This is a genomic window from Paraburkholderia sp. SIMBA_053, assembly GCF_046534895.1.
In the GTDB taxonomy this organism is placed as follows: Bacteria; Pseudomonadota; Gammaproteobacteria; order Burkholderiales; family Burkholderiaceae; genus Paraburkholderia; species Paraburkholderia caledonica.
In genome coordinates this window covers 115,344-230,289 of sequence record NZ_JAWRXU010000003.1, presented here as the reverse complement: position 1 = coordinate 230,289, position 114,946 = coordinate 115,344, and the positions used below count along the sequence as shown (strand labels likewise).

Sequence of the window (114,946 nt, the reverse complement as noted above, 5' to 3'; positions counted from 1 at the left end):
AGGGTTTCCCGGCGGTCACGACGAAAAAGCTGGCATTCAAGTCGGCCGTGGGCGAACTGGTCGGTTTCCTGCGCGCGTCGCGCAGCGCGGCCGATTTTCGCGACCTCGGCTGCAAGGTGTGGGACGCGAACGCCAACCAGAACCCGCAATGGCTTGCCAATCCGTATCGCGAGGGCCCCGACGACCTGGGCGACGTATACGGCGTGCAGTGGCGGCAGTGGCCGGCCTACAAGGTGCTCGACGCCAGTGCGAGCGCGCAGCTTGCGGATGCGACCGCGCGCGGTTTCCAGGTGATCACTGAATTCGACGAGAACGGTAGCCGCAAGGTGCTGCTGTACAAGGCGATCGATCAATTGCGTCAGTGCCTCGACACCATCATGCAGAATCCGTCGGACCGGCGAATCCTGTTTCATGCGTGGAATCCTGCGGTTCTGGATCAGATCGCGTTGCCGGCTTGCCATCTGCTCTACCAGTTCCTGCCGAATGTGGCGAAGCGCGAAATCTCGCTGTGCCTATACATCCGCAGCAACGATGTCGGGCTCGGCACGCCGTTCAATCTGACCGAAGGCGCGGCCCTGCTGCACCTGGTGGGACGCTTGACGGGCTACACGCCGCGGTGGTTCACGTACTTCATCGGCGACGCGCACATCTACGAGAACCAGTTGGACATGCTGAAGCAGCAGCTCACGCGCGAGCCCTATGAAAGCCCCAAGCTCGTCATTTCCGAGCGGGTGCCGGACTACGCGAAGACCCACGTGTACGAACCGGAATGGCTGGAAAAGATAGAGCCGTCGGATTTCTCGCTGGTCGGCTACCGGCATCACGAGCCGCTCACGGCGCCCATGGCTGTCTGACGCGCCTGACCAAAAAAAGCCTCCGCGATTCCCATCGCGGAGGCTTTTTGTTTTGTGACGACGGCAGACTGCTCGTAGGGAAGGGCGCTTAGCCCTTGTGATGCTCGTCGTGGCCACCGGCCGAGCGCTGCTCATTGTGCTGCTGCGGCTCAGGACGCGGCTGCTGCACTTGCTGCGGATGAAACTCCTGACGAGGCGCCTGCTGAGCTTGCGGTTGCGGACGCGGCTCAGGACGCGGCTGCTGCACTTGCTGCGGATGAAACTCCTGACGAGGCGCCTGCTGGGCTTGCGGTTGCGGACGCGGACGCGGCTCAGGACGCGGCTGCTGTTGGACCTGCGGCCGCTCGACCGCTTCGGCATGCTGCGCGGGCTGCCGTTGATCTTGCGCCGCATGCGGCTGTTGCCCCATCGCCGGATTTTCCACGGGGCGCGGCGCCTCGCGTGACTGCATCGCTGGGTTCCGCTGACCTCCTGGCTGCTGCGACCACTCCGGCCTTGGCGTCTGCGCCTGTTCACCGCCTCGCTGACGCCCCTGCTGCGCTTGCTGAGCCATAGGCGTATGCGGCTGCGTCCAGGCGGGCTGCTGACGTCCATCCGCGGCAACCGACTGGCCCTGCTGCTGAGCCGGTTGTCGAGCCGGTTGCTCTGCCACTCCCCGCTGTTGTGCCACGCCCGGGTTGCCGCCGTTCGCCTGCGGCGGCCGCGGCACGCCGTTCGGCGGGGCAGCTGCTGCGCCAACCTGCTGCCCGTTCCATCGCAAGGGCATGCCGGGACGCTCCGGCTGGGCGCCCGCGCGCCCCGGCTGAACGGCGACAGGCGCGTCGCCTGGCCGGCGCCCGGCCTGCGGCACGTTGTTCTGCGGCTGGCCCGTGGCGCCCGGCGCGGCCTGTCCGCCCGGTCCCGGCTGAAGAACTGGTGCTCCCGCCGCCGCCCCCGGCATTCGTCCCGGAAGATGCGACTGGACGACCCGCACGTTCTGCACCGGCAACGCACCGGGCCCACCCGACATGTGCGCCGGGACCGACGTCCGAACGATCGGCTGCCCGGCGCCCGGCACGCGTCCACCGCTTTGCGCGAAACGCTGCGCGAGGCCATCGCGGTAGGCGGGCGGCATCGACGGACTACGCGTCGCGACGACTGGACGCGTCATCACCCCCGCCGGCGGCCGGTAATTCGCGTTGCGCAGACCCGGCCCGTAACTCTCGCGCACCGGCGCGATGCCCGGGGCTCCCGGGTTGATCCGCGCATTGCGCCACTGCGCGGGATCGACCTTCTGCGCGAAGCGCCCCACGGGCTGTCCATGCACGAAAGCCGTCGCCGGAACCGCCGTCACAGCGCGCGGCGCCCGGTAGTTGACGTACGTGTTGTGAATGTTGGTGATATTGCGGTTGTAGTTGTTGATGACCGTCGTCTGATTGACGCGTTCGTAGTAGCGCGGGCTCCAGTGATCGTGGTCGCCCCAGTGCGGATGCCACCGTTCGCCCGGTCCGAGCGGGAACCACGCGACGCCCGCGGCCATCGCACCGCCAATCGCCAGGTTCACGCCCCAGTCGACTCCGCCGCCTCCGCCACCGCCGCCGACGAAAGCCACCAGCGCCGGCGCATAGACTGGCGGCGCGCTGACCACGACCGGGCCTGGCACCCATGCCCAGGAGTCGTCGACGTAGGCCCAGCGGCCGTAGTGATACGGAGCGAACCCCCACGGTGCGTCGTCGACCCAGGTCCAGCCCCAAGGCGCCTGCCATACCCAATGTCCGTCGTGGTAAGGCGCCCAGCCGGCGGGCGTCGCGCGCGGCACCCAGACTTCGCCGTACTGTGGGCTGCTGCGCCACGTACCGTTGGCGTCCAGATCCTGATAACCGGGGATTTCACGCGACACATAGCGCGCCGATACCGAGCGGTTTTCGGCGGCGTCGCGGCTTGCGGCCCATTGGTCGAAGCCGTCGGGCCCCGGCGCGCCATTGTCGGCAAGCGTTTGCAAAGAAGTGCCGGCGAAGCGGATCTGCTGGCCGGCCGCGACCGGCACCTGGGCGCCGTCGCCATAAACCGTCGCATTGCCGTTGCGAACGGTGACGGTGGTGCTGCTGCCGTCCGGCGCGACGTCGACGCGGTAGTCGCCCGGGCCGTTCAAGCCGAGCGCGAGATTCGGCGTGTCGATCTCATACGACGACCCCGGCGGCAGTTCCCGCACATGCGCCGACAACGTCCCTTGCGCGACCTTCAACTGCGCGCTGTTGTCGTCGAGACCGAGGATATCCAGGCTCGTCGACTGGCCGAGACGCACGGCGGTCGAGCCGATATGCAGCTCGGAACGCGCGTTCTGATCGTTCCACAACTGGTCGCCGGTGGTGAGCGGCCGGTTGATCTGCGCGTACGACCAGTCGGCGGCGCCGGCGGGCTCGGTAGTCACGGTTCCGGCCATGTAGTTCAGCCGCGCGACGCGCCCGGGCGGATCGCTGTCCGTAGCGACGCCCTGCGGCGCCGGCGCGGCTTGCTGCGCGAGCGCGGCCTGCGCGGCGAACAGGAAGGCGGCTGCGGCGATCAGCGAGTAGCCGATGGTGCGACGGGTTGACGAGGTTGGCGATGGTGAGGTCGTGGTTCTCATGATTGTTCTCCGACGGACGATGCACGTGCAGCATCCGTGAACCACTGTACCCGCGCCGTTTGTTTCAAGACGCCCACTTTTGTAAAGCCTGGTGGCGACTGGTAACAAAAGGTCTCTATCACGTCGGGTCGGCTTCAGGCCCGCTCGTCATTCACTCGGTCAGGAAGGCGTCGAAGTGCCGGTGTCCAGCCGGCGTGATGCGCAAGATCCGCGGCCGTTCGGTCCGTTCGACCCAGCCGTGTGCGGCCCACGAGTCGAGCAGCGCCGCCCCGAGCGCGCCGCCGAGATGCGGGCGGCGTTCGCTCCAGTCCGGGCAGGTGCACGCGAAGCGGCGCCGGCGGCTGCGCTGCGCCGACATGTCGATGCCCCAGTCGGAGAAGCGGGCAGCACCCTCCGGTGTGGCTTCGAGCGACGCACCGTTCAAAGCCAGCAGTCCTCGTCCGATGAGCCGCTCGAACACGCGTACGGACAACTCGCCGGCCATATGGTCGTAGCAGGTCCGTGCGTAGCGCATGTCGGTCGGCACGGTGCGCACGGGGCGCGGCACCGGACGCTGCGGCGCGCTGACTTGCGCGACGTTGGCGAGCGCTTCGATGGACGCCGCGATGTCGGCCGACGCAATGCGGAAATAGCGATGCCGGCCGCGCACTTCGAGCGCGAGCAGGCCTCCCTCGGTCAGGCGCGCGAGATGAGCGCTGGCTGCCGACGGCGACAGTCCCGCGATCATCGTCAGTTCGCCGGCGGGGCGGGCGCTGCCGTCCATCAACGCCCACAGCATGGCTGCGCGGCCGGGATCGGCGAGGAGCGCGCCAATGCGACTCAGGCCGGGAAAATGATTCTGTTCGTCTGCGAGGCTGGCGGGCATGACGCGTCTCCGTATCTGTCGGTCTTCGATGCGCGGGGCGCAACGTACGATGCAGCCACTTTACCTGGCAAATGCATTCGATGTTTCAGCCTGGCGTGAACCGTCGATTGCAGCGCGGCGCATGCGCCTGAAGCGCCAGGCTAGAATCGGAGCCTGTCTTTGCAGGATACGCAGTCATGAAAACAGTTCTGGCCGTTGTCGTTTGCATCGTCTTGCTCGGTGCCTGCGCTCAGGGCGGCTCCGGCTCGGCAGCGGGCGCGGGTACCGGCAGCGTCACCATGTACGGCACGATCGACGAAGGCATCACCTTCCGCAAATAGAGGCGTCGTCGGCCTCGTTGCCCTTTCGGCAGCATCGAATTGGCAGAAACTGATACATCGTTGTCATTGCTGCCACGCGCAGTCATGTGACGATGTGGTTTTCGCCAAGTGAGCACTCGGCGGCTCAGCTCAGTCAGGCCGGTCAGGCGACTTAAGGCCGTGGCGGCGTGTGAGGGCCGCTTGGGCCGCTTGTGCCGCTCCTGCCGCTCCTGCCACTTCGACCACCTTCGCCGCCGGAACCGATCCATGCCGCCTGCCGCACCAGCTTCGTCTTCTCGATCCGCCGCCGCTTCTGCCTTCACTGCCGTTTCCGCGGATCTGCGCGGCTCCGGCCCGCATGGACGCCGTGACGCGCGTGTGCTGGCTGTGTGCCAGGCGTTGTACACCTCGTCGGTGTCGATCGATCTCACGCTGACGGGCCTCGTTGGCTACACGCTCGCCGACGACAAGGCGCTAGCCACGCTGCCTTTCTCGCTGATCACGGTGGCTGCGGCGCTCACGACGATCTTCGCGTCGTTTCTGATGGCGCGCATCGGCCGTCGCGCGGGTTTCGTGCTGGGCGCGAGCGTCGGCGCGCTGGGCGGCGCTGTGTCCGTGTGGGCGATCTTTCATCACGACTTCTGGGCTTTTTGCGCGGGGACCGCGACGGTCGGCGTATTCCAGGCGTTTGCGCAGTACTACCGGCTCGCTGCCGCAGACGCAGTCGGTCTCGAAGCCAAGAGTCGCGCAATTTCGACGGTTCTCACGGGCGGCGTGGTCGCGGCCGTCTGCGGCCCGCTTCTCGCCGCGTGGAGCAAAGACTGGCTCGCGCCAGTGACATTCGCGGGCTCTTACGTGCTCGTCACCGGACTCGGACTCGCGTCGATTGTCCTGTTGATGCTGCTTTATCGCGACATGGCGCCTGCGCCGGCCGTGGCAAGTACCCACGACGCCGCACGGCCGCTCGCGCAGATCGTGCGGCAACCGATCTTCGCTGCGGCGCTCGCGAACAACGCGCTCGGCTATGCCGTGATGACGTTCGTCATGACCGCCACGCCGATCGCGGCGGTCGCGTGCGGGCACAGCATCGGCGACGGCGCGTCGATCATCCAGTGGCATCTGGTCGGCATGTTTGCACCGTCTCTGTTTTCCGCGCGGCTCATCAAGCGTTTCGGCGTGCTGCCGGTGATCGGCGCGGGCATTGCGCTCTCGGCACTATGCGGTGTGTTCGCATTGCGTTCGACCGATCTGCCGCACTTCTACGCCGCGCTCGCGTGTCTCGGTGTGGGCTGGAATTTCATGTTCGTGGGCGGCTCGACGCTGCTCGCGCAGTCGTACAGGCCGTCGGAACGGGCGAAGACGCAGGCCACCAGCGAATTCACGACGTTCGCGTTCTCCGCGCTCGGTTCGCTATTCGCGGGGCAACTGCTGGCGCGCTTCGGCTGGGCGACGATCAATGCGGCGATCTTTCCGCTGCTTGCCGCAGCGGGGCTCGCCACGCTCGCCTATGCACGGTCGTCCAGACGGCGCGCGATGGGAGGGGTCGCGTGATGAGCGTGCGTCATATCGTATTTGCCGTCGCACCCGATCTGGTCCTGCTCGACGCGTGCGGCCCGTTGGAAGCCTTCTGGCGCGCCGAACTGACGATGGCCGCTGTGCAGGGTGCGAGCGATGGCGGTGCACGGGTGCCGATACCGGCGAACCCGTCCACGCATGCGGATGCGTCCGTGCCTGCATCCACGCACTCGCCCGCACGCCCGGTCGCCTATCGCACGACAGTCGCTTCGATCGACGGCGGCGTGTTGCAGACTTTTCCGGGCCTGCCGGTCGTGACTGAACGCCTCGATTCACTTGACGCCGAGCCTATCGACACGCTGATCGTCCCCGGCGTTCCGGTCGATCAGCATTGCACGCTGCAGCCGGAACTCGTCGCGTGGATCAGGCGCAATGCGCCCCGCGCACGACGCGTGTGCTCGGTATGCACGGGCGCGTTCTATCTGGCGGCGGCCGGCCTGCTGGACGGCCGCCGCGCGACCACACACTGGCGCGATGCACCGCATCTCGCGCGCCGCTTTCCCAATGTTCATGTCGATGCCGATCCGATCTTTATCCGCGACGCAGGCCCGGAGGGAGCCCGAGGTGACGGCGAACGCGTGGTCTGGACGTCGGCGGGCGTGACGGCGGGCATCGATCTCGCGCTTGCGCTGATCGAAGAAGACCTCGGCCACGCCGTCGCGATGCAAGCAGCGCGGCGCCTCGTCGTCTTCATGAAGCGCCCCGGCGGGCAGTCGCAATTCAGCGCGGCACTCGCGGCACAGGCGTCGGCGGGAGGACCGTTCGAGGCCTTGCATAGCTGGATGGTCGCCCATTTGCGCGAGGACCTCACGGTCGAGCGCCTCGCCGAGCACGCGCGAATGACGCCGCGGACCTTCGCGCGCCGCTACGTCGACGAGGTCGGGCGCACGCCGGCGAAAACCGTCTCCGCATTGCGCCTCGAAGCGGCTTCGCGGGCACTCGCCGAATCGCGCCGGCCGCTGAAGCGCATCGCGCTCGATTGCGGATTCGGCAGCGAACAGAATCTGCGGCGCGCGTTCGTGCGGCGCTTCGGCGTGCTCCCGCTCGAGTATCGTGAACGGTTCATGTCCGCGACTGCGCCTGCGTCGGCGAACCATCGCGAGGCGCCTGTCCGCGCCGACGACGACGCGCGCTGAACGACTGCGCGCGAAGCGACGTTCGAGCCGGAGAACAGGCCGGCGCCGCGGCACCGTACGAGCTTGCAGCGGCCACAGCGATGAATAGGCTGAATCGGATTGCGCGCCGAAACCGGCTGCGAGCACAACGTCGCGCGTATTTCCGCCCGATAAGTGACCACGCCGTCAATATTGCGCTCGTATAATCGCCTCCTTTCAATGCATCCGATTGACCGGAGTCAAGATGAGTAGCCATCTCTCAGCGCCGCTGGAACGTTCCGAAACCACGTTCCGCTTTCTTGCCGAACCCAGCTCGGTCAACTTCGGCGGCAAGGTGCACGGCGGCGCGCTGATGAAGTGGATCGACGAAACCGCGTATGCGTGCGCGGCGGTGTGGTCGGGGCGTTATTGCGTGACGGTCAGCGTCGGCAATATCCGTTTCCGTCGACCGATTCTGGTAGGCAACCTCGTCGAATTGCGCGCGCGCGTGGTGGCGACAGGGCGCACCAGCATGCACATCCATGTGTCGGTGCAGGCTGGCGACCCGAAGGGCGGGGAGTTGCTGCAAACCACCGATTGTCTCGTCGTGATGGTCGCGGTCAATGAAAACGGACACCCGGTGCAGGTGCCGTCGTTCGTGCCGGAAACCGACGAACAGAAGCGCCTCGCAAAGTACGCGATGGACGTGAAGGAAGCGCTCGACGCGATCGTCGAGCTGAAGCCGGAAGAAGTGGCGCAGGGCAAGGTTTGAACGACGCTTGCCGGCGTTCACTCGGGCGCCGGCAAAACTTCAGGCGGCGATCCTTTGCCGCCTAAGCGCCCGCTTTTCCGTCCCGGACTAATCTGAATCAAACCCGCATCGAATCAAACCGGGCGACTCACCGCGAGTCGCCCAGCGCGTCAGGCGTGGGCGGGCAGGTGCCAATCAAGGCACCGAATGGCCCACCATATCGCCCGGCCGCACCCATTCGTCGAACTGCTGCTCAGTGACATAGCCGAGCGCGAGCGCCGCAGCCTTCAGCGTGGTGCCCTCCTTGTGCGCCTTCTTCGCGATCTGCGCGGCCTTGTCGTAGCCGATGTGCGGATTGAGCGCCGTCACGAGCATCAGCGATTCGTTGAGCAGCGCGTCGATCCGCTCGCGGTTGGGTTCGATGCCGACTGCGCAGTTGTCGTTGAAACTCAAAGCGCCGTCGCTGAGCAGGCGGATGGACTGCAGCACGTTGTGCGCGATCATGGGCCGGAACACGTTCAACTCGAAGTTGCCGCTCGCCCCGCCGATGTTCACCGCGACGTCATTGCCGAACACTTGCGCGCACAGCATCGTCAAGGCTTCGGACTGCGTGGGATTGACCTTGCCCGGCATGATCGAGCTGCCTGGTTCATTTTCCGGAATCGACAGTTCGCCCAAGCCGCAGCGCGGACCGCTCGCGAGCCAGCGGATGTCGTTGGCGATCTTGTTCAGGCTTGCGGCCACCGTCTTCAGCGCGCCGTGCGCGAAGACGAGCGCATCGGCTGCGGCCATCACCTCGAATTTGTTGGGCGCGGACACGAACGGCACGCCGGTGAGCTTGGCGATTGCAGCCGCGACCTTGCCGGCGAACTGCGGATGCGCATTCAAACCGGTGCCGACAGCCGTGCCGCCCTGCGCGAGTTCATACAGGTGCGGCAACGTCGATTCAACATGGCGGATGCCGTGGTCGAGTTGCGCGACATAGCCGGAGAACTCCTGACCGAGCGTGAGCGGCGTTGCGTCCTGCAAGTGCGTGCGGCCGATCTTGACGATGCCGGCAAACGCCTTCGCCTTCCCGTCGAGCGTGTCGCGCAACGTCTTGAGCGCAGGCAGCAGATGCTTGACGATGCCATGCGCGGCGGCCACGTGCATGGCCGTCGGGAAGACGTCGTTCGACGACTGGCCGCGATTCACGTCGTCGTTCGGATGCACTTTGCGCGCTTCACCGCGCTCGCCGCCGAGCAGCTCGCTCGCGCGATTCGCGATCACTTCGTTCAGATTCATGTTGGTCTGCGTGCCGGAGCCGGTTTGCCAGACCGCGAGCGGAAACTCATCCGGATGCTTGCCTGCGATGATCTCGTCGGCCGCCTGCATGATCGCGTGCGCCTTTGTCTCGTCCAGCACGCCGAGGCCCAGGTTTACCTCGGCGGCGGCGCGCTTGATCACGGCGAGCGCGGTGATCAATTCGGGCGATTGCTTCTCGGTGGAAATGCGGAAATTCTGCAACGAGCGCTGCGTCTGCGCGCCCCACAAATGAGCGTTCGGCACAGCGATTTCACCGAACGTATCGCGCTCCATTCGTACGTCTTCAGTCATGGTTGAGCTCCGCTTTTAAAGTTCTGCGTTGACCGGCAATAGGGAGAATAGCCCTGTTAGCGCGTTCCGGTATAACCCTGCCTGCGGGTCGAAAATGTAGGTGCGGCGCGTGCCGTCTTCGACATCGGTCCACACGAGCGGGGACAGCGGCGCGCCGATCGAACGAAGATAGGCGAGCTGCGCGCCGTCGGCGAGTGTCACGCGGTAGCTTCGCTCAGGCGCCGTGGCGGTGGCGAAAATGTCGGCGACCTGCGCAGCCAGTTCCGGGCTGTGGATCACGAGCGCGAGTTCGGTATTCAGATGCGCCGAGCGCGGATCGAGGTTCATCGAGCCGATCACCAGAATCCGGCGGTCGATCACGTAAGTTTTCGCATGCAGGCTCGCGCGCGAACGCGACCCGGCGATTCCCGCCGTGGGCGTATCCTGGCGCGGCTTGAATTCGTATAACTCGACGCCCTGTTGCAGCAGCGGCACGCGAAACGGACTGTAGCCCGCTTGCACCGCAACCGCGTCGGTGGCGGCGAGCGAATTCGTCAGGATCGCTACGCGCACGCCCCGGTGCGTGAGTGTGCCCAGCGCCGTCACGCCGGCGTCGTGCGGAACGAAGTAGGGCGACACGACGAGGAAATCCTTGTGCGCGTCCTTCATGAGCTCGCCGAGCCGCTTCATCGGTGGACTGACGTAGTCGGGCGACGGGCTCTCGATCTTCTCCGGCTGATCCGCCTCGAACTCCGCTTGCGCCCAGGTCAGGCCGAGTTGCTTGCCCGCAATCTGCGTGGCGAGCGGCGTCGCGTTCAAGGGCTTCGCGTTGTATGGATCGGCGTTGGTGCGCCAGTGCTTGCGGAGGTCGTCGCGTGTCTGATCGAGTTCTTCGCGATCGAATTTCTGCTTGTTCAGCACGCCGAGCGGATACGCGACGCTGCTGTTCCAGTAATCGTCGAAGCTCGCTGAGACATCGGCGGTGATCGGGCCGGCGGCGAGCACGTCGATGTCGCGGAACTGCAGGACTTCGCTCGCGTTAAAGTATTCGTCGCCGAGATTGCGGCCGCCGACAATCGCCAACTGGTTGTCTGCGATCATCGCCTTGTTGTGCATGCGGCGCGTGAAGTGGCCGATCTGCGTGAAGACATTCGTGGTGCGCTCGAACACACCCTCACGCGCGCTACCGAACGGATTGAAGACGCGAATCTCGATGTTGCTGTGCGAGTTGAGCCCCGCCATGATGCGGTCGATGTCCTTGAAGTTCAGGTCGTCGACCAGCATGCGCACGCGCACGCCGTGATCCGCCGCGTACAGCGCGGCGCCGAGCAGCAGCTTGCCGGTGGTGTCCTCGTTCGCGATGTAGTACTGCATGTCGAGCGTTTTCGTCGCCGCGCGGGCGAGCGCGATGCGCATCTGCAGTGCGTCCGTGCCGCTCGATAGCACACGGAAACCCGATTCCCCCGGATGAGCGGCTTCGAGCGGTTCAAGCGCCGCGCGAAGCGGCGTGTTTTCGGTCGGTGATAACGCGTGAGTGACCGGGCGGTCGAACGCGGTGGCGGGAGGTTTGGTTGCGCACGCAGTCAGAAATGCCGACGTGCAGCACAACAAGAAAAAATGTCTGGCGGAGCGGATTGCGCGCTTGCGTTGCGTCGCGGTCTGCTTTTGTTCTGTATGCAACTGCACGCTGTTTCCCCTTGTTGTTCAGGCTTTTCGTAACGGCAGCGCAGATGCTTCAGCCGCGCTGCCGAGAAATCCATTCTAAGGGGAATCGCGCCGCCGGACTGTGCACCGCGGCACGCCGGCGGCGTCTGGGACCGCGATGAGCGGTGGCTCGAAACCGTCAGACGCGTTCGGTGTTCAGCCCGCGTTCGCCTTCGGCATACGTCGAGCCCTTCGCCGGGCGCCCTGCCCAATAACCCGCGAGCAGCGACCCCGACAGGTTGTGCCAGACGGAGAACAGCGCGCCGGGCAACGCGGCAATTGGCGTGAAGTAGAGCTTGCCGAGCGTCGCGGCGAGGCCCGAGTTCTGCATGCCGACTTCAATCGCAAGCGTGCGGCAAACGGCTTCGTCGAAACCTAGCAAACGGCCGCCCCAGTAGCCGCCGAGAAGGCCGATGCCGTTATGCAGCACCACTCCGAGCATCACCACGAGGCCGACGGACGCAATGCTTTTCTGCGTGCCGCCCACCACCGCGCCGATGATCAGCAGGATCGCGACCATCGAAACCAGCGGCAGCACCGGCTCGATCTTGCGAACCGTCTTGCCGAACAGGTGATTCACCACGAGGCCGACCACGATCGGCAGCGCGACGATTTGCAGGATACTCATCAACATGCCGTGGACGTCGACGGCGATCGACGCATCCACGTAAAGGCGCGTGAGAAGCGGCGTCGCAAAGACACCGACGAGCGTGGACAACGCACTGATCGTCACCGACAGCGCGACGTCGCCGCGCGCCAGATAGATCATCACGTTCGATGCCGTGCCGCTCGCCACGCTGCCCACCAGCACCATGCCGGCGGTCAGGTCGGGCGGCATGCGGAAGGCTTTCGCGATGACCCAGGCGGCGAGCGGCATCACGAGGTAATGCAGCACGATGCCTGCGATCACCGGCGCGGGCCGTGTGAAGACGCGCTGAAAGTCGGCGACGGACAGCGTGACGCCCATCGCCAGCATGATGATGGTCAGAAGCGTGGTGACGTGCGGGGCGATGCCGGTAAACGAAGCCGGCGAGAAATACGCTGCAACCGAAATGAGCACGGCCCAAACGGGAAAAAGACGGGTGATGCGGGCAAGCATGGGGCGAGGTCCTTGGTTATGTTTTATGGCGAGAAGCGGAGGTTGGTCGTTCGCAAGCGGGCGCAGTGCTGAAGGCGGCGACGCTCTGCCGGGCGCGGCGCCTCACGGACTGCGGCAAGTGCCTGTGAGCGGGCCGCGCCCTATGTCGCGGTTGCTGCAGTTGAGTCGCAAGCGAACGGCAGGTTGTCAGCGGAGGTGGACCTGCCGGCGGCGCGGTCCTTTGTGAGGCGCGCAAGCGGAGCTTCGGTGGATGGACGCGGGTTCGCGATACGCACCGAAGAAGTCACGCATTTTAACGTTGTAGGCGGCAGCCTGCTGGCTCTATGGTTGCGCGTGCAACGGGTTTGCCGCGACGTTGGCTCGCTGTGCCATTGTCCCTTTTGCGGCAAGACCGCCCGCCGGGCCTTAAAGCGGACTCATCACGCAGCGCGGGCGTGCCCGAAACGGCGAGTCCGTTACCCGTGTTCAAACCGATGCGGCGGGCGGCGCGTCCGCCGCAACCGGCACGCGCCGCAAGCTTAGCTTGTGAAAGCGCAGCGTCATCAGCAGCGCGACGCTCGCGAGTCCGGCCGCGAGGCCCCACCACAAACCTCGAGCACCCAGCCCGGCATGAAAGGCGAGCGTATAGCCGGTCGGAAAACCAATCACCCAGTAACCGAATGCGGCGGCGATCATTGGTATGCGCGTGTCTTTCAGACCGCGCAGGCAGCCAGATCCGACCGTTTGCATGCCGTCGACGATCTGAAAAATCGCTGCCACGCCGAGGAGTGAACTCGCGAGCGTAACCGTCGCCGCATTGGCCGGGTCGTCCAGGTGCAGATAGAGGCCGACGATCCAATGCGGCGCGGCGATCAGCACGATTCCCGACAACGTCATGAAGCCGACGCCAAGCGCCAGCGCGACGAAGCCCGCATGACGCGCGGCGAGCGGCTGTCCGGCGCCGGACCAGAAGCCCACTCTCACATTGGCCGCCTGGCCGATCGCGAGCGGCACCATGAATGCCACTGACGCGACGTTCAGCGCAATCTGATGTGCGGCCAGTTGGGACTCGCCGAGCAGCCCGACCATCAGGCCGGTCGCGAGGAAGAGCGTCGATTCGACGCCGTAGGTGATCGCCACCGGCCAGCCGATACCGAACAGCTCGCCCATCAGCGGGACGTTGGGGCGCGTGGCCACCACGAAATGGCGATAACGCGGCCGCAGATGCAAGAGTGCCATCAGCACGAGCGCGGTCAGCCAGACGGTGATGGACGTCGCAGCCGCCGAGCCGAGGAAGCCGAGCCGCGGCAGCCCGTAGGCCCCGTGAATCAGCCCGTAGTTGAGAAAGCCGTTCACGCCGACGCTGACGAGCGACACCCACAGGAGCCGCCGCGCCGCGCCGATCGCCGGCAGGAAAGAGCGCATCAGACCGACGCCGATCAGACTGCCCAGCGCGCCCCAGCGCAGCACCGCCGCATACTCGCCGACGTTATGCGCGAGCAGCGCCGGTTCCCCGAACGCAAGCAGGATGGGCGTCGCGAAAGACAGCAAGGCAAACGCCGGCACCGACAGCAACACCGACAACACAAAACCGGTCCAGTAGATGTGCGGCACGCGGCTTTCGTCCTGCGCGCCGCGCGCATGCGAGACGCTCACGCTGACCGACGTCAGCACGCCCTGCAGCAGCGTCACGACCACGAAGAACAGATTGGCGCCCAGACCGCCGGCCGCGAGCGCGTCCGGTCCGAGAGAGCCGAGCAGGATCGTGTCGGTGACGCCCATGGCCATTTGCGACAGTTGCGCGATGGCGAGCGGCGCGGCGAGTCGCGCGGTGTCGGCGGCGTGGCGGGACAAGGTCGGCGGACGGGTGGCCACCCGGGTGAAGCCGGATTGAGTCATGGAGCGTGTGAAAGTTGACGGAATGACGACGCCGTGACCGCTGGCGACCGCCGCGGCACTGGAAGCAGCGAAGGCAACGGAAGCGCGCTCTACGAGAGACGCGTGGGCTCGCGGTCGCATGGCGGTTCACGAGCCTCGTAATAACGCCGATCAAGGCGGCTCGCCACGGTTTCCCGGCGAGCCCACGGTCGGCGATCTCAGCGGGGCCGTTCGTCTAGCGAAACCAACAGCTTATTGCGTGACCGCTGCAAAGTCGATGGATTAAGCACATTTTTGGTGCGCGAGTTTCCTGCGGAATCTCGTGGTTCCTGCGGGAGTAGTAGCGGTCAGGCTTCGTGGACCGCGATTCGCGTGTCGCCGAGCAGTACCACCTGTCCTGCGCGGATCTTGCACGTTTTACGCGTTTCGACGCGGCCGTCCACAGTGACGGCTCCGTCCGCCACCATCATCTTCGCCGAGCCGCCGCTGTCCGCGAGCCCCGTGATCTTCAGCAGATTGTGAAGTTCGACGTAGTCGCCGGTGAGCGTGAAATCGAGGTTGGGCATGGGCATTGCACCTTCAGGCAAGGGGTTCGCATCATAAAGCACAAGCTTGCCCCTAAGAAGTCGCGTTGTCTCGCGCAGTGTTTCGTGAACGCATCGCAAGCAAATGCAAGCAGATGTTATCCGTTTGTCGGAAAGTGAAACGTTGCGTAACACCGGTCGTCACAACACGACTTCACTCGTAAAGTGCATCTCAGCAGGAAAGCTTGCCGGATCTAGTTCGGCTATGAGCAGACCGGGAGGTCGTCCAGCGCGCCGCAGCGCGATGCAGGGCGGTTCGACCCGGCCACAACAACTCTAGAGAGGAATTTGCCATGACCCAGATTCGTACGCTCCTGATCGGTACCGCCATGACCGCATTCGCCGCTACGGCAGCAGTCGCGCAGACCACGCAGCCCGTTCAACCGGCTGCGGGCATGAATGCCCAGGTACAGGTTCAGACGCCCGGCGCCGACGTCGCGCCGGCCGCTCCTGCCGCCCAAGGCGTACAGCCGGTAACGCCGGCACCGACCCGCCTGACGGCCTCGGGCTCGCCCGATCCGCTGGTGCAAAAGCGCGAAGCCAACGCGAAGGCTAACGCGGAGTACCGCGCGTCGAAGAAGGCGTCGAAGGCCGAGCTGAAGGAACAGCAGAAGGCTGCCAAGTCCGAATACAAGGAGCAGGTGCGCGACGCAAAGATCAACAAGAAGGCGGACAAGCAGGCCGCTGACAACGAAATGAAGATGAACCTGCAAAGTCAGGCGGGCGCCCAGACCGACGGCGGCGAAGTTAAGCACTAATGGCAGGCGGAGCCGCGGGCTCAGGTTAGCCCGCGGTGTCGAACCCGACTCGACCTGATGAGACTGTTAAGGAGGAATCGCATGAGCAACACTCGATTTACTAATTCCGCTAAATCCCCGACCGCGCGGCTTTGCGCGTTGCTCATCGCAGGCTGCCTGTCGTCGGCCGCATTCGCGCAGGCAAGCGATCCGGCCGCGGCGCCGGTCACGCACGCCGATCAGAAGGCGGCGAAGCAGCAAGCCAAGGCAGACAAGAAGGCGGCTGTCGCGCAAGCCAAGGCCGACAAGGAAAAGACCGAAGCCCAAGCCGACGCCGACAAGGCGCACGCCGAGGCCACTCTGAAGGATGCGAAGAAGCAGTAGGTTCCTGCTTCCTGATGGGCAGGTGCGACCTGCTCAACGAAACGGCCCGTTTGCGGAATGCAGACGGGCCGTTTGTTTTGAGCGGCTTGTAAGCGTGCGGGGCGGCGTGCGCGTGACTGCGCAGCAGCCACGCTAAAAAAGGGCGCTTGTGCGCGCGGGTTGTATGGATATACAGTATGCGTCGCCGTTCCCGATCCATCCAACGCCCTTAAAACACCGTGCTTTCCGTCGCAGAAACGCCGTCGCCGTCCGATACCGCCCCTTGGCTTGCGAAGTTGAACGACGCGCAGCGCGAGGCCGTCGAATTCGGCACCGATACGCCTCATTCACCGCCGGGCGCCTTGCTGGTCATTGCGGGCGCGGGCTCCGGCAAGACCAGCACGCTTGCGCACCGTGTGGCCAATCTGATGGTCAAGGGCGCTGATCCGCGCAGAATTCTGCTTCTGACATTTTCGCGTCGCGCGGCGCTGGAAATGACACGCCGCGTCACACGCATTGCCACGACGGCGCTCGGCACGCGCGCCGCGCTCGCGCAAGGGCTCACATGGGCGGGCACGTTCCATAGCGTCGGCGCGCGGCTTTTGCGCGAATATGCAGAACTGATCGGTCTTGCACCGGCCTTCACGATCAACGACCGTGAGGATTCCGCCGACCTGATGAATCTGGTGCGGCATGAATTGGGTTTGTCGGCGAAAGAACGGCGCTTTCCGGCTAAGGGAACCTGTTTCGCGATTTACTCCCGCGTCGTGAACACCGGCGCGTCGCTCGGGCAGGTGCTCGATAGCGCGTTCCCGTGGTGCCGCGAGTGGGAAGCCGATCTGCGCATGCTGTTCGCCGCCTACGTCGACGCGAAGCAGAAGCAGAGCGTGCTCGATTACGACGACCTGCTGCTCTACTGGTCGCATATGGCTGCGGAGCCGGCAATTGCCGCGGATCTGTCGGCGCGCTTCGATCACGTGCTGGTCGACGAATATCAGGACACCAACCGGCTGCAGGCGTCGATTCTCCTCGCGCTGAAGCCGGACGGACGCGGCCTGACCGTGGTCGGCGACGACGCGCAGTCGATCTATTCGTTTCGCGGCGCCACCGTGCGCAACATTCTCGATTTCCCGGCGCATTTCGATCCGCCTGCGGTTCAGGTCACGCTTGAACGCAATTACCGCTCGACCGAGCCGATTCTTGCCGCGTCGAACGCGGTGATCGAACTGGCCAGCGAGCGATATACAAAGAACCTGTGGACCGACAAGTCGTCGGCGCAACGGCCCCGGCTCGTCACCGTCGCGGACGAGGCCGACCAGGCGCGCTATATCGTCGAGCAGGTGCTGGAAGCGCGCGAGCAGGGCATGACACTGAAGTCGCAGGCGGTGCTGTTTCGCGCCGCGCATCACAGCGCGGTGCTCGAGATCGAACTCACGCGCCGCAACATTCCGTTCGTGAAGTTCGGCGGCCTGAAGTTCCTCGATTCCGTGCACGTCAAAGACGTACTGGCGGTGCTGCGTTGGGCCGAGAATCCGCGCGACCGGGTGGCCGGTTTTCGCGTCGTACAGTTATTGCCCGGCGTGGGGCCGGCCACGGCCGCGAGAGTGCTCGACGAAATCGTCGCGCGTGCCGGTGTGGGCAATCCCGCCGACACCGCGGGCGGCACGCTCGCCGCGTTCGCGCCGCCGCCTCGCGCGCAGGAGGACTGGCATCCCTTCGTCAGGCTGATGTCGAGCGTGTATGGGCGGCAGACGCCATGGCCTGCGGAGTTCGAGATGGTGAGGCGCTGGTACGAGCCGCATCTGGAGCGCAATCATGAAGACGCCGCAATCCGTCATGCCGACGTGTTGCAGATGGAAAGCATTGCGGGCACGTATGCGTCGCGCGAGCGCTTTCTGACGGAACTGACGCTCGATCCGCCCGATGCCACGAGCGACGAATCGGGCGTGCCGCTTATCGACGAAGACTATCTGATCCTGTCCACCATCCATTCGGCAAAGGGACAGGAATGGCGCAACGTGTTCGTGCTGAACGGGGTCGACGGCTGCATTCCGTCCGATCTGGGCACCGGCAGCGAAGAGGAAATCGACGAAGAGCGCCGTCTGCTGTACGTTGCGATGACGCGCGCAAAGGAAGACCTGCATATCGTCGTGCCGCAGCGCTTTTACGTGCACAACCAGACGCATATGGGCGATCGTCACGTGTGGGCGTCGCGCACGCGCTTTATCCCTGCGCACCTGATGCCTTTGTTCGACGCGTACGCATGGCCGCGCGTGCCGGTGCCCAGTGCGCCGACCGCCGCGGGGCTTGCCGCGGCGGCGCAGGCAAAAATCGAAATCGGAGCAAGGCTCAGGAAGATGTGGGACTGAGCGGCGCTCAGGTGGGTGGCGAGGCGGGGCTCGATGCCGCACGGGCTGTAGCCGCGCGGGAGCTTCCCGGAGGGCTCCCTGGATCGCTTTCGGCAGCAGGCAACGTGCTTTACACGCTAGCTGCTGCTGGTGGGCAGACGCTGGGCCGAATTAGCGCGACTGCCGTTGCTGCTGTTGCGGGGCGGGGCGCGGCGGCACGAAGAAGTTGCGCAGCCACGCCGCCATCCGCGAAAACACGTCGTACGGTTCTTCGACGAAGATTTCCGGCTTCAGCAGGCGCAGATATTCCATGATCTGTTGCGCTTCCTGCTTCTGGAACGAGCCGTGCGAAATGCCGAGCCGCAGCAGGCCGCGCAGTTCGCCCAGCTTTTCGCGGGCGGTGCTGCCCACGCTCGTTTCGCACGCCACCTTTGCTTCATAAACACGCTGACGCAGCGATTCCACGAGCCGCCATGCCGGCGTCTGCATGATTTCCTCGAGCGCCTGGATATCCTGCACTGCGCTCTTGATCTGTGCCGAGAGCGGGTCGACCAGCACCGCGTCGCCTTCGGCTTCCTTGACGATCGCCGCCGCCCAGTCGCGGCATTGCTTGGCCAACTCTTCCGGCGTCCACTCCGAGCGCGCTGCAAAGCCGAAACCGAATTCCCCGGCCTGCCGCATCAGAATCGCGACGACGTCAGGAAACTCCTTGTCGAGCGTGCGTTTCGCCCATGCATACTGGCCGCCCTGCAACATCCGCTGAACGGCGTGTTCGGTCAGCGGCACCATGTTGTCGAGCAGCTTCGCTCGCAAAAAGTCCTCGAACGAAGGCGTCGCGAACTGCGGATCGAGCTTCAGCGATACGCGCAGAAATGCATCGAAATCCTTGCGCAGCGTCGCAATGGTCTCGTCTTTGAGCGTGAGGGTAATTTGACCCATGTGTCTATCCCGTTTGGTCCTGCCGCGCGGCCTCGTCGTGTTCGTCCGGTCGCAAGCGGACCCGGAAGACTGGACGTGCAATGGCTGCGCGTTTGATTCCTGCCTGTTGCCGCGTCTGGCGGGACGTATCCCGACGAGCGGACCTCGACTGCATATCGGCGGATCGACGGGAAACTTAAGGGTTTTATCGGATATGAGGCGGGCTTTGCCGCGCCGCCCGGACGGTTTTGCGGCTCTCGTCTGGAGCCCACGGTGAACGCGGAAGCCCCGCCACCGGCGGCTTCCGTGTGAGTGAGCCCTTACGTGTGGCAGCGCACGTGTGTTATCGCAGCACCACGCCTTGCCAGACGAAAAACACCGTGAGGCCCACGGCGATGGTTACGAGTGGCCGCCGCGTCAGCGCGCTTACGATGACAGCGGCCAGTGCGCCGACCAGTTGCGGATTGCGCCACGTCAGTTCGGCACCGGTGTCGGCGCCATGCGGCGAGACCGCCATCGGCACGATGATCGCGGTCAGCACGGTGACCGGCACGAAGCCCAGCGCCGTGCGTACCAGAGGCGGAAACACCAGCCGGTCGCCGAGCACGAAGACGGCGGCGCGGATCACCCACGTGATGAGCGCCATGCCGAGTATCAAAACGACGTAGTTCATCGCGATCCCTCCGCCGACCGGCGTGCACGCCGCAATCCGAAGCCCGGCGTGGAAAGCAGTACGCCGACCACGACGCCCGCGAAGACGGCGGCGAGCAGTCCGAGCTTGTACGGCCACGCTTGCCAGAAGAAGGCCAGCGTGCCCGCGGTGACCGCAGCCGCGATGTAGCGCAACGCGGTGAGCTGCGGTACGACGATCGCAATGAAAGTGGCGACCATCGCAAAGTCGAGTCCGAGCGATTGAAGTCCGGGGAAGGCAGCGCCGAACAGCAGGCCGGCGACTGTCCACAGCTGCCAGTTCAGATACATCGCGAGACCGGCGCCGAAGAAGTAGTGCGGGCCGACGGTGCCCGGCTCGCGGTTCCGATAGTGCTCCCACGCGACTGCGAATACTTCGTCCGTGAGCAGCGCGCCGAGGGCCCAGCGCCAGCGCGCCGGAAGATGCGCGACGTGCGGCGCGAGTGTCGCGCTATACAGAACATGCCGCAGATTGACCACGAGCGTGGTGGCCCAGATCACCGCGAAGCTCGCGTGGCCCGCGATCAGCCCAAGCGCGATAAATTGCGCGGAGCCCGCGAAAACGATGAGCGACATCAACTGGCCGTGCCACAGATGCAGTGGCCCGGACGCGACAAGCGTGCCGAAAATGACGCCGAAAGGCGCCGAGCCGACCATCATTGGGATGATGTCGCGCGCGCCCGTGGTGACTTCTTTCAAACGGACTGAGTGGGTCAAAACTTGCCTCCTATGAGTCGGGAAGCATAACGGGGCAGGCAGAGCCGGGCTTGTACGTTCTTGCGGACGATCACTGTCCCTGCCAGCGTCCGGGCGGCACGCCGAACATGCGCCGGAAGTGCCGCGTGAAATGGCTTTGATCGGTAAAGCCGCTGGCGGCCGCCACGTCTGTTACAGGGACGCCTGCCCGCAACGGCACAAGCGCGCGTTGCAGGCGTATCTGATTGCGCCAGGCGTGGGGCGGCAGACCCGTCGCGCGGTTGAAAAGGCGCGCGGCGTGAAAGGGCGAGAGTCCGGCCGCCTGCGCCACGTCGGCGAGCGTGACCGGTTCGAGCAGGTCGCCTGCCAGACGTTCTTTCATGACGGCGACGCGGGCGTCGTCGGCGGCCATGCGCGAAGGCTCGGGCAGCGTCTGCGAATAGCGCACGAGCAGCGTGGAGAGCGCGTCGAGCATGGCGGCTTCCGCCGCCAGCGCGTCGCTGCCCGCTTCGAGCATGCGGTGCGCGTTCGCGAGTCGCACGGCGAGGTCGGGATCGTGGATCACGCCGGGTGCAAACCACGGCAAAGGCTGCGGCTTGCCGGCGATCTGATCGGCGAGTTCGTGGATGAACTGCACCGGCGCGTACGTTACGCGATAGCGCCAGCCTGCTTCGACTGCCTTCGACCCGGTGTGGAGTTCGCCGGGATTGATGATCGGCACGCCTCCGGCTTCGGCGACATAGTCCGAACCGCGATACCGATAGCCTTCGGCGCCCGCGACGATCACGGGAATGGTGTACGCATCGTGCCAGTGCGGTGCGAACTCGTGGTCGTGATATTCAGCGGTGAGCAGGTCCGCACCGGGCAGAAGCGGCGTGCGCCAGTAACGGGCTGAATTCTGAAAACGATGGACGGCGGTCATTGCATGGCTCTCGTACAGCCAGTCAGTTTAGCGCGGAGCGACGGCTGCGGGCATGGCGGCGCGCTTCGTTCGGCGGCGCGCGCCGTGCGCTTTTTCGTAGGACGTCGCCCGCGCTGACCCGCGGTTGGTCACTTCACAGGGATGGTGGTGCCGGCCGGCATCGGCACGGCGCTCACACTGTTTTTCGCGCTGCCGCTGACGACCCGGTCGCTGTAGGTGAGATACACGAGCGCGTTGCGCTTTGTGTCGACCACGCGCACCACATGCAACGCCTTGAAGATTAGCGACATGCTCACCGAAAACACATCGGCTTGCTGTTTCACCGGACCGGCGAAATGAATTGCACCGACCTGCCGGCAGGCGATCGACGCCTCCGTGGGATCTTCCGCGATGCCGAGCGTGCCTTTTACGCCACCCGTGCGCGCACGCGACACGTAACAGGTCACGCCTTGAACGAGAGGATCGTCATAGGCCTCGACGACAACCCGGTCGGAACCGGTGATGTGAAAGTTCGTATTGACGCTGCCGACTTCTTCGCCGTGCGCGACCGGCACGGCGACGGCGGCGACGACTGCAAGCGCGATTTGCAACGTGGTGATTTTCATGAGATGGCCGGGTTGAGCAGGAAGCGTTGGAGGCGCGTTGTGCGCCGCAAAGCTGTCATCGTATACCGCCGGGAGATTGGCGAGACGTTCTGTGACGGCTAGGCAAACGAGCCTTGGAAAAACCGCCGTGAATTGATGAGAGGGGAGCGACGCGCTGACCGCGAATGAGGTGCTCGCCCTGAAGGAAGACCGAACTGAAGGAAGGCTAAAAACAAAAAGGCCCGCACGGATGCGGGCCTTTAAAATTTTGGCTCCTCGACCTGGGCTCGAACCAGGGACCTACGGATTAACAGTCCGGCGCTCTACCGACTGAGCTATCGAGGAACAGCAGTACAACTTGATCTACATAAAAAAGCCCGTCTTGGTTAACGGGCTTTTGCAATTCTTGGCTCCTCGACCTGGGCTCGAACCAGGGACCTACGGATTAACAGTCCGGCGCTCTACCGACTGAGCTATCGAGGAACAGAAAAACAACAGCAGAGAAGCGAAATTGTAGAAGCAGCGTTGGCGCCTGTCAATACCTTGTGTTCATCTCAATTTGATCCGAACTAGCGGGAGGTATGACGGGCTCTCAAACGCTCAGCGCGCGAGCAGGGCGAGCTTTTCCTTGACGTCCTTGAACTCGTCGGCTTCCGGCAGCGGCGCTTTGGTCTTGGTGATGCTCGGCCAGTTCTTGGCGAGATCGGCATTCAGCTCGATGAAGTTCTGCTGGTCGCCCGGCACGTCTTCTTCGGCATAAATGGCGTTCACCGGGCACTCGGCCACGCACACTGCGCAGTCGATGCATTCATCGGGGTCGATCGCGAGGAAGTTGGGACCTTCGCGAAAGCAGTCCACCGGGCACACATCGACGCAGTCGGTATAGCGGCACTTGATGCAGCTTTCGGTCACAACGTGAGTCATTCAGGCAGCTCCTGCATGCGGAATCAGGGAAGGCGCAAACGCCAAAAGCGGTATTGTAACGTAACGTCAAGAGGCGCATGCAGCATCGCACAACGCCTTTTATATGTTTTCGTGATTAGTTTATTGCGTGCGTGAAGAGTAACGGGTTCGCGCTCAGCGGCGCGAGGGCAGGCCGCGCTCGCGCCTGAATGACGGCGCATTCGGGTAACATGCGTCAAGCCGGCGCGCACGAGGCGCCCCGATGCATGGGTTGAGTCAGGCCTTCCGTACTTCCTGCGGTCCAGTTCGCACCATCATGATTATTACTTCGCTGCTCGACACCGATCTGTACAAGTTCACGATGATGCAGGTGGTTCTGCATCACTTCCCCGCGGCCAACGTCGAGTATCGCTTCCGTTGCCGCACGCCGAACGTCGACCTCGTGCCCTACATCGGCGAGATACGCGACGAAGTGCGCAAGCTCTGCCAGCTGCGCTTCACCGACGAGGAACTCGACTACCTCCGGCGCATGCGCTTCATTAAGGGCGACTTCATCGAGTTCCTCGCGCTCTTTCATCTGAACGAGAAGTACATTTCGATCGAGCCGTCGCCGAAGAACAACGGCGAGATCGACATTGAGATCAAAGGTCCGTGGCTACACACGATCCTGTTCGAGATCCCGATGCTCGCCATCGTCAACGAGGTCTACTTCCGCAATACGCAGCAGGAACCGGACTACAGCGAAGGCCGCGGGCGCCTGGTCGACAAGATGAAACTTCTGGGCGCGCGGCCGGAATTTGCCGACTGCAAGATTGCCGACTACGGCACGCGTCGCCGCTTTTCGAAGCAATGGCACGAAGAAGTGATCCTCACGCTGAAAGACGGCCTTGGCGAACAGTTCGCCGGCACCAGCAACGTGTTTTACGCAATGAAGCACAGCCTGACGCCGCTCGGCACCATGGCGCACGAGTATCTGCAGGCGTGCCAGGCGCTCGGCCCGCGGCTGCGCGATTCGCAGATCTTCGGCTTCGAAATGTGGGCGAAGGAATATCGCGGCGACCTTGGCATTGCACTGTCGGATGTTTATGGCATGCAGGCGTTTCTGCGCGACTTCGACATGTACTTCTGCAAGCTGTTCGACGGCGCGCGCCACGATTCGGGCGACCCGTTCGATTGGGGCGAGCGCCTGCTCCAGCACTACGAGGCGAACCGTTGCGATCCGCGCACGAAGATCCTGGTGTTTTCTGACGCGCTCGATATTCCCAAGGTGCTGCAGCTCTACGAGCGCTTCCGCGGACGCTGCAAGCTCGCATTTGGCGTGGGCACGAATCTGACCAACGACCTCGGCTATAACCCGCTGCAGATCGTGATCAAGATGGTTCGCTGCAACGGGCAGCCCGTGGCGAAGCTGTCCGATTCGCCGGGCAAGAACATGTGCGAGGACAAGGCGTATCTCGCGTATCTACGGCAGGTTTTCGGCATCGCGCAGCCCGAGGAGGAGTCCGCGAATTAACGGCTTTTGCACGCGTGTTTTCGCGTGTCTGAAGTGTTCCTATGCCGTTCGGCCAGGGTGTTCGCGCGGAGGGTGGCCGGTATAATTCCGACATATCGCACGGCTATCGACACGAGGACTTTCGCATATGGACACATCGATTGCCCGCCGCAACATTCTGGCGCGCATCCGCGCGGCGCAAGGCCGGGAGCCGGAGCCGTCCCCGTCCGAGCGGGAAGCGGCGGCGGACTATCTGGCGCGCCATCCGTCTGGCCCGCGCCCGGATATGCCGGCGGACCTGACCGGGCGGTTCATTGAAGAAGCGCAGAAAATGGCGACCACCGTCGACACGGTAGCGTCGCTCAGCGACGTGCCGGCCGCGGCGCATCGCTATCTCGCAGATCACGCGTTGCCGTTGCAAGCCATTGCCTGGGGCACGCTGCAGGATCTGCGCTGGAACGACGCAGGCCTCACAGTTGAATTTCGCAAGCCGAAAGACGGTGACGTAGTGGGCCTGACCGGCTGCTTTTGTGCGACTGCCGAAACGGGCTCGCTCGTGTTGCTGTCCGGCCCGGACACTTATGCGTCAGCCGGTCTGCTGCCGGAAACGCATATCGCAATCGTGCCGGCTTCGCGCATCGTGGCGGGACACGAAGAAGCATTCGCATTGATCCGCAGCGAGCGGGGCGAGCTTCCACGTGCGGTCAACTTCATCTCTGGACCTTCGCGCACCGGGGATATCGAACAGACCATCGTGCTCGGCGCTCATGGGCCGTATCGCGTGCATGTGATCGTCGTACTCGGCGCCTGAGTGAAAACCACGCTTGTCTTCACGCGTGCGTAACTGGCCGCGGTGTTCAAGTCATTTCAACAAGAAAGGATCTCCAGCATATGACTAGACGTGCCGTGCCGACGTGCATGGTGCTCGTGGCTGCACTGACGCTGACGAGCTGGCCCCAGCTGGCCTGCGCCGCCACACTCGAAGGCGCTTCGCTTTCCGCGCTCTGGGGATTGCCGTTTGCGGGCATGCTGCTCTCCATTGCCCTCTTTCCTCTCGTCGCACCGACATTCTGGCATCACCATTTTGGCAAGATCGCGGCGGCGTGGGCGCTGGTGTTTCTCGTGCCGTTCGCGCTTGCATTCGGTTGGGGCATCGCGTTAGGCACGCTAGTGCATGCGTTGCTCGAAGAATACATTCCCTTCATCGTGCTGCTGACTGCGCTTTACACGGTTGCTGGCGGCATCTGCGTGCGCGGCAATCTGCACGGTACGCCGCGCCTGAACACAACGATTCTCGCGCTCGGCACGTTGCTCGCGAGCGTAATGGGCACGACTGGCGCGGCCATGCTGCTCATCCGTCCGTTGCTGCGCGCGAATGACAATCGCCGGCATGTGGTGCACGTGGTCGTGTTCTTCATTTTCCTGGTCGCGAATGCGGGCGGCTCGCTGTCGCCGCTGGGCGACCCGCCGCTCTTCCTGGGCTTCCTGCAGGGCGTCGACTTTTTCTGGACCACCACGCATCTCGCGCTGCCCATGTTGTTCGTTTGCGGTGTGCTCCTAACAGCGTTCTATTTCCTCGACTCGCACTATTTCCATCAGCGTGAAGAAGAGCGTTCGCGTTTTTTTGACCCTACGCCCGACTCGCCGCTCGGCATCGACGGCAAGGTGAATTTCCTTCTACTTGGCGCGGTTGTCGGGCTCGTACTGATGAGCGGGCTGTGGAAACCCGGTGTCAGTTTCGATGTGCTCGGAACCCATGTAGATTTACAGAATGCCGTACGCGATGTCGCGCTCGTCGTCGTCATGTTGCTTTCACTCGCATTGACGCCGCGTGCGGCTCGCAAGGGCAACGACTTCAATTGGGCGCCAATCGAAGAGGTGGCCAAGTTGTTCGCGGGCATCTTCGTGACGATTGCACCGGTCATCACAATACTGCGCGCGGGCGAAGCCGGTGCGTTTGCCGGCGTGGTTCATCTGGTCAACGATTCCGCAGGACGACCGCACGACGCGATGTACTTCTGGGCGACGGGCCTGCTATCTTCGTTTCTGGACAACGCGCCGACGTACCTGGTGTTTTTCAACCTGGCCGGCGGCGATGCTTCGTCGCTCATGACAACCGGCGCCACCACGCTCGCGGCGATTTCGGCGGGCGCGGTGTTCATGGGCGCGAACAGTTATATCGGCAATGCGCCCAACTTCATGGTAAAGGCGATTGCAGAGTCGCGCGGTGTTCGCATGCCGAGCTTTTTCGCTTATCTGGGGTGGTCCGGTGCGGTGCTGCTGCCGCTTTTTCTTGTCACCGGTTGGCTGTTTTTCTGACACCGAGTCTGAAGCCGAGGCCGTCGAACTCGACACGCTATAAGGAGAATTGCAATGCAGAAGATCCTCGTCGCCCGTCCGATTTTTCCTGATGTGATCGAACGGCTCAAACAGTATTTCGACGTCGACTGGAACCAGGGCGACGTGCTGTCCGCGGAAGAACTGAAGCGCCGTCTCGTTGACAAGGACGGCGCACTGACCGCGGGCGATCCTGTCGGCGCGGAGGTTCTCGCGGCCGCGCCGCGCCTTCGCGTGGTGTCGAATATGGCGGTGGGTTACAACAACTTCGACATGGCGGCGTTCAACGCAGCCAACGTGCTCGGCACGAATACGCCGGACGTGTTGAACGAGTCGACCGCGGACTTTGGCTGGGCGCTGATGATGGCTGCGGCTCGGCGCATCGCGGAATCGGAGCACTGGCTGCGCGCGGGCAAGTGGCAGAAGTGGGCGTACGACGGCTTTCTCGGTGGCGATATCCACGGCTCCACGCTGGGCGTGATCGGCATGGGCCGGATCGGCCAGGCGCTCGCACGGCGCGCGAAGGGTTTCAACATGCAGGTCATTTATCACAACCGCTCCCGGGTCGCGCCCGAGATCGAAGCCGAGCTGAATGCCGAATATGTGTCGAAGCAAGACCTGCTGCGGCGCGCCGATCATGTCGTGCTCGTGCTGCCCTATACGAAGGAGAATCATCACACGATCGGCGCTGCCGAACTCGCGCTGATGAAGCCCACTGCGACGCTGACCAATATCGCGCGCGGCGGCATCGTCGACGACGCAGCGCTCGTCGAGGCGCTGCGCTCCGGGCAGATCGCCGCTGCCGGCCTCGACGTCTTCGAGGGCGAGCCGAATCTGAATCCCGATCTGCTGAGCGTGCCGAACATCGCGTTGACGCCGCATATTGCGAGCGCAACCGAGGCGACGCGCCGTGCAATGGCCAATCTCGCCGCGGACAATCTGATTGCCGGCCTTGGCGAAGGTCCGCGCGCCGGTCGGCCACCCAATCCGATCAATGCCGAAGTTATCGGCCGGGCGCGTGCATGACGATGATTCTTGTCGCGGCCGTCGCGGTGCTGGCGGTCGCGCTCGTGCTTGCCGTGGTCTTGCTGATGCGAGTCCACGGTCGCGCTAATGAGCACGAGCAGTTCGAAATGCTGAGCGATCGCATCGATACCGCAGCCGACGCGCAGGCACATGCCTATGAGCGCCTCGAGCGGCAATTGCGCAATGACATCACCGAGACCGCGCGCGTGTCGCGTACGGAGCAGAGCAGCGGCTTCGCGCATTTCCAGCAAACGCTGGCGGCGCAATTCAGCAGCATGACGACTGTGCAGGGCGGCAAGATCGACGGATTCGCGCAGCAACTGGACGCGGTGCGTCACAGCCTTCAGCAGCAGGCGCAGCAGGCGCGTGACGAACAGGGACGCTCGCTCAAGCAGTTCGGCGATACCCTCAGCCTGCAGCTTGGGCAACTCACGGAGGTGAACGATCGCCGCTTCGCTGAGGTGCGCGCGACCATCGAACAGCGGCTGAAGGACATCGAGGCGAACAATGCCAGCAAGCTGGAAGAAATGCGCCGTACCGTCGACGAAAAACTGCACGCCACGCTCGAACAACGGCTAGGCGAGTCGTTCAAGCTCGTGTCGGACCGCCTCGAGCAGGTACATCGCGGTCTGGGCGAAATGCAGACGCTCGCGGCCGGCGTCGGCGATCTGAAGAAGGTTCTGACGAACGTGAAAACGCGCGGCACGTGGGGCGAAGTGCAGCTCGAAGCGTTGCTCGAACAGCTGCTCACCGCCGACCAATACGCCAAAAACGTGGCCACCGTGCCGAAGAGCGCGGATCGCGTCGAGTTCGCTATCCGCCTGCCTGGACGGGTGGAGGGGGGCGGTGCGGCCACTCCGGTATGGCTGCCCATCGACGCCAAGTTTCCACGCGAAGACTACGAGCGGCTCATCGACGCGCAGGAGCGGGCCGACCCCGCCGCAGTGGAAGAAGCGTCGCGTGCCCTGGAAGCCAGGATTCGCGCAGAGGCACGCGCCATCGCCGAAAAATACGTGTCGCCGCCGCACACCACCGATTTCGCGCTGCTGTACCTGCCCACCGAGGGTCTCTACGCGGAAGTGCTGCGTCGGCCAGGTTTGTCAGATCTGCTGCAACGCGATTACCGCGTGACGATTGCGGGCCCCACTACGCTGACTGCATTGCTCAACAGTTTGCAGATGGGTTTTCGCACGCTTGCCATCGAGCGGCGCTCAAGTGAAGTGTGGCAAGTGCTCGGCGCGGTTAAGACGGAGTTCGGCAAGTTCGGCGACGTGCTGGCAAAGACCAAAGCGCAACTCGAAACAGTCACGCGTTCTATTGAAGCCGCTGAGACGCGCACTCGCGTGATGAATCGCAAACTGCGCGATGTCGAGGCGCTGCCCGGAGAGGAGGCGAGTGGTCTGATAGGCGGCGCGTTGCCGGGCGTCGATCCCGACGAGCAGTAAGCAGCAAGCAATGAGCAACAAGCAATGAGCAGTAACGCTGGCGCGGCGCGTGCGCGTCAGCAGTCCGCGCCTGCCGCGTCCGCGAGCGCGGCGGCAGTGGCGCGGAGCGGGGCACGCATCAGGCTTCTTCAGGTGCGTCGGTCAACTGGATTTCGATGCCGCCGAATCGCGACGCAACCCAGTTGTATGCGTGGCATGCAATCCACAGCAGGATGAAGCCAAGAATCGCATTCAACAGCAGCGCGCTGAACACCGTGCTCAGTTCGACAGAACCGTAGCGCACGAACGCGACGAGCACGCCGAGCAGCACGATCGGTACAGAGAACGTCAGATAGACGAGGATAAGTGCTTTGGCCGTCTGTCCCGGTGCGATGAACGAGATCTGTTTTTTCATGTAAGTCAAACCCGCATGTCGTAGTGGTAATGGGTAAAGCTGAATATGACCGTGGATGAAAGCGCCACGAGGCGGATACGTCAGATCAAGCCGTGGAACAGCATGATACTGACGCGTTCGCCCTCGCCAATGTCGCCTTCTTCATGGCCGAGCACGATGAAACAATTGGCCTCGCTCATCGAACTCAATACGCCGGAGCTTTGCGAGCCTGTCGGCGTGACCTGCCACTGGCCGTTCGCGGCCTGGCAAGCTATGCCGCGTTGGAACTCCGTGCGTCCGGCGCGTTTGCGGATTGGCCGCACGCTCGCCGCGTGAATCAGCGGCAGCGGCTGCGGCGCGGCGCCCGACATGAGCAGCAGCACTTCGCGCACGATCTGATAGAACGTCACCATCACGGCCACCGGATTGCCCGGCAGACCGAAGAATAACGCAGGTCGTCCAAGACCCGGCCGCTCGCCGGACCATACGCGGCCAAACGCGAGAGGGCGGCCCGGGCGCATGGCGAGGCTCCAGAACGCGACGTCGCCGAATGTCTGCAACAACTGCCTGGTGAAATCCGCCTCGCCAACTGAGACGCCGCCGGAGGTCAGTACCACGTCGGCACTCTCCGCGGCGCTGCGCAGCGCGGCTTCGAGCGCGGCAGGTTCGTCACGGATCACGCCCAGGTCCAGCGCTTCCACGTTCAGGCGCCGCAACATGGCGAAGAGCGTGTAGCGGTTGCTGTCGTAGACCGCGCCCGGGTCGAGCGGCTCGCCCAGAGAGCGCAGTTCGTCGCCAGTGGAAAAGAATGCGACGCGCAAGCGCCGCCGAACATTGATTTCGCCGATGCCGAGCGAAGCCAGCAGGCCGAGGTCGGATGCGCGAATAATGCGGCCCGCATGCAACGCAACGTGGCCGCGAGCGAGGTCCTCGCCGGCTAGCCGCCGGTTTGCGCCTGCCTCGACCGCGTCGGCTGCAAAGCTGATCGAAGCGGAGTCGGCATTGCGCTCGACCAGTTCCTGCGGCACCACGGTGTCGCAGCCTTCCGGAACGCATGCGCCCGTCATGACGCGCACGCATTGCGCTGCTCCGACGTGGCCAGCAAACGGATGTCCCGCCAAAGCTTTGCCGACGACGGTCAGTTCGACCGCCTGCGCGCCGCTTCGCAATGCGGCGCCGTTGAACGCATAGCCGTCCATTGCGGAATTGACGTGCGACGGCACGTCGATCGGCGAAACGATGTCTGCGGCCAGCACGCGGTCGAGGGCGTCGCGCAAGGCCACGCGTTCGACGGCCGTAACCGGCGTCGCCCACTGGCGGGTAATCGCCTGGGCAGCCGAGACAGGTAGCGCATGAGGATCGTACTGCGCGACGCAGCGGGAAAATTCGTTATGCGTGGTCATGAAGAGCTGGACGTCGCGGCTGGCGGCTAGGTGGCGCTTGCCGTGCGGCGGAGCGGGATTCAGCCGGGGCCCCGATCACGCTCGAGGTCGGCGAGTTCTTGTAACGAATTGATATTGTAAAACGCACGCTCGTCGGTAAAGACGACTTCCACGGTCTTGTGGCGCGCGTACCACGCGCGCACCTTCCGCTCGCCGGCGGCCAGGTAGGCGGCGAGGTCGTCGGCGAGACCGGTGCGCAGCAGCGCGAAAACCGGGTGAAGCGAGCGATTTCCGTCGGCGTCAACGGTTGTAACGGTGGCGATGTCGGCTGCGTGTGCAGCAAGGGCCTGCGCAAGGCGCGCGGCGAGGTCGGCGGGGAGCCAGGGCGTGTCGCACGGCGCGCTTAGCAGGTATTCGCTGCGAGCAGTGCGCAGACCGGCCAGCAAACCGGCCAATGGCCCTGGGAATTCAGGCAACGTGTCGGCGACAATCCCCGCGCCGAACGGTGCACCGAGTGCTGCGTAAGCGTCCGGGTGGCGATTGGCGCTGATCAGCAGCGCGCCCGTCTGCGGCGCAAGGCGCTTCAGCACATGACCGGCGAGTAGCTCGCCGTGCAAGGTCTGCAAGCCTTTGTCGGCGCCGCCCATTCGTGTACCGCGGCCGCCCGCGAGCAGCAGGCCGGTAATCTGTTCGCGCGTCGGCGTCGCGGCTTGACCCATCCCAGCGATCAGCCGCCGATGTACGACATTTCGACGCGCCGTGCGTCCTGCTCGCGTGCTTCGGCCGCGTTGCTGCCGCGCAATTGCGAATAGCGGTCGCCGCGGCCTTGCCAGATTTCGGCGACGGCAGTTGCGATTTCGGCGTCGGTTGCCCCGCTGCGCAGCAACGCGCGCAGGTCGTGGCCCGACGATGCGAACAGGCACAGGTACAGCTTGCCCTCGGTCGAAAGGCGCGCCCGTGTACAGCTCGCACAAAACGCGCGGGTCACGCTGGAAATGACGCCGATTTCGCCGCTGCCGTCAGCATAGCCCCAGCGCTGCGCTGTCTCGGCTGCACTGTGCGCTTCGAGCGGCGCAAGCGGGAAATGCTCGTCGATGCGCGCGATCACGTCCGCCGACGGCAGCACTTCGGTCATGTTCCAACCGTTGGACGTGCCCACGTCCATGTATTCGATGAAGCGCAGCACGGCGCCCGAGCCTTTGAAATGGCGCGCCATCGGCACGATTTCGCTGTCATTCGTACCGCGCTTGACGACCATGTTGACCTTCACCGGCGCGAGGCCGACGGCGTGCGCGGCGGCGATTCCGTCGAGCACGTCGGCCACCGCGAAATCGGCGTCGTTCATGCGGCGAAACAGCATGTCGTCGAGCGCGTCGAGGCTGACGGTTACGCGGGTGAGGCCTGCGTCCTTGAGGCTGCGCGCCTTCCGGGCGAGCAGCGAGCCATTCGTGGTGAGCGTCAGGTCGAGTGGCCGGCCTGCTGGCGTAGTGAGTTGCGCGAGGCGTTCGATCAGGAATTCGAGATTCTTGCGCAGCAGCGGCTCGCCGCCCGTCAGGCGAATTTTTTCGACGCCATGCGCGACGAAAAGCCGCGCGAGCCGCTCGATTTCCTCGAAGCTCAACAACGCGCTGTGCGGCAGGAATGCATAGTCCTTGTCGAACACGGCGCGCGGCATGCAGTAGACGCAGCGAAAGTTGCAACGGTCCGTCACCGAAATGCGCAAGTCTCGCAACGGACGCGCGAGCGTATCGTGCAGTTCGCCGCTAGGCGTCTGCACCGGGCCGGAAATGACCGGCGCCGCGCTGAGGTCGGCAACAGGGATGATGCGTCGGGACATGAGTGACTTGCGTTGTGCCAAACGGATAAGGCGATTCCTTCATTCTATCGGAAATGCCTTAAACTGCTGGGCGATGCCAACCCCTGTCGGGGTTTACGGGGAGGGTAGGGAGTTCGCGAGGGTGATGCGATTCGCATGCGCAAAAAACAAAAAGCCCGCCGGTGAGGGCGGGCTTTTCGAAGCGGGTTGCAAGCTTACTGCGGATGCTTCCCGGTTTCCACTTGCTGCATCGGTGCCGTGTCGAGCGGCGGCAACGGCTTGCGCTCACGCACCACGCGCGGCGGTTTCACCGTTTGCGCGGCGGCTTCTTGTGCTGCGCGCAGCTTGTCGGCGTCGGTATTGACCCAGACAAGACCGGCTTGCTCCAGCACCGGCTTCAAGGCTTCAGCCGAGACGCCGCCGTTGAACGACGCGCGCGACGCCGACGGCGCTTGCGATGCCTGCGTGGCTTCGGCCACATCGGCGACTTCGGCGGCTTCGGCGGCTTGCGGCGCGGCGGCGACAGGCGCCGGCTCGACCGCTGCTGAGTCCGCAGCCGGTGCGACTGCTGCCACGACCGGTTTCTGTTCGACGATTTGCGGTTGCGGTGCCGGCTCGGCGGCCGGGGCCGCGATCACTTCCGCCGGAGCGGCGCTCGCAGGTTCGACGTGAGCCTGCTCGGCTTGCGCTTCCGCCGCCGGCGCAACAGCCGCAGCCTCTTCACGAACGACCGGTTCCACGAGCGATACCGTCTCCGCCGCAGCCGGTGCAGCCTGCGCCGGTTCGACCGGCGCCACAGCTTGTGCAACAGGCGCTTGCACGACTGGCTCGACGGCAGCCGGAGCAGCCGGCACTTCGGCGACCGGCACGACCGTTTCCGTCTTCGCTGCCTTTTCGACAGCGAGTGCCGGCGTTTCGGTTGCAGCGTGGAGCTCCGTGACGACAGCCGTCTCGGTTGCAACGGCGGCAACTACGACTTCCACCGGCGCCACTTCCTTCACTTCCCGGGCTTCGCTCACTTCGGGCTTCGATTGGACCGGCTGATGCGCGGTGCGCACCGGTGCGTCGTCGCTGACGTTGACGTTGTCGCCTTCCGCTTCCGCGACGTCTGCCGCCAGGTTGCCGTTCACATCTTCCTCACGCTCACGACGACCGCCGCGACGGCCGCGACGGCGACGACGACGCTCTTCGCCGTCACGCGCCACAGCTTCCTGATCGACCGGCGCAGCGTTGTCAGTAACGGCCGTCTGGTTTTGCGCGAGTGCCAGTTCTTCCGCGGTTTGCGCCTCGGCCTGGGTCATCGCATCGGCGGTTTCTGCCTGCGGCTTGCGGCGCTCGCCGCGCTCAGCGCGTTCGCCACGTTCGCCACGTTCGCGGCGCTCGCCGCGTTCCTGACGCTCGCCACGCTGTGCGCCTTCGGCCGTTTCAGCACGCTCGCCGCGATTGTCGCGCTCGCGGTTGTCACGCCCTTCGCGCGGTTCCCGTGCCTCGCGGGGTTCACGGCCTTCACGCGCTTCGCGGTTGCCGCGAGGTTCACGAGCCTCGCGCGGTTCACGGCCTTCGCGTGCTTCACGCACCTCGCGGCCTTCGCGCGGCTCGCGTTCCTCGCGACGCTGCGAAGGCTGCTGGCCTTGACGGCCGCCGTTCGTCGCTTCGCCACGGGCTGCCGCATCGCGACCACCCGCGCCACTGCGACGATTACGGTTGCGATCGCCGCCGCGTTCGCCGGTGCGCTCACCGCGCTCCGAACGCTCGCCACGCTGTTGCGGACGGGCGGGTTTTTCGGTAGCCGCAGGCGCAACGGGCGTCGGCGCCGCCGGCTGCATGCCGAACAGATTCTTCAGCCAGCCGATGAAGCCGCCGCTCGCCTGCGTAACAGCGACGGGCGCCGGCGCTGCGACCGGTCGAACCGGCGCGCTCGGAGCCGGCTTCTCGGGCGTGATGCCCTTGACCGCCGCTTCCTGCTTCGGCTTCACTTCTTCGGTCCGCTTGCTGTAGCCGGTTTCCGACTCCAGCTCGCGGGCCGCTTCTTCGGCCATCTTCCACGAAGCGCGCGGTTCGTCGAGGCGCGCGTCGTCGTGACGCAGACGTTCCAGCTTGTAGTGCGGCGTATCCAGGTGCTTGTTCGGCACCAGCACGACGTTCACCTTGAAGCGCGATTCGATCTTGTTGATTTCCGAACGCTTTTCGTTCAGCAGGAAGGCGGTCACTTCGACCGGCACCTGGCAATGGATCGCCGCGGTGTTTTCCTTCATGGCTTCTTCCTGAATGATCCGCAGCACTTGCAGCGCGGACGATTCGGTATCGCGGATGTGGCCCGTGCCGTTACAGCGCGGGCACGTCACGTGGCTGCCTTCCGACAGGGCCGGACGCAGACGCTGACGCGACAGTTCCATCAGGCCGAAGCGCGAGATTTTGCCCATCTGGACGCGCGCACGGTCGTGCTTGAGGGCGTCTTTCAGGCGTTGCTCGACTTCGCGCTGGCTCTTGGCCGACTCCATGTCGATGAAGTCGATCACGATCAGGCCGCCCAGATCGCGCAGGCGCAACTGGCGCGCGACTTCGTCGGCGGCTTCGAGGTTGGTGCGCGCGGCCGTTTCCTCGATGTCCGCGCCCTTCGTGGCGCGGGCCGAGTTCACGTCGATTGCGACGAGTGCTTCGGTGTGGTCGATCACGATCGCGCCGCCCGACGGCAGCGGAACCGTACGCGAGTACGCCGTTTCGATCTGATGTTCGATCTGGAAGCGGGAGAAGAGCGGCACGTCGTCGTGGTAGCGCTTCACCTTGCTGACATTGTCCGGCATCACGATGTCCATGAAGGCGCGTGCCTGGTCATGAATCTCGGTGGTGTCGATCAGAATTTCGCCGATGTCCGGCTGGAAATAGTCGCGGATCGCGCGAATCACGAGGCTCGATTCGAGATAGATCAGCATCGGCTGGCCGCTCGAACCGCTTTGCGACGCGGCTTCGATCGCGCGCCACAGTTGCATCAGGTAGTTCAGGTCCCACTGCAGCTCTTCGGCGCTGCGGCCAATGCCGGCCGTGCGCGCGATGATGCTCATGCCTTCCGGCAACTGCAGCTGCGCCATGGTTTCGCGCAGTTCCTGGCGGTCGTCGCCTTCGATCCGGCGCGATACGCCGCCGCCGCGCGGGTTGTTCGGCATCAGAACGAGATAGCGGCCGGCGAGGGAGATGAAGGTGGTGAGGGCTGCGCCCTTATTGCCGCGCTCTTCCTTTTCGACCTGGACGATCAGTTCCTGACCTTCCTTGAGTGCGTCCTGAATGCGCGCGGAGCGCATGTCGACGCCGTCGCGGAAATACTGGCGGGCGACTTCCTTGAACGGCAGGAAACCGTGGCGGTCTTCGCCGTAGTTGACGAAACAGGCTTCGAGCGACGGCTCGATGCGGGTAATGATGCCCTTGTAAATATTGCCTTTGCGCTGTTCGCGCCCGGCGGTTTCGATGTCGATGTCGATGAGTTTTTGCCCATCGACGATGGCAACGCGCAGTTCTTCCTGCTGCGTCGCATTGAACAACATGCGTTTCATGGAACGGCTCCAGTGCGGCTCGGCCGGCGCGCGTCGCCTTCGCGGTTGTCAGTCGCGAGCGCGAAGCGGGCAGCGGCATGCCGCGCCTTATTGTGTTTTCACAAGCACGCTGGAGCGGGAAAAATGGCGGGAGAATTGCCTGAGAGGGCCCGGCTCCATAAAGAAGGAGCGCGGTGCCGCAGGGCACATGCGAACACGGCTTCAAATAACGACCCGACACGCCGCGGGTTCTGCCGGCAGACCTTCATAAGCCTTTCGTCCCCTCTCGCCGGTGCGCCAACTGGGCGCGTGACCGGAGGGTCGAAGGCTGCGGTCGTGCCGCAACGGGAAGTTCGCGCAAGCGGCGCGTCTTTTCCTGCTGGGGGTGTCTCGCCTCATTTTGACGTCGCCAAGTCTTGTACTTTCTACAAGACGCCATGGGCGCACGCCGTATTTTCGCAACTCGCAGCTTCGTACAGCAGGACGTAAGACGCCCGATACCGAAGCTGGGAGTTAAATTCTTTTTTACCAAAATTCCGTTACCGTCGAAGCCGACCTTGACCGAACGCGCCTGTGGGCGCCGTCCCTGCCGGGTGCTGACTTCGTGCGTGCAACTTGTTGCATCTCATTTTCAGGGTGAGCAACCAGACCCCGGCACAAGTAAAATAACGATTTACGCTTGCACCTGCGCAATCCGCCCGAATTCCGGACACTGCGCCGGCCGCCGCAGACTGCTGGGCAAATTATATTCAGAATGAAAGAGTTAGGCAAAATATCCCAGAAATCGGTGACAAGCGCGGTCGCGAGCGATCAGGTCTCAGTGATCGAGATCGACGACAGCGCGGCCGGACAGCGCATCGACAACTTTCTGTTGCGAGTCTGTAAAGGCGTCCCCAAGAGCCACATTTATCGCATCCTGCGTAGCGGGGAAGTGCGTGTGAACAAGGGCCGGATCGACGCGCAGTATCGGCTCGAACTCGGCGATCTCGTGCGCGTGCCGCCCATCCGGGTCGCGCAACCCAACGAGGCGGTGGCGCACGCGCCGGTCCCCAGCGCTGAGTTCCGGACCATTTTCGAAGACGAACACCTGCTCGTCATCGACAAACCGGCGGGTGTCGCGGTGCACGGCGGCAGCGGTGTCGCGTTCGGCGTGATTGAGCAGATGCGCGAGGCGCGGCCGCAGGCAAAATTCCTCGAACTGGTGCATCGGCTGGATCGCGAGACTTCCGGCATCCTCATGCTCGCCAAGAAGCGTTCGGCGCTCGTGAATCTTCACGACCAGATTCGCGAGAACAGGATGGATAAGCGCTACTATGCGTGCGTTCATGGCGAATGGGCGAGCGACTGGGGGCGTCGCCGCGCCGTCAAGGAACCGCTGCACAAATACCTGACCGCAGACGGCGAGCGGCGCGTGCGCGTGCAGGCCGACGGTCTGGCGTCGCACACGGTCTTCAATCTGATCGACCGCTGGCCCGACTACGCGTTGCTCGAAGCAGAGTTGAAGACGGGCCGCACGCATCAGATCCGCGTTCATCTGCAGCATCTGGAACTGCCGATCGTCGGCGATGCCAAATACGGCGACTTCGCGCTGAACAAGGCGCTGGCTCGTGCGAATGCCAAACCCGGGCTCAAGCGCATGTTCCTGCACGCTTACCGGCTGAAGCTGACGCATCCGGCAACCGGCGCGCCGCTGCAACTGGAGGCACCGTTGCCGGCCGAATGCCGCAATTTCATCGCGCAGCTCAACGAATTACGAAATGGGTCACACTCGGAGATGGCACCGCATGGCTAGAGAGCAATTTGACCTGATCGTCTTCGACTGGGACGGAACGCTGATGGATTCCACCGCGCACATCACGCGCAGTATCCAGGCAGCGTGCCGTGATCTCGGTCTGCCGGTTCCAGCGGACGAAGCCGCGAGCTATGTGATCGGCCTCGGCTTGCGCGACGCGCTGCAAATCGCGGCGCCCACGCTCGATCCGAGCGACTACCCGCGGCTCGCCGAGCGCTACCGGTTCCACTATCTGGTGAAAGATCAGACCACCGAGTTGTTCGTCGGCGTTCGCGAAATGCTGCAGGAGTTGCGCGATCAGGGCTATCTGCTGGCGGTGGCGACGGGTAAAAGTCGCGTTGGACTCAACCGCGCGCTCGATCAGGTGCGGCTGACCAGCCTGTTCGACGGCACCCGCTGCGCGGATGAGACGTTTTCCAAGCCCCATCCAGCCATGTTGCACGAATTGACGCGCGAATTGGGTCAGGACCCGGTACGCACGGTGATGGTCGGTGACACGACTCATGATCTGCAGATGGCGATCAACGCTGGCGTCGCCGGTGTCGGCGTGACCTACGGCGCGCATCCGGCTGGGTCGTTGAGCGCGCTGTCGCCGAAATATGTCGCCTCCAGCGTGGGTGCGCTGTCGTCCTGGTTGAGGGAGAACGCATGAGCACCGGCGTGAGCGAGGGCGGGGGCGAGGCTACTGTTCAGGCGGTGCGGGTGTGCGCATCCGGGGAACTCGTGGACGGCGGAATGGGCGTGCGGCGTGCCGCCAGAATCGGTGCCGATGAAGTCGTGGTGTTTTTCGTGCGCTACGAGGGTCGTGCTCACGGCTATCTGAACCGTTGCGCTCACGTTCCGATGGAACTGGATTGGGCGGAGGGTCAGTTCTTCGAATCGTCCGGTTTATACTTGATGTGCGCCACACATGGGGCGATTTACGCGCCGGATACCGGCAAATGCGTAGGCGGTCCGTGCCGCGGCGGCAGGCTGCGGGCCCTGAACGTAGACGAGCGCGATACGCCCGAGGGCCGCGCTGTCTTCTGGCTTCCCGACGGCGAGTTGCAACCCGCCGCGTCCTGATCCGCGTTTTGATCTGTCTTCCTCGAAAATTCCACTGCGCGCATGTCCGATAATTTGACGCCTGAAACGAAAGAACCGGCTATGAGTGGCCATAGCCGCGTCTCCGCCGACGAGCCCGGCTGGGAACGCGCGGCGCTCGAGCGCATCGCGCTTGCTGCAATCAACGAACAGCGTGCCGCTCGCCGCTGGAAAATCTTTTTCCGTCTGCTGTTTCTTGTCTTGCTGGGGCTGGTGATCTGGGCGGTGTTCATATTTTCCGGCGACAAGCTGGCGGCTACGGGCCGTCATACGGCATTGATCGCACTTGACGGCGAAATCTCCGCAGATACGAACGCAAACGCCGAAGATGTTGGCGCGGCGCTCGAAAGTGCGTTCGGCGACGCGGGCACGGCCGGGGTGATCCTTCGCTGCAACAGCCCGGGTGGCAGTCCCGTGCAAGCGGGCATCATTTATGACCAAATTCGTCGATTGCGTGCAAAACATCCGTCAATTCCGCTCTACGTCGTCGTAGGCGACATGTGTGCGTCGGGCGGTTACTACGCTGCCGCTGCCGGCGACAAGATCTATGTCGACAAGGCGAGCATCGTGGGCTCGATTGGCGTGCTGATGGACAGCTTCGGTTTCACCGGGCTCATGGACAAGCTGGGCATCCAGCGCCGCCTGCATACATCTGGCGAGAATAAGGGGTTTTATGACCCGTTCTCGCCCGAAACGCCGAAGATGGACGAGCATGCGCAAGAAATGCTCGATCAGATCCACGGGCAATTTATCGACGCAGTTCGCCAGGGTCGCGGCAAACGCCTTCACGAAACGCCCGATATGTTCTCCGGGCTCTTCTGGACGGGTCAGAAGAGCGTCGAACTGGGTCTTGCCGATGGTTTTGGCGACGCCAACTATGTGGCGCGCGAGATTATCAAGGCGCCGGAGATCGTCGACTACACGGTCAAAGAAAGCATCACCGACCGCGTCGCGCGCAAGTTCGGCGCGGCTGTCGGCAATGGCGCCGTGCACGCGATGGCGCTGGGCGGCAAGCTCAACTTGCGCTGACCGAAACGAGGTCCGCCTGTCGCAAAAGCCCCGCGCGGTCGTTCGGACCGGCGGGGCTTTTCCATAGAAGTGGCTGGGAGGCGGTTTCGTTCAAGCAGCCAAAATCAGAAAAATCGCCGGCCGCTTATGCAGATCGAGTGCCGGTTTCTTCTTCCAGTCGGCCACCGTGTGGCTGCGGATCGTTTCCGTTTGCAGCGTCAGATCCACGGCGACGCAAACGAGTGTCGACGGCGCGCAGGTTGCCAGCAAGGTGTCCAGCAGTGCGCGGTTGCGATACGGCGTTTCAATGAAGATCTGCGTCTGCTTGCCTTTGCGCGATGTCAGTTCGAGTTCGCGCAGGCGTTTGGCCCGTTCGGTCGCGTCGACCGGCAAATAGCCGTGGAAAGCAAAACTTTGGCCGTTGAGCCCGGAAGCCATTAGCGCAAGCAGGATCGAGCTCGGCCCTACGAACGGCACGACCTTGACTCCGCGTTCATGCGCCCGCCGCACCAGCAGCGCGCCCGGATCGGCTACCGCAGGGCAACCCGCTTCCGATACGAGGCCGGCGTCCGTGCCGGCCAGAACCGGCGCGAGCAGTTTGTCGATCTCGCCGGCCGGCGTGTTGACGTTCAGTTCGCGGATCTCGATTTCCTGGATGGGCTGCTCGGTGCCGACTTTCTTGAGAAATGCTCGTGTGGTCTTTGCGTTTTCGCCGATGTAGTACCGAAGCGCCGCGGCGCGGGCCCGCACCGGCGCCGGCAGGACGGCGTCGAGCGCGTCGGCGTCGCCGTCGCCTAGCGTATTCGGAATCAGATAGAGGGTACCGCTCATTGCGCCCCCAATAACGGATAACCCGCCGTCAGCAGCATGTCCGAGAGCGCAATCAGCGGCAGGCCAACGAGTGCAGTCGGATCGTCGGAATGGATGGCTTCGAGCAGCGCAATGCCGAGCCCTTCGGACTTGGCGCTGCCGGCGACGTCGTACGGCGTTTCAGCGAGAAGATAGGCTTCGAGCGCTGCGTCCGGCAGTTCGCGGAATCGCACGCGGGTGATCACGTCGACGCTCTGGGCGGTTCGCGAGCGGCTGTCGAAAAGACACAGCGCACTATGAAACAGCACCTCGCGGCCGCGCATTGCTTGCAATTGTGCGAGCGCCTTGTCGTGAGTTCCCGGCTTGCCGATTTGCAGGCCGTCGTAAGTGGCGACCTGGTCGGAGCCGATTACGAGGACGGCTTCGTCGGCGGGAAGCGCGCTGGCAACCGCTCGAGCCTTCGCCTCGGCGAGCCGCAAAGCGGTGGCGTCGGGCGTTTCGCCGGCGTGCGCGGTTTCGTCGATCGCGGGCACCGCAACGTCGAATGGAATGCGAAGGCGTTCAAGCAACTCGCGTCGATAGGGCGAGCTCGACGCCAGAATGACGCGTGGCGGGCTTTGTGGGGAGTCTGGCATGGGCGATCAACGGCTAAAAGGGCGGGACGTACGACGTTGCGCGGAGGCCGCGCTGGTACGAGCTTAAGTGTTTGACTCGAAAAGACAAAGCGGATATGATTTTGGGCTTTTCATCGGTATGCTTGCGTCAGGCGTAGCTCGCCGGGCGTGACGCGGTGAGAGCCGGAAGGGTAGCTGCAAGCAGGACTGCGGTGTCGTTGCGGTCATGCAGTTTAGCGGCAACACAATCGTGCATCGCTCAAGTTTCGCGGCCTTCTCGCGGACTGATTTACCCTTGATTGACCCGTGAGTTGCCGGTGTTTAACCGGCGAAATGAGCCGGCGAAATGAGCCGGCGAAATGAGCCGACGAAAGCAACCGGCGAAATCATTGCCGACGCAGGAGCGCACATGACTCAACATCCTGGCAAACCTGCAGGTCTGTCCGACCCGCATGAACTCGATCTGTTCGAATTTGCGCGAAGTGGACGGCAGGCCGCGGGTGTCGTGCGCGTCTCGCAACTGCCGCGCATGTTAAACGAAGTCCCGGCAGAAGCGCCAGAGCGCGACACCGCGTTCACGTGGCAAGCCGAAGGGGCGACGCAGCCGGAATTGCAGGACGACGGCACCGAGGGGCCTCAACCTTATCTGAGGTTGGCGATCCACGGCGCTGCATGGCTCGAATGTCAGCGATGCATGACACCGTATTCGCAGGCGTTCAACGTCGACGCAACTTATCGGATCGTCAACACCGAGGCGGAAGCCGAAGAGTTTCCGCTCGACGAGGATGAAGTCGAAGTGATCGTGGGCTCACGCCAGTTCGATCTCATCGACTTGATCGAAGAAGAGTTGCTGCTTTCTTTGCCGCTCGTGCCCAAGCATGAGGTCTGTCCCGAGGTGCACGAAAGTCTCGTCTCGGGTGTGGCCGGTGCCGAAGGCGAAGGTGACGAAGCCGCGCTGGACGAGGCAGGCGAGGGCGATGAGCCCAAGCGGCCGAATCCGTTCGCGGCGCTCGAAAGTCTCAAGCGCGGCGAGCCGGGCGACAAGAAGCATTGAACAGTTGCATGGGAGCGCGATACGGGCGCATTGGCCATTCGGCCAATGGCGGACACCGGGTCGGGCTGTGTTAGAATTCGGAAAATTTTTAGGAGTTAGTCATGGCAGTTCAACAAAATAAGAAGTCGCCGTCGAAGCGCGGCATGCACCGTTCGCACGATTTCCTGACGGCAGCGCCGCTGGCCGTGGAACCGAGCACGGGCGAAGTGCATCTGCGTCACCACGTTAGCCCGAACGGCTACTATCGCGGCAAGAAAGTCGTCAAGACGAAGAACGACTAATCGTTTCACTGCGTTGCGCCAACTGGCGTTTCGCGTGGCGATCAGCTCGCTTGACATTTTCCCGGCTCGGCAAAAAGGCGGCATTCGTTTGCCGCTTTTTTGTGTCGATCGCAGTTGCAGCTTCAGCGCTTACTGCGATCTCATGCAGAGCGCCTGAAATTCGCCGCACTCCATGACAGTAAAGCTCACGATAGATTGCATGGGAGGTGACCACGGCCCGTCCGTGACCGTTCCCGCTGCCGTCAACTTCGTTCGTTCGCATCCCGACGCGCAATTGCTGCTCGTCGGCATTGAAACTGCGATTCGTGCGCAGCTGAAGAAGTTGAAGGCTCAGGACCTGCCGGCGCTGACGGTCGTGTCCGCTTCCGAGATCGTTGCAATGGACGACCCGGTCGAGGTCGCGCTGCGCAAGAAAAAAGATTCATCCATGCGCGTCGCGCTGAATCGCGTCAAGGAAGGCGAGGCGCAAGCCTGCATTTCCGCCGGCAATACCGGCGCACTCATGGCGGTTTCGCGTTATGTGCTGAAAACGCTGTCGGGAATCGAGCGCCCGGCAATTGCGTCCGCTTTGCCGAACCCGAACGGCTACACCATGATGCTCGACCTGGGCGCCAACGTCGACTGCGAGCCGCAGCATCTGCTGCAATTCGCGGAGATGGGGCACGCGCTCGTGTCGGCGCTGGAAGGCCGCGAGCGGCCCACCATTGGTCTCCTGAATATCGGCGAAGAAGTCATCAAGGGCAATGACACGATTAAGCGTGCCGGGGAGTTGCTGCGCGCGAGCACACTTAACTTCCACGGCAACGTAGAAGGCAACGACATCTTCAAGGGCACGGTCGACGTGATCGTGTGCGATGGTTTCGTCGGCAACGTGGCGCTCAAGACCTCTGAAGGCCTCGCGCAAATGCTGTCGAACATCATCAAGGAAGAGTTTGGGCGTTCGTGGCTTACCAAAGTGATGGCGGTGCTCGCGCTGCCCGTGTTGATGCGCTTCAAGAAGCGCGTCGATCATCGGCAATATAATGGTGCTGCGCTGCTCGGCCTGCGCGGACTGGTGATCAAAAGCCACGGTTCCGCCGATGCCTACGCGTTTGAGTGGGCTATCAAACGCGGGTATGATGCCGTCAAAAACGGCGTGCTGGAGCGCCTTGCGCAAGCGATGGAAGAGAACGCTGGTTCTCTTGAACAGGCGGCGCGCGACGCAAGCGGTGCGGGTCACGCAAGCCCCATCGCAGGCCAGCCGGCCGAGCCCTACGCTGCGCAATCCTCGAAGGCATAATGGCTCAATCGACAATTTATTCCCGCGTCCTCGGTACCGGCAGCTATCTGCCGCCCGCGCGCGTCACCAATCAGGACCTCGCTGAGCGTCTGGCGAAGCAAGGCGTCGAAACGAGCGACGAGTGGATCGTGGCCCGCACGGGCATCCATGCACGTCACTTCGCGGATCCTGATGTCACAACCAGCGACCTCGCGCAGTTCGCGTCGCTGCGTGCGATCGAAGCGGCGGACATCGACCCGCAATCCATCGATCTGATCATTGTTGCCACTTCCACGCCGGACTTTGTGTTTCCGAGCACGGCGTGCCTGTTGCAAAACAAGCTCGGCATCAAGAATCACGGCGCGGCGTTCGACGTGCAGGCCGTCTGCTCCGGCTTCGCTTACGCGGTGGCTATGGCCGACAGTCTGATTCGCGGCGGCCAGCATCGCACGGCGCTCGTCGTCGGCGCCGAGACGTTCTCGCGCATCCTCGATTTCAATGACCGCACCACATGCGTGCTATTTGGCGACGGCGCCGGCGCGGTGATCCTGCAGGCGTCGGACGAGCCGGGTGTGCTTGCGAGCGCATTGCATGCAGACGGCAGCCATTCGAACATTCTGTGCACGCCGGGTAACGTGAACGGCGGTGTGATCGCCGGTAGCGCGTTCCTGCATATGGACGGGCAGGCGGTATTCAAGCTGGCCGTGAATGTACTCGAAAAGGTCGCGGTCGAGGCACTCGAAAAAGCGAATCTTTCCGCCGATCAGATCGACTGGCTGATTCCGCATCAGGCCAACATCCGCATCATGCAGAGCACTTGCCGCAAGCTCGGCTTGCCGCAGGAACGCATGGTCGTCACGGTGGGCGAGCACGGCAATACGTCGGCTGCGTCCATTCCGCTCGCACTCGACGTCGCGGTCCGCGACGGTCGCATCAAGCGCGGCCAGAACGTGCTGATCGAAGGCGTCGGCGGCGGCTTCACGTGGGGCGCGTCGGTCATTCGCTACTAAGCGGGCCGACTTCACGCGGCGCTCTTCATGCGCCCATGCGTCGCGTGCTTTCGAGCCGCGCGCACCTCACATCTGACTAAATCGATTTTGGGGACGATATGAAATTTGCGTTCGTTTTTCCCGGACAGGGTTCGCAATCGGTCGGCATGCTCAACGCATTTGCCGACCATGCGGTTGTGCGCGAGACAGTTCAGGAAGCGTCCGACGCGCTGAATCAGGACATCGGCAAGCTGATCGCCGAGGGCCCGGCCGAAGATTTGAATCTCACCACGAACACGCAGCCGGTCATGCTGACCGCGGCCTACGCGATTTATCGCGCGTGGCAGCAGGCGGGCGGCCCCGCGCCGGCAATCGTCGCGGGTCATAGTCTCGGCGAATACACGGCGCTCGTCGCGGCCGGGGCAATCGCGTTTCGCGATGCCGTGCCGCTCGTGCGTTTCCGCGCGCAGGCGATGCAAACGGCGGTGCCCGTCGGCGAAGGCGGCATGGCGGCGATCCTCGGTCTGGACGACGACACCGTGCGCGCTGTTTGCGCCGAAGCGGCGGCCACGGGCGTCGTCGAAGCGGTCAATTTCAACGCGCCTGCTCAGGTCGTGATCGCGGGCCACAAGGCAGCGGTCGAAAAAGCCTGTGAAGTCGCGAAGGCGAAGGGCGCAAAGCGCGCGCTGCCGCTGCCGGTATCGGCGCCGTTCCATTCGTCGCTGCTGAAGCCCGCGTCGGATCAATTGCGCGAGTATCTGGCGAGCGTCAACGTTCAGGTGCCGTCGATTCCGGTCATCAACAATGTCGACGTCGCGATCGTGAACGAGCCGGCGCAGATCAAAGATGCGCTGGTGCGCCAGGCGGCCGGCGCCGTGCGCTGGGTCGAATGCATTCAGGCCATGGCGGCTCAAGGCGTCACGCACGTCGTCGAATGCGGGCCGGGCAAGGTCCTTGCGGGCCTCACGAAGCGTATCGACGGCAATCTGGTCGGCGCGTCCGTGTTCGATCCCGCTTCGCTCGAAGAAACGCTCAAGCTCGTTACGGCAGGCTGAGCGCTGCATCGCATAGACGGCAACAGGCATCAGCAATCAATCAGCCCTCCGAAGGGCATTCGGACCGACAGATGGAAAAGAATCTCGATAAGCAGATCGCAATCGTAACGGGCGCCTCGCGCGGCATCGGCCGCGCCATCGCTATGGAGCTCGCGCGCCAGGGCGCAACGGTGATCGGCACGGCAACCAGCGAAAGCGGCGCGGCGGCAATCAGCGAAGCGTTCAACGCGGCCGGAGTAAGCGGGCGCGGCGCGGTGCTCGACGTGAACGACGCGGCTGCTGCCGAAGCGCTGATCGAAGGCACGGTGAAGGAATTCGGTACGCTGCATGTGCTCGTGAACAACGCCGGCATCACGCAGGACCAACTGGCCATGCGGATGAAGGACGACGACTGGGATGCGGTGGTCGACACCAATCTGAAGTCGGTGTTCCGTCTGTCGCGCGCGGTGCTGCGTCCAATGATGAAGGCGAAGGGCGGCCGCATCATCAACATCACGTCGGTGGTCGGTTCGGCGGGCAACCCTGGGCAGATCAACTACGCCGCGGCGAAAGCGGGCGTGGCTGGCATGACTCGCGCGCTTGCACGCGAGATCGGCAGCCGTGGCATTACCGTGAATTGCGTGGCGCCCGGTTTCATCGATACAGACATGACGCGCACGTTGCCGGAAGAGCAGCAAACGGCGCTGAAAACGCAGATTCCGCTGGGCCGTCTCGGCAGCCCGGAAGATATCGCACACGCCGTCGCATTCCTCGCCTCGCCGCAAGCAGGCTACATCACCGGCACGACGATGCATGTGAACGGCGGAATGTACATGTCGTAACCAAATTCGGTTACTATCCGCGCCTTGATGCGTTTGCAAATGCGTAAGGCGCATGCCTTGACAGCAACCTGATGCGCCGCTTTTTTGCCGGGTCAAACCTGATAAAATGCGCGCACCTGTATTTTTGAACTTCTTTCCCTTGGAGGGGTAATGGACAATATCGAACAGCGCGTCAAGAAGATCGTCGCAGAACAACTGGGCGTGGCCGAAGCTGAAATCAAGAACGAAGCTTCGTTCGTGAACGACCTCGGCGCCGACTCGCTGGACACGGTTGAACTCGTGATGGCCCTCGAAGACGAATTCGGCATGGAAATTCCGGATGAAGAAGCCGAGAAGATCACCACCGTTCAGCAAGCGATCGATTACGCTCGCGCAAACGTCAAGGCCTAAGGTCATTCGCGCCTGCGTTTATGCGTTAGCGGCGTATGACGCCCTGCCGTGTCGGTTGCCGACGCCAGCGGGGTCGCCATTTTTTGCCGCGAGGTGTGCCGTGCAGGAGCCAGCGATGTTGACAGCGCATTCTTCAGCGCGATTGCCGACTTAACAGCCACAGGGTACACAGGTCAGGTTCCTGTGGCCGCTGTGGCTTTTGTTTTTGTCATCTATGAAAAAGGGGTTACCGTGAGCCGCCGTCGTGTTGTTGTTACAGGCCTGGGGCTGATTTCGCCTGTTGGCAATAATGTTGCCGACGGCTGGGCCAATCTGGTCGCCGGCAAGTCGGGTATTGCCAATATCACGAAGTTCGATGCGTCGAACTTCTCGACTCGTTTCGCCGGCGAGGTGAAAGGCTTCAATATCGAGGACTACATCCCCGGTAAGGAAGCGCGCCACATGGATACGTTCATCCATTACGGCGTGGCTGCTGGCATCCAGGCGATGCAGGACAGCGGCCTGGAAGTCACCGACGAGAATTCGGAGCGTATCGGCGTCGTGGTCGGCTCGGGCATCGGCGGTCTGCCGATGATCGAAGTCACGCAAACCGAACTGCTCAATCGCGGCCCGCGCCGCATTTCGCCGTTCTTCGTGCCGGCGTCGATCATCAACATGATCTCCGGGCACCTGTCGATCAAGTTCGGCATCAAGGGTCCGAATCTCGCCATCGTCACCGCGTGTACAACGGGTTTGCACTGTATCGGCGAGGCTTCGCGCCTGATCGAATACGGCGATGCAGACGTAATGATTGCGGGTGGTGCGGAATCGACCGTGTCGCCGCTCGGTATCGGCGGCTTTGCGGCGGCCCGCGCGCTGTCGCAACGCAATGACGATCCGGCGACGGCAAGCCGTCCGTGGGACAAGGATCGCGACGGTTTCGTGCTCGGCGAAGGCGCCGGCGTGATGGTGCTCGAAGAGTACGAACACGCGAAGGCTCGCGGCGCGAAGATTTACGCCGAAGTCGGCGGCTATGGGATGAGCGGCGACGCCTATCACATGACCGCACCGCTCGAAGACGGTGACGGCGCGCGCCGCTGCATGCTTGCGGCCATGAAGAACGCCGGCATCAATGCCGATCAGGTCAACTACCTGAACGCGCACGGCACGTCCACGCCGCTCGGCGATCTGGCTGAGACAACCGGTATCAAGCGGGCGTTCGGCGACCATGCCAAAGACATCGTCGTGAATTCGACCAAGTCGATGACGGGTCACCTGCTCGGCGGCGCCGGCGGTCTTGAGTCGGTGTTTACCGTGCTGGCTGTTCACCATCAGGTGTCTCCGCCCACGATCAACATCTTCAACCAGGACCCCGAGTGCGATCTGGACTACTGTGCCAACACTGCACGGGAGATGAAGATCGACGTCGCGCTGAAGAACTCGTTCGGGTTCGGCGGCACGAACGGTACGCTCGTCTTCAAGCGCGCCTGATCTCTCGCAACGGGTGACGCGCCAGCCAACGGCGCCGGCTTTGCCGGCGCTTTTCCGTGATACGGCCATCTTCGGAGGAACGTCGCAGCAAATCGTGCTGCGGCGTTCCTTCGCGATGCGCGTTGCGTTGGCTGCTTTCGTGGTGACGGCGTCGTGTGCGGTTTATAGCTGCATGGCGTCGTGGCTCACCGCATGGCAGGCGGTTCCGTTGACGCTTGCGGTGTTTGCGCTCCTTGCGCTTTGCGCGGTCAGGCACGACCGGGCGCAGCCAGCGGCGCTCAGAATGGGACGCGAGGGCATTTCTGTCTGGGGCCGGGCCGGAAATCTGCTCGTATACGGTCGGATCGCCGGCTGTGCGCACTGGAGCGACCGTTTGCTGGTGCTCGAAGTGACGCCAGACGAAGGTCGCCGTCAAACGCTTCTTGTTCCCGCCGACACTGTGCCGACGGCCGTTTTCCGCGAACTCGCGGTGCGCGGGCGGCGCCGCGCCGGCGCGTGACTGTAACGAAAGTAACCGCTGTTACCCGCGCGTCATGACCTCCGTAACGTGCCTCGTCGACGGGAACGCTACAATGGTGCCCCCGTCATGCGCCCCAAAGTTAACGGATTTATCAGGTGAGCGAAAAAGAAATTGATCAGGTGCTGGTCGAGCGCGTCCAGAAGGGCGACAAGGCCGCCTTCGAGCTTCTGGTCTCCAAATACCACCGCAAAATTCTCCGGCTAATCTCACGCCTCGTGCGCGACCCCGCCGAAGTAGAAGACGTTGCGCAAGACGCTTTTATCAAGGCGTATCGGGCGTTGCCGCAATTTCGCGGGGAATCGGCTTTTTATACGTGGTTGTACCGGATTGCGGTCAACACGGCAAAGAACTACCTTGCGACCCAAGGCCGGCGCGCGCCGACTTCGACCGAAGCAGATGCTGAAGAAGCTGAAACTTTCTCGGACGCCGACCAACTAAGGGATATCAACACGCCTGAGTCGATGTTGATGAGCAAGCAGATCGCTGAGACGGTCAATGCTGCGATGGCGGTTTTACCGGAAGAGCTGCGTACCGCCATTACTCTTCGTGAAATTGAAGGTTTGAGCTACGAGGAAATCGCTGAGATGATGGGCTGCCCAATCGGCACCGTCAGATCGCGAATTTTCCGCGCTCGCGAAGCCATTGCGGCAAAATTGCGTCCGTTGCTTGACACACCTGAAGGCAAGCGCTGGTAAGTCACTAGCGCGCCGAATGGGGCGCGGGTGCAATATCTGGATTAGTGGTGTCACTACGGGGTCTTTGTAAGATGGGGAGCATCATGGGGTCGGTCTCGATGCAATCGCAAGCCAGCTCGCGCGGCGAGCGTCTGTCCGCTTTTGTCGACGGTGAGCTGTTCGGCGAAGAGCATCTGAATCTGGACAAGTTTCTGTCCGAGCTGGACGGCGAAGATCGCGCCGCGTGGTCCAGCTATCACCTGATCGGCGACGCATTGCGTTCCGACGATCTCGCGGTCGGTTCCGCGGCGACCAGCGCATTCCTCAGCGGATTCGCCGCCCGGCTGGAAAGCGAGCCGCATTTACTCGCGCCGGCGGCGATACCGGTTACGCGCCGTCTGCTGGCGCTGCGTCGCCGCGTGGTGCCGGCCTTCGCGGTGGCCGCCGCGGCCGCCACGCTTACGTGGATCGTCGTGCCGCAGCTGCAGGGCGTACCCGGCGGGCCGGGCTCGACGCAGGTCGCTTCGGTTTCCTCGCACGGCGACGCAGTGCAAAAGGTTGCCATGGCGTCCGTGCCGGTGGCGCAAGACGCGAATATCATTCGCGACGCCGGTCTCGACCAGTATCTCGAAGCTCATCAGCAGTTCGCGCAGCAACCCGTCATGCCGGGCTCAATGCCGCTGATCCGCGCTGCTGCAGTCTCCACGCAAGGCCAATAGTTTGATGCAGACTCCGCGGTTGAATATAACGACTATCTGGGGGCGGCTGCCGGCATTTCTGTTCTGCGCAGCCGTGTTGTTGTCCGCTACACCGCGGGTTTTTGCACAAACCGACGACCCGCTCGTCGCCCGCCGCACCGCTGCCGATCTGCTGGATCGCATCCATCAGGCTGCGCAGCAACAGAACTACGAAGGCGCGTTTGTCTATCAGCGGGGCAATTTCGTCCAGACGTCGCGGATCGCGCACTATGCGACGAAGGCAGACGGCGAATTCGAACAGCTGGAAAGCCTCGACGGCAAGCCACGCAAGATGCTTCGTCACAACGAGGAGTTGTATACGTTCGTGCCGGAACGGCATTTGTGCGTTGTCGAAAAGCGCCAGAACAAAGACTCCTTCCCCGCGCTGCTTGCCATAAGCGGCGAGCAGGTCCTGTCGGTGTACGAGCCGAAACTGCTCGGCGACGACCGCGTTGCAGGCATCGAAAGTCAGGTCATCGAGCTCGATCCGAAAGACGCCTACCGATTCGCTTACAAACTGTGGGCCGACAAGAAAACCGGCCTGCTGCTGCGCGCACAAACGCTCGATCCAAGCGGTCAGGTGCTCGAACAACTGTCGTTCTCGCAGATTCGCATCGGCGTGCCCGTCGACAAGGCGGGCATTGTCAACGGTATTCGCAATACCGCGGGCTGGACGGTGGTGCATCCGCCTATCGAACCGGTCGATATGGCCGCGCAGGGCTGGCAGTTCGGCGTGACGGTGCCGGGCTTTCGCAAGATCCGTGAACTGCGCCGCCCAATGGCGGCGCGCGAAGCAGGCCAGCCCACCATTCCTGTGGATCAGGCCGTGTTCTCCGACGGTCTCGCCGCGATCTCGGTGTTCATCGAGCCGGTTGAAAACAACACGCGCAAGGAAGGCGCGGGCAGTACCGGTGCTACGCACGTACTAGTCAAGCGCCGCGGCGACTTCTGGATTACCCTGCTCGGAGAAGTGCCCCAGACCACGTTGCAGCAATTCGCGTCTGCCATAGAATACAAGGCTCCGAAGTAATCCTCCGAATCCTGAATCCCTCGGCTTCCTACGATATGACGACTTTCTCGGTGCGCAAATTCCTCGCGGCCGCGGTGGTGGCGGCATGTTTGCCGTTCGCACCGCATACGGCGTCAGCGGCCTCTGCAGCCAATCTGCCCGACTTCACCGACCTCGTCGACAAAGTCGGTCCGGCGGTCGTCAACATTCGCACGACCACGCGCGTGACGAACAGCGGTGCACGCGGCGGCTTGCCGCCCGGCATGGACGACGGCGACATGTCGGAGTTCTTCCGGCGCTTTTTCGGCATTCCGATGCCGCAGTCGCCGCAATCTCCCGGCGCGCCGCGCGGCGGGGACAATGGCGGCCATGGCGGCAGCGGCGGTAGTGGTGGCAGCCAGGACACGCCGGACAGCAACGATCCTGAACAGAACAGCGGCGTCGGCTCGGGCTTCATCCTGTCGGCGGACGGCTACGTGATGACCAACGCGCACGTGATCGACGACGCGGACACCATTTACGTCACGCTCACCGACAAGCGCGAATTCAAGGCGAAACTGATCGGCGTGGACGATCGCACCGACGTCGCGGTCGTGAAGATCAGCGCGGCGAATCTGCCGACCATCACCATCGGCGACTCGAACAAGGTTCGCGTGGGCGAGTGGGTGGTCGCAATCGGCTCGCCGTTCGGGCTCGAAAACACGGTGACGGCCGGCATTGTCAGCGCGAAAGGGCGTGACACGGGCGACTATCTGCCGTTCATCCAGACCGACGTGGCCGTCAATCCGGGCAATTCGGGCGGACCGCTCATCAACATGCAGGGCGAAGTGATCGGCATTAACTCGCAGATCTACAGCCGTACCGGCGGCTTTATGGGCATTTCGTTCGCGATTCCGATCGACGAAGCGATGCGCGTGGCCGACCAGTTGAAAGCGTCCGGCAAGGTGGTGCGCGGCCGGATCGCGGTGGCGATCGGCGAAGTGACCAAAGACGTCGCTGATTCGCTCGGTCTGCCGAAGTCGCAGGGCGCGCTTGTCAGCAGCGTCGAGCCGGGCGGTCCGGCGGACAAGGCAGGCGTGCAGCCAGGCGACATCATCCTGAAGTTCAACGGTCATTCGGTCGATACGGCTACTGACTTGCCGCGCATGGTCGGCGATACCAAGCCGGGCACGAAGGCGACCATTACGGTCTGGCGCAAGGGCCAAACGCGCGAGTTGCCGGTCACGATCGCAGAGATGCAGCCGGACAAGACCGCAAAGGCCGATCAGCGCAAGCCGCAGGCGCCGAAGCAGCGGGCCACGAATGCGCTCGGCCTGGCCGTCAGCGACATCCCGTCCGATCAGCTGAAGGCGCTGAAACTGCGCAACGGTGTGCAGATTGACGCCGCGGACGGTCAGGCGGCACGCGTCGGCCTGCAAAAGGGCGACATCATCCTGCGTGTGGGCGACACGGATATCACGAGCGCGAAGCAGTTCGACGAACTGACCTCGCATCTGGACTCGCAGAAGATGGTCGCACTGCTGGTGCGTCGCGGCGAGAACACCCAGTTCGTGCCGATTCGCCCGCGCAGCGCTCAGAAATGACAACGGTGGCGCCGCTCACGCTTTATTCGCGCGCGTGGTGCCACTTGTGCGACGACATGCGCGCCGCGCTCGAGCCCTTGCTGGCCGAGTTCGGCGCGCAAGTAGAAGTCATCGACGTCGACAGCGATCCCTCGCTCGAAGCCCGATACAACGAGCTGGTACCCGTTCTGTTGTGCGACGGAATCGAGCTTTGTCACTACCGTCTCGACGAATCGCGGGTGCGTGAAGCGTTGGCTGCCCGCACCGCTGCGGCCTCCTGAGCCGGTCTTTCGTCGAAGGTCTCTGCATCCAGGCCCTGCAAGATCCGCCGGGCACCGGCCTTTTCGGCTAAAATAGATAAGTTTTTCACCTACTTACAAGGCGTGCTCCGCTATTGTCCGAGCGCGCCTTTTTTGCTTGATCGGCACTGAATGGATCATATTCGTAACTTCTCGATCATTGCGCACATCGACCATGGCAAGTCGACGCTTGCCGATCGCATCATCCAGATTTGCGGCGGTTTGTCCGACCGCGAGATGGAAGCTCAGGTGCTCGACTCGATGGACCTCGAGCGCGAGCGCGGCATCACTATCAAGGCACAGACTGCGGCCCTGACCTATCGCGCCCGCGACGGCAAGGTCTACAACCTGAACATGATCGACACGCCGGGGCACGTCGACTTCTCGTACGAAGTCAGCCGCTCGTTGTCCGCGTGCGAAGGCGCGCTGCTGGTTGTCGACGCAAGCCAGGGCGTGGAGGCGCAAACAGTCGCCAACTGCTACACGGCAATCGAACTCGGCGTCGACGTCATTCCGGTGCTCAACAAGATCGATCTGCCGGCCGCGAATCCCGAGAACGCAATCGCGGAGATTGAAGACGTAATCGGTATTGACGCAACCGACGCCACGCATTGCAGCGCCAAGACGGGCCAGGGCGTGGAAGACGTGCTCGAAGCGTTGATCGCCAAAGTGCCGCCGCCGAAGGGCGATCCGGAAGCGCCGTTGCAGGCGCTGATCATCGACTCGTGGTTCGACAACTACGTCGGCGTCGTGATGCTCGTGCGTATCGTCAACGGCACACTGCGTCCAAAGGACAAAATCCGCATGATGGCGACCGGCGCGCAGTATCCGGTCGAACACATCGGCGTATTCACGCCGAAGTCCAAGAACCTCGAATCGTTGTCGGCGGGGCAGGTGGGTTTCATCATCGCCGGCATCAAGGAATTGGCCGCGGCGAAGGTGGGTGACACCGTCACGCTGGTGAACGCGCCTGCTGCCGAGCCGTTGCCGGGCTTCAAGGAAGTGAAGCCACAGGTGTTCGCCGGCCTCTATCCGGTCGAAGCGAACCAGTACGACGCGCTGCGCGACTCGCTTGAAAAGCTGAAGCTGAACGACGCATCGCTGCAGTACGAGCCCGAAGTTTCGCAGGCGCTCGGTTTCGGTTTCCGTTGCGGCTTCCTGGGTCTGCTGCACATGGAGATCGTACAGGAACGTCTCGAACGCGAGTTCGACATGGACCTGATCACCACGGCGCCGACCGTCGTGTACGAAGTCCTGCAACGCGACGGCACGACCATCATGGTCGAAAATCCGGCCAAGATGCCGGAGCCCTCGAAGATCGAAGAAGTGCGCGAGCCGATCGTCACCGTGAACCTGTACATGCCGCAGGATTACGTCGGTTCGGTGATCACGCTGTGTACGCAAAAGCGCGGCAACCAGATCAACATGCAGTATCACGGCCGTCAGGTGCAGTTGACCTACGAGATCCCGATGGGCGAGGTCGTGCTCGATTTCTTCGACCGGCTGAAATCGATCTCGCGTGGTTACGCGTCGATGGATTACGAATTCAAGGAATATCGTGCGTCCGACGTGGTAAAGGTCGACATGCTGATCAACGGCGACAAGGTGGACGCGCTGTCGGTCATCGTGCACCGTTCGCAGAGCCAGTACCGCGGCCGCGAAGTCGCGGCGAAAATGCGCGAACTGATTCCGCGCCAGATGTACGACGTTGCGATTCAGGCCACGATTGGCTCGAACATCATCGCGCGCGAAAACATTAAAGCATTGCGTAAGAACGTGCTGGCAAAATGCTACGGCGGCGATATCTCACGTAAGAAAAAGCTGCTGGAAAAGCAGAAGGCAGGCAAGAAGCGAATGAAGCAAGTGGGGTCCGTCGAGATTCCGCAAGAGGCTTTCCTCGCCATCCTGCGTGTCGAAGACAAATAAGACGAACAACGGAACCCTATGAATTTTGCGCTGATTCTTTTTGTGCTCGTCGTTTTGACGGGCGTCGCATGGGTCGCAGACAAACTGGTGTTCATGCCGCAAAGGCGGCGCGCGGCGGAAGCCGCGGTCGCTGAGTTCGACCGTCAGCAGGCACGTATCGGTGAGCGTTTCGCCGACGAAAACGCCGCGCAGACGCGCGCGCGTCTGCGTGACGACAAGCTGCGCCAACCGTGGTGGCTCGAATATTCCGCGAGCTTTTTCCCGGTGATTCTGGTGGTTTTCGTGGTGCGCTCGTTTGTTGTCGAGCCTTTCAAGATTCCGTCTGGCTCAATGGTGCCAACGCTGCTGGTCGGCGACTTCATCCTAGTCAACAAATTCGATTACGGTATCCGGCTGCCGATCGTCAATACGAAAATCACAGAGGGCCGGCCGCTTCAGCGCGGCGACGTCGTGGTGTTCCGCTACCCGAAAGACGAGTCGGTCGACTATATCAAGCGCGTGATCGGCTTGCCGGGCGACACGGTTGCGTATCAGGACAAGCAGCTCACGATCAACGGCAAGCCGGTGCCTGAAACGCCGCTGCCCGATTATCTCGACGAGGAGCGTCTTGGCTACGCGAAACAGTTCGAGGAAAACCTCGACGGCCGCAAGAACGCAATTTTGAACAATCCTGCGGTGCCGCCGTTTATCGTCGGCGCAGAAGATTATCCGTATCGCGACAACTGCACATACAACGCGCGCGGCGTGATTTGCAAAGTGCCGCCGGGCAATTACTTCATGATGGGCGATAACCGCGACAACAGCGCCGACAGCCGTTATTGGGGTTTTGCGCCGGACAAGAATATTGTCGGCCGCGCGTTTTTCATCTGGATGAACTTCAGCAATCTCAAGCGCATCGGCTTGTTCCAGTAAGTTTTTCGCCGACTGCATGACGTGCTGCGAACGTGATCGCTTAGCAAAGATCAGCGATCACGTGAACGACCCTGCGGGCGCCCGCGCGTTATCGCTACATAAAGTCCTCTAACGTCGCTTCACACGCTTTTCCCGTCGGGCCGGCCGCGTTTTCGCCCGGCCCGGCGCCCGCGTTATACTCTGCCCATGCCCTCATCTCCGTTGGAAAGCCGTCTGCGCTACGAATTTCGCAATGCGGAATTGCTGCGCCAGGCTTTAACACACCGCAGTCACAGTTCCACGCACAACGAACGGCTCGAATTTCTAGGCGATTCCGTTCTGAATTGCGCGGTGGCTGCGCTTTTGTTCCAACGTTTCGGGAAGCTGGACGAAGGCGACCTGTCTCGCGTTCGCGCTAATCTGGTCAAACAGCAATCGCTTTACGAAATCGCTCAGGCCCTGAATATCTCCGAAGGACTTCGGCTCGGGGAGGGCGAACTGCGCAGTGGCGGCTTCCGTAGGCCGTCAATCCTTGCTGACACGCTCGAAGCGGTGCTGGGTGCAGTGTTCCTCGACGGCGGTTTCGAAGCCGCCCAGACGGTCATTAAGCGGCTCTACGTGCCGATCCTCGATCACATCGACCCGCGTACGCTCGGCAAAGATGCGAAAACGCTTTTGCAGGAATATCTGCAAGGTCACAAGATCGCGTTGCCCACGTACACCGTCGTGGCTACGCATGGTGCGGCGCACAATCAGCAATTCGAGGTTGAATGTACGGTGCCGAAGCTGGACGTGAAGGTTTCTGGCTCGGGCGCCAGTCGGCGCGCGGCTGAGCAGGCCGCGGCCAAAAAAGCGCTCGACGAGGTCCTCGCCGCCGCGCCTGCCGTCGTCGGCAAGTCGAAGCGCTCAAAAGGCGCCCGGGCCGCGAAAAACGTCGAGCTTGAGATCGTTCCCGGCGTGACTGGCGTTCAGACCGCGCTCGACCTGCGCAGCCCGGATCGTAAGAGCGAGCGTGGCGCGGCGAGAGGAGAACCGCGGGTAACGTCCGGAACAGAGCCCGCAGCGGAGCGCAGCGCGTTGGCGACTGCGGTTGCGGCTGCGCCGCTGGCGGTGATTCGCGCGGCGCACGTCGAGTACAGCGCCCCTGAAAGAGTCGAACGTGGCGACAAGGGCGAGCGACTGGAGAAAGCCGACAGGGCGGAAAAGTTCGAGAAATCGGACCGAGCCGTAGCGCAGTCTGGCGAAAAATCGGCGGAAAGATCAGCAGGGGACAAGCCGGCGGACAAACTGGACGCGAAGTCGGCCGAGGCCAAGCCAGCAGAGTCAAAAACCGCCGACCCGAAAACCGCCAGCGCCTCGTCCGCAGACCTGAAGCCGGTCGACCCGAAGCCCACCGACCCAAAGGCAGAGTCCGCCGTCCGCAACGTAGACAAACCGCCCCGCGGTCGCGAGCCGGCGTCCGACGCCGTATCGCCCGTGACGAACGCTGGGGCCCCCACCGAAAACGAACCCGGCGTAGCCGACGCGGTACAAACGCGCGTCGCCGACGCGGGCCATTGATTGCCCCGGTGCGCCACCCGAGCGCGTCGATCCGAAACTGCCGTAGCCCAATATGAACGCTCCCACTCCCACTGGTTTCCGCTGCGGCATGGTCGCGATCGTCGGTCGCCCTAACGTTGGCAAATCCACGCTGATGAACGCGCTGGTCGGCCAGAAAGTCAGCATTACGTCGCGCAAGGCGCAGACTACGCGCCATCGCATCACCGGCATCCATACGCTCGAAGACGTCCAGTACATTTTCGTCGACACGCCCGGTTTTCAGACCAAGCACAGCGGCGCGCTGAACCGTTCGCTGAACCGCGCGGTGACTTCTACGCTGACTTCCGTCGATGCGATCCTGTTCGTGATCGAAGCCGGCCGTTTCGGCCCGGACGATCAGAAAGTGCTCGACCTGATTCCGCCTTCCGTACCCACGCTGCTGATTGCAAATAAGCTCGACCGTGTGTCGGATAAAGACTCGCTGTTTCCGTTCATGCAGCAGGTGAGCGCGCTGCGCCAGTTCAGCGAGATCGTGCCGCTGTCGGCCAAGAACCCGGACGACATCAAGCGCCTGATGGCCACCGTCAAGCCGTATCTGCCGGAAGGCGCACCGATTTACGGCGAAGACGATCTCACTGATCGCAGCGAGCGCTTTCTCGCGGCCGAGATTCTGCGCGAGAAAGTTTTCCGTTGGACCGGCGACGAACTGCCGTACACGAGCACCGTGCTAATCGACAAGTTTGAAACCGAAGGACGCCTGCGCCGCATCTTCGCGACGATCCTCGTCGAGCGCGACACGCACAAGGCCATGATCATCGGCCAGAAGGGTGCAAAGCTGAAGCAGATCAGCACCGAGGCGCGCCTCGACATGGAGAAGCTGTTCGACGGACCCATCTATCTGGAAACCTTCATCAAGGTGAAGAGCGGTTGGGCCGACAACGAAGCAGGACTTCGTGCGTATGGGTACGAATGACGCGTGGGTCACGCTGAATTCCGACACGGATCCGGACGACTCGGAGCCGGCTGCGCCGTCACGCGAGCCGTCAAAACCGGCTCGCTCCAGCCGCAAATCTTCCACTAAAAGCACCTCCGACACCGGCCCCGATGACGCGCCTCGCAAGGCGCCGGCTCGCCGGTCCTCACGCGGTTCCGCATCGGCTTCCGAATACCGGATCGCCGAGCAGCCCGCCTTCGTTCTGCACAGTTATCCGTATCGTGAGACGAGTCTGATCATCGACGTGTTGTCGCGCGATCACGGTCGCCTCGCGCTCGTCGCCAAGGGCGCGAAGCGTCCGCACTCCGCGTTGCGCGGCGTGCTGCAGACGTTCCAGCCACTCGCGCTGTCGTGGTCCGGCAGAGGCGAGGTACGTACACTGACCGGCGCCGAGTGGGTGGGCGGCATGCTGCCTTTGACAGGCGACGCGCTGCTGTGCGGCTTCTACGTGAATGAACTCCTCGTGAAGTTCTGCGCGCGCGAAGATCCGCATCCGCAACTGTTCCATCACTATGTCGTCACCATGACGCGTCTCGCGCACGACGAGCCACCGGTCCAGGTGCTGCGTTCGTTCGAGCGCGTGTTGCTGCGCGAAACAGGTTACGCGATGGCGCTCGATCGCACCGTCGCGCGCAAAGCGGTGGAAGCCGGCAGCCGCTATGTGTTCGATCCGGAGCGCGGCGTGCGCGAAGCATCCGACGATCTGCCGTCGCAGTGGCCGGTGATTGCAGGTCAAACCTTGCTCGATATGGAAAAGGACGATTACCATCGGGCGCAGACGGTGGCGCAAAGCAAAACGCTGATGCGCTTTCTGCTCAACACTTATCTTGGCGGCACGCCGCTCGCGACGCGCCAGATCCTGATCGACTTGCAGAACTTATGAGCTTCTTTCTAACGTCGCCGAATGTGATTGATCTCGGCGTGAACATCGATCACGTCGCCACGCTGCGCAACGCGCGCGGCACTTCGTACCCCGACCCGATCCGCGCCGCGCTGATGGCCGAGGAAGCCGGCGCCGACGTCATCACGCTGCATCTGCGCGAAGATCGCCGCCATATCGTGGACGCCGATGTGCGCGCGCTGCGCCCGCTGCTCAAGACGCGGATGAACCTCGAATGCGCGGTCACGCAGGAGATGCTCGACATCGCCTGCGAAGTCAAACCGCATGACGTTTGCCTCGTGCCGGAAAAGCGCCAGGAATTGACGACAGAAGGCGGTCTGGACGTCGCCGGTCAGTTCGAGGCCGTGCGCGCTGCGTGCAGGCAACTGGCCGACGCGAACTCACGCGTGTCGCTCTTCATCGATCCGGACGAGACGCAGATCCGCGCAGCGCACGAAGCCGGCGCACCGGTAATCGAACTGCACACCGGACGTTATGCCGAGGCGCACGATCCAGCCGAACAACAACGCGAATTCGAGCGCGTGGTTCGCGCGGTCGAATTCGGCGCGACGCTCGGTATCAAGGTGAACGCGGGCCACGGCCTGCACTACACGAACGTCCAGCAGATCGCGGCGATCGACGGCATCGTCGAGCTGAATATCGGTCACGCGATCGTCGCCCATGCGATTTTCGCGGGCTGGGACAACGCGGTGCGCGAGATGAAGGCGATCATGGTCGCCGCCCGTCTCGGCGCACGTGCGTAACGCGTAAGGGCCGGCCCCCTATGGCGATCTACGGTATTGGTACAGACATCGTTCAGGTGAGTCGCGTGGCCGCGGTCATGACCCGCACCAACGGCCGCTTTGCCGAGAAGGTACTCGGCCCGGACGAACTGCGTGTCTACCACGCGCGCAACGCCCGTTCTGCCGCGCGCGGGCTCGCATTCCTCGCCACGAGATTCTCGGCGAAGGAGGCGTTTTCGAAGGCAATCGGTCTCGGCATGCACTGGCCCATGACATGGCGCGCGTTGCAAACGCTCAATAAGCCGAGCGGCGAACCGATGGTGGTCGCGTCCGGGGAGTTAGCCGAATGGCTCGAGGCGCGCGGCATCACGGCGCGCGTCACGATCACCGACGAGCGCGATTACGCCGTGTCGTTCGTGATTGCCGAAAGTGCGCAAGCGCAAGAGGCGAACGGCTCCGACTCTTGAGCTGCGGCTAACCAGAAATAATTGTGAACGCGGCCCGTGCGGTCGCGTATCTCCTTGCTTCACGCAATCTTCAAGCGAAAATCAATGAAAACCAATCCCGGACCGGTGATGCTCGACGTCGTCGGCAAGACGCTGAACGACGACGACAAGCGCCGTCTCGCCCATCCGATGACGGGTGGCGTGATTCTGTTCGCGCGCCACTACGAGAGCCGGGCGCAGCTGATTGCGCTGACCGACTCGATTCGCGCGATTCGCGAGGACTTGCTGATCGCAGTCGATCACGAAGGCGGACGTGTGCAGCGCTTTCGAACCGACGGGTTCACCGTGCTTCCCGCAATGGGCAAGCTCGGCGCGCTGTGGGACAGCGACGTTATGCATGCCACCAAGGTCACGACCGCAGTTGGCTATATCCTCGCTTCGGAGTTGCGCGCCTGCGGCATCGACATGAGCTTTACGCCGGTGCTCGACCTGAACTACGGCCAGTCGCAGGTAATCGGCGATCGTGCGTTTCATAGCGATCCGCGCGTCGTGGCGATGCTCGCGAAAAACCTCAACCACGGTCTTGCGCTCGCCGGCATGAGCAACTGTGGCAAACACTTTCCGGGGCATGGTTTTGCGCACGCGGATTCGCACGTCGCGATGCCCGTCGACGAACGCTCGCTCGACGAGATTCTGCGCGACGACGTAGCGCCATATGACTGGCTTGGGCTGTCGCTCGGCTCGGTCATTCCGGCGCACGTCGTCTATCCGCAGGTGGACTCCAGGCCGGCGGGTTTTTCACGCATCTGGCTGCAGGACATTCTGCGCGGCAAGCTGCGCTTCGAAGGCGCTATTTTTAGCGACGACCTCTCGATGGAAGCCGCGCGCCAGGGCGGCACGCTCACCGAAGGCGCGACTGCCGCGCTGCAGGCCGGTTGCGACATGGTGCTGATCTGCAATCAGCCGGAAAAGGCCGAACAGGTGCTGGACGAATTGCGCTTTACGCCATCGAAGGAATCGCAGCAGCGGCTTAAGCGCATGCGCCCGCGCGACAAGGCGCTGAAGTGGAGCAAGCTGGTGGCGGAGCCGCGATATCTGCAAGCGCAGGCTTTGCTGCGCAGCGTGTTCGCCTGAGCGACGCGCGAAGACAGTAGATAAACCAACGGCGCCTCGCTTGAGGCGCCGTTGTTCATTGGCCATCTGCGCGCGTGCATGTGATGTGCGCCGCCCCGATCCGCTTTGCGAGTGGTTCGACTTGCAAAGCGAAGCGGGGGGTCAGTTCAGCCGCATCCGTTGCAGTTTGTTGTACAGCGTCTTCGGGCTGATGCCCAGCAGCGACGCCGCCCGATGGCGTGTGCCGCCTACCGCGTCGAGCGTCGCGCGAATCAGCATTTCTTCCACATCGGCGAGCGGAGTGCCGACCGTGACCTGAACGCGGCTGCCATTCAGATCGCGACCGTTGACAGAGCCCGCTTCGTCGGCGCGCAACGACTCCAGCACGTCGCCCGACGCGTGGTACGCGCGCCGCACGCGGTCCTGCAACTCGCGCACGTTGCCCGGCCATTCGTATGTCAGGCATTCGCGCAGGAAGTTGGGCCCGATCTGTTTGGCGACGTCGGATACGCCGCGGGCGGCGGCGTCGTGATTCAGGTCGTCGACAATCGCCTGCGCGATCAGCGCAGGATCTTCGTCGCGCTCGCGCAACGGCGGCAGCGTCACCGCTGCGGCTTCGAGACGCAGCGCGAGGTCCTCGTGGAGGCTGCCGTCTGCGACCGCAGCGCGCGGCGGCTTGCGCGTCGACGCGATCAACCGGAAATCGGTCACGACCTGACTCGTGCCGCCGACCCGCATGAAGGTCTGCGAATCCAGCGCGCGCAGCAGTGCTTCCTGCTGCGCGCGCGGCAACTCCGCGATCTCGTCGATGAAAAGCGTCCCGCCGCTCGCCTGCTCGAAGAGGCCAGGCTCGCGCTGATCGGCGCCGCTAAACGCGCCGCGTTCGTGGCCGAACAGCACGCTATCTAGCGACCGCAACTGCGAACTGGCCGCGCTTCGGCAATCGAGCGTGACGAACGGGCCTTTGCGGCGCCGGCTCATATCGTGCATCGTCTGGGCGGCCACCTGTTTGCCGGTCCCGGCTTCGCCTGAAATCAGGACGGCCGCTTCGGTCGGTGCGATATGTTCGATCGTGTCGTACACGTGCTGCATCGCGGCGCTGCGACCCAGTACCGAGCCGAAGCGCCCAAGCTGGCGCAACGATGCGCGCAGCGTCTGCACTTCTTCAGTCAACTCATACGGACGCGGAATTCTCGCCAGCAGACTGCGCAGGCGCGGAATGTTGACCGGCTTCAGCAGATAGTCCCAGATGCCATGCCGCAAGCCTTCGATCGCGCTTTCCACGGTCGCATTGCCGGTCATGACGATCACGGGCAGTGCACCGCCTGGCGGATGCGCGGGCAGATGCTGCAACAGATCGAGCCCGCTGCCGTCCGGGAGATTCAGGTCGACCAGAACAACGTCGGGGATGAAGCGCGTCAGCGCGGCGCGCGCCTCGGCAATGGTCGTCGCGGTGTCGACGGAAAAACCATCCGCGGCAAGAATCGCGGATAGGCCCGACAGGCTATTGGGGTCGTCTTCAACAATCAGAGCGTGTGGCATGGCGAGCGCAACTTTATAAATGGATGAAATAGCCGCTTTTTCTGCGCCTGAACCGCAGCGCGGCGAAGCGGGCACGATGGCTGGCCGGTACTGTCGGTCGGATGCGTCGCCACGCAAGTCAGCATCAGCCGGGCGGCGCGCAAGCGGCCTCCCGGTCGGCATGACCGCGATACCCGGCATTCATGACGCCGGGCGAAGCGGGCGGCGAGTCGACTCACGTAGTTCTGGTCCTTTTCTGTATCTCAGCGGGCGATTCGCCGCGCGCTGGTTAGCGCTGCGGCCCGCCTGGTTCTATTCGCCGGCATCCCGCGGTCACTATGCAACGCTGCAAGGGCGCCGACGCTTACTTCGCGTCTGCTGTTTTTGCTGTCAGATATCCCGATTGCTGTCGAAGAAGCGGCGTACTTCGCGCTCCGCGTCCTCGCGCGTTTTGCCATAGCGTTCCTGAATCAGGCCCGCGAGACGGTCCGCGCGACCTTCGGCCTTGGTGAGTTCGTCGTCGGTCAGTTCGCCCCATGCAGCCTTTGCCTTGCCGACCAGTTGCTTCCACTTGCCTTCTGCGATGTCGTTATTCATCTCGCATCTCCGGAGTCGAGAGGTATTGGGTATGGGGTCTCTAGCATGAGCTATGCCAACGCGCTTTGGCTTGGCATATCAAGGGCTTACATTGGCCCACACGGCAACATCGAACGCTGCAACCGGAAATTTGGACAAAATTGCCGGTAAAGTTTTCCTCAACGATACTCGGCGGCACAAAAAAGAAAAAGCGCCCAATTGGGCGCTTTTCATTTTTGCCAGCGCGCGTTGCGTCGCGCTGGCGGGGCAGCTTGCCGGCGGTTATGCGCGGCTACGATACTCGTGCGTACGCGTGTCGATTTCGATCTTGTCGCCGATGTTGCAGAACAGCGGCACTTGCAGTTCAAAGCCGGTGTTCAGCTTGGCATTCTTCAGCACCTTGCCCGACGACGTGTCACCCTTGACAGCCGGTTCCGTGTAGATGATTTCGCGGACCAGCGTGGTCGGCAGTTCGACGGAGATGGCTTTCTCGTTGTAGAACACGACTTCGCAAGTCATGCCGTCTTCGAGGTAGTTCATCGCGTCGCCCATCATTTCGGCTTCGACTTCATACTGGTTGTAGTCGGCGTCCATGAACACGTACATCGGGTCGGCGAAGTACGAGTACGTCACTTCCTTGCGCTCGAGCACGACGACGTCGAACTTGTCGTCTGCCTTGTATACGCTTTCCATGCCTGCGCCGGTCAGCAGGTTCTTGAACTTCATCTTGACGACGGCGGAGTTGCGGCCCGATTTGTTGTATTCGGCCTTTTGCACGACCATTGCGTCTGCGCCGATCATCACGACGTTGCCGGTGCGGAGTTCCTGTGCGGTCTTCATAAAACTGTCCTGTACGAAATAAGTAGCTTCAACTTGTGCTCAACGGCATACGGCGCAAGCGGCTTCGACGTTTCCTGCGCTTTGCGCCGCGCCGCGATGAGACGGCCCGGCGAGAAGCGGTGCATGAAGCGCGGTTGACTTGCTGCGAGGGTTCCAGTGGCGTAGCCGATGCGACGCGTTCCGCAATTCCCGCAAATCCGTTACCTGCTTTTTACCCGATGCGGGCGTGTACACGAGTGGCGCCGGTCTGCAGCGTATTTCCTGAAGTGCGCTTTACTCCGCCGTTTCTCCACCGATTACATGCGGCTTGCGTGAAGCATCGCATTTGCATCTTTCGATGTCGGGGGAACCGGCTAAAAGCCGGAGACTAAAAGCCAACTGAGGCCAACCGAGGCCAACTGAATCCAGGATTTTTGCTGCGATCGGGCCGCGCTTGCGTCGTCGGCCGTTGGATAACCGCTTATTTTAACTGACTTTTTGTGAACAAGGCCAGATTTCCGGCGAGGTCGCCGACTCGCGCGAGTTCGCCGGCCCATCCGACCGCGCGCCGCTGCAGCGCCGGGTAGTGGTCGCGCAGCGCCGCCCAGTCCGGCTCGCCGACGCCATTCCAGGCGTGCCAGAAGCGCGCGAGCGCGGCGCGGGCATCGACGGGAAGCGTGCGGCCGTAGTGTTCAAGCGCGGCGTCGAGCTTCGGCAGATGCGCGTCGTCCGCTTGCGGGTAAATGTGCCAGACGAAGGGCCTGGCGGCCCACTGCGCGCGCACAAACGAATCTTCGCCCCGCACGAAATTGATGTCGCTTGCCCACAGCAGCGCGTCGTAGCCGGGTTGTTCGGTGAACGCGAGGCCATGTGCGCTCAATCCGCCGCGCTCCGCATGGGCGCCAGCGCTGAACGACTGCATTCCGAAAAAGCGCGCGACCGCGCCGGAGATGCGGCCCTCGGGCACAAGCAGCACCACAGGTTCGACGCTATCGCGCCATTGCTCGAGCAGGTTGTCGACTGCCGGATTCTCATAGGCGAATAGCGAGACGACAGTCGCCCCGACAGGCGGCGCGCGTCCCACGGCTCGCAGCCACCACGCTTCTCGTGCCGCGGGCGACGCCTCGAACGCCGCGCGTGCGGCATCCAGACTCCGCTCCTTCAGCACGCCGCCGGTGCCCGGCCCGAGACCGGGAAAGAAGAACGTCTTGACGAGCGGATAGCGCGGATGCGGCGACGGTCGCAGGTGGAAGTCCGCGACCCAGTCCTCGGCGCTCAGATATTCGAGGTTGATCCAAACAGGCGGGCGCTTGCGCTGCGCCATCGCAGCCACGTAAATGGGCGGCAGTTCGCAGGCGAACGCCTCGATCACCACGTCGGCCACTTCGAGCGTGTCGCCGGCGTGCGTCGGCGCGTGCCAGTGTTCGACGACGATCCCGTCGACGGTCTGCCGTGCACGATCGAGCACGAGCGACGGACACAGTTTCTGGAACGCATGCAGATCGTCGACGAAGACTCGCACTTGCCAGTCATGCTCGCTCGCGAGCTGACGCGCGAGGCGCCAGCACACGCCGATATCGCCGAAATTGTCGATCACCGCGCAGAAAATGTCGCTCGCGATCGCTGCGGACGGTTCGCGAGGCGCAGCGGCGCTTGGATCGGCAGCTGCGTCGGCAGCTGCGTCGGCGGCTGGGTCGGATGGCGGCGCGGTGGAGGGCATCGGCGGGCTCGGGCGGACGCGGAATGTTCTAAACTGGCGATTCTAGTGCGACACGCACGCTCGTGTCCGGGTAGCCCCAACGTAAGGGGCATCGACTAGCGGCAAAGGAGGCGTCTGTATGAGCCTAACCAGTCGCGAAGATATCACGCGGAGCATCGGGAAGGGGCGCGAGTCCCTCGACGCAACTGCTCAGAAGTGGGGTATCTCTTGTAGCGAAGCGAGAGCCGGTAGATGTTTGCCGGGTCTCGTCCATACGAGTCTCGGCGAAGCACATTCTCCGAGAGCTCGCATTGTATTGACCTGATTACCGTCAGGTCCCGCCCAGTCAGCGGCTTCATCTCCGCCGACTGGGCGGAGTGATGTATGCAATTCCTGCGCCGTCATCGGCAACGGATTCGCGAACCGATACGAGCGAAAAGCTCGGCGTGTCATTGTTTGGCCTCGTCAGTTGCACGGCGAGGATAGTGAACCTGCTGTACGACCAGCAGTAGCCTAGGAAGACATGCGTCACTGACAACGGTGGGGTGTGAAGCTCTTCTGACAATGTAGCCCCCGGATGTTTCGGGCAGGCCATTCCCGCGAGGGATTGGTCTGGACACTCCTAGCAGCAATGGGGTCGAGGAGCTAGGCTGGCTGATAGGGTTAACGTATGTGAACTGCTGATAAACCTCGTTACCAGTGAGGAGCCAAAGCTGCTTGAACATCGGGCTCTAACCAAAAAGGTACGTGGCTGGTTAGCCCACTTAGAATTTGGGCTACGTCGTTGTCAAGCCACCGGGGGATAGGCGGAACCTACGTCAGTCGTGTGACATGCCGGGAACGTGGTAAGCCTGTATGGTTGCCAGCCATCGTTTGGCTGGCAGGCGAACCGCAAGGGACGCTGTTGATTGTGCAGGTATGGGAGGACGGAAAAAGCGAATGTCGGGCTGTAATGGCCCGGATAGGAGTTTAGACATTACTCCACGCGAAAGCGGGCAGACTTCCGTCTGGTCTACCGTCGCAGGGCGGCTGACTACCCTCTGTAACTTGGTTAGGTGCGAGTGCATGCGCTCGTACTGAGGTGTTTGTCCGAGATAGGGACGCATGCGTTCCTGTTGAGGTGTCTGTTGTTCCCCAGAGGGGTGTGTCTGCCCCTTTGGGGGAGATGCGCCTTCTACCTGGGGACTTCTTCCAAGTAGGAGAGCAGCATGAAAGTATCTGGTCGAAAGACCGGGTCTGCGCTTTCCCACGCGCCGGACAACTGGCACGCCGTCGATTGGCGTCGGGTTGAACGGAACGTGAGAGGGATGCAGATTCGAATTGCGAAGGCGACGCGGGAAAGTGACTGGCGCAGGGTGAAAGCCCTGCAACGGATGCTGACTCGCACGTTGTCCGCGAAGCTGTATGCGGTACGACGTGTTACGCAGAACCAGGGTGTGCGAACGGCTGGAGTCGATCGCGAACTGTGGGATTCGCCTGAGAGCCGATGGCTTGCTGTCGGCAGGTTGAAGCGGCGTGGATACAAGCCCCTGCCATTACGGAGAGTCTTTATCCCCAAAGCCAATGGAAAGGAGCGCCCACTGGGCATTCCGACCATGCGGGACAGGGCGATGCAGGCCCTGTATCTGCTGGCTCTGGAGCCGGTGTCGGAATCGACGAGCGACCCAAACTCTTATGGGTTCAGGATAAATCGCTCGACGGCTGATGCTATGGGTCAGGTACGCGCTTGCACGTCCCGGAAGGATTCGTCCCGATGGGTACTGGAAGCGGATATCAAAGGCTGCTTTGACCATATCAACCACGACTGGCTGGAAAACCATGTCCCCATGGACAGGGAAATTCTAAGGAAGTGGTTGAAGGCTGGCCTGATTTACAAGGGTCAGCTACAGGCGACTGAGGCTGGTACGCCGCAGGGAGGGATCATCTCCCCGACGCTGGCGAATGTGACGCTGAACGGGCTGGAACGTGAACTGGTTGCGCACCTTGGTGCGAAATTCGGGCTCGTGAAGGCCAAGAAGTTGAAGGTCAATGTGGTGCGATACGCGGATGACTTCGTGATCACCGGCGACTCGAAAGAGATACTGGAACACGTGGTCAGGCCTTGGGTGGAAGCGTTCCTTGCGGTTCGGGGGCTGCAACTGTCGGAGGCAAAAACGCGGATTACCCATATCGACGACGGCTTCGATTTCCTTGGGTGGAATTTCCGGAAGTACTCGGGAAAGTTGCTCATCAAGCCAAGCAAGAAGAACGCGCAAGCGTTCTATCGCAAGGTGGCGGAAACAATCAGCAGCAACAAAACGGCAAAGCAGGGGGATCTGATCCAACTGCTGAACCCGATGTTGCGCGGATGGGCGCAGTACCACCGTCCGGTCTCGGCCAAGCAGACGTACAGCCGCATGGAGCATCTGATTTTTCGGAAGCTCTGGCGGTGGTCGAAGCGGAGGCACCCGCAAAAGAGCGCCGTATGGGTGAAGCAGAAGTACTTTCACTCGATCGGTGCTCGGCACTGGGTGTTTGCGGTTCGTACGGAACGTGAAGACGGTAGTTGGGGGCTGAATGAGCTATACCAGCTGAGCGGTATGGCTATCAAACGGCACACGAGGATCAAGGGCGAGTTCAATCCTTTTGATCCGACATGGGAGCAATATGGCGAAACCTTGCGGCAGGGGCGCATGTGGGAACAAATGCGCTACCGAAAGCAGTGGGCGACGCTGTACATGTCACAAGGCGGGCTATGCGCGCATTGTGGCTGTGCGCTGACGGACGAAACGGGCTGGCACGACCATCATCTGGAATATCGGATGCATGGCGGTACCGACGCCCTGTCCAACCGGGTGCTGCTCCACCCGTACTGCCACCAGCAAGTGCACATTGGTAAGCTGGTTGTAACTAAGCCGGTTCTGTCATAGACAGAACTTTGTTTGTAGATTTGAGCCGTATGCGGGGAAACTCGCACGTACGGTTCTCGGGGGGCCCGGCTTTCGCAAGAAAGTCGGGCTACCCGACAAGCACCCGTTCGATCTCCTCGCGCCGGACTTCTTTGAGCGCGAAACCGATGCGGCCACACGAGGCCAGACGGGGCGACCGCCCGCGAGACAGTTCCATCAGCCGATCCTGCATGACCGAACCCGAAGCAAACATCGCTTTCGAGCCGAAAAAAGTGCTCGCCCAATTGCCGCATCTGCCTGGCGTCTACCGCTATTACGACACGCACGGCGCGGTGCTGTACGTCGGCAAGGCGCGCGATCTCAAGAAGCGCGTTTCGAGCTATTTCACGAAGACGCAGCTGTCACCGCGCATCGCGATGATGGTGACGCGCATTGCGCGCATCGAGACGACCGTGACGCGCTCCGAGGCAGAAGCGCTGTTGCTGGAAAACAATCTGATCAAGGCGCTCGCGCCGCGTTACAACATTCTGTTTCGGGACGACAAGTCGTATCCGTACCTGAAGCTGACCGGCCACAAGTTTCCGCGCATGGCCTATTACCGCGGCTCGGTGGATCGCAAGAACCAGTATTTTGGTCCGTTTCCGAGCGCGTGGGCGGTGCGCGAGAGCATTCAGATCCTGCAGCGCGTATTCCAGTTGCGCACGTGCGAAGACTCCGTGTTCAACAATCGCACGCGGCCGTGCCTGCTGCATCAGATCGGCCGTTGCACGGCGCCTTGCGTTGGCAACATCGGCGAAGAGGATTACGCGCGCGACGTCGCGAATGCGTCGCGCTTTCTGCTCGGCCGTCAGGGCGAAGTGATGAAGGAACTCGAGCAGAAGATGCATGCGTTCGCGAGCGAGTTGAAGTTCGAGCAGGCTGCGGCCGTGCGCAATCAGATGAGTTCGCTGTCGACGGTGCTGCATCAGCAGGCCATTGAAGTCGGTAGCGATAGCGATGTCGATATTCTCGCGGTGGTCGCTCTGGGCGGGCGCGTCTGCGTGAATCTCGCGATGGTGCGCGGCGGCCGGCACCTCGGCGACAAGGCGTATTTCCCCGCGCACGTTGAAAGTGCGTTGACGGCGGAAGAGGGTGGTCTCGAAGAGGACGGCGACGACGACGTGTTGGTCGACGTCGCGTCGGATGCAGGTTCGGTTTCTGCGGAAAACGCGCTTGGCGATATAGGCGGCGACAAACTATCGTCGGACACCGCGGACGCGCTTGCAATCGCACAGGAAATGCCGCCGGAAGATGACGACGACCTCGCGGACGACGCAAGTGACGCGGGCGACGCAGCCGCGCTAGATGCCAGCCCCGATTCCAGTTCGGAACCGGCGAAGCCGCGCAAGAACAGCGCGTCGGGCAGCATCGAATCGGAAGTGCTCGAGGCGTTCATCGCGCAGCATTATCTCGGCAATCGCGTGCCGCCCGTGCTGGTGGTCAGCCACGCGCCTGCCACGCGAGAACTCGTCGACGTGCTGATCGAGCAGGCCGGCCACAAGGTCACCGTGCTGCGTCAGCCGCAAGGGCAACGACGCGCGTGGCTCGCGATGGCCGAGCAGAACGCGCGGCTCGCGCTCGCACGACTGTTGTCCGAGCAAGGCTCGCAACAGGCACGCACCCGCGCGCTTACCGACACGCTCGGCATGGAGTGCGACGACCTCGCGCACGTGCGCATTGAATGTTTCGACATCAGCCACACCATGGGCGAGGCGACGCAGGCGTCGTGCGTCGTGTATCACCATCACAAGATGCAGTCATCGGAATATCGCCGCTACAACATTACTGGCATCACGCCCGGCGACGACTACGCGGCGATGCGCCAGGTGCTCACGCGCCGCTACGAGAAAATGGTCGCGCAGGCTGCCGCGAATGCCGCCGATGAGGCCGTCGATCTGCAAAGCGATGCGGCGGTAGACCCGTCGCTCACGCCCGAGGCCGCTGAACCGGTCGCGTCGGGAGGTATCTTGCCGACCATCGTGTTGATCGACGGCGGCAAGGGTCAGGTGGAAATCGCGCGGCAGGTGTTCACCGAGCTTGGGCTCGATACGGGCATGCTGGTCGGCGTCGCGAAAGGCGAGGGGCGCAAGGTCGGCCTCGAAACCCTGATTTTCGCCGACGGCCGCACGCCACTCGAACTCGGCAAGGAAAGCGCGGCGTTGATGCTGGTCGCGCAGATCCGCGACGAGGCGCACCGTTTTGCAATCACCGGCATGCGCGCAAAACGCGGCAAGACGCGTCAGACGTCGCGGCTCGAAGAACTCGAAGGCGTGGGGGCGAAACGGCGTCAGCGGCTGCTGGCGCGCTTCGGCGGACTGCGCGGCGTGGTCGCGGCGAGCGTCGAAGATCTTGCGAGCGTCGAAGGAATTTCCCAGGCGCTCGCCGAGCAGATCTATCGGCAATTGCACTGAATCGCGGTGCGGCGGTCGCGCAAGCGGTGCGCGCGTCGCTCCCGGCGCCGCTTTGCTTGTGGCACGCACTGCGACACGGCACAATTGCATCTCTCCCGTCAGACGCTGCGCCTGCCCATGCCGTTCAATTTCCCGATTTTCCTGACCTGGCTGCGGATTGTTCTGATTCCGCTGGTCGTCGGCGTGTTTTATTTGCCCGACATGATGATGAGTCCCCCGCACCGTAATCTCGCGGCGGCAACGATCTTCGTGCTCGCTGCGCTGACCGACTGGTTTGACGGCTACCTGGCCCGCAAATGGAATCAGACGTCGGCGTTCGGCGCGTTTCTCGACCCGGTCGCGGACAAACTGATGGTGACCGCCGCCTTGCTGGTGCTCGTGCAACTCGCCCGAATCGACTCCGCGATTGCTCTCGTGATCGTTGGACGCGAGATCGCGATCTCGGCGCTGCGCGAGTGGATGGCGCAGATCGGCGCGTCGAAGAGCGTGGCCGTGAATTCGCTTGGTAAATTCAAGACCGTTTGCCAGATGGTGGCTATTCCGATGCTGCTGTTCAACGGTCCGTTGTCCTTCGGCGGCGGCGTGACGATCGACACACGAACGTGGGGCTTGTGGCTAATCTATCTCGCGGCATTCCTGACGATCTGGTCCATGCTGTATTACATGAAGCTCGCATGGCCGCAAATTCGCGAGCGCAGCGGGGCTGCCTGAGCGCCGTGCGCGCTCGCATTGAACGCGATCCGCGGGAACGTCATGAGTGAAATCTGTTCAGTTAAAGAGATTGGCAAAAGGGGTTGACACGTTTCGGTCGTTTCTCCATAATCTCGTTTCTCCGATGCACGCAGTTCGAAACGTCGGTTGCAGTAGAAGGAAGAAAGGCGAAGTAGGCCTTTTTAAGCAGCACAAAAGCAGCAATACGCGGGAGTAGCTCAGTTGGTAGAGCGCAACCTTGCCAAGGTTGAGGTCGCGAGTTCGAGCCTCGTCTCCCGCTCCAGATTTTTGAAGCAGCGCGTTGGTCAGTAATGTAGTTCAGAAGTGCAAGGCGTTGCGAAGCAGTGCAATGCGGGAGTAGCTCAGTTGGTAGAGCGCAACCTTGCCAAGGTTGAGGTCGCGAGTTCGAGCCTCGTCTCCCGCTCCATACATCAGGGGAAGCAACGCTTCCCTTTTTGTTTGGTGGACTGATGGTTGTCCACGAGACAAATCAGCGAATCTGCAGCTAGATTCCAATCCGCTTGCGGCGCGATAGCAAAGCGGTTATGCAGCGGCCTGCAAAGCCGTTTAGGCCGGTTCGACTCCGGCTCGCGCCTCCAGTAGTTGAAGTACAGAAAAGCCCCGCCATGTCGGGGCTTTTCTTTTTTCCGCGTCCGCAATCCAGTGCGGGCTCGTGCATATCGACGTGCTGCGGACGTGCTGCGCCGCGCGGACGATATGGCGCACAATGCACGTTTGTTCCTTGCCACCCAGCGTGCATGTACCTACACATCACCGGCACGAATGTGCGCCTCCTTGGCTCCATGCATCTCTTTCCCGCGTCGAGCCGCAGAACGCCGCCGTGGATCGAGCAAGCATATGACTGGGCCGAGGCGCTCGTCTTCGAATCCGACGCGCCGACCATTCTTCCTTTCCTCAAAGCCGATCCGCTGCGTGGCGCGCAAAGCCTCGCGCCTTTCCTTTCCGTCGACACCTGGACTCGTCTGCAAGCGGCCTGGCCCGCTGACGGCCCGCTCACGCCGCTCGCCGATTTGCGTCCGTGGGCCGCGCTGATCATTGCGCCCACGTTGTTTCAGCAGCTCGTCGAGGGCGTCGAACCGCGCATGCTGCGCTGGGCGACAGGCGAGGGCAAAGCCTATGAGTTCCTGGAGACAGCGCAGGAGGTCGCCGGCGCGCTCGAATCGATTCCGCTCGATGCAGTCGCCGCGGCACTCGAGTTGCTCATGGCCGACATCAGCGAGCCGCAGCGCACGGTCGAGCGCATGCATGAAGCGTGGCTCGACGGAGATCTGTCAGCCGTGCACCGCATCGCCGTCGAGTCACCCATGTTCAATCTGCCCGATATTCGACGCACGATTCTGGACGGGCGCAATCACATGTGGGCCGCGCGCATAAACGAGTTGCTCGCCCGGCCTGAACGAACTCTGGTCGTGGTCGGCGCGCTTCATCTATGCGGACCGGGCAACCTCGTCGAACGTCTCGCACGATCCGTCGAACCGGTGTTTGCCGGCGAGTAGCTAGGGCGCTATGGGGAACTTGTGCGCCCGCGTAAAATCGCAGATCGAGAAGCCTCGAATCGCTCAAAAAATCACTCAGGAATCACCAGATCACTACTCGCTGTTTCACGCGATGGTTTCAGAGGACACCCCATGCATCTGCCACCCATTCCCGGCAATGAAAGCACGCGTCTGGAGACGTTACGCGCGCTGAATATTCTCGATACTTCGCCCGAAGAGCGTTTCGACCGCCTGACGCGACTCGCGAAGCGTCTGTTCGGTGTGCCGATCGCGCTGGTAAGCCTCGTGGATGCAGACCGGCAATGGTTCAAGTCGTGCGTGGGCCTGTCGGCGAGCGAGACGTCGCGCGACGTCTCGTTTTGCGCGCATGCAATCGTGTCGGACGAGATACTCACGGTGCCCGACACGCTGGCCGACGACCGCTTCCACGACAATCCGCTCGTAACCGAAGCGCCCAATATCCGCTTCTATGCCGGCTGTCCGCTGACGGTGCCCAACGGCAGCAAGCTGGGCACGTTGTGTCTGATCGACGTCAAGCCACGCGAACTCGACGATGAAGAGCGCGAACTGCTGCGCGATCTCGCGCGCATGGCCGAACAGGAACTGGCGGCCGTGCAGCTCGCCACGCTGGACGACCTCACGCTGCTGTCCAACCGGCGTGGATTCTCCGCGCTCGCCCAGCATGCGCTCAATGTCTGCAAGCGCCTGAACAAGCCGGCGTCGCTGCTGTTTTTCGACCTCAACGATTTCAAGCAAATCAACGACACGTTCGGTCACGCCGAGGGCGATCGTGCGCTTAAGACTTTTGCCGACATACTGCGCACCGCGCTGCGCGAAAGCGACGTGATCGGGCGGCTCGGCGGCGACGAGTTCGTCGCGTTGCTCAGCGACGCGGACGAAGCCGCCACGCGCGAATTGACGGAGCGTCTTACGCACTTGCTCGACGAGCGCAATGCGCAGGATCAGCGCGGCTATCGGATTCGCTTTAGCGTTGGGCAGATCCAGTACGACGCCGGACGGCACGGTTCCATCGCCGAATTGCTCACCGCAGCCGACGCCGCGATGTACAGCCATAAGCAGGCGTCGAAGGTGCGCGCCGCGCGAGGCGCTTAAGCGGTTGACTATTCCGGTGCCGCGACGCGCGGCATCATTGTGCATTCGCCGCCGTCGGTGACGGCGCGCTTCATTCCAAAAACCTGTCATGACCGAACCGCAACACACCGCTGCCGCGAGGCTCGCGCAACTCGAATGGCGCTGGAAGGCGTTCGATGAACTCACGAGCGCCGAGGTCTACGCGATGCTCGCCGCGCGCAGCGCTGTCTTCGTGATCGAGCAGAACTGCCTGTATGGCGATATCGACGGTCTCGATCTCGACGCATGGCATCTGCTCGCGTTCGGCGCAACGGACGATGCAACCACGGGCGCCGCGCGACCGCCGCTCGCTGGCTATCTGCGCGTGCTCCTACCCGACGCCGACGACGGCGATATTCGAATCGGCCGCGTACTGACTACCGCGGAATTCCGCGGCATCGGTCTCGGCAATGCGATGCTCGACCGCGCGATAGCGCATATCCGCACGCAGTGGCCTGGCACGCCGATCCGCTTGCACGCGCAGGCACATCTGCAAGGCTTCTACGGCGCTTTTGGGTTTGCGCCAGTGTCCGAGATTCACGAAGAGGACGGCATTCCCCACGTGTGGATGCGTTCGGTCTGAGCGTGCATCGGCGTGCCTGGGTGACTGCCGGGCATCAGCGCGAGGCCGGCGAGGCGTTAGCGGATATCGGCGAGCCGTCAGCGGTGAGAGCCGACAGTCGATGAGGCCGTGTTCGCGACATCGGCTTGCGTGGGGTTTGCCGGCATCGCACGTCGTTCGCTGCGCACGCGTCCGCGTGCGGAAAGGCGCATCCAGTGACGCAACGCGACGAGCGCGCCGATTACGCTCATCATGGAACCTGGAATCCACAGAAGCAGGCCGCCGATCTGTTGATCGCGCATCGGGCTCAGCCAGGTGAACGCGCGTCCGCAGATCGAATAGATCGGATATAGCTCACGCGGCGAAAAGAAGATGAACGCGCCGAGGATGATCTGCGGCGGAATCGCGGCGATCACCACCAGCACGCGCTTGCCCGGCGACAGACGCGCCGGCGGCGCGGGACGCGGATCGAGCACGAGCCACCAGAACAGCAGGCCGTCGACCACCATGCTCCAGTTCATTACGCGATAAAGCCGCCAGTCGAGCATCGCGACAAAATGGACCGGCGACATCAGCCAGAAGTAAATCAGGCCGACGAACAATGTCACCGCGACGACCGGATGCATGACGACGTCGAGCAGCTTTCGTACGAACGGCAGCGCGAGCGCGGGCCGCACGAAGCGCTGCCGCCAGCGGAACGGAATGCCCGCGCGCAATGCCGCGCCCGGATAAGACAACGCGATAAAGAAGGGCCCGAGATGATGCAGCACGAGGTGCTGCGCGCGGTGCATGAAAAACTCATGCTCGAAGAAATAGTCGAGCCGCGTGTGCAACGCGACGTATAACGCCACCAGCCCGAACCAGAAGGAAACCCGGCGCGCGACCGACACCTTTGCCTTACTCGCGCCGCGCACGAACAGGATTGCGGGCAACAGCAGAGCGATGACGACCGTCGGTGAAAATTCCCAGGGATCGAGCCAGTAGAGCAGGTTCATTGCCGCGGATTGCCGTGCTTACTTCGTCTGCGCGGGCGACTTCACCGCGAACGGTGTGTCGAGCGTTGCGCCGTCCGAAAACTTCAGCATCAGATGTACCGTGTCGCCCGGCGCGATCTTGTGCTTCGCGCCTTCGAGCATTACGTGATAGCCGCCCGGTGCGATTGCAACCTGCCCGTGCGCGGGAACCGTCAGCTTGTCGACCATCACCATTTTCTGCGACGAACCGTTCGAGACTGTCTGATGCAGCATCGCGTCGCCGTAGTCGGTGCTCGAAATATCGACGAGGTCCACGGGCTTGTCGCCTGAATTCACGAGCGTCACATAACCCGCTGCCGGCAGGTTGTTCGGCAGCCAGCGGACCCAGGCATTCTGTGCGGTGATCGGCTGCGCGCCGGCGGCGTGGGCAGTCGCCGCGAAAGCAAACGAAAGGGCAAAGGCGCCGGCGACGGCGGAGAGCGTACGCATTCTGGACGTTGGGATCTGTGTCATGGAGTGAGTCAGGAGCGTTGATCGACGATGCGGCGCAAGTCCTGCGCGATCGCATCGGGAGTGTCGTGGTCGGTGGCGAGCAGGCGTGCGCGGCCTTGCGCGTCGAACACGTAGACGGCGGAACTATGAGTGACTTCGTAATTGCCGTTCGGGTCGCGCTTTTCCATCTGATACGCAACCCTGTAGCGCTTGGCGAGCGATTCGATCTGCCAGTCGCTGCCCGTCAGTCCTTCGGCATGCTTGGAATCGAACGCGCCGACGTAATCGTGCAGAGCTTGCGGCGTGTCGCGCGCCGGATCGACGGTGATGAACAGGATGCGCACCTTCTGCGCGTCGGGGCCGAGCTTTTCCAGCACTTGCATCAGCCGTCCCATGGTTTCGGGACAGACGTCCGGGCAATGCGTGTAGCCAAAATAGACGAGCGAAGCGCGCCCCTTGAACGAATCGCCGCTAACCGGACGCCCGTCATCGCCTGTCAGCATGAAGTCGAGGTCGGGCAAATGTCCCGTCACGTTCGTCAGATGCCACGGCTCCGCGCGACTCGTGCAGCCGGCAAGCGCGATCATGGCCATGAGCGCGCCGGCTGTGATCGTCGAGCGAAACCGGCGCGCGCGGCTCTCGCGAGGCCGCGACCCCGGGTGCGCTTGCAAGCGTTGCAGTGAGATGTTCGGGAACAAAGCAGGTATCAATGACTCGATTGGAGAGCGGGGCATTGCGCACGCTTTCGCGTGCGCGCGCTCAAACTTGTGCCGGCGAGCGGTTCGCGATAGTGGACGAAAATCGTCGTAACGCCAAAGTCCCGTTTGGCTGCGACTGTATCGCAAAATGACGGAAGGCGTCGCTCATGGCCCACGAGCAGAGCGTTTGCGAGGCAATATGACGCACATGGCTGAAAGCCCGTTGAAGTCCGATCGTTTCCGTTTTGAACGCAATGCCAGCGAACCGGGCGCGACCTTGCCGCCGTGCTGCTCCATCCGGCTTGGGGCCCGGCTCTCTTTCTCGAAAAATTGATGGATGCGCGGTAAGATGCGCACACTTTTCCGGCTGCGAAAGGCCGAAAGGCAAAATACCCGATGCAACCACTTCCGGCTTTCCTGTCTCCTGGCGAGACCGCATTTTTCTTCGATTTCGACGGCACGCTCGTCGAACTCGCGCCCACGCCGGACGGCGTTCAGGTGCAACCTCGCGTCATCGAGCTACTCGCCGAACTGCGGCGCTTGACCAATGGAGCGGTCGCTGTGGTGTCCGGGCGCGGCATCGACAGTATCGACGCTTTTCTCGGTATGCCCGATCTGCCGATTGCCGGTCTGCATGGCGCCGAGCGGCGCGACGCGAACGGCGATACGCAACGCATCGGCTTTCACGACGAACGCCTTCTGCGTATGGAGCAGGTTTTGGCCGAGGTGGTCAACGCCAACCCTGGCATGCTGCTCGAGATCAAGGGCGCCGCGCTCGCGCTGCACTACCGCAATGCGCCGGATCGCGCGCAGGCGGCGCGCGAGGCGACCGAGCGGCTGGTCGCGGATTATCCGAACTCGTACGTGTTGCAGCCGGGCAAGATGGTCTATGAAATCAAACCGAAGGACGTCGATAAAGGCCGCGCCATGCGCGCGTTCCTCGACGAGCCGCCGTTCGTCGGACGCAAACCGGTTTTTGCCGGCGACGACCTGACCGACGAGAAGGGCTTCGCCGTCGTCAACGAGCGCAACGGACTGTCGATCAAGGTCGGCGCGGGCGAGACGATCGCGCAAACGCGCGTCGAATCCGTTTCCGCGCTGCTCGACTGGCTTGAGACGGTCGTTGCGGCGGCGCGTGCAGGATGAGCGGCGCGGTGTGCGGCGCAGGACATTTACAACGCACACGACATAGTGCGACAACAAGGCATTACATCGGGGACAGCGTTTCATGAGCCGACTGATTATCGTTTCGAACCGGGTTGCGCCGATCTCGGAGGGCGGTCCGGCGGCGGGCGGTCTGGCGGTCGGCGTGTACGACGCGCTCAAGGAGACCGGCGGCATGTGGTTCGGCTGGAGCGGCGACGTGCTGAGCTCCGGTCAGCCGCAGATCAAGGTCGAAGAGCGCGGCCCCGTGACTTTTGCGACCATCGCACTGATGCGCCGCGACTACGACCAGTACTATCGCGGCTTCTCGAACGCGACGCTGTGGCCGGCCTTTCACTACCGCGCCGACTTGCTGCAGTACGACCGGCATGACTTCGAGGGTTATTGCCGCGTGAACGCGTGGCTTGCGCAGCAACTCGTGCCGCTGCTGCGTGAAGACGACGTTATCTGGGTCCACGACTATCACCTGATTCCGTTCGCCGAGGCGCTACGCGCGGCGGGCGTGAAGAATCGCATCGGCTTTTTCCTGCACATTCCGTTTCCCGCTTCGCAGGTTCTGCTGGCTGTGCCGCCGCATCGCGAACTGGTACAGGCGTTGTGTTCGTTCGATCTGCTCGGTTTTCAGACTGCGCCTGACCTGCGCGCTTTCTGCGATTACATCGTCAACGAGGCGAACGGCACAGTCGACGCGTCGGCCGCCGGGCCGCTCGCAGTCCATGCGTTTGGCCGCACGTTGCGTGCAGCGGCTTACCCGATCGGCGTCTATCCGGACGAGATCGCCGAACTCGCCAAGGCGGGGGAGCGCGGCAAGCCGGTGCGCACGATGAAGGCTACGCTGCATTCGCGCAAGCTGATCATGAGCGTGGACCGTCTCGATTACTCGAAGGGGCTGGTCGAGCGCTTCCGCGCGTTCGAGCGGCTGCTGGAACACGCCACCGCGCAACGCAACAAGGTGTCGTTCCTGCAGATCGCGCCGCCGACACGCGCCGACATGCATGCCTATCAGGACATCCGTCTGCAGCTGGAAGGGGAGTCGGGCCGCATCAACGGACGTTTCGCGGAGCTGGACTGGACGCCGATCCTGTACATCCATAAGCAATATGAACGCTCGGTGCTCGCTGCGCTCTTTCGTACCGCCCATGTTGGCTATGTCACGCCGCTGCGCGACGGCATGAATCTGGTCGCCAAGGAGTACGTGTCGGCGCAGGACCCGGAGAATCCGGGCGTGCTTGTGTTGTCACGTTTCGCGGGCGCGGCGCAGGAACTGGACGGTGCGCTGATCGTCAATCCGGTGGATATCGACGGCATGGCCGATGCGCTTGCAAGAGCGCTCGACATGCCGCTCGCGGAGCGCCAGGCGCGTCATCGAGACATGATGGCGCAGTTGCGGGAGAACAATGTCTCGGTCTGGCGCGACAATTTCATGCGTGACTTGCAGAGCGCCGGTGGTGCAACCCGCACCAGGAGCGGGCGGGCGCGTACCGCTTCGGGGAAGAAGACCGCGCGCGAGGTTCTCGCGAGCTAGCTACGGTGAGCCGGTTCTGATTGGGAAAACGAAAAAAAGCCGCTTGATAAAGCGGCTTTTTTCTTTGACTAAACGCGTTTCTCTCGACGGCGCGCGGCTCAGATAACGTGCTGTTCGTCGACTTTCTTTCCGCCCACATGCAGGGTGGCGCCCTTGCCGTATTGCTTCGACAGCAGGTCACGATACAGCCCGGGACGCAGGCGCAACTCTTCGGGACTGCCGTCGTCGATCACCTTGCCGGCGCTCATCACGATAATGCGGTCGAAGTTGTTGAGCGTCGAGAGGCGGTGTGCGATGGCGATCACCGTGCGGCCTACCATCAGCCGGTCGAGCGCCTTCTGGATCGCTTCTTCGGATGCGCTGTCGAGCGCCGACGTGGCTTCGTCGAGCAGCAGGATCGGCGCGTTCTTCAGGATCGCGCGTGCAATGGCGATCCGCTGACGCTGTCCGCCTGACAGCTTCACGCCGCGGTCGCCGACGATCGTATCGAAGCCTTCCGGCATGGCTTCGATAAAGTCAGTGCAGCGGGCCTCGCGCGCCGCAGCCAGCACTTCTTCGCGGCTCGCCTCAGGGCGCCCATATGCAATGTTCTCGTACACCGTGCGATGGAACAGCGAAATGTCTTGCGGCACCAGCGCGATCGCATGGCGGAGGCTGTCCTGCGTGATCGTGTTGATGTCCTGACCGTCGATTTTGATCGAGCCGCCTTGCGTTTCGTAGAAGCGCTGCAGCAAGGCGAGCACGGTCGACTTGCCCGCGCCCGACTTGCCGATCAGACCGACTCGCTGGCCCGGCTCGATATGCAGGTCGAAATGATCGAGGATCGGCCGGCGGCGCGGATAGGCGAACGTCACGCTTTCGAAGTCGACGCGGCCGCCCTGCGGCACGAGCTCGGTCGCGCCGTCGCGGTCGGGCATGCCATGCGGTTCGAGCAAGGTGCGCACGGCTTCCGCGAGACGGGCCACGTGCTGCGTGACGTCCACCAGCGCGACGGCGAGATCGCGCGTGCCGTGCAGAATAGTGAAGCCGAGCGAGCTGACGAGCACGATGTCGCCCGACGTCGCTTTACCTTGATCCCACAGCACGAGCGCCCAGCCCAGCAGGCCGGCCGACAGCAGCGCGGTAATCACGGCGTGCAGCAGACGCAGCTTTTCCAGGTAAAGCAGGCTTTGCTGACGCGCGTCCATCTCGGCCTTGACCGTCGCACCGAAGCGCTGCTGTTCGCGAAACGTCATGCCGAAGGCGCGCACGAGGCCCATGTTGCTGATGACGTCGACGAGTTCGCCGTCGACCGAGGCCGCCTTGGTCGCGAAATGGTGGTGGCGCGCCGAACCGCGGCCGGCAAGCTTGTACAGCACGACCGACAGAATGGCCGAGCACAGCATCAGGCCGCCGGCCATCAGCGGGTTCACCGCGATGATCATGAAGATCGCGCCGAGCACCGCGATGCACGGCGGCAGCACGTTCCAGGCGGTCGTGTTCTCGGCGGTGTAGACCGCATTCGACGTCGCGGTGATCCGGCTGGCCAGCATGCCGGGCTGCTTCTCGGAGTAGTAGGTCGGCGAGTGTCCGCTCAGATACTGGAACAGGTCGCGCCGCAAGTCGCCGGTCACGGCGACAAAAGTGTGGGCGGCGACCCAGCCGCCGACGCGCCACAGCAGATTGTCAGCGGCGATCAGCCCGACCAGGATCGCAAAAGCGCCCCACAGCGGCCCCGGATGATGCCGGCCAGCGCCGAGCACGTCGATGAGATGCTTGATCGCATATTGCGAAGCGAGCGCACAGCCCACGGCCGCTATCACGCTGCACAGCACGGTCGCGTGAGCGAGCGGGTGACGGCGGATAAAGCGGAAAAGGAACGCAAGGGGCCGATGCGCATAGCTCGCGAGCTTGGCGTTCTGGGCGTTGCGCTGGGCGATGGTCAAATGTTCCAATTGATCGTGAGGTTGATAAGGTTCGGGGGTGTGCATGCAAAGCGTGGGCCACGCGAAAAGATTCGCGGCGAAGCCAATGCTTCGCATTGTAAACATGCAAAAGCGATTGCGCCCTGTGTAACCGGGCTTTTGGCGCGATAGATGTCGCGATGGACGTCCGCGACCTACTTCTTGCTCGACTCACTGCAGCGGCAGTGGTTCACGCGGTCGGGGAATGTTTTCGAGATATAATTACAAATTGCATTCAGCCGGGACTCTGCATTCTCTTCAACCGGTACCGGCAAGATTGATGCGAGAACTTACAAGATCCCGCGGGCGAACCAGGGACAGCTGCAGATGGCGGCCAGTCGCTACTGTAGAACTGTCTTGTAAAACAAGGGTTTGCAAAGTGTATCCCCCTTGTAACAACGTAAAGACTTTGAAATGTTGTGGTGCAGCGTGAAGCTCGGCATCGATAATGCATGCGCTCTGTGCCCCACGCGGAATTTTCTGACAGTTTGTCAACGTCCGTGTTGTTTGTGCGTTTACCGCACAGGCATGAACGGTGAGCACCGTTCGGGCTCTCTAACCCGAAGCGATCTATCGCAGGATTTCTCGAAAGAATAAGGCCCGCGCCGGCATGTCCAGCCCGGCTGACCTGGCGAGCAAGCGAGTCGCTTTTACCAAACGCAGTACTTTTGCCGGTTTTTTACGAGGAGTTCTTCATTATGCGAATCGCACAAATCGCTCCGTTGCACGAGGCGGTTCCTCCCAAGCTGTACGGTGGTACGGAACGTGTGGTGTCCTATCTGACCGAAGCGCTGGTCGAGCAGGGCCACGACGTCACGCTCTTTGCGAGCGGCGATTCGCAAACCTCGGCGAAGCTCGAAGCGTTCTGGCCGCAGGCGCTGCGCCTCGACCCCACCATTCGCGACGTGATGGCGCCGCACATGCTGCTGCTCGAGGAAGTGCGCCGCCGCGCCGACGAATTCGATATGCTGCATTTCCACATCGACTATTACCCGTTTTCGCTGTTCGCACGCCAGCCCGTGCCGTTCGTGACCACGCTGCACGGCCGTCTCGACCTGCCGGAATTGCAGCCGATCTTCAACACGTTCAAGGACGTGCCGGTCGTGTCGATCTCGGACAACCAGCGCATTCCGCTGCCGCAGGCTCACTGGCTGCAAACCGTTTATCACGGCCTGCCGGAAAACCTGCTCACGCCGATCAAGGACGTGAAGCCGAGCTATCTGGCGTTCCTTGGCCGCATTTCGCCGGAAAAGCGTCTGGACCGTGCGATCCGCATCGCCGAACAGGTCGGCATGCCGATCAAGGTCGCGGCCAAGCTCGACAAGGCTGACCGTGCGTACTACGACGAAGTCATCAAGCCGCTCATGGCGCTGCCGCACGTCGAATATATCGGCGAAATCAGCGAAGCGGAAAAGACCGAGTTCCTCGGCAACGCGCACGCGCTGCTGTTCCCGATCGACTGGCCGGAGCCCTTTGGTCTGGTGATGATCGAGGCAATGGCTTGCGGTACGCCGGTGATCGCGTTCAATCGCGGTTCGGTGCCGGAAGTGATCGAAAACGGCGTGTCGGGCTTTGTCGTCGAAGACGAAATCAGCGCTGTCGCAGCGGTCAAGCGTCTGCATACGCTGCCGCGCGAAACGGTGCGCAAGGCGTTCGAAGCGCGCTTCTCGTCGAAGGTCATGGCGCAGAACTACGTCGCTACGTACGAAGAGCTGCTGCGTCGGAAGCACCGTACCGTGCTGCGTGAAGTCAACGCGAACTGATTGAGCCGGACCGGATAGTTCCGGTCCAGGAACGGGCTTGCTGGGAGGAGCGTCTTCTACGCGTCTCGCCAGCGCCCGGCAACGCCCCGCGCGCAAGCCGCTCGCGGGGCGTTGTTGCATCCACGCCGCGTTTTTTCGCGTTCCGCGATGCAAAGTGAGCGGTTCAGGCACGCGGCGGCGAGCCGGGCTTCGTAATATCCCTATAATGGCCGTGCCGCGAAATTGGCTGCGGCGCCGCCGACGACAGGAGGATGCCTTGGCGAGAACGAAAGAGACGCGTGCGAATGCCGCGCCCGGCGCCGGAACGATTTTCGCGTTACGCGCTATCGGTCTCGTGCTTCTCGCCCGCTGGCTGTTTTCCATGTCGGAGATGGATCTGACCGCGTCGCTGTCGGCCATGGCGTCCTCGCCGTGGGCGTGCATCAACCTGGTCTTCCTGTTCCTGCTCATTTTTCTTCCTGGCGCACGCGCGGTCGCAGAGCGTCCTTTTCATCCGCTGCCGCAATGGCTGCGGCAAGCGCTGCGGCTCTTCGCATTCCTGGGATTTCTGTTCGCGATGTGGTCGGTCAGCGCCTTTGCGGTAAGCGCCGGCTGGCGCCGTGCCGCGCAAGCCGTGGCGGCGACCAACGGCTGGCTGTTGGCGGCGCCCGCGCTGTACGCGGCCGTTCTGTGGATCTGCCGTCCGCGCGCGCTGTGGCGCACCAACATTGCTGCGCGCCGTTTTGCGATCGGCCGCTACGCCGTCTCGCTCGATCCGCTTACGCGCACAGTCAGCGTATGGGCCGAGCGTCGCAAGGTGGGGCAGTACGACGCGCGCGAACTCTCCGTGCGCTGGGCGGACGTGGCGGGCACGCGCTCTGCGACGGCGCCCACGCCGGTGATCGCGCTCCATGTCGCCGGTGACACTGGCGCCGGCGTTGCGTCGTCAGGCCCGAGCGGCGCTCCGTCGCTTGCTCGAGCCGCGTTCGGCCGGCGTCCGAAAATCGAGTTGCTGTGGGATTCGCCCGCGGCGGCCGGTCACAACCGGCAAACCGTATTTCGCGCGGCCCTGACGACCGAAGGGGATCGCGTCGCCGCACGCGCGCTCGACAGCACGTTGCGGCAGGTCTGAGGCAGAGGTTTTGTGCAGTCGGTCACATGCAGTGACGGTTGCGCGCGTTGTAAAGTAAGCCGTGGTCGATAATGAAACAACGATGCCGCCCGTACTGACGGCGGGCGAGTGAAACAATAATCGATGTACCGTGTCGTTTGCAGGAGTCGCTATGCTGGTTCGCTGGTTGCTTGCCGCTCTTCATCTGCTCGCCTATGGCTTCGCACTTGCGTCGATTCTGCGGCGCACGTGGGCGCTGCGCCGTGCCGCGGTGCCAGCCGCGCTCCGCTCGGTATTCCGGGCCGATACACGCTGGGGCCTTTCCGCACTCGTGTTGATCGTTACCGGCTTGATGCGCGTTTTCGGCACCTATGAGAAGGGCGCCGATTACTATCTCCACGAGCCGCTCTTTCACGTCAAGATGACGCTGCTCGTGATAATCCTCGTGCTGGAAGTTCCGTCGATGCTGGCGTTAATGCGCTGGCGCGCATCGATACGAAAAGGCGCTGCGCCGGAGCTGCAAAACGCGCGTCGCTATGCCCATTTGAGCGTGATTCAGACTGTGTTGCTCGTGTTGATGGTCTTTGCGGCAACCGGCATGGCGCGCGGCATCGGTTTGCCCTCGGGCGCGGTGTAACGACAGCGGCGCGCCCGCGGAATATGCCTTGTACAACGACATATTCCGCAAGACACGCCGCATCTTTCCCTCTTCAGTCATTGACCAGCAGGCTTGAATCGTCCACGGCGTGGCTGCGCGCGCGGGGCCGTTCGTGCGATGCCGGCGCTTCATTCAAGCCCTTGATCAGCTCCAGCGCCTGACGCTCGAACAGACGCCGGTAGAGTCCGTTCTCCAGTCGGATCAGCGCCTCGTGGCTGCCTTCTTCGATTACCTTGCCCTTGTCGAGCACGAGTAAGCGGTCGAGCGCGCGCACCGTCGACAGGCGGTGTGCCACGACGAGCGTCGTGCGGCCTTGCATCAGCCGCTCCATCGCCTGCTGGATCAGCACTTCGCTTTCGCTGTCGAGGCTCGACGTGGCTTCGTCCAGAATCAGAATGGGTGCATCCGCCAGAAACGCCCGCGCGATCGCCACGCGTTGGCGCTCGCCTCCCGAAAGCTTGATGCCGCGCTCGCCGACCAGCGTGTCGTAAGCATTGGGCAGCGCGCTGATGAAGTCGTGCGCGTTCGCCAGTCGCGCGGCGTGTTCGATCTCGGCACGGCTCGCGCCCGGACGTGCATACGCGATGTTTTCCGCAAGCGAACGGTGAAACAACACCGGCTCCTGTTGCACGATGGCAATCTGACTGCGCAACGACGTCTGCCTGACTTGCGCGATGTCCTGACCGTCGATCGTGATGCGGCCTTCAGACACGTCGTAAAGACGCTGAATCAGCTTGATGAAGGTCGTCTTTCCCGAACCCGAATGGCCGACCAGCCCGACGCGTTCCCCGGGCGCAATGCGCACGGAGAAGTCGCGATAAAGCGGCGTGGCGTCCGCGCCATAGTGAAACGTCACATGCTCGAAGCGGATCTCGCCTTTGCCGATGGCGATCGGACCTGCGGCCGGGCGATCTTCGATGCCGAGCGGCTGACGCTCCAGCGAGACGAGTTCTTCCATGTCGTTGACCGAGCGTTGCAAGTTGCGAATGTGCATGCCAACCTCGCGCAGATAGCCTTGCAGCATGAAGAACATCGTCAAAGCGAAAGTGATGTCGCCGACGCTCGCCTCGCCGCGCAACCACAGTAGCAGCGCGGCGCCGAGAATCGCGGTCTGAATCGCCACCAGCATCGCGCCTTGCACGCCGCCGTTGATCGTGCCGCGAATCCACGTGCGGCGCGTGCGGTTGCGCCACTTGCCGATTACACGCGCAAGTAGCAACTCCTCGCGCTCTTCGGCGCCGAAAGCCTTGACCACACCGTTGCAACTGACCGCGTCCGCGAGCGCGCCGCCCATGCGCGTGTCCCACGCGTTGGCGAGGCGCGCGGCCGGCGCCACGAAGCCGAGCGACAGCGCGACAGTCACCGCGATATAGACTAACGAGCCGACGCCGACCACCGCGCCCATCATCGGCCAACGCCAGCCGAGCAGCAGCGTCGCGCCCACCAGCATGATCAGCGACGGAAACAGCGCGATCAGCAGCGTGTCGTTGAGCAGATCGAGCGCCCACATACCACGCGTGATCTTTCGCACCGTGGAGCCGGCAAAGCTGTTGGCATGCCAGTCGGTTGAAAAGCGTTGCACGCGATGGAAGGCGTTCGCGGCGATCTCACTCATCATCTTCAACGTCAGCTTGATGATGTTGAAGTACATGGCCTGCCGAAGCAAAGTCGCGCCCAGTCCCAGCGCGGCCAGAACGCAGAAGGCCGTGATGGCTGCATGCCACGCGCTCGCACGTGCGGCCGGGCCGGATGCGATGGCGTCGACGAGGTGGCCGGCGAACATCGGCGTGAGCACGTCCGCCACGGCGGAGAGCATGACAAGCGCAGAAATGACGACAATGCGCCACGGCTGTTGAGCCCAGTGCCGGAAGGTGAAGCCGAGGACATCCTTGAACGCTTGCCCGCGAAAGTCGAGTTTTTTTCTGGTCATTTGCGACAACCCGTTCGCGCATGGCGCACCGGGGTTCCAGTCAGAAGCGAGATGGATAGACAGTCGAAGCGCGCCGCTTAACGGCAATGGAACTGCTGGCAATAAGCCTGCGGACTCGGCTGCGAACTATCTGGGATTGCGCGGAGCGCCTTTTCAGGCCGACTTGCGCGGTCGACGAGTCAACGTCGTGGGACCATGTCAGGGATGGCCATATGCACTGCGAACATGTGACGCCTCCCTGTAGTCAATGAGGTGGAGAGAGTAGACGGGGCGAATGCCCGAAAGCCGACTATATCAGCACTGTTTTGCCGCCGCAATCGACGAGGTTTCGTTGTTGACTCGCACGCACACCGCGGTGCCGACCACAGATATCGACATGCAAGCAGCGAGAAATACAATGACGAGGCAAGCCGGACGTGACGAAACTGAAAACACAAAACGCAAAACACAAAAAGGAAAAGGGCTTACGCATTGCTGCGTAAGCCCTTTTTTCTTCGGTGATCGACACACCAAAATTCTGGTGGGTAGTACTGGGATCGAACCAGTGACCCCTGCCGTGTGAAGGCAGTGCTCTACCGCTGAGCTAACCACCCGAAGAGAACGAAATTATGCCGGGGATTTGCGAACTCGTCCAGCACTTTTTAAGCAGGTTGCTCATCCGATACGGGCACGGGTTCGAGGCGCCACACGCTCGTGCCTTTAATCGCTTTGTCGAGGCCGTCCAGAACCGCCTGGTGTGCGGCGAGTTCTTCGTCGCTCGCGGCAATCACGACGAGGTCCAGCGAGTCGATGGCCACGCGCGGCGCATGCGCTTCGCCGCTGCCGTGCGATTCGCCAAGCATGTCGATGACAAGGCTTTCCTGGCCGCGTGTCATCGCCAGATAGACCTCGGCGAGCAGTTCCGAGTCGAGCAGCGCGCCGTGCAGCGTGCGGTGTGCATTGCTGATGCCGAAGCGGTCGCACAAAGCGTCGAGTGAATTGCGCTTGCCGGGGAACATCTGCTTCGCGCGCGCGAGCGTGTCGATGATCTCGCCGCAATAGGTGCTGACGGGCGGTAGGCCGAGCAACGCGAACTCGGCGTCGAGGAAGCCGATGTCGAACGGCGCGTTGTGAATGATCAGGTCCGCGTCCTGAATGAAGTCACGAAACTGGTCGGCGATCTCGGCGAACTTCGGCTTGTCGCTCAGGAACTCGGTGGTCAGCCCGTGGACCGCCAGTGCGCCGGGATCACTGTCGCGCTCGGGGTTGATATAGAAGTGCAGATTGTTGCCGGTGAGGCGCCGGTTCACCAGTTCGACGCAACCTAGTTCGAGGATGCGGTCGCCGGTCCGGGCGTTCAGGCCGGTTGTTTCAGTATCGAGGATAAGTTGACGCATGTTGAGTTAGCTTTGCCTCAGAAATTGCAGCCGCAAATTAGCGGGGAGAAAGGTGGTCGCGCGGCCTGGCGGCCGACGGTCACAATTCCGCGAGCGACGCGACGCCACGATTCGCAAGCTGGTCCGCGCGTTCGTTTTCGGGGTGCCCATTATGTCCGCGCACCCAGCGCCATTCGATCTCATGTTGCGCGACGAGCGCGTCGAGCCGCTTCCACAAATCGGCGTTCTTCACCGGTTGCTTTGCGGCGGTGACCCAGCCTTTCTTTTTCCAGCCGTGAATCCACTCGCTGATGCCTTTCTGCACGTACTGCGAGTCGGTGTGCACAACGGCTTTGCACGGACGCTTCAGCGCCTCGAGCGCGGAAATCACGCCCATCAGTTCCATGCGATTGTTGGTGGTATTCGCTTCGCCGCCGAACAGCTCTTTTTCCTGATCGCCGAAGCGCAGCAGCGCGCCCCAGCCGCCCGGGCCGGGGTTGCCCTTGCAGGCGCCGTCGGTATAAATGTCGATGATGTTTGCTGTCATTGAGTATGGTTGCGTGTGTTCGGTGTAGCGGCGGGCGCGAGGCCCGCGGCGAGGACGGGCTTTTTCACCTTGAGTGGACCGACGAGGCGCATGCCGCGCACGCGCTTGATCGCCTTGATCATGTAGGTCGCGCCGAAGATCGGCCACCAGCGGTCGCCGGCGGCTTCCATGAAGCCGTAGCGGGAGAGCCACTGATCGCTGTCGAGCGGCGGACGATAGCAGCCGAAGCGCCCGCGTTCAAGGTCGAAGCCGAGCAGCTTGATCCAGTCTTTCAGACGCGTGAAGGCGATCAGATCGACAGCGGCGGGCACGAACGGCCGGCCCGTCATCTTGCCGACCGATTGCCGCGCGCCCCAGAGCGAAAGCGAGTTGAAGCCGAGAATGATCAGCTGGCCTTCCGGCATTAGCACGCGCTCGGCTTCGCGCAGCAGGCGGTGCGGATCGCTCGTGAATTCGAGCGTGTGCGGCATCACGATCAGATCGACGCTCTGGGCTTCGAACGGCAAATCCAGCAGATCGCACCAAACCGCGCTGCGTCCGGCGGGCGAGGGCAGCGGTGCCGGCGCTGGTCCGCCGCGCATGGGACCGTTGCCCGGGGCGCTTCTCGAACCGTCTCTCAATCCGTCTATGGAGCCGTCTCTCAAGGCGTCCATCGAGCCATTTCCGGCAAGTGCCTGAGCGCGCGGGAAACTATAAGGTGCACTCGCACCGCTCGCGGCGTCGAGCACGAGCCCGCGGCAAGGCATGCGGTTTTCGCGCAACGCGTCGAGCTGCGGCAGGCCGAGTTGCAGCGCGTGGTAGCCGAAAACGTCCGACACCACTCGGTCGAGCTGCGTCTGTTCCCATTCCAGCACGTAGCGGCCGGGCGGCGAATCCGTCCAGGCGGGCCAGTCTATAATCGCTCGGTCAGTCATATCAAAGAATGCGTCGCCTATGAATGCGCTCGAGTACGTACCGGTCCCGGCGTTTGAAGACAATTACATCTGGGTCGTTTCCGACGGATACCATGCGGTAGTCGTCGATCCGGGTGAAGCCGCTCCCGTTCGCGCCTATCTGTCGAGGCGCGGTTGGCGACTGAGCGCTATTTTACTCACGCACCATCATCAAGACCATGTCGGCGGGGTAGCCGATCTGCTGAATGGCCAGGCCGTTCCCGTCTACGGGCCCGCCGGCGAAGCGATCGGGCATCTCACGCACCGTCTGAAACATGGCGATCGCGTGACGATCGCTGCGCCCGCGCTCGATTTGAGCGTACTCGAGGTCCCGGGCCACACGAGTGGCCACATCGCTTATTTTCAGGCGGCGGATCCGGGCGGCACACCGCATGTGTTCTGCGGCGACACGCTGTTCGCCTGCGGGTGCGGACGGCTCTTCGAAGGCACGCCCAGCCAGATGCTCGCGTCGCTCGACTCGCTCGCGGCGTTGCCCGGCGCGACCGAAGTGCACTGCGCGCACGAGTACACGCTGTCCAACATCCGCTTCGCGCTCGCTTGCGATCCGGACAACGACGAACTGCTTGCCTGGCGCGACAAGGCGAGCGATCTGCGGGCTCGCAAGGTGCCCACGCTGCCCACCACGATCGCCCACGAGCGCGCCGTGAATCCCTTCCTGCGTGCCGACAACCCTGCCATTCAGGCGACCTTGCGGGAGCAGTTGCATGCCGACGTACCTGACCGTCTGGCGTCGTTTACATTGATGCGCGAGTGGAAAAACCGCTTCCGGTGACCGGGTTCGTCTCGGGCGCTTCCTCAAGCGAAGAATCGGAAGAATTCGCCAAGCCCTAGATTTGCTTGATATTTTGGTCAATTTCCGATTGACGTAGACGTTACGGTTTCGTACTATCGGCTGCAAATTCCAGCCCTTGTGGAAGCCGAGACGTTCATGCGATTTATCTTTAGTGCGTTGCTGGTCCTGACGCTCGCCGCCTGCGCGAGCCAGGGACCAACGACGAGCAGCCCCACCACCGCAACAAATCCCGCCAGCCAGCAAGCCGTAGCCGACGCACTCCGCAAGACAGCCACCGCCAAGGAAACGATCAATGTCGACCAGGGCTCCGTCACGCAGTTGACGAGCGCCGACGCCGATTTATGGGGCCGCATTCGCCGTGGTTTCCAGATGCCGGATCTGCAAACGGACCTCGTCGACATGCAGGTCAACTGGTACGCGCAGCGTCCGGATTACGTGCAGCGCATGACCGAGCGCTCGCAGAAATACCTGTATCACATCGTCGAAGAGCTCGAGGCGCGCCATATGCCGACCGAGCTCGCGTTGCTGCCGTTCATCGAATCGGCGTATAGCCCGCAGGCGTTGTCGGTGGCGAAAGCGGCCGGCATGTGGCAATTCATGCCGGGCACCGGCCGCACTTACAACCTCAAGCAGAATATGTGGCAGGACGAGCGCCGCGACGTGCTGGCGTCCACCAGTGCCGCGCTCGACTATCTGTCACGTTTGCACGACATGTTCGGCGACTGGCAACTGGCACTCGCTGCGTACAACTGGGGTGAGGGCAACGTGCAGCGCGCAATTGCGCGCAATGAAGCGGCGGGCTTGCCGACAGACTATCTAAGCCTGCGCATGCCCAACGAAACGCGCAACTACGTGCCGAAGCTGCAGGCGGTCAAGAACATCGTGTCGAACCCGCAAATGTACGGGCTCGCGTTGCCGTCGATCCCGAACCACCCGTATTTTGTGACCGTCACCACGTCGCACGATATCGACGTGGACATGGCCGCCAAACTGGCTAATCTCTCGCTCGACGAATTCCGTTCGTTGAACCCGTCGTTCAGAAAGCCGGTGATTCTGGGTGCTACGCAGCCGCAAATCCTGCTGCCGTTCGACAACGCGAGCGCGTTCGAGCGCAATCTGAAAACGTACTCGGGTTCGCTGTCGTCGTGGACCACGTACACGGTCACCGAGCGTTCGGCGCCGGCGGCCATCGCGCAAAAGATCGGTGTCGATGCCGACACGCTTATGGAAGTCAACAAGATTCCGGTCGGCATGCGTCTGAAGCCGGGTTCAACCATCGTCGTGCCGCGCGGTTCGGATGACGACGAGGACATCAGCGCGGACGTCGCCGAAAGCGCCGTGCTCGCTATGGAGCCCGACGTTCCCGACACCCGCAAAATGCTGATCCGCGTGCGCCGCAATCAGTCCATGGCGGCTATCGCGTTGCGTTATGGCGTATCCGTCGGGCAGTTGAAGTCGTGGAACCGCACGCATCGGGATAGCGTAACGCGCGGGCAGGTCATCGTGCTGCACGTGCCGGTCGGCAGGACTGTTCCGAGCGAACCGGGTCCCGAGCGTATCGCGACCGACGTCCAGGGCGGCGGTGTCCAGAAGATCGGCACGCGGGTGGGCGGCTCCAAAAGCGAATCTCGGAACGACACAAAGAAGGGACGCGGCCACTCCGCTGTAGTGAAGGTATCCGAGCCGGTTGCCAAGGCCGGAAAGTCGAAAGCGTCTGCCGCGCCTGCTGGCAAAGTGACCAAAGTGTCGGCTTCCACGTCGAGCAAGACAAAGAAGAGCAAGTAAGCACGGCGGTGGCAATCGGGGCCCTTACTGGGCCCCTTGCCTTTGGGGCTCACCCAGCCGGTTCGCTGCGAACGTATTCCCGTTTCATTGACGCCGTCACCCTGTGGTGACGGCGTTTTCCATTTGCGGGGCCGGCGGCGGACATAGCCGAATTCCGATATCGTTCGTCATTTGGCCTGCGGCCAACCGGATATTGAGCGTATGTCGTCGACCCAGTTGCGCGTCTTTCTGCTGTTTTCTGCCGGTTATTTCGTGTCCTATGTGTTCCGGGGCGTCAATCTCGGTTTTGCGCCGTTTATCACCCACGACCTCGGATTGTCCGCGGCTGATCTTGGCGTGCTGACCAGTCTGTACTTTCTCGGCTTCGCGGGCGCGCAAATCCCGGCCGGCGTATTACTCGACCATTTTGGCGCGCGGCGCGTGACGGCAGTCACCTTGCTGTTTGCCGCCGCGGGAATCTGGGTGTTCGGCGCGGCCCACAGCCTCGGAATGATGATGGCGGGGCGGTTGCTCATCGGCGTGGGCGTGTCCGTGTGCCTCGGTGCCGCATTCAAGGCGTTGGCGCAGCATTTCGCATCCGCGCGTCTGCCGCTGATGAACGGTCTCGTGATGGCGATCGGCGGCTTCGGCGGAGTCATGGTCGGCTCGCCGCTCACATGGGTGCTCACCTTCAGCAGCTGGCGTTCGGTTTGCGTCGGCCTGGGTCTGATGACGGTCGCCGTTGCGCTCGCTCAGTGGATGCTCGTTCCGGAGACAAATGAGACCCGTCATCAGGCGAGTATCGGCGCGCAGTTTCAGGGCACGCTGCATATTCTACGGAGCGCCACCTTCTGGAAAATCGCGTCGTTTTCGGTCGTCACGCAGGGCGTTTTCTATGCAATGCAATCGCTATGGGTCGGCGCGTGGCTGCGCGACGTTCAGGGCTTCGAGCCGAAAGAAGCCGCTGCGCTGGTGTCAATTCTTGGTTTCGCGATGATGGCCGGTTGCGTCGGTTTCGGCGCAGCGGCTCGCAGTCTGGAGCGGCGCGGCGTATCGCTGTATGCGTTCTGCGGCGTCGGCATGGCGCTGTATGTGTTGACCCAACTGCTGATCGTGTTCAACGCGCCGCTCCCGGCGAGCTTGCTGTGGGCGGCGTACGGAATCTTCGGCGGGACGGGCATTCTCACGTATGCGGTCATGGCGCGCAGCTTTCCAGCACACATGACCGGCCGCGTGAACACCACGCTGACATTGATCATTTTTCTACTGATCTTCGGCTTCCAGATCGGCGTGGGCGCCGTGCTGTCGCATTGGCCGGCGAGCGGCGGCCATTATCCGGCGGCCGCTCATCTCGCGGCGTGGGGAATTCTCATCGCGTTTCAGGTGCTCAGCGCAGTCTGGTACATGATTCCGGGGCGCAAGCCAGTGCACGCCGCGGCCCACGCTCAGCAGGACGCATGAGCCTTTTCCGGCGATTTTCCGGAAAGCCGCTGAACCGGCACGCTCCGGCTTGTACTATCCCGAATCCGGCAACGTAAAACTTGCCGGCTTGCCGTACGAGCCCGCCCAATAAGGCTTTGACCGAATTGCCGTGGGTCGCGGAGGTGTCGGCGTGCCATCTCGGATTTGGAGGGAAGGGCAGTCTCAGGCTATAATTCCGAGGTTTGAGCTTATCAACCCGCACCCTAGCGCCTACCTCTTCCATACCGTTCATCCGCCGCGCGTCACTGGCGTAGCAAGCAGCCCGCACCAAGCCGATCCGTCCACAAAATGGACACATTGGAACCCCCGCGCGCGCTTTGCAACGTCAACGGCAGTACGCGAGCGAGTCTGCGCGCGCATCGCATGGTGCTGTCCGCTGCGGCTCGCAAACCGGATAGGCAGGTCGGCAACAGGGTGTTCCCCCAAGGAGTCTCCCGTGTTGCCGTCATTTTCTCCCGCTCTGCTCGCGCTCGCCGACGGCACGGTCTTTCGTGGTTATTCGATCGGCGCCCCCGGGCATACCATTGGCGAAGTGGTGTTCAACACCGCTATCACCGGCTATCAGGAAATTCTGACTGACCCGAGCTACGCGCGCCAGATCGTGACCCTCACGTACCCGCATATCGGCAACGTCGGCGTGAACGCCGAAGACGTCGAAGCGACGAAAGTCCATGCCGCCGGGCTGATCATTCGCGACCTGCCGGTTCTCGCGTCGAATTTCCGCATGGAGCGCACGCTCACACAGTATCTGCAGGACGAAGGCGTGGTCGCGATCGCCGGTCTCGACACCCGCAAGCTGACCCGCGTTCTGCGTGACAAGGGCGCTCAGAACGGCGCGATTCTCGCCGGCTCGGACGACGAGGCCAAGGCTATCGAACTCGCACGCTCGTTCCCGGGCCTCGCGGGCATGGACCTCGCGAAGGTCGTGTCGACGAAAGAAACCTACGAGTGGACGCAGACCGAATGGCGTCTGGAAAGCGGCTACGGCAAACAGAATGCGCCGAAGTATCGCGTCGTCGCGTTCGACTACGGCGTCAAGTACAACATCCTGCGCATGCTCGCTGAGCGCGGCTGCCACGTGACCGTGCTGCCGGCAGAGGCATCGGCCGCGGACGCGCTCGCGCTCAATCCGGACGGCATCTTCCTGTCGAACGGCCCGGGCGATCCCGAGCCGTGCGACTACGCGATCGCGGCCACGAAGGAACTGATCGAGCGTGGCATTCCTACGTTCGGCATCTGCCTCGGCCATCAGATCATGGGTCTCGCGCTCGGCGCCAAAACCGTGAAGATGAAAACCGGCCACCACGGCGCCAACCATCCGGTGAAAGATCTGGACGACGGCCGCGTGATCATCACGTCGCAAAACCACGGCTTCGCAGTGGACGCCGACACGCTGCCGGCCAACGCACGCGTCACGCACGTGTCGCTCTTCGACGGCACGCTGCAAGGCTTCGCGCTGAGCGACAAGCCCGCGTTCTGCTTCCAGGGCCATCCGGAAGCGTCGCCAGGCCCGCACGACATCGCCTATCTGTTCGACCGCTTCACCGCGTTGATGGACGCGAAGAAGGCCGGCAAGACCGCGGCGGCATAACGAGCGCGGCCAGAAGCAGCGAGAGGTAAAGCGCGCGCAACGCCCAGGCGGCGCGCGCTGACGGAAAGAATTCAGGAATACATTAGCGAGAGCGTTATGCCCAAGCGGACAGACATCAAGAGCATTCTCATTATCGGCGCGGGTCCGATCATCATCGGCCAGGCGTGCGAGTTCGATTATTCGGGCGCGCAGGCATGCAAGGCGTTGCGTGAGGAAGGCTACAAGGTCATCCTCGTCAACAGCAATCCGGCGACGATCATGACCGACCCGAACACGGCCGACGTGACTTATATCGAGCCGATCACGTGGGAAGTGGTCGAGCGCATCATCGCCAAGGAGCGCCCGGACGCGATCCTGCCGACGATGGGCGGCCAGACCGCGCTGAACTGCGCGCTCGATCTGCACGCGCACGGCGTGCTGGAAAAGTACAAGGTCGAGCTGATCGGCGCATCGCCGGAAGCAATCGACAAGGCGGAAGACCGCCAGAAGTTCAAGGACGCGATGACCAAGATCGGTCTCGGTTCGGCCAAGTCGGGCACCGCGCATTCCATGGAAGAAGCGCTGCAGGTTCAGGCGCGCATCGCCGTCGAAACCGGCAGCGGCGGTTATCCGGTCGTGATCCGCCCGTCGTTCACGCTCGGCGGTTCGGGCGGCGGCATCGCGTACAACCGCGAAGAGTTCGAGGAGATCTGCAAGCGCGGTCTCGACCTGTCGCCCACGCGCGAATTGCTGATCGAAGAATCGCTGCTCGGCTGGAAAGAGTACGAGATGGAAGTGGTCCGCGACAAGAAGGACAACTGCATCATCGTCTGCTCGATCGAAAACCTGGACCCCATGGGTATCCACACCGGCGACTCGATCACCGTCGCGCCGGCTCAAACGCTCACGGACAAGGAATATCAGGTTCTGCGTAACGCGTCGCTCGCTGTGCTGCGCGAGATCGGCGTGGACACCGGCGGTTCGAACGTGCAGTTCTCGATAAATCCGAAAGACGGCCGGATGATCGTGATCGAAATGAACCCGCGCGTGTCGCGTTCGTCGGCGCTGGCGTCGAAGGCGACTGGCTTCCCGATCGCCAAGGTCGCGGCCAAGCTTGCAGTCGGCTACACGCTCGACGAGCTGAAGAACGAAATCACCGGCGGCCAGACGCCGGCGTCGTTCGAACCGACGATCGACTACGTCGTCACCAAGATTCCGCGTTTCGCGTTCGAGAAATTCCGCGAAGCCGATTCGCGCCTGACCACGCAAATGAAGTCGGTCGGCGAAGTCATGGCGATCGGCCGCACTTTCCAGGAGTCGTTCCAGAAAGCGCTGCGTGGTCTTGAAGTAGGCGTCGACGGTCTGGACGAAAAGACCGATAACCGCGACGAGATCATCCGCGAGATCGGCGAAGCCGGTCCGGACCGGATCTGGTACGTCGGCGACGCGTTCCGTATCGGTATGACGGCGCAGGAAATCTTCGAAGAGACGTCGATCGACCCGTGGTTCCTCGCGCAGATCGAGCAGATCATCCTGAAGGAAAAGGCGCTGGCCGGCCGTACGCTCGCGAGCCTCTCGAAGGAAGAACTGAAGTATCTGAAGCAAAGCGGTTTCTCGGACCGGCGTCTCGCGAAGCTCGTCGGCGCGAAGCCCGCCGAAGTGCGCGCTCGCCGGATTGAACTGAACGTGCGCCCGGTGTACAAGCGCGTCGATACGTGCGCGGCCGAGTTCGCCACGAAAACGGCCTACATGTACTCGACCTACGAGGAAGAGTGCGAGGCCAATCCGACGAACAACAAGAAGATCATGGTCCTGGGCGGCGGCCCGAACCGGATCGGCCAGGGCATCGAGTTCGACTACTGCTGCGTGCATGCCGCGCTCGCCATGCGCGAAGACGGCTACGAAACGATCATGGTCAACTGCAACCCTGAAACGGTTTCGACCGACTACGACACGTCCGATCGTCTGTACTTCGAATCGCTGACGCTCGAAGACGTGCTCGAAATCGTCGACAAGGAAAAGCCGGTCGGCGTGATCGTGCAATACGGCGGCCAGACGCCGCTGAAGCTCGCGCTCGATCTCGAAGCGAACGGTGTGCCGATCATCGGCACGTCGCCCGACATGATCGACGCGGCCGAAGACCGCGAGCGTTTCCAGAAACTGCTGCAGGACCTCGGCCTGCGCCAGCCGCCTAACCGCACCGCGCGCGCCGAAGACGAAGCGCTCAAGCTCGCCGACGAAATCGGCTACCCGCTGGTGGTGCGTCCGTCGTACGTGCTGGGCGGCCGCGCAATGGAAATCGTCCACGAGCCGCGCGACCTCGAGCGCTACATGCGCGAGGCCGTGAAAGTGTCGAACGACTCGCCGGTGCTGCTCGACCGCTTCCTGAACGACGCAATCGAATGCGACGTGGATTGCATTTCGGACGGCGAAGCGGTGTTCATCGGCGGCGTGATGGAGCATATCGAACAGGCGGGCGTGCATTCGGGCGACTCGGCTTGCTCGCTGCCGCCGTACTCGCTGTCGGGCGAGACCATTGCCGAACTGAAGCGCCAGACCGGTGCAATGGCGAAGGCGCTGAACGTGGTCGGCCTGATGAACGTGCAGTTCGCGATTCAGCAAGTTCCGCAGGCGGACGGCTCGAAGCAGGACATCATCTACGTGCTGGAAGTGAATCCGCGTGCTTCGCGCACGGTGCCGTACGTGTCGAAGGCGACCAGCCTGCCGCTCGCGAAAATCGCAGCGCGCGCTATGGTCGGTCAAAAGCTTGCGGCACAAGGCGTGACGAAGGAAATCGATCCGCCGTACTTCAGCGTGAAGGAAGCCGTGTTCCCGTTCGTCAAGTTCCCGGCTGTCGATCCCGTGCTCGGGCCGGAAATGCGTTCGACCGGCGAAGTGATGGGCGTCGGCCAAACGTTCGGCGAGGCGCTTTTCAAGTCACAGCTGGCGGCGGGCTCGCGTCTGCCGGAGTCGGGCACGGTGCTGTTGACCGTGATGGACGCGGACAAGCCGAAGGCCGTCGAAGTCGCGCGCATGCTGCACGAACTCGGGTATCCGATTGTCGCAACCAAGGGCACGGCGGCTGCGATCGAAGCGGCCGGCGTGCCGGTCAAGGTCGTGAACAAGGTGAAGGACGGGCGCCCGCACATCGTCGACATGATCAAGAACGGCGAAATTGCGCTGGTCTTCACGACCGTCGACGAGACGCGCGCCGCGATCGCCGACTCGCGCTCGATCCGCATGAGTGCGCAGGCGAACAAGGTCACGTACTACACGACCATGTCGGGCGCGCGCGCGGCCGTCGAAGGCTTGCGCTACCTGAAGGATCTGGAAGTCTATGATTTACAAGGCTTGCACGCTCGCCTAAACTAAGGCTTCGAGTTCCTGTCCAAGATGTAAGTGCCGCGGTTAAGCGGCGTTCCGCAGGTGCTGTGTCCCGGTTTCTTCCGGGTCGGCGGCTCCCACGGAATGCACTTAACCGCGGTGTTTTTTTACGGCCGTTTTTTGTTTCAAAGCACTCCTCGCATCTGGCTCTTTCGCTTCAGATGCGGCGCGGGGCTCAGCGAACCGGAAGCGGCCCGGCGTTTTCACGAGAGTTGTTTATGAGCACTATTCCATTGACTAAGCGCGGCGCAGACATGTTGCGCGACGAATTGCAGCGCCTGAAATCGGTTGAGCGTCCCGCCGTGATCAACTCGATCTCGGAAGCGCGCGCGCAGGGCGACCTGTCGGAAAACGCAGAATACGACGCAGCGAAGGAAAAGCAGGGTTTTATCGAGGGCCGCATCGCAGAAATCGAATCGAAGCTCGCCGGCGCTCAGGTGATCGATCCGTCCAAAGTGGACGCGGATGGCCGCGTGGTGTTCGGCGCAACGGTCGAACTCGAAGATCTCGCTTCGGGCGCTTCGGTCAAATATCAGATCGTCGGCGACGACGAAGCGGATATCGACCACGGCCTCATTTCCATTAGTTCGCCGATTGCGCGCGCACTGATCGGCAAGTCGGAAGGCGACGTGGCGTCGGTGCAGGCGCCCGGCGGCGTGCGCGAGTACGAAATCATCGCAGTTAGCTACGTTTGAGGGCCGCTCAGGTGTCCCTGATGCCGCATCGGATTTTCCGTCTGCTGACGGTGGTGTGGGTCGGCAGCCTGCTGACTATCGGCTATGCCGTCGCGCCTGTGCTGTTCACTTCGCTCGACCGGACAACGGCGGGCGCAGTGGCCGCGCAGCTGTTTCGCATTGAAGGGGTGCTCGGCGCCGTGTGCGGCATTTTGCTGCTCGGCCTCGCGAACGTGGTGATCCGGCGCGGCGGCAACGCGTATCGCCGGTTGCGCTGGCTTGTCGCGGGAATGCTGGTGTGCGTGCTGGTTGGTTATTTCGCGCTGCAGCCGTTCATGAATGCGATGCGTATCGCTGCGGTCGAAGCGGGTACCGATGTCGGGCACTCCGCCTATGCGGCGCGCTTCGGCATGCTGCACGGCGTTTCCAGCCTGTTCTATCTGATTGAAAGCCTGCTCGGCCTGGTTCTGGTCTGGAAGCTGCCGCTGGGCGAGGGCGCTGGTTCAGTACAGCAGGGCGCCCCCGATGTTTCGGGCAAAGTGACAGGCTAAAGCACCGGCTGGAGGGCTGCTGCTGTGGTGTGGCGCTCGCTTGCGCTGCCAGCGCGCCAGGCAAAGAGCGCGGCCAGACCTTGAACTCAAAGCTGGCCGCAGGCAATAGGCGCGGAGCTCGCCGCACCTTTCATACGTTTGCTTATTTCGACTGATGCGCGCGCTTGGCGCTTGTTTGCCGCTTTTTCGCGCGTTTGATGTTGCCGCCTTGCGTGACGCGTTCGTTCCCGCGCACCAGCACGGCTTTCGCCTTGGGTTTGCGCATGGGCACTTCGCTAGGCTTCACGACTTTGACGACGCGCGGCGCGCGGCCCTTGCCGGGCTTGACTTCGACAGCGGCTTCGCGGGCGCTCGGCAATGCGCCGCGCTTGCTCTTCACCGCAGGTTGCGCCGCGGCCTCGGGCTTCCAGATAACCAGCAGCTTGCCGATATGCTGGATCGGCGCGGCGTTCAGCGTGTCGCAGATCTGTTCGTAAATGGCGATGCGTTCTTCGCGTTCGTCACCGAACACGCGAATCTTGATCAGCTGATGAGCGGCAAGGTGAACCTTGATCTCGGCGAGCACGGCGTCGGTCAAACCTTCGGCGCCGACGAGCACGACCGGTTTGAGCGCATGTGCCTGGGAGCGCAACTCGGCGCGTTGGTCGGAAGAGACTTTGAGGGCGGGCATGTGAAGTGGGAGACTCGACTAAAATGGCAGCGCCTGCGTGGCCTATCCCGTCTTTCGATTGATTCGGTTTGGGCGCAATCGGGATACGAGTGGGACAGTACGGCAGGCGGCGCGTCAGAACAACAGAATCGCGGATAACTGCCGGTTTTTGGCGGTCGCCGCGCGAATTAACCGCGTATTATCCGCTAAAGCGTGACATGACGCAGCAAGAGTTCAACGTTTAATGGCAAAAAACAAGTTCAACACGGCGTGGTTGCATGACCACATCAACGATCCTTACGTAAAGATGGCGCAGCGCGAAGGCTATCGCGCCCGCGCAGCGTACAAGCTGAAGGAAATCGATGAGCAGGACAAGCTGATCCGCCCGGGGCAGGTCATCGTCGATCTGGGCTCCACGCCGGGCAGCTGGAGCCAGTATGCGCGCAACAAACTCGCCAAAGGGTCGCGGCGCGACACCGAGCGGGAAGGCGGGATCGACGGCACAATTATCGCGCTCGACGTGCTGCCAATGGAGCCGGTCGCCGACGTCCACTTCATTCAGGGCGACTTTCGCGAAGACTCGGTGCTGGCCCAGTTGGAAGAATTAGTGGGAGAGCGCCAGGTGGACCTTGTAATTTCGGATATGGCGCCCAACCTGTCAGGCGTGGCCTTGGCGGATGCGGCGCGGATCGAGCATTTGTGCGATCTCGCGCTGGAATTCTCGCAGAATCACCTGAAACCGGATGGAGCCCTTTTAGTCAAATGCTTTCACGGCAGTGGTTACAGCCAGATTGTCGAAAAGTTCAAGCGCCAGTTCAAGGTGGTGGCTGCCCGCAAGCCGAAGGCTTCGCGGGACAAGTCGTCAGAAACGTTTATTTTGGGTAAGCATTTGAAGCGCCCCGCGTAGGGCGGCCTGCGTAGGGCTTCCCGTATAGGGCGGCCAACGTAGGGCCTGCAGAATGGTTCAGCGTCTGTCCATAAATGCGCTGATGACGGTGGAAATTTGCACCGTTACAGCCCGCTACGCTATTTCTGTGGTAGCGAAACCTTATGGCAGGGGTCTGCGGACTGGATTAGAATGCTTTCGTGGTGCCGCAAGGCAAATGTAGGCGCCCGTCTAAGTGAAGGAGTGGTGCTTTGAACAACAATATGTTTTCGAAAGCAGCAGTGTGGCTGGTTATCGCACTGGTGCTATTTACGGTGTTCAAGCAGTTCGACAAGCCCCGTGTCCAGGAAGGCGTTTCCTATTCGCAGTTCATGGACGACGCGAAGAACGGCAAAGTCAAGAACGTCATTGTCCAGGGGCGGAACCTCACGGTCACTCCAGCAGACGGCCAGAAGTACCAGATCGTGTCGCCTGGCGACATCTGGATGGTCGGCGATCTGATGAAGTATGGCGTTCAGGTAAGCGGCAAGGCTGACGACGAACCTAATGCGCTGGTGTCCGCGCTGTATTACCTCGGGCCGACGATCCTGATCATCGGTTTCTGGTTCTACATGATGCGACAGATGCAGGGGGGCGGGAAAGGCGGCGCGTTCTCGTTCGGCAAGTCTCGTGCGCGTCTGATCGACGAAAACAACAACGCAATCAATTTCACCGACGTCGCAGGTTGCGACGAAGCGAAGGAAGAAGTCTCCGAACTGGTCGATTTCCTGCGCGATCCGCAGAAATTCCAGAAGCTGGGCGGCCGCATTCCCCGTGGCGTATTGCTGGTCGGCCCGCCGGGAACCGGTAAGACGCTCCTCGCGCGCGCCATTGCTGGCGAAGCGAAGGTGCCGTTCTTCAGTATTTCGGGTTCGGACTTCGTCGAAATGTTCGTCGGTGTCGGCGCGGCGCGTGTGCGCGACATGTTCGAGCAGGCGAAAAAGCATGCACCGTGCATCGTGTTCATCGACGAAATCGACGCGGTCGGCCGTCATCGCGGCGCCGGCATGGGCGGCGGTAACGACGAGCGCGAGCAGACCTTGAATCAGATGCTGGTCGAGATGGACGGCTTCGAGGCGAATTCGGGTGTGATCGTGATCGCCGCAACCAACCGTTCGGACGTGCTCGACAAGGCTCTGCTGCGTCCGGGCCGTTTCGACCGCCAGGTCTATGTCGGTCTGCCGGACATTCGTGGTCGCGAACACATCATGAAGGTTCACCTGCGCAAGGTGCCGATTTCGAACGACGTCGACGCAGCGGTGATCGCGCGTGGCACGCCGGGCTTCTCGGGCGCCGATCTGGCGAATCTCGTGAATGAGGCTGCTCTGTTTGCGGCGCGTCGCGGCAAGCGCATCGTCGAAATGACGGACTTCGAAGACGCGAAAGACAAGATCTTCATGGGCCCGGAGCGCAAGTCGGCCGTGATCCGCGAAGAATCGAAGCGTGCCACCGCATATCACGAGTCGGGTCACGCAGTCATCGCCAAGTTGCTGCCGAAGGCCGATCCGGTGCACAAGGTCACGATCATTCCGCGTGGCCGTGCGTTGGGCGTCACGTGGCAGTTGCCGGAGCATGACAACGAAACGTACTCGAAAGACTACCTACTGGATCGTCTCGCCATTCTGTTTGGCGGCCGTGTTGCGGAAGAGCTGTTCCTCAACCTGATCAGCACCGGCGCGTCGGACGACTTCAACAAGGCCACGCAAACCGCGCGCGCCATGGTGGCTCGTTTCGGCATGACGGACGCGTTGGGACCGATGGTCTACGTTGACGACGAAAACGACGCAACGCCGTTTGGTCGTGGTTTCACGCGCACCATTTCGGAAGCAACGCAGCAGAAGGTCGACGCCGAAATCCGGCGCGTGCTGGACGAGCAATACAACCTCGCGAAGCGCCTGCTGGACGAAAACCGCGACAAGGTCGAAGCAATGACCGCCGCGTTGATGGAGTGGGAAACGATCGACGCCGATCAGATCAACGACATCATGGCAGGCCGTCCGCCGCGCTCGCCTAAGAGCTCGCCGCCGTCGGCAAGCGACGCTTCGTCGGGCGGCAGCCCCGGCACCGAAGTCAAGCCGGGCAGCGCGACCGCTCCGGCCTGATCGGCTATCAGTAGAAAGTGCGGGCCGGTGTGTTTCACACCGGCCCGTTTTGCATTTATCCGTCATAAGTGATGTAACGCTACGTGGCCACAGTCGCTATTCCTTTTCCCCGTATCCCGGAGCCGTTGCAATGCGGCCGGTTTAAGCTGAGCTTCGAACGCCCGTTGGTCATGGGCATCCTGAACGTCACACCAGATTCCTTTTCCGACGGCGGCCAGTATGCGATGCGCGGCGATGCGTTGCGTCAAGCCGAACGCATGCTGCTCGAAGGCGCGGACATCATCGACATTGGCGGCGAGTCCACGCGCCCTGGCGCGCCGCCAGTGCCGCTCGACGAAGAGCTAGAACGTGTGATCCCACTTGTCGATCAACTGCGCGGCGCCAACGTGCCGCTTTCCGTCGATACGTATAAGCCCGAAGTCATGCGCCACGCGCTCGCCGCGGGCGCCGATCTGATCAACGACATCTGGGGCTTTCGTATGCCCGGCGCCATCGACGCGGTCCGCGAAAGCGACTGCGGTCTGTGCGTCATGCATATGCTCGGCGAGCCGCAGAGCATGCAACTGGGTGAACCGGCTTACGGCGACGTCGTCAGCGAAGTCCGGCAGTTTCTGGAAGAACGGGTGGATGCACTCAGACAGGCCGGCATCGCACGTGATCGCATCAGCGTCGACCCCGGTTTCGGTTTTGGTAAGGCAGTGGTCGAGCATAATTACGCGCTGCTCGCGGGTCTGCCGGATACGGCGCCCCGCGGCGAGCCGCCATATCCCATTCTTGCGGGAATGTCGCGCAAATCGATGATCGGCGCGGTCACCGGACGGGCGGCGCCGGAGCGCGTCGCCGGCAGCATCGCTGCAGCCGTTTGCGCGGCGGAACGCGGCGCCGCGATTCTCCGCGTGCACGACGTCGCACAAACAGTAGACGCATTGAAAGTCTGGGTAGCCCTGCGCAACGCGGCGAATCACGCCGGCCCGCGCGGTTGAACCCACAGCCAAGGAGGAACATAAAAGATGGCACGTCGTTATTTCGGCACGGACGGAATTCGGGGAAAGGTCGGTGAAGGGCCCATCACGCCGGAATTTGTTTTGCGGCTCGGCTATGCGGCCGGCAAGGTGCTGGTCGGTGCAGACCGTTGGGCACGCACGGGCACGCGGCCAACCGTGCTGATCGGTAAAGACACGCGGGTGTCCGGCTATATGCTCGAGGCTGCGCTCGAAGCCGGTTTTTCCGCAGCAGGCGTCGACGTGATGCTGGCCGGTCCAATGCCTACGCCGGGCATCGCCTATCTGACGCGCGCGTTGCGGCTCGCGGCCGGCGTGGTGATCAGCGCGTCGCACAATCCGTATTACGATAACGGCATCAAATTCTTTTCCGCCGACGGCAACAAGTTGCCCGACGAGGTGGAATCGCAGATCGAAGAGCACCTGGAACTGCCGCTCGCCTGTGCTGCGTCCGAGCAGCTCGGCAAGGCGCGGCGTCTTGACGACGCCGCCGGCCGCTACATCGAGTTCTGCAAAAGCACGTTTCCCGCGGCGTTCGATTTGCGGGGACTGAAGCTGGTGGTCGACTGCGCGCACGGCGCCGCGTATGACGTCGCGCCGCACGTCTTTCACGAGCTCGGCGCGGAGATCATCCCGATTGGGGTTGCGCCGAATGGCTTCAATATCAACGACGGCGTCGGTGCGACCGCGCCGGATGCGCTCGTGCGGGCGGTGCGGGCCAACCACGCCGACCTGGGCATTGCGCTCGACGGAGACGCTGACCGTCTGCAGGTCGTCGACGCGGCAGGGCGCCTGTATAACGGCGACGAACTGCTGTACGTGCTGGTGAAAGATCGTATCGCGACCGACGGCAAGGTCGAAGGCGCGGTCGGCACCTTGATGACCAATATGGCGGTCGAAGTCGCGTTGCAGGCGGCAGGCGTCAAGTTCGTGCGCGCGGCAGTCGGCGACCGCTACGTGCTCGAACAGTTGCGGGAGCACGGCTGGCAGCTCGGCGCGGAAGGGTCGGGCCACATTCTGTCGCTCGACCGCCATTCCACTGGCGACGGCATCGTGTCGGCGCTGCTTGTGCTTGCCGCCATGAAGCGCAGCGACAAGACGCTGGCCGAACTGCTCGACGGCGTCACGCTGTTCCCGCAAAAGCTGATCAATGTGCGGATGAAACCGGACGCCGACTGGAAGAGCAGCGACGCGATCCGGCGCGCTATCGCCAGCGCCGAAGACGCGCTCAATGGCCGCGGACGCGTGCTGATTCGTGCTTCGGGCACCGAGCCGGTGCTGCGGGTCATGGTGGAGGCGGAACATGCCGACGATGCGCTTCGTCATGCCGAATCCATCGCGACTGCGGTGAAGCAGGCGACGGCTTAAGCGGGCGCCTCAATGCGCGGGCGGGGCCGCCGACGGCCCCCGCCCGCGCATGCTCGAGTTTCATCGCGGCGAGCCGATGCGCACTCCCGCATCGCTAGATCCCACGCTCCACCGCAAACCCCCATCCCATCTTTTTCGCCTAATCTATACAGGCACCGGGCAACGACACGCCCGCTCCGTGATTTACCCACCAGAACGCCTTTCACCTTCGTAAACCCACTGTCACGTACGTTTCACGGTAAGTCACGTTACTGTCACAAAGAGACCCTAAGCTTCGCGGTGTTCGTCTTACTCGCTCACACCGCTCACACCTTGGAGGTTTCGATGAAATTGATGCAAACCGTGTTCGCTGGCGTCGCTGGCGCGTTCTTCGCGATCGCAGCGCAAGCCGCAGACATCACCGGCGCGGGCAGCACCTTCGCAGCACCGATTTATACGAAGTGGGCCGACGCCTATCAGAAGTCCGGCGGCGGCAAGGTTAACTATCAGGGTATCGGTTCGTCGGGCGGCGTGAAGCAGATCGTTGCCAAGACCGTCGATTTCGCAGGCTCCGACGCTCCGCTGAAGGACGACGAACTCGCCAAGGACGGCCTGTTCCAGTTTCCGACGGTGGTCGGCGGCGTGGTGCCGGTCGTCAACGTACCGGGCGTGAAGCCGGCTGAACTCGTCCTGTCGGGCGAAGTGCTCGGCGATATCTATCTGGGCAAGATCAAGAAGTGGAACGATCCCGCGATCGTTGCACTGAACCCGAAGGTCAAGCTGCCGGACACGGACATCGCCGTGGTTCGCCGCGCCGACGGTTCGGGCACCAGCTTCATCTGGACGAACTACCTGTCGAAGGTCAACACGGAATGGAAGTCGAAGGTCGGTGAAGGCTCGACGGTCAACTGGCCGACGGGTACGGGCGGCAAGGGCAACGACGGCGTCGCCGCATTCGTGCAACGTCTGCCGGGCGCAATCGGCTACGTCGAATGGGCCTACGCCAAGCAGAACCACATGACCTACGTCGCGCTGAAGAATTCGACGGGCACGGTGGTCGAGCCGAAGACGGATACGTTCAAGGCAGCGGCAGCAGGCGCGGACTGGTCGAAATCGTTCTACCAGATCCTGACGAACGAGCCGGGCAAGAACGCATGGCCGATCGTCGGCGCGACGTTCGTGCTGTTGCACACGACGCAGGAAAAGGCACCGCAAGGCACCGAGACGCTGAAGTTCTTCGACTGGGCATTCAAGAACGGCACGCAAGCCGCGAACGATCTCGACTACATTTCGCTGCCGGAATCAGTCGTGTCGGAAATCCGCACGCAGTGGAAGTCGAAGGTCAAGGACGCAGCGGGCAAGCCGCTCGCCGAGTAAGCGTTGCCCCGGAAGAAGTAGCAGGCAACGGCTGTACGTAACACATTGGCCGTCCTCGCGTGAGGACGGCCAATGGCATTGACCGGCACGTCCCGGCGACGTACCGGCACCCGGCAACATCAGTCGGTACTCACGCATTACCGGCCGCGCGGCATACGTCGCACGGCAACTGGAAAAGGTCCATCAGGCTCTTATGTCCGACATCCAACTCGCGTCAGGCCCTTCGCGGTCGACACCGCCCGGCAGCGCGTCCCAGCAGAAAGCGCCCAGCCGCGCCGGCGACGTGATCTTCGGCGGCCTCGCGCGCCTTGCCGCTATCGTCACGTTGTTGCTGCTCGGCGGCATCATCGTTTCGCTGATCGTCGCGTCCATGCCGTCGATCAAACAATTCGGCCTCGGCTTCCTGTGGAGCGCGCAATGGGATCCGCCGAGCAAGCAGTTCGGCGCACTCGTGCCGATCTACGGCACGATCGCCACATCGATCATTGCACTCATCATCGCGGTGCCGGTCAGCTTCGGCATCGCACTCTTTCTGACGGAACTCTCGCCCGCGTGGCTGCGCCGGCCGCTCGGCATCGCGATCGAACTGCTCGCCGCGATTCCGTCCATCGTCTACGGCATGTGGGGCCTGCTCGTGTTCGCGCCGATCTTCGCGACCTGGTTCGAGAAGCCGCTCGGTGCCGTACTCGGCGGCATTCCGGTGGTCGGTGCGCTGTTTCAGGGCGCGCCTATCGGCATCGGCATTCTGTGCGCGGGAGTGATTCTCGCGATCATGATCATTCCGTACATCGCTTCGGTGATGCGCGACGTGTTCGAAGTCACGCCGGTCCTGCTCAAGGAATCGGCTTACGGCATCGGCTGCACGACGTGGGAAGTGATGTGGAAGATCGTGCTGCCCTTCACGAAGAGCGGTGTGATCGGCGGCGTGATGCTCGGCCTCGGCCGGGCGCTCGGCGAGACCATGGCCGTGACCTTCGTGATCGGCAATACGAATCTGCTCGATAACGTGTCGCTCTTTTCGCCGGGCAACAGCATCACGTCGGCGCTCGCCAATGAATTCGCCGAAGCGGATCCGGGCCTGCATACGTCGGCCCTGATGGAACTCGGCCTCATTCTGTTCGTGATCACATTCATCGTGCTGGCGATTTCCAAGATCATGCTGCTTCGTCTCGAGAAAGGGGAGGGCGCCAAATGAGCCAGTCCACCTTGAACATGCCGGGTTCGAACGACGCAGCCGCGCTCGAAAAAATGCGCGTGCGTCTGCAAGGACGCCGGCGCATGAAGAACGCGATGGCGCTGACGTTGTCGCTCGCCGCGATGGCCTTCGGCCTGCTGTGGCTGATCTGGATTCTCTACACGACGCTGCGCCTCGGTATCGGCGGTTTGTCGATCGAGCTGTTCACGCAGTCCACGCCGCCGCCGAACACCGATGGCGGCGGTCTCGCCAACGCGATCGTCGGCAGCTTGATGCTGGTTGCGCTTGCAACGTTCGTTGGCACGCCGATCGGCATTCTTGCAGGCGTGTATCTCGCGGAATATGGACAGAAAGGCTGGCTCGCGAGCGTCACCCGGTTCATCAACGACATTCTGCTGTCGGCGCCGTCGATCGTGGTCGGTCTGTTCGTCTACGCGCTCGTCGTCGCGAAGATGGGGCACTTCAGCGGCTGGGCCGGCGTATTCGCGCTCGCGCTGCTGCAGATTCCTATCGTGATCCGCACTACCGAGAACATGCTCAAACTGGTGCCGAACGCACTGCGTGAGGCGGCGTTCGCGCTCGGCACGCCGAAGTGGAAGATGGTGTTGTCGATTACGCTGAAGGCGTCCATTGCGGGCATCGTCACCGGCGTGCTGCTCGCCGTCGCGCGTATTGCCGGCGAAACGGCACCACTGCTTTTCACCGCGTTGTCGAACCAGTTCTTCTCGGCGGATCTGGGCCAGCCGGTCGCGAACCTGCCGGTCACGATCTACAAGTTTGCGATGAGCCCGTTCGCGCAGTGGCAATCGCTCGCGTGGGCCGGCGTCTTCCTGATCACGCTCGCGGTGTTGGGACTGAACATCCTCGCGCGCACGATCTTCACGAACAAGTAAGGGCGGAGTGTAATCCGATGAATATGGCAGAAACTCAACTCAATCCGATCTCGCGTCCTACTGCGCCCGCCGGTTTCGATCCCGCACAAGGCGGCCAGGAGCCGTCGCCGTCGCGCCCGAAGATCGAGGTCAACGACCTGAACTTCTTCTACGGCAAGTATCACGCGCTGAAGAACATCAATCTGCAGATTCCCGAAGGCAAGGTGACTGCGTTCATCGGCCCGTCGGGTTGCGGCAAGTCGACGTTGCTGCGTACGTTCAACAAGATGTACGCGCTCTATCCGGAGCAACGCGCCGAAGGCGAAATCCTGATGGACGGCGAAAACCTGCTGACCTCGAAGCGCGATATCTCGCTGCTGCGCGCGCGCATCGGCATGGTGTTTCAGAAGCCGACGCCGTTTCCCATGTCGATCTACGACAACATTGCGTTCGGCGTGAAGATGTTCGAAACGCTGCCGCGTTCGGAAATGGACGACCGCGTCGAATGGGCGCTCACGAAGGCCGCGTTGTGGAACGAAGTGAAGGACAAACTCGGCCAGAGCGGCTACGGTTTGTCCGGCGGCCAGCAGCAGCGTTTGTGCATTGCGCGCGGCATCGCGATCCGCCCGGAGGTGTTGTTGCTCGACGAACCGTGCTCGGCGCTCGACCCGATTTCGACGGGCCGTATCGAAGAGCTGATCGCCGAACTGAAGAGCGACTACACGGTGGTGATCGTCACGCACAACATGCAACAGGCGGCCCGCTGTTCGGACTACACTGCCTATATGTACCTTGGCGAGCTGATCGAATTCGGCGACACCGAAAAGATCTTCATCAAGCCGGTCCGCAAGGAAACCGAAGACTACATTACGGGCCGCTTCGGCTAATCGGCCGGGCAAAAACAACGGAGTACGACATGTCCGATAAACACCTGTCCAGCCAGTTCGACGCCGACCTGAATCTGGTTTCCTCGAAGGTGCTCGAAATGGGCGGCCTCGTCGAATCGCAGATCGTCAAAGCGATGCAGGCGCTCAACGAGTTCGATCTCGACATCGCCGAGCAAGTGATCGCGGCAGAAGACCGCCTGAACACGATGGAAGTGGAGATCGACGAGGAGTGCAGCAACATCATCGCGCGCCGTCAGCCGGCCGCACGTGATTTGCGCTTGCTGATCGCAATCTCGAAGACCATCACGAATCTGGAGCGCGCGGGCGACGAGGCCGAGAAAATCGCCAAGCGCACCAAGCGTCTCATGGAAGACGGCGCATCGCGCACCATCAATATCGCCGAAATCAAATTGTCGGGCGAAATGGCGGTGTCGATTCTGCGCCGCGCGCTCGACGCGTTCGCGCGTCTCGACACGGTCGCCGCTGCGCAGATCGTGCGCGACGATAAAGCGATCGACGAAGAATTCCGCGCGTTCGTGCGTAAGCTCATTTCGTACATGACCGAAGATCCGCGCTCCATTTCGGTGGGCCTCGATTTTCTGTTCATCGCGAAAGCCATCGAGCGGATCGGCGACCATGCGAAGAACATCGCCGAGTTCATCATTTACATCGTGAAGGGTACGGACGTGCGGCACAAGTCGCGCGACGCGCTCGAACGCGAAGCACTCAGTTAATCCAGAGATAAGGACCAGAGGTGCCGATGCCCAGCAGCATTCTCGTCATTGAAGATGAGCCCGCGATTTCCGAACTGATTTCGGTCAATCTTCAACACGCCGGACACTGCCCGATTCGCGCGTACAACGCCGAGCAGGCGCAGAACCTGATCAGCGACGTATTGCCCGACCTCGTCCTGCTCGACTGGATGCTGCCGGGCAAGTCGGGTATTGCGTTCGCGCGCGACCTGCGCAACAACGAGCGTACCAAGCACATTCCGATCATCATGCTGACCGCGCGCGGCGATGAACAGGACAAGGTGCTCGGCCTCGAAATCGGCGCCGACGACTACGTCACCAAGCCGTTTTCCCCGAAAGAATTGATGGCACGCATCAAGGCGGTTCTGCGCCGCCGCGCGCCACAATTGACCGAAGACGTCGTCGCGATCAATGGGTTGAAGCTCGATCCGGCAACGCATCGTGTCGCGGCGCACGCGGAAGGCAGCGAGATCAAACTCGATCTCGGACCGACCGAATTCCGTTTGCTGCATTTCTTCATGACGCATCCCGAGCGCGTGCACAGCCGCACGCAACTGCTCGACCAGGTATGGGGCGACCACGTGTTCGTCGAAGAGCGCACGGTGGACGTGCACATCAAGCGTCTGCGCGCGGCCCTCAAGCCGGCCGGCTGCGATGCTATGATCGAGACGGTCCGCGGCAGCGGCTACCGTCTGGCCAAAAGCGCTTGATCGCTTGATCAATGGGTAGCGGCGCGCTCGCCGCTCTCTTCGAACGTTTAGACCATGAACATCATCTGGGCGCGCTCCATCGTTTCGATCGTGCTGCTCGCCATACTGTGCGTGGTGGTCGGCGCATTGGTCAATGTGAAGGCGGCATTGATCCTCGCGGTCGTAATGCTGCTTCTGCAAAGCTTCTTCGGTACCTTCCATAAAGAGCGCTTGTGGCGTTTGCTCGACGCGCCGGTTTACGGCGAAGTGCCGAGTGCGCCCGGCATCTGGGGCGAAATCTATTACCGTTTGCACAAGCTCGCGAAGCGCTGGCATGCACAGGTGCGCCAGGTCGAGCAGCAGCATTCGCGCTTCATTCAGGCAATTCAGGCGTCGCCGAACGGCGTCGCAATGCTCGACGACCACGATCAGATTGAGTGGTGCAACGCCATTTCCGAAGTGCATTTCGGGCTCGACGCGAAGCGCGATTTGCGTCAGCACATCACGCATCTGGTGCGTCAGCCGGACTTCGTGCGTTATCTGAACTCGCACCACTACGAAGAAATGCTGATCATGCGCGGCATGGGCGAGAAGCGGCAGAACGTGCTCTCCGTGCAAGTGTTCCCTTATGGCGAGAACCGCAAGCTCGTGCTGTCGCAAGACATTACCGAACTTGAGCGCACCGACGCGATGCGGCGTGACTTCGTCGCCAATGTGTCTCATGAACTGAAGACGCCGCTCACTGTGCTCTCCGGTTTTCTCGAGACGATGCGCGAGTTGCCGTTGGCCGAAACCGAGCGCGCGCGTTATCTGGAGTTGATGGAGCAGCAGGCGTCTCGCATGCGCCATATCGTGAACGATCTACTCGTGCTCGCAAAACTCGAAGGCGACAACAAGCCGCCGAGCGATCAGATGATCGACATGCGCGCCGTATTGCGGCACTTGCGTGACGACGCGGAGAGCCTGTCGAGCGACCATCACAAGATTACATTCGACGCCGACGAGGGGCTCACGGTGACCGGCGTCGAAACCGAGATTCTGAGCGCGTTAGGCAACCTGGTGACCAACGCCATTCGCTATACGCCCGACGGCGGCGCGATCAAGGTCAGCTGGCAGGCGCAAAGCGGCGCTGCCGTGTTCTCCGTGACGGATAGCGGCCTGGGTATTCCGGCTGCCGACATTCCACGGCTAACCGAGCGCTTTTATCGTGTCGATCGCAGTCGCTCGCGCGACACGGGCGGCACGGGCCTTGGACTCGCGATCGTGAAGCATGTGCTGCAACGGCACGATGCGCAACTCGACGTGAAAAGCGAGGAGGGGCGCGGCAGTACTTTTACCGTGAGATTCCCGGTGTATCGCACGACACGGCGGCAACCGGCGCATGCGTGAGAAGCTGTCGCTTCAAAGAAAAGCCCGCTAGAAAGCGGGCTTTTTTTATATACGTAGCAGCGTTCACCCGCTCGACGCGGAGTGCGCCGTCCCTCACGGACAGAACTTCGTCAACAGACTCATTTGCGCATTGCGCGAGGACTTGCCGGGACGCCGCCGACGATAGTGCCCGTCGCTTTGCATCAGCCAAGCAGACTG

Annotated in this window: 102 protein-coding genes and 6 tRNA genes (2 of these 108 only partly in view); 71 read left to right on the top strand and 37 right to left on the bottom strand. The window is 62.6% G+C overall.

All coding sequences use genetic code 11. The features are described 5' to 3' along the window. Positions 1-854 carry the 3' portion of a thymidylate synthase gene (locus SB753_RS13055; protein ID WP_020069347.1) on the top strand. It extends 118 nt beyond the left edge of the window, so only the last 854 of its 972 coding nucleotides appear in the window; its start codon lies off the left edge, out of view; it ends in the stop codon at positions 852-854. An 88-nt stretch (positions 855-942) separates the two neighbouring features. Here SB753_RS13055 and SB753_RS13050 read toward each other — a convergent pair whose 3' ends face one another. Together SB753_RS13050 and SB753_RS13045 are read right to left on the bottom strand one after the other, a co-directional pair. Next, positions 943-3,459 (bottom strand): DUF6600 domain-containing protein, encoded by a 2,517-nt coding sequence (locus SB753_RS13050; RefSeq protein ID WP_410800376.1) that lies wholly within the window; start codon positions 3,457-3,459, stop codon positions 943-945. Positions 3,460-3,610: 151 nt separating this feature from the next. Next, complete coding sequence (locus tag SB753_RS13045; protein WP_410800375.1) at positions 3,611-4,324, bottom strand: ArsR/SmtB family transcription factor; 714 nt, start codon at positions 4,322-4,324, stop codon at positions 3,611-3,613. Positions 4,325-4,500: 176 nt separating this feature from the next. Here SB753_RS13045 and SB753_RS13040 point away from each other — a divergent pair, with 176 nt between their 5' ends. The 4 genes from SB753_RS13040 (at position 4,501) to SB753_RS13025 (ending at position 8,064) form a co-directional block, all read left to right on the top strand. Beyond that, complete coding sequence (locus tag SB753_RS13040) at positions 4,501-4,644, top strand: hypothetical protein (protein ID WP_020069350.1); 144 nt, start codon at positions 4,501-4,503, stop codon at positions 4,642-4,644. Between the two features lie 246 nt (positions 4,645-4,890). Beyond that, entirely contained in the window at positions 4,891-6,174 is a 1,284-nt protein-coding gene (locus SB753_RS13035; RefSeq protein ID WP_410800374.1) for an MFS transporter, read from the top strand. After that, the gene (locus SB753_RS13030) at positions 6,174-7,334 is read left to right on the top strand and encodes a GlxA family transcriptional regulator (protein WP_410800373.1); all 1,161 of its coding nucleotides are present in this window, start codon (positions 6,174-6,176) and stop codon (positions 7,332-7,334) included. The genes SB753_RS13035 and SB753_RS13030 overlap by 1 nt, the downstream gene beginning before the upstream one ends. A gap of 223 nt (positions 7,335-7,557) precedes the next feature. Beyond that, complete coding sequence (locus SB753_RS13025) at positions 7,558-8,064, top strand: acyl-CoA thioesterase (protein ID WP_020069353.1); 507 nt, start codon at positions 7,558-7,560, stop codon at positions 8,062-8,064. 174 nt (positions 8,065-8,238) lie between these two features. Here SB753_RS13025 and fumC read toward each other — a convergent pair whose 3' ends face one another. From fumC to SB753_RS13000, 5 genes are all read right to left on the bottom strand, one after another. Continuing rightward, positions 8,239-9,639, bottom strand: a complete 1,401-nt coding sequence (fumC, locus tag SB753_RS13020; protein ID WP_027804847.1) for a class II fumarate hydratase — start codon at positions 9,637-9,639, stop codon at positions 8,239-8,241. A 15-nt stretch (positions 9,640-9,654) separates the two neighbouring features. Beyond that, positions 9,655-11,304: a phospholipase D family protein gene (locus SB753_RS13015; protein WP_410800372.1), complete on the bottom strand. Its 1,650-nt coding sequence runs from the start codon at positions 11,302-11,304 to the stop codon at positions 9,655-9,657. Positions 11,305-11,461: 157 nt separating this feature from the next. Next, positions 11,462-12,421 carry a bile acid:sodium symporter family protein gene (locus SB753_RS13010; protein ID WP_410800371.1) on the bottom strand — a complete coding sequence of 320 codons (960 nt, stop codon included), beginning with the start codon at positions 12,419-12,421 and terminating at the stop codon, positions 11,462-11,464. A 465-nt stretch (positions 12,422-12,886) separates the two neighbouring features. Beyond that, a complete protein-coding gene (locus SB753_RS13005) occupies positions 12,887-14,299 on the bottom strand; it encodes an MATE family efflux transporter (protein WP_020069357.1) in 1,413 nt (470 codons plus the stop codon). A 326-nt stretch (positions 14,300-14,625) separates the two neighbouring features. Further along, entirely contained in the window at positions 14,626-14,844 is a 219-nt protein-coding gene (locus SB753_RS13000) for an RNA-binding S4 domain-containing protein (protein ID WP_011489423.1), read from the bottom strand. Between the two features lie 311 nt (positions 14,845-15,155). On the opposite strand from SB753_RS13000, the gene SB753_RS12995 reads away from it, so the two are divergent. The 3 genes from SB753_RS12995 (at position 15,156) to SB753_RS12985 (ending at position 18,331) form a co-directional block, all read left to right on the top strand. Beyond that, a complete protein-coding gene (locus SB753_RS12995; RefSeq protein ID WP_288826062.1) occupies positions 15,156-15,620 on the top strand; it encodes a hypothetical protein in 465 nt (154 codons plus the stop codon). An 81-nt stretch (positions 15,621-15,701) separates the two neighbouring features. Then, the gene (locus SB753_RS12990; RefSeq protein WP_020069359.1) at positions 15,702-15,983 is read left to right on the top strand and encodes a hypothetical protein; all 282 of its coding nucleotides are present in this window, start codon (positions 15,702-15,704) and stop codon (positions 15,981-15,983) included. 218 nt (positions 15,984-16,201) lie between these two features. Beyond that, positions 16,202-18,331, top strand: a complete 2,130-nt coding sequence (locus SB753_RS12985; protein WP_410800370.1) for an ATP-dependent helicase — start codon at positions 16,202-16,204, stop codon at positions 18,329-18,331. A gap of 150 nt (positions 18,332-18,481) precedes the next feature. On the opposite strand, the gene SB753_RS12980 is transcribed toward SB753_RS12985, so the two are convergent. From SB753_RS12980 to fdxA, 8 genes are all read right to left on the bottom strand, one after another. Then, the gene (locus SB753_RS12980; protein ID WP_020069361.1) at positions 18,482-19,249 is read right to left on the bottom strand and encodes a DUF4088 family protein; all 768 of its coding nucleotides are present in this window, start codon (positions 19,247-19,249) and stop codon (positions 18,482-18,484) included. Positions 19,250-19,571: 322 nt separating this feature from the next. After that, a complete protein-coding gene (locus tag SB753_RS12975) occupies positions 19,572-19,901 on the bottom strand; it encodes an AzlD domain-containing protein (RefSeq protein WP_087752826.1) in 330 nt (109 codons plus the stop codon). Then, positions 19,898-20,578 (bottom strand): AzlC family ABC transporter permease, encoded by a 681-nt coding sequence (locus tag SB753_RS12970; RefSeq protein WP_020069363.1) that lies wholly within the window; start codon positions 20,576-20,578, stop codon positions 19,898-19,900. Before SB753_RS12970 ends, SB753_RS12975 begins: the two co-directional genes overlap by 4 nt. A gap of 127 nt (positions 20,579-20,705) precedes the next feature. Continuing rightward, positions 20,706-21,536, bottom strand: coding sequence for an AraC family transcriptional regulator (locus tag SB753_RS12965; RefSeq protein WP_410800369.1), 831 nt, complete (start codon positions 21,534-21,536; stop codon positions 20,706-20,708). Between the two features lie 128 nt (positions 21,537-21,664). Beyond that, positions 21,665-22,141, bottom strand: coding sequence for a CreA family protein (locus tag SB753_RS12960; protein ID WP_410800368.1), 477 nt, complete (start codon positions 22,139-22,141; stop codon positions 21,665-21,667). Positions 22,142-22,389: 248 nt separating this feature from the next. Beyond that, positions 22,390-22,465: transfer RNA gene (locus SB753_RS12955), tRNA-Asn, on the bottom strand. A gap of 62 nt (positions 22,466-22,527) precedes the next feature. After that, a tRNA-Asn gene (locus tag SB753_RS12950) sits at positions 22,528-22,603 on the bottom strand. 117 nt (positions 22,604-22,720) lie between these two features. Continuing rightward, entirely contained in the window at positions 22,721-23,044 is a 324-nt protein-coding gene (gene fdxA, locus SB753_RS12945; protein WP_020069367.1) for a ferredoxin FdxA, read from the bottom strand. A gap of 295 nt (positions 23,045-23,339) precedes the next feature. Here fdxA and pncB point away from each other — a divergent pair, with 295 nt between their 5' ends. The 5 genes from pncB (at position 23,340) to SB753_RS12920 (ending at position 29,323) form a co-directional block, all read left to right on the top strand. Continuing rightward, the gene (gene pncB / locus SB753_RS12940) at positions 23,340-24,536 is read left to right on the top strand and encodes a nicotinate phosphoribosyltransferase (protein ID WP_020069368.1); all 1,197 of its coding nucleotides are present in this window, start codon (positions 23,340-23,342) and stop codon (positions 24,534-24,536) included. A gap of 127 nt (positions 24,537-24,663) precedes the next feature. Further along, positions 24,664-25,326 carry a LutC/YkgG family protein gene (locus tag SB753_RS12935; RefSeq protein ID WP_410800367.1) on the top strand — a complete coding sequence of 221 codons (663 nt, stop codon included), beginning with the start codon at positions 24,664-24,666 and terminating at the stop codon, positions 25,324-25,326. A gap of 107 nt (positions 25,327-25,433) precedes the next feature. Next, the gene (locus tag SB753_RS12930) at positions 25,434-26,834 is read left to right on the top strand and encodes a sodium:proton antiporter (RefSeq protein ID WP_410800522.1); all 1,401 of its coding nucleotides are present in this window, start codon (positions 25,434-25,436) and stop codon (positions 26,832-26,834) included. Positions 26,835-26,888: 54 nt separating this feature from the next. After that, positions 26,889-27,878: a 2-hydroxyacid dehydrogenase gene (locus SB753_RS12925; protein ID WP_410800366.1), complete on the top strand. Its 990-nt coding sequence runs from the start codon at positions 26,889-26,891 to the stop codon at positions 27,876-27,878. Beyond that, a complete protein-coding gene (locus SB753_RS12920; protein ID WP_410800365.1) occupies positions 27,875-29,323 on the top strand; it encodes a DNA recombination protein RmuC in 1,449 nt (482 codons plus the stop codon). Before SB753_RS12925 ends, SB753_RS12920 begins: the two co-directional genes overlap by 4 nt. A gap of 118 nt (positions 29,324-29,441) precedes the next feature. On the opposite strand, the gene SB753_RS12915 is transcribed toward SB753_RS12920, so the two are convergent. The 5 genes from SB753_RS12915 to SB753_RS12895 form a co-directional block, all read right to left on the bottom strand. Next, complete coding sequence (locus SB753_RS12915; protein ID WP_006053283.1) at positions 29,442-29,717, bottom strand: hypothetical protein; 276 nt, start codon at positions 29,715-29,717, stop codon at positions 29,442-29,444. An 80-nt stretch (positions 29,718-29,797) separates the two neighbouring features. After that, positions 29,798-31,099: a gephyrin-like molybdotransferase Glp gene (gene glp / locus SB753_RS12910; RefSeq protein WP_410800364.1), complete on the bottom strand. Its 1,302-nt coding sequence runs from the start codon at positions 31,097-31,099 to the stop codon at positions 29,798-29,800. A gap of 59 nt (positions 31,100-31,158) precedes the next feature. After that, positions 31,159-31,797 carry a molybdenum cofactor guanylyltransferase MobA gene (gene mobA, locus SB753_RS12905; RefSeq protein WP_410800363.1) on the bottom strand — a complete coding sequence of 213 codons (639 nt, stop codon included), beginning with the start codon at positions 31,795-31,797 and terminating at the stop codon, positions 31,159-31,161. Positions 31,798-31,805: 8 nt separating this feature from the next. After that, on the bottom strand, positions 31,806-32,915 hold the full coding sequence (gene moaA / locus SB753_RS12900) for a GTP 3',8-cyclase MoaA (RefSeq protein ID WP_020069375.1): 1,110 nt from the start codon (positions 32,913-32,915) through the stop codon (positions 31,806-31,808). A gap of 194 nt (positions 32,916-33,109) precedes the next feature. Then, complete coding sequence (locus tag SB753_RS12895) at positions 33,110-36,442, bottom strand: Rne/Rng family ribonuclease (protein WP_410800362.1); 3,333 nt, start codon at positions 36,440-36,442, stop codon at positions 33,110-33,112. Positions 36,443-37,175: 733 nt separating this feature from the next. Here SB753_RS12895 and SB753_RS12890 point away from each other — a divergent pair. Genes SB753_RS12890 through SB753_RS12875 form a run of 4 tightly spaced genes read left to right on the top strand, consistent with a single transcriptional unit; the run spans position 37,176 to position 40,325 of the window. Further along, entirely contained in the window at positions 37,176-38,213 is a 1,038-nt protein-coding gene (locus tag SB753_RS12890; protein ID WP_410800361.1) for an RluA family pseudouridine synthase, read from the top strand. Further along, complete coding sequence (locus tag SB753_RS12885; protein WP_020069378.1) at positions 38,206-38,865, top strand: HAD-IA family hydrolase; 660 nt, start codon at positions 38,206-38,208, stop codon at positions 38,863-38,865. The genes SB753_RS12890 and SB753_RS12885 overlap by 8 nt, the downstream gene beginning before the upstream one ends. Further along, complete coding sequence (locus SB753_RS12880) at positions 38,862-39,278, top strand: Rieske (2Fe-2S) protein (protein ID WP_410800360.1); 417 nt, start codon at positions 38,862-38,864, stop codon at positions 39,276-39,278. The genes SB753_RS12885 and SB753_RS12880 overlap by 4 nt, the downstream gene beginning before the upstream one ends. A 42-nt stretch (positions 39,279-39,320) precedes the next feature. Then, positions 39,321-40,325: a S49 family peptidase gene (locus SB753_RS12875; RefSeq protein WP_087752813.1), complete on the top strand. Its 1,005-nt coding sequence runs from the start codon at positions 39,321-39,323 to the stop codon at positions 40,323-40,325. A gap of 90 nt (positions 40,326-40,415) precedes the next feature. Here the strand turns inward: SB753_RS12875 and SB753_RS12870 are convergent, their stop codons facing one another. Beyond that, entirely contained in the window at positions 40,416-41,135 is a 720-nt protein-coding gene (locus SB753_RS12870) for an SAM-dependent methyltransferase (RefSeq protein ID WP_410800359.1), read from the bottom strand. Then, complete coding sequence (locus SB753_RS12865) at positions 41,132-41,749, bottom strand: Maf-like protein (RefSeq protein ID WP_204522246.1); 618 nt, start codon at positions 41,747-41,749, stop codon at positions 41,132-41,134. Before SB753_RS12865 ends, SB753_RS12870 begins: the two co-directional genes overlap by 4 nt. A 388-nt stretch (positions 41,750-42,137) precedes the next feature. Here SB753_RS12865 and SB753_RS12860 point away from each other — a divergent pair, with 388 nt between their 5' ends. The 22 genes from SB753_RS12860 (at position 42,138) to nagZ (ending at position 62,400) form a co-directional block, all read left to right on the top strand. After that, positions 42,138-42,782, top strand: a complete 645-nt coding sequence (locus SB753_RS12860; RefSeq protein WP_204522245.1) for a DUF177 domain-containing protein — start codon at positions 42,138-42,140, stop codon at positions 42,780-42,782. 101 nt (positions 42,783-42,883) lie between these two features. Beyond that, positions 42,884-43,063 carry a 50S ribosomal protein L32 gene (gene rpmF / locus SB753_RS12855; protein WP_006051932.1) on the top strand — a complete coding sequence of 60 codons (180 nt, stop codon included), beginning with the start codon at positions 42,884-42,886 and terminating at the stop codon, positions 43,061-43,063. A gap of 172 nt (positions 43,064-43,235) precedes the next feature. Next, positions 43,236-44,342, top strand: coding sequence for a phosphate acyltransferase PlsX (gene plsX, locus SB753_RS12850; RefSeq protein ID WP_027776481.1), 1,107 nt, complete (start codon positions 43,236-43,238; stop codon positions 44,340-44,342). Next, positions 44,342-45,331, top strand: a complete 990-nt coding sequence (locus tag SB753_RS12845; protein WP_087752810.1) for a beta-ketoacyl-ACP synthase III — start codon at positions 44,342-44,344, stop codon at positions 45,329-45,331. The genes plsX and SB753_RS12845 overlap by 1 nt, the downstream gene beginning before the upstream one ends. 98 nt (positions 45,332-45,429) lie before the next feature. Further along, positions 45,430-46,365, top strand: coding sequence for an ACP S-malonyltransferase (fabD, locus tag SB753_RS12840; RefSeq protein WP_020069386.1), 936 nt, complete (start codon positions 45,430-45,432; stop codon positions 46,363-46,365). 71 nt (positions 46,366-46,436) lie between these two features. After that, positions 46,437-47,186, top strand: coding sequence for a 3-oxoacyl-ACP reductase FabG (gene fabG / locus SB753_RS12835; RefSeq protein ID WP_288826029.1), 750 nt, complete (start codon positions 46,437-46,439; stop codon positions 47,184-47,186). A gap of 150 nt (positions 47,187-47,336) precedes the next feature. Further along, positions 47,337-47,576, top strand: a complete 240-nt coding sequence (gene acpP, locus SB753_RS12830; protein ID WP_004197638.1) for an acyl carrier protein — start codon at positions 47,337-47,339, stop codon at positions 47,574-47,576. A 231-nt stretch (positions 47,577-47,807) separates the two neighbouring features. Next, on the top strand, positions 47,808-49,046 hold the full coding sequence (gene fabF, locus SB753_RS12825; protein ID WP_020069388.1) for a beta-ketoacyl-ACP synthase II: 1,239 nt from the start codon (positions 47,808-47,810) through the stop codon (positions 49,044-49,046). Between the two features lie 97 nt (positions 49,047-49,143). Next, positions 49,144-49,545: a protein YgfX gene (locus tag SB753_RS12820; protein WP_410800521.1), complete on the top strand. Its 402-nt coding sequence runs from the start codon at positions 49,144-49,146 to the stop codon at positions 49,543-49,545. A gap of 116 nt (positions 49,546-49,661) precedes the next feature. After that, complete coding sequence (gene rpoE / locus SB753_RS12815; RefSeq protein WP_006051939.1) at positions 49,662-50,261, top strand: RNA polymerase sigma factor RpoE; 600 nt, start codon at positions 49,662-49,664, stop codon at positions 50,259-50,261. Positions 50,262-50,344: 83 nt separating this feature from the next. Further along, on the top strand, positions 50,345-50,959 hold the full coding sequence (locus tag SB753_RS12810) for a sigma-E factor negative regulatory protein (RefSeq protein WP_410800358.1): 615 nt from the start codon (positions 50,345-50,347) through the stop codon (positions 50,957-50,959). Between the two features lie 4 nt (positions 50,960-50,963). Further along, the gene (locus SB753_RS12805) at positions 50,964-52,007 is read left to right on the top strand and encodes a MucB/RseB C-terminal domain-containing protein (protein ID WP_410800357.1); all 1,044 of its coding nucleotides are present in this window, start codon (positions 50,964-50,966) and stop codon (positions 52,005-52,007) included. 35 nt (positions 52,008-52,042) lie between these two features. Beyond that, a complete protein-coding gene (locus tag SB753_RS12800; RefSeq protein ID WP_020069392.1) occupies positions 52,043-53,569 on the top strand; it encodes a DegQ family serine endoprotease in 1,527 nt (508 codons plus the stop codon). Continuing rightward, positions 53,566-53,829: a glutaredoxin family protein gene (locus tag SB753_RS12795; RefSeq protein ID WP_087752808.1), complete on the top strand. Its 264-nt coding sequence runs from the start codon at positions 53,566-53,568 to the stop codon at positions 53,827-53,829. Before SB753_RS12800 ends, SB753_RS12795 begins: the two co-directional genes overlap by 4 nt. A 150-nt stretch (positions 53,830-53,979) precedes the next feature. After that, positions 53,980-55,773 (top strand): translation elongation factor 4, encoded by a 1,794-nt coding sequence (lepA, locus tag SB753_RS12790; protein ID WP_020069394.1) that lies wholly within the window; start codon positions 53,980-53,982, stop codon positions 55,771-55,773. An 18-nt stretch (positions 55,774-55,791) separates the two neighbouring features. Then, positions 55,792-56,685: a signal peptidase I gene (gene lepB / locus SB753_RS12785; RefSeq protein WP_204522241.1), complete on the top strand. Its 894-nt coding sequence runs from the start codon at positions 55,792-55,794 to the stop codon at positions 56,683-56,685. A 186-nt stretch (positions 56,686-56,871) separates the two neighbouring features. Next, positions 56,872-58,224 carry a ribonuclease III gene (gene rnc, locus SB753_RS12780; RefSeq protein WP_204522240.1) on the top strand — a complete coding sequence of 451 codons (1,353 nt, stop codon included), beginning with the start codon at positions 56,872-56,874 and terminating at the stop codon, positions 58,222-58,224. 52 nt (positions 58,225-58,276) lie between these two features. After that, a complete protein-coding gene (era, locus tag SB753_RS12775) occupies positions 58,277-59,176 on the top strand; it encodes a GTPase Era (RefSeq protein ID WP_027804855.1) in 900 nt (299 codons plus the stop codon). Then, a complete protein-coding gene (recO, locus tag SB753_RS12770; protein WP_087752805.1) occupies positions 59,163-60,080 on the top strand; it encodes a DNA repair protein RecO in 918 nt (305 codons plus the stop codon). Before era ends, recO begins: the two co-directional genes overlap by 14 nt. Then, positions 60,077-60,841 (top strand): pyridoxine 5'-phosphate synthase, encoded by a 765-nt coding sequence (gene pdxJ, locus SB753_RS12765; RefSeq protein ID WP_020069399.1) that lies wholly within the window; start codon positions 60,077-60,079, stop codon positions 60,839-60,841. Before recO ends, pdxJ begins: the two co-directional genes overlap by 4 nt. A gap of 20 nt (positions 60,842-60,861) precedes the next feature. After that, positions 60,862-61,287 carry a holo-ACP synthase gene (gene acpS / locus SB753_RS12760; RefSeq protein ID WP_020069400.1) on the top strand — a complete coding sequence of 142 codons (426 nt, stop codon included), beginning with the start codon at positions 60,862-60,864 and terminating at the stop codon, positions 61,285-61,287. Between the two features lie 84 nt (positions 61,288-61,371). Then, positions 61,372-62,400, top strand: coding sequence for a beta-N-acetylhexosaminidase (nagZ, locus tag SB753_RS12755; protein WP_088173492.1), 1,029 nt, complete (start codon positions 61,372-61,374; stop codon positions 62,398-62,400). 141 nt (positions 62,401-62,541) lie between these two features. On the opposite strand, the gene SB753_RS12750 is transcribed toward nagZ, so the two are convergent. From SB753_RS12750 to earP, 4 genes are all read right to left on the bottom strand, one after another. Beyond that, the gene (locus tag SB753_RS12750; protein ID WP_088173633.1) at positions 62,542-63,921 is read right to left on the bottom strand and encodes a sigma-54-dependent transcriptional regulator; all 1,380 of its coding nucleotides are present in this window, start codon (positions 63,919-63,921) and stop codon (positions 62,542-62,544) included. A 369-nt stretch (positions 63,922-64,290) separates the two neighbouring features. Beyond that, positions 64,291-64,497, bottom strand: a complete 207-nt coding sequence (locus tag SB753_RS12745) for a CsbD family protein (protein ID WP_020069403.1) — start codon at positions 64,495-64,497, stop codon at positions 64,291-64,293. 261 nt (positions 64,498-64,758) lie between these two features. Beyond that, positions 64,759-65,316 carry an elongation factor P gene (gene efp, locus SB753_RS12740; RefSeq protein WP_020069404.1) on the bottom strand — a complete coding sequence of 186 codons (558 nt, stop codon included), beginning with the start codon at positions 65,314-65,316 and terminating at the stop codon, positions 64,759-64,761. Between the two features lie 460 nt (positions 65,317-65,776). Beyond that, positions 65,777-67,015 (bottom strand): elongation factor P maturation arginine rhamnosyltransferase EarP, encoded by a 1,239-nt coding sequence (gene earP / locus SB753_RS12735; protein ID WP_410800356.1) that lies wholly within the window; start codon positions 67,013-67,015, stop codon positions 65,777-65,779. 1,187 nt (positions 67,016-68,202) lie between these two features. On the opposite strand from earP, the gene ltrA reads away from it, so the two are divergent. The 9 genes from ltrA to SB753_RS12690 all read left to right on the top strand — a co-directional run bounded on the left by ltrA (position 68,203) and on the right by SB753_RS12690 (position 76,274). Then, positions 68,203-69,903, top strand: a complete 1,701-nt coding sequence (gene ltrA, locus SB753_RS12730) for a group II intron reverse transcriptase/maturase (RefSeq protein WP_408417347.1) — start codon at positions 68,203-68,205, stop codon at positions 69,901-69,903. Positions 69,904-70,112: 209 nt separating this feature from the next. Continuing rightward, positions 70,113-72,332, top strand: a complete 2,220-nt coding sequence (gene uvrC / locus SB753_RS12725) for an excinuclease ABC subunit UvrC (RefSeq protein WP_410800355.1) — start codon at positions 70,113-70,115, stop codon at positions 72,330-72,332. 117 nt (positions 72,333-72,449) lie between these two features. Next, a complete protein-coding gene (gene pgsA, locus SB753_RS12720; RefSeq protein WP_020069409.1) occupies positions 72,450-73,043 on the top strand; it encodes a CDP-diacylglycerol--glycerol-3-phosphate 3-phosphatidyltransferase in 594 nt (197 codons plus the stop codon). A 207-nt stretch (positions 73,044-73,250) separates the two neighbouring features. After that, positions 73,251-73,326, top strand: a tRNA-Gly gene (locus SB753_RS12715). Between the two features lie 68 nt (positions 73,327-73,394). Next, positions 73,395-73,470 (top strand) — tRNA-Gly (locus SB753_RS12710). A 98-nt stretch (positions 73,471-73,568) separates the two neighbouring features. After that, positions 73,569-73,642: transfer RNA gene (locus tag SB753_RS12705), tRNA-Cys, on the top strand. 159 nt (positions 73,643-73,801) lie between these two features. Next, on the top strand, positions 73,802-74,560 hold the full coding sequence (locus SB753_RS12700) for a TraB/GumN family protein (RefSeq protein WP_410800354.1): 759 nt from the start codon (positions 73,802-73,804) through the stop codon (positions 74,558-74,560). A gap of 132 nt (positions 74,561-74,692) precedes the next feature. Further along, on the top strand, positions 74,693-75,673 hold the full coding sequence (locus tag SB753_RS12695) for a sensor domain-containing diguanylate cyclase (RefSeq protein ID WP_410800353.1): 981 nt from the start codon (positions 74,693-74,695) through the stop codon (positions 75,671-75,673). Positions 75,674-75,761: 88 nt separating this feature from the next. Further along, the gene (locus SB753_RS12690) at positions 75,762-76,274 is read left to right on the top strand and encodes a GNAT family N-acetyltransferase (protein ID WP_204522233.1); all 513 of its coding nucleotides are present in this window, start codon (positions 75,762-75,764) and stop codon (positions 76,272-76,274) included. A 77-nt stretch (positions 76,275-76,351) separates the two neighbouring features. On the opposite strand, the gene SB753_RS12685 is transcribed toward SB753_RS12690, so the two are convergent. The 3 genes from SB753_RS12685 to SB753_RS12675 are packed head-to-tail and all read right to left on the bottom strand — an operon-like array spanning position 76,352 to position 78,453. Next, positions 76,352-77,248 carry a cytochrome c oxidase assembly protein gene (locus SB753_RS12685; protein WP_410800352.1) on the bottom strand — a complete coding sequence of 299 codons (897 nt, stop codon included), beginning with the start codon at positions 77,246-77,248 and terminating at the stop codon, positions 76,352-76,354. An 18-nt stretch (positions 77,249-77,266) separates the two neighbouring features. Next, on the bottom strand, positions 77,267-77,740 hold the full coding sequence (locus tag SB753_RS12680; protein WP_408130817.1) for a copper chaperone PCu(A)C: 474 nt from the start codon (positions 77,738-77,740) through the stop codon (positions 77,267-77,269). Between the two features lie 8 nt (positions 77,741-77,748). Further along, positions 77,749-78,453 (bottom strand): SCO family protein, encoded by a 705-nt coding sequence (locus SB753_RS12675; protein WP_410800351.1) that lies wholly within the window; start codon positions 78,451-78,453, stop codon positions 77,749-77,751. Positions 78,454-78,813: 360 nt separating this feature from the next. On the opposite strand from SB753_RS12675, the gene otsB reads away from it, so the two are divergent. Then, positions 78,814-79,563: a trehalose-phosphatase gene (gene otsB, locus SB753_RS12670; RefSeq protein ID WP_410800350.1), complete on the top strand. Its 750-nt coding sequence runs from the start codon at positions 78,814-78,816 to the stop codon at positions 79,561-79,563. 82 nt (positions 79,564-79,645) lie between these two features. Then, entirely contained in the window at positions 79,646-81,106 is a 1,461-nt protein-coding gene (gene otsA / locus SB753_RS12665; RefSeq protein ID WP_088173502.1) for an alpha,alpha-trehalose-phosphate synthase (UDP-forming), read from the top strand. Positions 81,107-81,204: 98 nt separating this feature from the next. On the opposite strand, the gene SB753_RS12660 is transcribed toward otsA, so the two are convergent. Then, entirely contained in the window at positions 81,205-83,076 is a 1,872-nt protein-coding gene (locus SB753_RS12660) for an ABC transporter ATP-binding protein (RefSeq protein WP_027804859.1), read from the bottom strand. 671 nt (positions 83,077-83,747) lie between these two features. On the opposite strand from SB753_RS12660, the gene SB753_RS12655 reads away from it, so the two are divergent. The 3 genes from SB753_RS12655 to SB753_RS12645 all read left to right on the top strand — a co-directional run bounded on the left by SB753_RS12655 (position 83,748) and on the right by SB753_RS12645 (position 86,539). After that, on the top strand, positions 83,748-84,812 hold the full coding sequence (locus SB753_RS12655) for a glycosyltransferase family 4 protein (protein ID WP_410800349.1): 1,065 nt from the start codon (positions 83,748-83,750) through the stop codon (positions 84,810-84,812). 256 nt (positions 84,813-85,068) lie between these two features. Further along, entirely contained in the window at positions 85,069-85,923 is an 855-nt protein-coding gene (locus SB753_RS12650; protein WP_020069420.1) for a hypothetical protein, read from the top strand. Between the two features lie 151 nt (positions 85,924-86,074). Continuing rightward, positions 86,075-86,539, top strand: coding sequence for a DUF2214 family protein (locus tag SB753_RS12645; protein ID WP_020069421.1), 465 nt, complete (start codon positions 86,075-86,077; stop codon positions 86,537-86,539). Positions 86,540-86,612: 73 nt separating this feature from the next. On the opposite strand, the gene SB753_RS12640 is transcribed toward SB753_RS12645, so the two are convergent. The 5 genes from SB753_RS12640 to SB753_RS12620 form a co-directional block, all read right to left on the bottom strand. Next, positions 86,613-88,490 carry an ABC transporter ATP-binding protein gene (locus tag SB753_RS12640; RefSeq protein ID WP_410800348.1) on the bottom strand — a complete coding sequence of 626 codons (1,878 nt, stop codon included), beginning with the start codon at positions 88,488-88,490 and terminating at the stop codon, positions 86,613-86,615. 518 nt (positions 88,491-89,008) lie between these two features. Then, positions 89,009-89,083, bottom strand: a tRNA-Val gene (locus SB753_RS12635). Between the two features lie 48 nt (positions 89,084-89,131). Then, entirely contained in the window at positions 89,132-89,866 is a 735-nt protein-coding gene (gene dnaQ / locus SB753_RS12630; RefSeq protein ID WP_087754231.1) for a DNA polymerase III subunit epsilon, read from the bottom strand. A 79-nt stretch (positions 89,867-89,945) separates the two neighbouring features. After that, entirely contained in the window at positions 89,946-90,392 is a 447-nt protein-coding gene (rnhA, locus tag SB753_RS12625; RefSeq protein WP_006051973.1) for a ribonuclease HI, read from the bottom strand. Beyond that, the gene (locus tag SB753_RS12620) at positions 90,389-91,306 is read right to left on the bottom strand and encodes a class I SAM-dependent methyltransferase (protein WP_410800347.1); all 918 of its coding nucleotides are present in this window, start codon (positions 91,304-91,306) and stop codon (positions 90,389-90,391) included. Before SB753_RS12620 ends, rnhA begins: the two co-directional genes overlap by 4 nt. A gap of 19 nt (positions 91,307-91,325) precedes the next feature. On the opposite strand from SB753_RS12620, the gene gloB reads away from it, so the two are divergent. The 7 genes from gloB (at position 91,326) to SB753_RS12585 (ending at position 101,563) form a co-directional block, all read left to right on the top strand. After that, positions 91,326-92,117: a hydroxyacylglutathione hydrolase gene (gene gloB, locus SB753_RS12615; protein WP_410800346.1), complete on the top strand. Its 792-nt coding sequence runs from the start codon at positions 91,326-91,328 to the stop codon at positions 92,115-92,117. Between the two features lie 156 nt (positions 92,118-92,273). After that, a complete protein-coding gene (locus SB753_RS12610) occupies positions 92,274-93,923 on the top strand; it encodes a transglycosylase SLT domain-containing protein (RefSeq protein WP_410800345.1) in 1,650 nt (549 codons plus the stop codon). A gap of 201 nt (positions 93,924-94,124) precedes the next feature. Beyond that, on the top strand, positions 94,125-95,363 hold the full coding sequence (locus SB753_RS12605; RefSeq protein WP_410800344.1) for an MFS transporter: 1,239 nt from the start codon (positions 94,125-94,127) through the stop codon (positions 95,361-95,363). Positions 95,364-95,820: 457 nt separating this feature from the next. Beyond that, a complete protein-coding gene (gene carA, locus SB753_RS12600; protein WP_087754228.1) occupies positions 95,821-96,975 on the top strand; it encodes a glutamine-hydrolyzing carbamoyl-phosphate synthase small subunit in 1,155 nt (384 codons plus the stop codon). A gap of 96 nt (positions 96,976-97,071) precedes the next feature. Next, the gene (gene carB, locus SB753_RS12595) at positions 97,072-100,326 is read left to right on the top strand and encodes a carbamoyl-phosphate synthase large subunit (protein WP_020069430.1); all 3,255 of its coding nucleotides are present in this window, start codon (positions 97,072-97,074) and stop codon (positions 100,324-100,326) included. Positions 100,327-100,556: 230 nt separating this feature from the next. Continuing rightward, entirely contained in the window at positions 100,557-101,033 is a 477-nt protein-coding gene (gene greA / locus SB753_RS12590; RefSeq protein WP_020069431.1) for a transcription elongation factor GreA, read from the top strand. 20 nt (positions 101,034-101,053) lie between these two features. Further along, positions 101,054-101,563 carry a DUF4149 domain-containing protein gene (locus SB753_RS12585; RefSeq protein WP_310352320.1) on the top strand — a complete coding sequence of 170 codons (510 nt, stop codon included), beginning with the start codon at positions 101,054-101,056 and terminating at the stop codon, positions 101,561-101,563. Positions 101,564-101,705: 142 nt separating this feature from the next. Here SB753_RS12585 and SB753_RS12580 read toward each other — a convergent pair whose 3' ends face one another. Further along, positions 101,706-102,233: a YhbY family RNA-binding protein gene (locus SB753_RS12580; RefSeq protein ID WP_408413157.1), complete on the bottom strand. Its 528-nt coding sequence runs from the start codon at positions 102,231-102,233 to the stop codon at positions 101,706-101,708. 223 nt (positions 102,234-102,456) lie between these two features. Between SB753_RS12580 and SB753_RS12575 the strand changes: the two genes are divergently transcribed. The 11 genes from SB753_RS12575 (at position 102,457) to phoR (ending at position 114,748) form a co-directional block, all read left to right on the top strand. After that, positions 102,457-103,119, top strand: coding sequence for an RlmE family RNA methyltransferase (locus SB753_RS12575; protein ID WP_410800343.1), 663 nt, complete (start codon positions 102,457-102,459; stop codon positions 103,117-103,119). Positions 103,120-103,349: 230 nt separating this feature from the next. Then, positions 103,350-105,239, top strand: coding sequence for an ATP-dependent zinc metalloprotease FtsH (gene ftsH, locus SB753_RS12570; RefSeq protein ID WP_006051983.1), 1,890 nt, complete (start codon positions 103,350-103,352; stop codon positions 105,237-105,239). 98 nt (positions 105,240-105,337) lie between these two features. Continuing rightward, positions 105,338-106,222 carry a dihydropteroate synthase gene (folP, locus tag SB753_RS12565; RefSeq protein WP_410800520.1) on the top strand — a complete coding sequence of 295 codons (885 nt, stop codon included), beginning with the start codon at positions 105,338-105,340 and terminating at the stop codon, positions 106,220-106,222. A gap of 27 nt (positions 106,223-106,249) precedes the next feature. Continuing rightward, entirely contained in the window at positions 106,250-107,608 is a 1,359-nt protein-coding gene (glmM, locus tag SB753_RS12560) for a phosphoglucosamine mutase (RefSeq protein ID WP_410800342.1), read from the top strand. Between the two features lie 324 nt (positions 107,609-107,932). Beyond that, positions 107,933-108,964, top strand: a complete 1,032-nt coding sequence (gene pstS, locus SB753_RS12555; protein WP_020069437.1) for a phosphate ABC transporter substrate-binding protein PstS — start codon at positions 107,933-107,935, stop codon at positions 108,962-108,964. Positions 108,965-109,157: 193 nt separating this feature from the next. Beyond that, entirely contained in the window at positions 109,158-110,159 is a 1,002-nt protein-coding gene (gene pstC, locus SB753_RS12550) for a phosphate ABC transporter permease PstC (protein ID WP_410800341.1), read from the top strand. Then, positions 110,156-111,052, top strand: a complete 897-nt coding sequence (gene pstA, locus SB753_RS12545; protein WP_020069439.1) for a phosphate ABC transporter permease PstA — start codon at positions 110,156-110,158, stop codon at positions 111,050-111,052. The genes pstC and pstA overlap by 4 nt, the downstream gene beginning before the upstream one ends. Positions 111,053-111,069: 17 nt before the next feature. Then, complete coding sequence (pstB, locus tag SB753_RS12540; RefSeq protein ID WP_020069440.1) at positions 111,070-111,918, top strand: phosphate ABC transporter ATP-binding protein PstB; 849 nt, start codon at positions 111,070-111,072, stop codon at positions 111,916-111,918. 29 nt (positions 111,919-111,947) lie between these two features. Beyond that, positions 111,948-112,652, top strand: coding sequence for a phosphate signaling complex protein PhoU (gene phoU / locus SB753_RS12535; protein ID WP_020069441.1), 705 nt, complete (start codon positions 111,948-111,950; stop codon positions 112,650-112,652). Positions 112,653-112,678: 26 nt separating this feature from the next. Then, positions 112,679-113,380: a phosphate regulon transcriptional regulator PhoB gene (phoB, locus tag SB753_RS12530; protein WP_006051991.1), complete on the top strand. Its 702-nt coding sequence runs from the start codon at positions 112,679-112,681 to the stop codon at positions 113,378-113,380. Between the two features lie 54 nt (positions 113,381-113,434). Beyond that, positions 113,435-114,748, top strand: coding sequence for a phosphate regulon sensor histidine kinase PhoR (gene phoR, locus SB753_RS12525; RefSeq protein ID WP_214877387.1), 1,314 nt, complete (start codon positions 113,435-113,437; stop codon positions 114,746-114,748). A gap of 93 nt (positions 114,749-114,841) precedes the next feature. Here the strand turns inward: phoR and ppk1 are convergent, their stop codons facing one another. Beyond that, positions 114,842-114,946 carry the 3' portion of a polyphosphate kinase 1 gene (gene ppk1 / locus SB753_RS12520; protein WP_027804861.1) on the bottom strand. 1,959 nt of this gene lie beyond the right edge of the window, so the window shows 105 of its 2,064 coding nt (coding positions 1,960-2,064); its start codon lies beyond the right edge, outside the window; its stop codon occupies positions 114,842-114,844.

Coding starts and splice junctions, on each gene's coding strand:
- SB753_RS12660 (WP_027804859.1), bottom strand. CDS start 83,076: ATGCACACCCCCGAACCTTATCAACCTCACGATCAATTGGAACATTTG.
- lepB (WP_204522241.1), top strand. CDS start 55,792: ATGAATTTTGCGCTGATTCTTTTTGTGCTCGTCGTTTTGACGGGCGTC.
- SB753_RS13045 (WP_410800375.1), bottom strand. CDS start 4,324: ATGCCCGCCAGCCTCGCAGACGAACAGAATCATTTTCCCGGCCTGAGT.
- pncB (WP_020069368.1), top strand. CDS start 23,340: ATGATTATTACTTCGCTGCTCGACACCGATCTGTACAAGTTCACGATG.
- phoR (WP_214877387.1), top strand. CDS start 113,435: ATGAACATCATCTGGGCGCGCTCCATCGTTTCGATCGTGCTGCTCGCC.
- SB753_RS13030 (WP_410800373.1), top strand. CDS start 6,174: ATGAGCGTGCGTCATATCGTATTTGCCGTCGCACCCGATCTGGTCCTG.
- SB753_RS13005 (WP_020069357.1), bottom strand. CDS start 14,299: ATGACTCAATCCGGCTTCACCCGGGTGGCCACCCGTCCGCCGACCTTG.
- SB753_RS12935 (WP_410800367.1), top strand. CDS start 24,664: ATGGACACATCGATTGCCCGCCGCAACATTCTGGCGCGCATCCGCGCG.
- SB753_RS12925 (WP_410800366.1), top strand. CDS start 26,889: ATGCAGAAGATCCTCGTCGCCCGTCCGATTTTTCCTGATGTGATCGAA.
- SB753_RS12870 (WP_410800359.1), bottom strand. CDS start 41,135: ATGAGCGGTACCCTCTATCTGATTCCGAATACGCTAGGCGACGGCGAC.
- pstB (WP_020069440.1), top strand. CDS start 111,070: ATGAATATGGCAGAAACTCAACTCAATCCGATCTCGCGTCCTACTGCG.
- pstA (WP_020069439.1), top strand. CDS start 110,156: ATGAGCCAGTCCACCTTGAACATGCCGGGTTCGAACGACGCAGCCGCG.
- SB753_RS12895 (WP_410800362.1), bottom strand. CDS start 36,442: ATGAAACGCATGTTGTTCAATGCGACGCAGCAGGAAGAACTGCGCGTT.
- fabG (WP_288826029.1), top strand. CDS start 46,437: ATGGAAAAGAATCTCGATAAGCAGATCGCAATCGTAACGGGCGCCTCG.
- SB753_RS12880 (WP_410800360.1), top strand. CDS start 38,862: ATGAGCACCGGCGTGAGCGAGGGCGGGGGCGAGGCTACTGTTCAGGCG.
- recO (WP_087752805.1), top strand. CDS start 59,163: ATGGGTACGAATGACGCGTGGGTCACGCTGAATTCCGACACGGATCCG.
- SB753_RS12960 (WP_410800368.1), bottom strand. CDS start 22,141: ATGAAAATCACCACGTTGCAAATCGCGCTTGCAGTCGTCGCCGCCGTC.
- rnc (WP_204522240.1), top strand. CDS start 56,872: ATGCCCTCATCTCCGTTGGAAAGCCGTCTGCGCTACGAATTTCGCAAT.
- SB753_RS12620 (WP_410800347.1), bottom strand. CDS start 91,306: ATGACTGACCGAGCGATTATAGACTGGCCCGCCTGGACGGATTCGCCG.
- fdxA (WP_020069367.1), bottom strand. CDS start 23,044: ATGACTCACGTTGTGACCGAAAGCTGCATCAAGTGCCGCTATACCGAC.
- SB753_RS12700 (WP_410800354.1), top strand. CDS start 73,802: ATGTACCTACACATCACCGGCACGAATGTGCGCCTCCTTGGCTCCATG.
- SB753_RS12865 (WP_204522246.1), bottom strand. CDS start 41,749: ATGCCAGACTCCCCACAAAGCCCGCCACGCGTCATTCTGGCGTCGAGC.
- pdxJ (WP_020069399.1), top strand. CDS start 60,077: ATGAGCTTCTTTCTAACGTCGCCGAATGTGATTGATCTCGGCGTGAAC.
- SB753_RS12930 (WP_410800522.1), top strand. CDS start 25,434: ATGGTGCTCGTGGCTGCACTGACGCTGACGAGCTGGCCCCAGCTGGCC.
- SB753_RS12585 (WP_310352320.1), top strand. CDS start 101,054: ATGCCGCATCGGATTTTCCGTCTGCTGACGGTGGTGTGGGTCGGCAGC.
- SB753_RS13025 (WP_020069353.1), top strand. CDS start 7,558: ATGAGTAGCCATCTCTCAGCGCCGCTGGAACGTTCCGAAACCACGTTC.
- ltrA (WP_408417347.1), top strand. CDS start 68,203: ATGAAAGTATCTGGTCGAAAGACCGGGTCTGCGCTTTCCCACGCGCCG.
- SB753_RS12845 (WP_087752810.1), top strand. CDS start 44,342: ATGGCTCAATCGACAATTTATTCCCGCGTCCTCGGTACCGGCAGCTAT.
- SB753_RS12695 (WP_410800353.1), top strand. CDS start 74,693: ATGCATCTGCCACCCATTCCCGGCAATGAAAGCACGCGTCTGGAGACG.
- SB753_RS12885 (WP_020069378.1), top strand. CDS start 38,206: ATGGCTAGAGAGCAATTTGACCTGATCGTCTTCGACTGGGACGGAACG.
- phoB (WP_006051991.1), top strand. CDS start 112,679: ATGCCCAGCAGCATTCTCGTCATTGAAGATGAGCCCGCGATTTCCGAA.
- SB753_RS12685 (WP_410800352.1), bottom strand. CDS start 77,248: ATGAACCTGCTCTACTGGCTCGATCCCTGGGAATTTTCACCGACGGTC.
- SB753_RS12965 (WP_410800369.1), bottom strand. CDS start 21,536: ATGACCGCCGTCCATCGTTTTCAGAATTCAGCCCGTTACTGGCGCACG.
- SB753_RS12810 (WP_410800358.1), top strand. CDS start 50,345: ATGGGGTCGGTCTCGATGCAATCGCAAGCCAGCTCGCGCGGCGAGCGT.
- SB753_RS12690 (WP_204522233.1), top strand. CDS start 75,762: ATGACCGAACCGCAACACACCGCTGCCGCGAGGCTCGCGCAACTCGAA.
- carB (WP_020069430.1), top strand. CDS start 97,072: ATGCCCAAGCGGACAGACATCAAGAGCATTCTCATTATCGGCGCGGGT.
- uvrC (WP_410800355.1), top strand. CDS start 70,113: ATGACCGAACCCGAAGCAAACATCGCTTTCGAGCCGAAAAAAGTGCTC.
- SB753_RS12970 (WP_020069363.1), bottom strand. CDS start 20,578: ATGATGGTCGGCTCGGCGCCTTTCGGCGTCATTTTCGGCACGCTTGTC.
- pgsA (WP_020069409.1), top strand. CDS start 72,450: ATGCCGTTCAATTTCCCGATTTTCCTGACCTGGCTGCGGATTGTTCTG.
- dnaQ (WP_087754231.1), bottom strand. CDS start 89,866: ATGCGTCAACTTATCCTCGATACTGAAACAACCGGCCTGAACGCCCGG.
- earP (WP_410800356.1), bottom strand. CDS start 67,015: ATGCCCTCCACCGCGCCGCCATCCGACCCAGCCGCCGACGCAGCTGCC.
- rnhA (WP_006051973.1), bottom strand. CDS start 90,392: ATGACAGCAAACATCATCGACATTTATACCGACGGCGCCTGCAAGGGC.
- SB753_RS12915 (WP_006053283.1), bottom strand. CDS start 29,717: ATGAAAAAACAGATCTCGTTCATCGCACCGGGACAGACGGCCAAAGCA.
- nagZ (WP_088173492.1), top strand. CDS start 61,372: ATGAAAACCAATCCCGGACCGGTGATGCTCGACGTCGTCGGCAAGACG.
- rpmF (WP_006051932.1), top strand. CDS start 42,884: ATGGCAGTTCAACAAAATAAGAAGTCGCCGTCGAAGCGCGGCATGCAC.
- SB753_RS12995 (WP_288826062.1), top strand. CDS start 15,156: ATGACCCAGATTCGTACGCTCCTGATCGGTACCGCCATGACCGCATTC.
- fumC (WP_027804847.1), bottom strand. CDS start 9,639: ATGACTGAAGACGTACGAATGGAGCGCGATACGTTCGGTGAAATCGCT.
- SB753_RS12980 (WP_020069361.1), bottom strand. CDS start 19,249: ATGGGTCAAATTACCCTCACGCTCAAAGACGAGACCATTGCGACGCTG.
- pstC (WP_410800341.1), top strand. CDS start 109,158: ATGTCCGACATCCAACTCGCGTCAGGCCCTTCGCGGTCGACACCGCCC.
- gloB (WP_410800346.1), top strand. CDS start 91,326: ATGAATGCGCTCGAGTACGTACCGGTCCCGGCGTTTGAAGACAATTAC.
- phoU (WP_020069441.1), top strand. CDS start 111,948: ATGTCCGATAAACACCTGTCCAGCCAGTTCGACGCCGACCTGAATCTG.
- otsA (WP_088173502.1), top strand. CDS start 79,646: ATGAGCCGACTGATTATCGTTTCGAACCGGGTTGCGCCGATCTCGGAG.
- SB753_RS12800 (WP_020069392.1), top strand. CDS start 52,043: ATGACGACTTTCTCGGTGCGCAAATTCCTCGCGGCCGCGGTGGTGGCG.
- SB753_RS12640 (WP_410800348.1), bottom strand. CDS start 88,490: ATGACCAGAAAAAAACTCGACTTTCGCGGGCAAGCGTTCAAGGATGTC.
- SB753_RS12655 (WP_410800349.1), top strand. CDS start 83,748: ATGCGAATCGCACAAATCGCTCCGTTGCACGAGGCGGTTCCTCCCAAG.
- lepA (WP_020069394.1), top strand. CDS start 53,980: ATGGATCATATTCGTAACTTCTCGATCATTGCGCACATCGACCATGGC.
- moaA (WP_020069375.1), bottom strand. CDS start 32,915: ATGTCCCGACGCATCATCCCTGTTGCCGACCTCAGCGCGGCGCCGGTC.
- SB753_RS12580 (WP_408413157.1), bottom strand. CDS start 102,233: ATGCCCGCCCTCAAAGTCTCTTCCGACCAACGCGCCGAGTTGCGCTCC.
- SB753_RS12875 (WP_087752813.1), top strand. CDS start 39,321: ATGTCCGATAATTTGACGCCTGAAACGAAAGAACCGGCTATGAGTGGC.
- SB753_RS13035 (WP_410800374.1), top strand. CDS start 4,891: ATGCCGCCTGCCGCACCAGCTTCGTCTTCTCGATCCGCCGCCGCTTCT.
- SB753_RS12605 (WP_410800344.1), top strand. CDS start 94,125: ATGTCGTCGACCCAGTTGCGCGTCTTTCTGCTGTTTTCTGCCGGTTAT.
- pstS (WP_020069437.1), top strand. CDS start 107,933: ATGAAATTGATGCAAACCGTGTTCGCTGGCGTCGCTGGCGCGTTCTTC.
- acpP (WP_004197638.1), top strand. CDS start 47,337: ATGGACAATATCGAACAGCGCGTCAAGAAGATCGTCGCAGAACAACTG.
- SB753_RS12645 (WP_020069421.1), top strand. CDS start 86,075: ATGCTGGTTCGCTGGTTGCTTGCCGCTCTTCATCTGCTCGCCTATGGC.
- SB753_RS12675 (WP_410800351.1), bottom strand. CDS start 78,453: ATGCCCCGCTCTCCAATCGAGTCATTGATACCTGCTTTGTTCCCGAAC.
- plsX (WP_027776481.1), top strand. CDS start 43,236: ATGACAGTAAAGCTCACGATAGATTGCATGGGAGGTGACCACGGCCCG.
- SB753_RS12575 (WP_410800343.1), top strand. CDS start 102,457: ATGGCAAAAAACAAGTTCAACACGGCGTGGTTGCATGACCACATCAAC.
- acpS (WP_020069400.1), top strand. CDS start 60,862: ATGGCGATCTACGGTATTGGTACAGACATCGTTCAGGTGAGTCGCGTG.
- SB753_RS12920 (WP_410800365.1), top strand. CDS start 27,875: ATGACGATGATTCTTGTCGCGGCCGTCGCGGTGCTGGCGGTCGCGCTC.
- SB753_RS12680 (WP_408130817.1), bottom strand. CDS start 77,740: ATGACACAGATCCCAACGTCCAGAATGCGTACGCTCTCCGCCGTCGCC.
- SB753_RS12860 (WP_204522245.1), top strand. CDS start 42,138: ATGACTCAACATCCTGGCAAACCTGCAGGTCTGTCCGACCCGCATGAA.
- SB753_RS12745 (WP_020069403.1), bottom strand. CDS start 64,497: ATGAATAACGACATCGCAGAAGGCAAGTGGAAGCAACTGGTCGGCAAG.
- SB753_RS12805 (WP_410800357.1), top strand. CDS start 50,964: ATGCAGACTCCGCGGTTGAATATAACGACTATCTGGGGGCGGCTGCCG.
- greA (WP_020069431.1), top strand. CDS start 100,557: ATGAGCACTATTCCATTGACTAAGCGCGGCGCAGACATGTTGCGCGAC.
- SB753_RS13040 (WP_020069350.1), top strand. CDS start 4,501: ATGAAAACAGTTCTGGCCGTTGTCGTTTGCATCGTCTTGCTCGGTGCC.
- SB753_RS12610 (WP_410800345.1), top strand. CDS start 92,274: ATGCGATTTATCTTTAGTGCGTTGCTGGTCCTGACGCTCGCCGCCTGC.
- SB753_RS12795 (WP_087752808.1), top strand. CDS start 53,566: ATGACAACGGTGGCGCCGCTCACGCTTTATTCGCGCGCGTGGTGCCAC.
- mobA (WP_410800363.1), bottom strand. CDS start 31,797: ATGGGTCAAGCCGCGACGCCGACGCGCGAACAGATTACCGGCCTGCTG.
- fabD (WP_020069386.1), top strand. CDS start 45,430: ATGAAATTTGCGTTCGTTTTTCCCGGACAGGGTTCGCAATCGGTCGGC.
- SB753_RS13050 (WP_410800376.1), bottom strand. CDS start 3,459: ATGAGAACCACGACCTCACCATCGCCAACCTCGTCAACCCGTCGCACC.
- glmM (WP_410800342.1), top strand. CDS start 106,250: ATGGCACGTCGTTATTTCGGCACGGACGGAATTCGGGGAAAGGTCGGT.
- SB753_RS12990 (WP_020069359.1), top strand. CDS start 15,702: ATGAGCAACACTCGATTTACTAATTCCGCTAAATCCCCGACCGCGCGG.
- SB753_RS12975 (WP_087752826.1), bottom strand. CDS start 19,901: ATGAACTACGTCGTTTTGATACTCGGCATGGCGCTCATCACGTGGGTG.
- SB753_RS12750 (WP_088173633.1), bottom strand. CDS start 63,921: ATGCCACACGCTCTGATTGTTGAAGACGACCCCAATAGCCTGTCGGGC.
- SB753_RS13010 (WP_410800371.1), bottom strand. CDS start 12,421: ATGCTTGCCCGCATCACCCGTCTTTTTCCCGTTTGGGCCGTGCTCATT.
- SB753_RS13000 (WP_011489423.1), bottom strand. CDS start 14,844: ATGCCCAACCTCGATTTCACGCTCACCGGCGACTACGTCGAACTTCAC.
- otsB (WP_410800350.1), top strand. CDS start 78,814: ATGCAACCACTTCCGGCTTTCCTGTCTCCTGGCGAGACCGCATTTTTC.
- era (WP_027804855.1), top strand. CDS start 58,277: ATGAACGCTCCCACTCCCACTGGTTTCCGCTGCGGCATGGTCGCGATC.
- SB753_RS12890 (WP_410800361.1), top strand. CDS start 37,176: ATGAAAGAGTTAGGCAAAATATCCCAGAAATCGGTGACAAGCGCGGTC.
- efp (WP_020069404.1), bottom strand. CDS start 65,316: ATGAAGACCGCACAGGAACTCCGCACCGGCAACGTCGTGATGATCGGC.
- glp (WP_410800364.1), bottom strand. CDS start 31,099: ATGACCACGCATAACGAATTTTCCCGCTGCGTCGCGCAGTACGATCCT.